Source organism: Proteus sp. fly-1089 (genome assembly GCF_040138965.1).
GTDB lineage: Bacteria > Pseudomonadota > Gammaproteobacteria > Enterobacterales > Enterobacteriaceae > Proteus > Proteus vulgaris_B.
Window position 1 is genome coordinate 173,015 of the sequence record NZ_JBEETS010000004.1, and the last position, 85,072, is coordinate 258,086.

Below are 85,072 nucleotides of genomic sequence, written 5' to 3' on the forward strand. Positions count from 1 at the left end.
AAGCCTGATGCTTTTTATCTCGGTGTTTATGATGGGCATTTATTAATTGGCGTTCATGAAGTAAGGGTATTTTGGCATAGCGTCATTGAAGTTCATCCAATCTATGACTATGGGTTTAGAGGAAAGCCTGTTCTTGATGGGCATAAGTTATTTTTTGATTGGTTAATTAAAAACATTAATTTCACCAACATGATCACCATGGTTCCAGATAAAACTAGATATGGGGCGGTTGCTGCATTAGCTGTTGGCGCTAAACGAGTGGGTCACATAGATGATGCATACATAAGTTATGGCGATCCAGTTGGCGTAACCATGTATCAGCTTACACGCAAACAATGCGAGGAGTTATTAAAATGCTGATTATTTCAGAGAAATTCAGAAATTCACTGCTACCAATGCATGGATATATGAAAGGTGGCGGTGATGGTGGTGCTGGTGCTCAAGCTGATGCGACTCGTGAAGCCACGGCGTTACAGCGTGAAATGTGGCAAACAAACATGCAAAACCTTGCGCCGTTTACACCACTAGCCCAGCAGTATATTGGTCAATTGCAAAACCTATCTTCTTTAGAAGGTCAAGGTCAAGCATTAAACCAATACTACAAATCTCAGGCATTTAACGATTTATCAGGGCAAGCAAGATATCAGCAATTACAAAGCGCAGAAGCCTCTGGAGGATTGGGATCAACAGCAACAAGCAATCAACTTGCATCTATCGCTCCTACGCTTGGTCAAGGTTGGCTGGCTGACCAAATGAATAACTACCAGAACTTAGCCAATGTTGGGCTTGGTGCTTTGCAGGGGCAGGCTAGTGCTGGTCAAAATTACGCAAATAATATGGGGCAATTGCTACAACAAAATGCAAATGCTCAAGCGGCTATGGCTAATAGACCGTCACAATTTCAGCAAGGGATTACGGGTGGTTTAGGTGGTGCAATGGCTGGAGCATCTATTGGTGGTCCATGGGGAGCAGCAATTGGTGGCGGACTCGGATTGCTTGGAGGATTGTTCTAATGGCAACTTGGCAACCTAGCAATGGAGCTGGTTTTTTAGGTTCTATTGGCTTAAATAATTCAAATGCACCTCAAGCGAGTGATGCAAATTTCGTAGTTGATTCCATCAATAGAAGTAATGAGATAGCCCGCTCTGGTGGTAACAATATTTTATTGCAAGGCTTGCAAGGTCTAAAAGGAATTAAAGACACTATCGGAGAATATCAAGCACAAGAAAGACTAGGTGAATTCCAAAAAGCATGGGGTGAGGCGTACGCGAATAGTGATCGCGATGGTATGAGACAGTTACTAGCGACTTATCCTGAATACGCTCAAGCTATCACTGGCGGTATGCAAGGTGTTTCTGCTGATGTTCGTGAATCTTTGGGTAACTTATCATCTGGCTATCGTAATGCGGTGATGAATGGTAATGCTACTGACTATGTTAGACAGAATGCAGATACATTTCGCCGCCTTGGCATTGACCCTGTGGAGGCTGTATCTATTGCAGAGAAAGACCCTAAGGCGGCTGTTCAATTAGCAGATCACATTGGTATGTCATCACTAGGAATTGATGATTACTTCAACCTGCAAGATAAACAACTTGGCAGACAGATTGACCAAGGTCGTTTAGATGAGCAAATCAGAAGCAATCAAGCTGGCGAAGCACTAACAAGAGAGGGGCATCAGATACAGGTTCGCGGTCAGAACATATCTGCTCAAAACTCTATGCGTTCAGCTAACTCAACTGGAAGCAAGCCAGCCTCGGTGCAAGAGTATGAATACATGCAATCTCTTTCACCAGAACAACGCAAGCAATTTATGCAGTTGAAAGGCAAGGGTGGTATGGAGATGAAGCCTGCACAATTGAGCAATGGAATGACAGCAATGATAGATCCAACCCCTTACGGAGCGGGTGAAAGTAAATATTACAGAGGGATAGATGCTAACGGAAACATGATAACAGTTCCAGTAAAAGCAATATCAAGTATCGCTCAGCCTGAGGGAATGGCCACAACTAATATGATGAGTTCTGATATGAAGAAGTTGCTTGATGCAGATGATAAAACCCTATCTTCAATAACTGGCATTACTGGTGGTGCTGGCAAGCTTCCTATCACATCTGACTATAGAACTAAATTAAACGATGATGAGACAAGAGACTTATATAATGCAGCCGAAAGGGTTTTAGGCAACATGCAAAATATGAGTATTGAAAAAGCGAAAGCAATGGGTGCTAGTGGTATTAATACCATTCCTGAATTGGAAATATATAAGAAAGGATTGCCGCAGCCTGATTTCTCCAGCCCAAGAGCTATACGTGAGACTTTAAAGGCAATTGAACAATACAATAAAGACTTTAATTCAGGTAAAAATGCCAACTTAAGCGCACCAGCAAGTCAGCAACCAACACAACAAGCGCCTGCTAATAATCAAGGTGGGTATTCTAATCTCTGGGGTGGGTAATGGCTAAACCATGGAAAGAGGTGATCTCTTCACCTGAATATCAATCACTATCTAACGAACAAAAAGCATCAGCACAAGAGCAGTATTTTAATGAGGTAGTTGCTCCTAATGTTGGTAGCGACGTAGATAATGCAAAACAACAGTTTTATACCGCCTATCCGCTTCCACAATCACAACCAGAACAATCAACCCAATCACCACAGCCAGAAAACAGCTATATAGCTGGCATGAAACAAGCCAACCAAAACCTTTCGCAGGGATTACAGCAATCGTCTGATGATGCTAAAGGCTTCCGTGAAAGCGTAATAGATGCCTTTACTGGTGAAAGCAAGATGACTCCTGAAGTTCAAGGACTCGAAGGGATCATGTCTTCGCCAGAAATGAACGCATTTAATACTGACGCAATGAAAGCAGCTTGGGTGCAAATGTTTGGTAATGATAACGACTTTGTAAAAGTTATCAGCAATATGGGTGGTCAGGTATCTCAAGATGAAAAGGGAAATTTACTGGTTGATTTGCCGTCCGGTCGCTACGCATTAAATAAGCCCGGTTTGTCATCTGAAGATGTAATGCCATTTATTGCAAACGTAGCCGCATTCACTCCAGCAGCGAGAGCGCCAACAATTGTCGGTGCAACAGCCAGATCAGCGGGTACAGATTTAGCATTGCAGTCATCCGTTAATATGGCAGGCGGTGGTGATATTAATCCGTGGCAAACTGCATTGTCTGCTGGTATTGGTGGAGTAGGTAAAGTTGCAGAAAGGGGAGTTAATGCATTAGCTAGAGGCAGTAGAGGTAACATGTCTCCAGATGCAGAAAGGCTACTTAGAAATGGTGAGAATAATAATGTAGATATCCTTACAAGTGATGTATTTCAACCAAGAAATAGCCCAGCAAGGCAAAGGCAACAATCTGGGGAACAAAGCTTTTTAGGTACTGGAGAGAGGCGAGCCGCCCAAGAAGAGCAAAGACGGGATTTAGTTGTTAACACTGAAAGGATGGTTGAGCAAGAGTTCGGTATTTATGCTCCACATGTTATGCAAGGAGAAGTTAGCGCTGGATTGCGTAGGGCTAAGGATTTGCATGGTGGGGTTATAAATAATATCACTCAGCAAATGACAGGTGTTCCAGTTACTCCAACCAGATCTATTCCAGCAATTGATGAGGCATTACAACGGATAGGAAATGGCTTGGCTCCAAATAATGCAGCCATGCAAATACTAACAAACCTTAGGAATAGAATTTCTAATGGTGCTAGCTTTGAAGAGCTTCGTAATTTAAGAACAGATCTTAGACAAAGTTTGCAAGGTGATAACTTAGCTATGCCTACAGCTCTTGAGTCTGCATACAACAGAATAAACACCGCCATGACCAATGACATGAATAGATCTGTTGGCCAGAACTTAGGCGCTGGCACATTAAATCAGCTTCGCCATGCAAATAACGAATACCGAAACATAGCCAGAGGTATTGAAAAAACAGGTTTGAAACGTGCTTTAGAGAAAGGTGATGTAACTCCCGAGTTAATCAATAACCTAATCTACAGTAAGCGACCTAGTGATATAGCCCGTATATACGGAATGGTTAATGAAAATGGTCGTAATCAGTTAAGGGCTGCATATTTAAGCAAGGCTCTTGAAAGGGCGGATGGTTCTCCGGTAAAAATGGCAAACGAGCTCAATAAATTAATAAGGCAGTCTAATGGTCAGGTGTTTAATATGGTCTTTAATGGAAGACAGCGACAAGTTATCGAGGGGCTTAGAGATGTTTTAGATGCAACGAGCAGGGCTAGCGTAGCTAATGCTGTCACACAAACAGGAATGGCTAATATAAGCAGGCAGAGGTGGGGGTTCGGACTGCTTACTGCTGGAGGGACAATTGCACAAGAAGCATATAGAGGCTTAGCATCTAGAGTTTACGAATCCCCAAGAGTTAGAAACATGCTCTTAAGATTAGCTAATACCCCAAGAGGTAGCACCGCCTACGATAGATTAGTTACAAGAATATCTGATGCATTAACAGCAATGGGGCAGGCTGAGGCTAGGAAATAGATATCTGGGAAAGGCGGGATTTACTCGCCTTGCTGATTTGTTTTCTTTAATTCATTTATAGCGCTTATTGATTCTATGCACACCTCTGTATATTCCTTTATACTTGAACCGCCTGATGATGCTTCTGATGTAATGAATTTATCAATAAATTCATCTCCATTTGGTATTTTATTTTCTTTTTGAAACTCGTACATTTTACTAAAAGTGCTACATCTTCCAGCAAATAATCCAGTATCAGCGACCGAAATAATTAGCTCATGATTTTCTTTTTGTTTATCTATTGCTAAAACAAAAGGAGAGATAACAAACATCAATATTAGTGATATGAAAATATTTTTAGCTTTCATTTTACAACACCTGAGCAGTCACCAAGAACGTCACCTATTAAAGACGTTGTTCCAGTTACTAATTGATGATTATTGACTACCTTCGAGTAAAGCACCTTATTTTTATCAGTGATAGCCCAAGTCTCTATTGTTGATGTATTCCCATTAATATACAAACCAACCATAGATGATGGTGATATAGGGGTGTATTCTAAACCACCACCACCTAATGTTTCAGAGACTAGTCTAACATCGCCACTGTCTTTGTTTATCTCAACTTGGAATATGCCATTACTCATGCCATTTTCTATATACTTATATTTTTCAGACTCATAAGCGCTATATCCCTTTAGGTTTGAAACAACCCAGCATTGTGCGTTAGCACACATAGGGATCATAGCAACTAGCGCCAATAGATATTTTTTCACCATCGTCTCTCTATTGTTTATTGTTATTTTCTCTTAACAAGTCCACCATAATAATCTTTAAAGTCACACGATATGGAGGTTATCCCTTTCCCTTTTTCTATTTTTACATCAACGAATTTACAGGCATCTCCAGCCTCATGGTAAAATTCAAGATTTTTATAACTATTTATTCTTGTGCGAAATACCGAATACTTACCATCAACCTGAATAATTGCATGGTTATTAGTATCTTCCACCATCCACAACTTAATTATTTTTTTTGTTCCAAAGTCATCTCTAACAAACACCCATGGTGCTGGTGATTGTGTAAAAGGTAGCGCTTTATTAATTACTTGAGACTCTCTCTGATTTCTCTCATGTTCGACATATAAATAATATGAGACACCTGAGGCAATAATTATAACAATAAGCACAAGTGCAAATTTAATAAATTTCTTTAAGAATAATTTTAGGTCACTATAAATTTTATCCGAAGTTCCATTACTCATGAAAAATAAATCCTCACTGCTTATTTTTTATCATTATATAGTTTAACTAATGTATCGAACACCATCTTTTTAACTTCTTCTGCTTGGTGATCTGCTAGTCTTTCAGCATCGCTTCTATACCCAACTACCGAAGAAGGAGTTGATAAATAAATATCAATTATGTGAACAAGCTCAGAGTTCAAAGACCTACCATTCATCTTTGCTCTTTGTTTTAGCTTCTCTTTTGTTTCAGCAGTAAGCCGTAGATTGAACTGCGTATCTTCTCTTGCCATTTGTCTCACCCTATTTTTTGGTGGACAAACATAATATAACCTACTGTATTTATTCACAATAAGACCACGGTAATACCATTACCGTGACTACTCACGCTTGGAGAAAGCAATGTCAGATATTATTCCTAATGTCGTCGTGTCAATGCCGTCACAATTATTCACTCTCGCAAGGAAATTCCAAGCGGCGAGTAATGGTAAAATTTTTATTGGTAAGATTGATACCGATCCAACATTACCAGAAAACCAAATTCAAGTTTATCTTGAGAATGAGGACGGCAGCACTATCCCTGTCGCTCAACCGCTAATAATCAATCAGGCTGGCTTCCCTGTTTATAACGGTAAGATTGCTAAATTCGTGACAGTTGAAGGTCACAGCATGGCTGTTTATGACAGCTACGGTGCACAGCAACACTATTATCCTAACGTGTTGAAGTATGACCCTGACCAATTTGATAAAAGATTTAGAGATGAATTGTCATCAAATACTGGCGCTTCATTAATAGGCTCATCCTCAGGTAATACATTACAACAGTATTTAGATAATGGATTTCTTTATCCTGAATTGTATTTTACTGAGAATGAAACAGATCATACTTATGCGTTCATCCAAATGTTTAATGATGCAAAAGTGACAGGTAAGCGAATTTATGCCAATGGTGAATACAATCTTTATGATCAGAATCGAAGTCGTGATGGTTATGAAAATTGGATGTCGTACAATCACATCATTGAAATAAATGGTTTTAATGGAGGAATTGATCTATCAGGAGCAAAAGTTAATATAATTTCTGATAATTCAAGAATTACTGCATTTAAATTAATAAACTGTTCTGGTGATATAAAGCTACCATTTATTAACGGTAATATGCAGAATCTTTCAATGCCGTCAATGTATATTGATGACTGTGGAATACGAATTGGTGCTAAGTGTAAAAATTTAAATTTAACTTGTGGTGGAATTGATCACTATCCAGGACATGGAATATTAGTTAATCACTATATAAAAGATGGTATTAGTTCATTGAATGAAGGAATTCCAGATTTTATAGAAATAAAAAATGTAGAAGTAAGTCACTCTTGGCAAAGTGGGATTGTAGCAGTAACAGGAACTAATATTTTTATTTCTAAAAATATAACTATGTATTCTGGCTCGTTAGAAAATAAAAATAATATGACTGCTACAGTTGGTCATGGTATTCACATGGAGCCAGTAGCAGATCCAGGAGGGTATAGGAATAAATTAAAAAATATTTCTATAAAAAACAATCTATCATCAAATAATAGAATGCATGGACTAATGTGTCATACGGCACTAGATAATATAAGGGTTTTTTACAATAATTTTATTAAAAATAATCTTGATGGTGCTAGATACGAGGGAAGTACTCACACATTAATATCTATAGGTAACGTAATAAGAGAAAACGGAAGGAATGGAATCGTTTTTAATTGTAGCACACTAATATCTGATGGTTATCCACTTGGATTTCAAGATGTAAATTTTAATGATACTATAGAAAAAAACGGTTCAGATGGTTTTCTAGATCTAAGTGGTGGTAGAGATTTATCTTTGAGTGGAACAATTGGTTTAAATTCAGGTAACGGAGTCACTTTGAGTAGTGCGGGAAACCATAAATTATCTGATATCACCATCTATAGCAATGGTAAAGGAAGCAATGAAATTAAGTATGCAATAAATGGGTCATCATTTATTGCAAATAATATAAGTATATTTAATACTGATCCTTCATCTAATAATCAAAGAGCATTTAACTTTAGATCACCTTGCAGAATATCTAATTTATTTACAGACCAATATTCTACTAGGTTTGATTCATTAAATGGGCATCCTATAAATATTCCTGCAAATGATGGTAGTGTAAAGTTATATTCACCTGAGTTGGGAATTGTTTCTGGAAATAAATTAATTTTAAATAAAAAATCTGATGGTAAATGGTTGATGCCTGACACGTTTGAATATATATCAATTAGCTTTTCTTCAAGTGCGGTCATGTCTTTTCCTTCACCATCTCCTAATAGAGTTGGTACTGAATTTATTTTAGAAATGTTAGATGGTTTATCTGCTGTGGTCACTGTTGATTCAGGGACAGTAAATGGTTCAAGTCAAGCAGCAGTATCGCCTAATAAAAAATACAGATTGAAATATACAACCACAACAAATATATCAGTCATTCTAATATAAATAAAAAGGCGGGATTACCGCCTTTTATAAGTGAAGGGATATTATTTTATTCTAAATTTCTTCTCTATTTTGTTATATAAAAACATTGATGTCAAAATAGCTATTACTATTGATAAAGCTTGTATGGACATGAATTCTTTTGTGGATATTGATTTTAGATCAACAAAATATGATATTGCTCTAAATGTCAAATTCATGACTGGTTGATGTAACAAATACAAGCTATAACTTATAATTCCAATACTTGATATAATCTTATATTCAAGCAATGAAGGTCTACAATAAAGATATATTATAAAAAATAATGATATATATATATACATTTCAAATGAATATGCTTTGAAATCTCCATATACAGCATATGTAAAAAATATAATTAGTAATATGTATGATATTAATTTCATTATTCTATTTTCTGTTTTACTTACAAATGAAGCTATAAAACCAGTAATAAAATATGTCCAAAGTATTGTGTCACTCTGATAACCTAGATACATAACAATTAACGCAAACGGTATCAATGCTATTTTTAGCGGTTTGATCGCATAAGCACATGCTAGAAAAGGTATCGCAGCATAAAATTTCCATTCATATGGTAATGTCCATATAACAACATTTAAACCACCATCTAAAGTGTTACCTAGCTTTATTCCACTCCCCCAAAAACCAAAGCCATAAACTCTTTGAAGGATGATTAATACATCATTAAATGATGTTATCCTTGCATATTTTTGAATTATAAATATAAACAGAACAAGAGTTGCAACAAAAAGGTATGCAGGTAAAAGTCTATATATTCTCTTTTTGAAAAACAAAATATCTATTTTTCCGCTTTTTATTGCAGATGAAAATAAAAAACCAGTTAAACAAAAGAAAATAGCAACACCAAAACTACCCATTTTTCCGTAAGCGGATGCTGGCTCAATGTTAAAAACGGGAGATTTTATTCCAATAGCGGAGACAGCATGATATGAGTGGTTTATAAAAACAAGAATACAAGCTAACCCTCTTAAGCCTTCCAGACTTAGGTCATTATGTTTTCCCATTGGAGATATTGAAATATATCTATTTAAAATATATGAGAAAAAAAGAGCAGTAACTAGAAAAAACGACGCATACATTAAATTGTATATTGTCATATGAGGCAAAATATCATTCATCTTATATCCAAATGCCAATCTATTAATAAATTTGCAGAATAATATCACTCAATTAGACGGAGATCACTAATCACTCTATTTTCAAATACTGCACTGAATTCCCATCTGGCAGTTTCTTACTTCTCTCACGATAAAACGCTAGTCGCTCATTAAAGTACTCGCGAAAATGTGCTGGTTGTTGTCGTTCAACTTCCGAGGCAACAACTGGCATATTGAGTCGTTCTTTATATGCGACACCAGAAGCGGCCAAATCGACATTAACTTTGTCTTTTTCTTCTTGAGTTAGGTTTGCGAGGTTCATAACGGATCCGGTTGGTGGTTTTTGGAGAGTATAGCAGGGTGGGATAAATTTGGAGTGTGTCATTTTTGTGTCGTACACAACGACACATCAACGACATTATGAGGTTATTAACGACACGTAACTACACAAAACTAAATGCGAACAAGGATAAATCTAGTTATTTCATGATGTTAAATGATGCTCTACGTTCTTCTAAGCCGTAGGTCACAGGTTCGAATCCTGTAGGGCGTACCATTTAAAATCAATGAGTTACAAGGTTTTAAAAAGAAACCCGCAAGAGATGCGGGTCAAGTAACGGGTCAAGTTAGCATTACAGTTTTTCACTTCTAACCCACTCTTCATAGACATGTTCTGGCCAGCCTAAAAACGTACCACCTTTTGTTCTTTCTGGTCTGGGAAACTCATTTCGTTTTGCGTACATTCTCCAAATTGTAGGTTTGCTTTTGCCAGTTAACTGGATCATTTCCTTCCACTTAATGTATCGAGTCACAGTTGTCATTTTTTATTTCCTTCCCTATGCCCGTTCTCCATAATGCACTGTGCGATAGTCGCTGGTGGGTTATCCCAATGGGTATCAAAAATGATATCGTTTAAATGATATTTACTGATGTCATCTAAAGTCTTAGGTAAGGTGTCATGGGGTAATTTTAAACAAATAGAATCACCCGTCATGCTTACTGCAATATCAATGATCTGCTCAGTGGTAAAATCTGTTTTACGATAACCGGCTTTCCAGACTGCATCAGTTATATCACCGGGATCACTACCTGCATTTTTGATGACACTAACGAGATTGAAATCTAAAGTTGTCATTAATCATCATCCTTAATTAAGCTGTAAACTTTATCAGCAATATCAAAAGCATTATCAGCCACTGCTAATACAAGTAATTTAGGATCACCAAATGATTTTTTTGTCAGAAGTGAAAAATCGAAAAGCACACTTTTGCTATCTTTTGTTTTCAGCATTCCCGTAATAACACGGCCAAATAGTAGATAAGGCAAGGCTAAATACATGGACTGCAATAAAGGTGCTTCACCTTTAATAAATTCCTGCTCAAAAAGACGATTAAATGACGGGTACTTATCTTTGATTAAAGTGAGTTTTGTTTTATAGTAGGGATAGAAATTTTCATCCTTCTCTTGCTTATAATGAATAGCGACATAAGAACCATCGTCATATGATTTAATATGTGTATATTCAGCATCGCTAGGAATTGCTTCATCAAATTGAATAACAATATCATCACTGAATTCAGAGTTGTGTTTCATGCGTAATACTACATGCCCATTAGACACTTCGATATGTTCAACGTTGATATGTACACAGTTAGTAACAAGACGAACATCATCACTCATTTTTAATAATGTAAGTGCAGCTCTTAATTGGCTTGTCTCGATGTAAGGTAATTTAGTTGTCATTTTTTACCGTCCTTAGTGCATAGTTGGCATAGCTAGAAATCCGTTATTAGCTTCTAACTCGCGAATATAATCATCATGAAGAATACAGAGCCCTTCACGTCCTTTTTCTGATAGGCGAGGACCATGTTCAAGGGAGATGTCCAGAAAGCCGATATAGGCTTTTATGATGAAGTCAGGACAATAATCTTTATAGATACCCCCTAACTCTTCGATAAGAATGCTTTCAAAATGGCTTGCAAGACAAAGGCGCAAAGAAGCTGGGTAAATGGTTAAAGCGTTTTCTCCGTTACTGTAAATAGTGGCAAGATCAACACCGCCTTCTTCATTACGAATTTCAGTGGTGCCATTCTTTTCTTGTAGTTCACGAATAAAGCAAGTTGCTACCACCCAGCGCCAGACAGAAATTCTCTGTTCAGGTGTTAATGTTTCAGGTTCATCAGCTAACTTACCCATGACTGCAGCGACTAAATATAAACCTTTCAATAACTCTTTATCGTATTGACCTGATTCAAGGACTGTTACAGCTTCAGAGTAAGAAATTAAAGCACCATCATCAGAAATAACGCCATTACTAGTATCAGTAAAATAAGCCATTATTTACCCTCCCAGCCAATTGCCTGAAACAATCCCATTTTAGGATGATGCCAGCGAGTGCCACGTTTTTCGGCTTCACTCATCATTGCCTTGAATGCAGATATAAAATCAGCTTCATGAATAATGGCCATAGGCCTAGGCATACCTTCGGGCGTAAGAATAGTTATTTTATTTTTGCGAACATTGAACTGTTTGGTGAGTGTTTTGCATTTATCCACCGTCATACCTGATTTAGTTCTCGCCAGAGAGTACCCAACCCAACCTACAGGGATCGTTCCTTGTTTTATTTGCTCAACGACTTCATTCACTTGTTCAACTTTTTGCTCTACATGAGATATACGGCGTTCGCTTTCTAAGTTAGCCAGCGCCATAGCAGCAATAATTTCTGCTTGTGATTTTGGTTTGACTCGTTCATCTTCAAGTTCTTTCCAGCGATCAACTAACCGAGCTGTAAACTCTGGGGACAGTTGCGCAACGACAATGATACTGTCTCGTTTACCTTTTTCACCTGTGAAAACATAATGTAGTGGAGTGGTTCCGTTTGCTGCTTTAATCCCATCCACCGTTGGTGGTTCGGATATAACATTTTTCTCTGCCAACCGTTCGATAGTTCTTTTAACACTATCTTCACGGCTACCAACTAATTCGGCGATCTCTTTAGAGGTCATTGACGCATTGGTGCTAATTAAATTATTCATATTGACTATCCTTAGTGTATTAATTGACTTTTACCTTGTGAGATAAGCAAAGTGGCGCTATTGATGAGTAGTTGATCAAGCATGTCTTGCATCCATTTATCACCTTCTTCGCCTTTTGCTTTGTTACCTTCGTAAAAACGGAACAGGGCGAATACGCCATCGCCTGACTGATCGAGAATGACTGACTCAACTTTTACAATGAGTAGCTTCTCGATAATTTTTAAATCCAAATCGACAACAATATTTTTGTGTCTAAATGAAAACTGCTCATTAAGACCAGGACCGAATCGCGTTACACAGGAGATTAAATATTTATTTGCTACAATCGTTCTTAAATTATCCACAATGTGCTTAACAAATATTTCTTGTTCTTCTGGTGTTAATTTACGATTTGACTTAATAGCTTCTTTATCTAATAAGGAAGCAGGGAAACCTTTTTCTTTTAAATATTCGATGATTTCATTTGTTGTCATTTTTTTACTATTCATAACATGCCACCCGGTATTTTAATTTTGGCTTTATCTAAACAACGCTTAGATGATTGATTACTTATTTTTTGTTGATAACTCATTGCGCCTTTAGCTGGTGGATCTGCGATAATAAAAGCTTGGTTATATTGCTCTAGTGCGCGTCTATAAAATCCTTTCCCCTCTAATTGCTTACCTTTTTTCATGAATTCAGAATACGTCATGATATTTATATTCCTCTCCATTTAAGTAAGGAGGTAAATACTCAACAATATAATCAATCATGAATTTACCCATATCAGAAATCGAGCCATTTAAGTTATATAACCATTCATAAGTATTGTAGATATCTTTATCACTCCACTTACAACGTTGACGGCAATCTTTTTCTTCATAGACATCACGGAAGAAATTATTTAAATTTTCAAAGCTAATTTCTGTAATAACAGTTTTATTATTTAACTTTGATTTAAACTCAGCTTTCTTTCCATTTTGTTTAATATAAATAAGCACTGAGTTGATAAAACGCTTTCTTCTTATTTCAAGTAAATTAATTTTATCCATGTTGCTTACTCCTGATTTAGAGCGCAGCAATCCCTAGCATGAACGCTATAATTAATTTTTATTTAGTGGATGATTTATTTATTGGTTAAAGCATTATTTAATTCGTAATATAGTCTATCAGCTTCTTTTTCTGCATCATCATATTTAGCGACAGCTTTAGCATATTCTTTTTGTAATCGTTCAATATTACGCTCTTGCTTTAATCGCTCTTGGAGTTCGGTTAGTTTAGCTTCCTTGCGATCCATAAAGTGTTCGGTAGGTTCGCCACGCTTAAAAGCGATTGTGCCATTTTCAAGTTCGCATTGTTCACCTTCATAGTTAGTCTCAATGCCTTCCTTATGAAGTTCACGCTCGGTGAGAATATTTGCTAGCTTATTTAATGCTGAACGCTCACTTAAGTAAGCACGATTAGCACCTGAAATAATATAAACAGGGCGCATAGCAATAGTAATTTGATTATCAGTTGCTTTCTCAATAGCTTCGTGTTGGTTATTCATTCCCGTGTTCCTTTTATTTTTCGATTTGATATTTCGTATTCAATTCCACCAAGTTTGTCATTTAATATTGATATCAATAATGACACTTGGCTTAAAAATAATCCCACATCACCAAGATGATCTTTACCATTGGGATAATTTTCATTAGCATCAGCCCAAAACATAAAATCGCCGAATACCTTCATTCCTGTAATGAGTGAATCAATAGATAAGTCTAAGTTTGCTCTTAATTTTCCCAACTCGCCTTCCGATAATTTGTTTAAATCAGGAAGAACAATTAATTCATCGATATTCATTGCGCCTCCGTGAAACTTACTTTTTCATAAACGGTTTCTAAATTTAATTTTGCTGATTGGATTAAATTTGTAATTTGAATGTCGTAATTTTTAATGTGACCACTTTCTTCAGCTACTTTTAAATTAATTGTAGTTTCTAATGTGTTTAAAATACACCCGACAGCCGTTTCAATTGTATCGTTATCACTGACTTTAATTTCACCGATAGGCTTTGGTGATTTATCAGTATTAATATTCGATACACTTTCTTTAGCTCTTTCTATATTGGCTACTGCTGATTCAATCGCATTAAACATATTATCGCTAGGTGTTACGTTATCATTGATAATGAGATTTAAAATAGAAGTTGCATAAAGTAATTCATCACAAGCGGATTCTTTTAACTTAGTGTTATTCATCATTTAAAACCTCATCGATTTCATCTTCTGCTTGAGATAATAAGCTAAGTTGAATTGCTCGCTCTTCGCTATTACGAGAAATAAACTGAGCTAAAATTAAGAATGCTTTTACTCGATGTAATGTATCTGGCATTTTTCCGCTATCTACATTAATTATTTCTTTTGCCATGATCATTATCTCTCTGAGCATTTTCTTCAAGAATCCAGTTAACAACATCACCAGATAATTCATGCGCTAGTTCTATTAAAGTTTCAACATCAGGGCTTTCAGGAATTCGAAGATTATTTAGTTGAAATAACAGTGCATTTAATTGAGAGCTTTTTTTTGCAACAGATTCTAAGTTGAGTTCGTGAGCCATAATTAAGCCTCGCAAGGAAATTGAGCAGAGAAAACAACATTGCTACCGAGTAACTCTTTAGCTTGTTCAGCACTGGTAGCCATAACTTCTTTTTTCTCTGGATTCTCAGTTTTAGTCCAGAAACGAAACAAGAACATAGGTAATATTACGCCTGTATGTACGTCAGGTTTCGGTAAATTAAGGATTGCGGTAGAATGTATAGTGGTCATATTTACACCTTTATTTTCAATTGACACTATAAATAATACTTTAAGTATTATTATACTTCAATACTTAAAGTATTAAATATTGTTTTTAGTATAAAAGCTATTGATATTTCGGATAATTTATTTTCAAATAAATCTCAGATTGGAATGAAGATCACTTCTTTGGAGGGGAGAGGACACAAAAAAGCCCTCGCGGAGAGGGCTGGGGTTAGTTAGGCTGCGCTTAATTCTGCCTTTATGATTCTTTTAGCTGCTTTATGTGGCGTGGTTACCGGGACTACCCGGATGGAATGTTTATCTCCAACTTCTTGTATCTCAAGAAGTGCTTCATTTAGTCTTTTTATTTGATTTTTATTATACGTAGGATCACTATCTTCTGGCCTATATACAATAAATTCAAAGGCGGTTCGGGTGAATATATCCATATCTCTTACGGAGAGCAGATCGAAAATACGAGCCTTACTTCTATCCAAATGAGTTGCTATTTGACCTGGAATTATCCTATCTGTATTTATGGCTACGCGGTCACTAAGGAAAAATATTTTTGTAGCCCTAGCCTCTCCTGCAACCTTAAACTCACGATTAAAGTAGGGGGAATAACATGGCTTAGATCTGATAACACTATCCTTTACTTGGCTCGTCCATGTGAATTCAGATGAATACTGGTCTTCGTTATTTTCTTCAGAAAAAAAATCAAGCGAAGATAGGCTGGCGGTTAGTTGTATCGCCTGTCTTAACACACCAGTCATATCAGTGGATTGCGATTTCGTTATATCACCCACATTTACGCCAGAAATTGGTGATATCCACCCATGGAAATTTTGCTGTTCTCTAAGATGAGTATTTAAACTATTAATAATAACGTTTATGAGTGAATTGAATTGAGAGTGTTTATTGCCATACATGGCTTTTATTACATGTGGTCGTATTGTACTACACACCCTGACGACCCCATCATAGCCAATGGCTGCAATCACAACGGTAAATTTTTCACCAGATCCCATCATTGGTTCAAAGTAAACCGGAACCCAAGACGCGGAGTATAATGGGTTTTCTTTTGATTTTTTAAATAACTCATCAAAATCAAACATTTACATAATCCATTTGTTGTGAAGGGAGTCTATTATTGATAAATGAAAGTAACATTTTTTTTCTTTTCGTCAAGATATTTATCAATGTTTCTTTGTGAGGTGAATTTATATTGGAGATTTCTAACTCAATGTTATCAATGATATTTATTTCAGTTAATTGATCACTCCAAGTCTTTGCATCGTTTTTTATTTTGCACTTATCACTATCTGAGTCACAGTCATTAAGCATGAATGAGAATAGAATATTATTCCATTTAAAGTCATCTGGGAATCCTTCGTGCAATGCAAGCCCGTGATCAATTAGGCTGAATGTCGCACCGTCAAAAAGTATATTTCCCTCATGCCTATCAGCATTAAAAATCAACTCATCAAAGAAAGATGATTTTTTTAAATGAACCCATTTTTTTAAAAGCTTAAGCGCTAATTCACTATCATGTTCAATATTTAAGTAATGTGCAAGATTTGGGTAACCAATATCAGTGCTTCCGAATAGGTATTCTTTTTGTGAGTTCACTAGAAGTAACGGCTCAGGTATGGGTAGATCTAGTAGCAGCCCTAACTTAGCGCATAATATTTCGCAAATTATTTCCTTCTCCGGCAGTTGTTTAGCTACTACTGAAATTTCCTCATCACCAACCATAGCAAATCCTCTTAAAGCGCCATTAATTCCTTCTCCAATTGGCTTTGCTCCATCCAATAAAATTCCTAAGCGTAACATTGGGTTCCTCAGTTTTTATTGTAGTAGATAATTTAATCTAGCTTTGAAAGTAAATTCAACCACACCCTAAAACGTGTCGTCACCCAAAGAAGCAGCCTTGTACATCATCTTCGACGAGCTTAATAGCGTCAGAGAAACTACCTAACATTTTTTCATCGCAGTTGTGCCAGTTACTATTTTTATCCATCCAAAGCAGAGACCATGAATTCGAATATCTATTATGTGTGATTTTTGCTATAGGTTCTTCTACTCTGCCATCACTCCATATTAGTTGCCTAATTTCAAAGATAATTACTGAGTCGTCCTCGATACGATACTGTAAATCTAATTCATCCCTTAGGTGCTCTGCTGGGCGGCGTTTTTCCATGAAAAATTCCATACACCGTCTAATATTTGCTATCTCAATATTGTTAAACGCCATATTTCCTCCTAAAACGTGTCGTCAGGCCATTTCGTTATACAAAGCGCATCATCATCTGAACAACAACACCAATAATTTTACAGTTGCCATTGATCGTAATAGCCGGGTAAGCAGGATTTAGTGCTTTAAGATATTTAGCACCATCCAAGACAAGTTTTTTGAATGTTGCTTCATTTGTTTCAGTCAGTTTAGCTATCACCAAACTTCCATTTATAGGCTCTCTTCCTGTATCAACTAGAACCAATGATCCTTCAGGAATACTGATACCCGTTGGCGCTGTCATTGAATCACCTTCAACCTTAAGCCAAAAAGCAGATCCCTGAACAGCAACTTCAGACTCGTACCATTCGTCAATCTCACTCAACGTATATGGTTCACAGGCTTCAGTCCAATTCCCCGCCTGAACAAAGCTAATAACGGGGTATTTGGGGGCTGGTCGATAAGGCCTTGGGTTGCTAACATTTGCATCAAATCCTTTTGATAACTCTGTTATTTCTTTAGCTAAGGATGGGCTAAACTCAGATATTGATACTTGTAGTTTTTTAGCAAAAACAGAGGCAATTTGTAAGTTAAGAGCATTTCGCCCATTAAGATAATGGCCAACGGCTCCTTGACTAATATCTAGTTCATCAGCTATTTGCTGCTGAGTTAGATTAAGCTCTTTTTTCTTTAACTCATACAAAGCTTTCAACCTATAGCAGTCTTCAAGCTGTTCTGTCGTCAGTTTTTTCTCTAATTTCATGAATACATCCTAATACTATTAATATTAATATTCCAATACTGTAGGTATTGATTACTATAATATCTATAGTATTATTCTGTTTATGGAGGCATTAAATGCAAAAAGAACTTTTATCCGAGTTTGTTAGAAAAAATGGGCAAGGAAGAACTGCAGAGCTACTTGGCGTACATCAAACTGCAATTAGCCAAGCTTTACGAAAAGGGCGAATTATTTACATTTCCACTAATGGCTTAGGAGGGTATGAAGCTGAAGAAATAAAGCCATTTCCAAACAAAATCAAGGAGCAATTAGGTGCACCAAATCAATATGCCGATGCCTGATCACTACTTTCCTGATGATGCTAAGTGGATTCAGGAACAACTCACGAAGTTAAGCCCAAGCATGAGGCAAAAGGCATTAGTTAAATATTCAGAAGTGTATCAAACGGAATGGGAACGAGAACAAGTTCCCTACCGTAAAGACAACAAAGCTCGTCATGAGGCTAACGTGAGATTAAGAGAGTTCATAAAGCGTTATCAGAGAGCAATGCAAGGTTATACAGCAAAGCCGTTATCGATTTAACAGTGATTGGATTTAGGAGATGTTGGAAGTTAAGACGTTTAGCCGTCTAGATTGTTTTCTGGGGAAGAGGGGAAAACTTTCTAGGGGGGAAAGGGGGGTGATCTTTGAAAGGGGTGTTAGGGAAGGCACAGCCAAGGGAGTGAGTAGATCTTAAATATAGATCTCTATAGGAGTTAAAAAGCCAATAGCCGTTTAGACGTCCAGATAAAAATAAATCCCTTCCTTTGGCAGTGCTAATTATCAAATGAGGAAACCGATGTTAACAATCACACCAAATTTTGCACAGGAACGCGGATTGACGATGTTACGTCAGGCATGGAAGCAAAATAGAACATTCATGATTTATAGCCCAACAGGAAGCGGAAAAACGGCATTAGCTGCGTTTATTACTGATGGACATATTCAGCGTGGAATGAGAGTGATGTTTCTTGTTCCTTACACAATTTTGATTGATCAAACAGCCAGTCGTTTTATTGAGTATGGCTTGCCAGCCGAAGAGATTAGCTATGTATGGCGCGATCATCCTAATTACGATCCGACCCGTTTAATTCAAATTGCATCAGCAGATACCGTTATTCGTAGAGATTTTCCAGACAGCATCGATTTACTCATTATCGATGAGGCGCATTTACGCCGTAAGAAAATATTAGAAGTGATCAGTGAAAGTGAATTCAAGGTAATTGGTTTGTCCGGTACGCCTTTTGCACCATTCCTTGGTCATTACTACGAAACACTAATCAAGCCCACCACCATGAAAGAGTTAATCAAGCGTGGTGATTTAAGCTCATATGAGTTCTATGCACCAACTAAACCAGACTTATCAAAAGTAAAATCGTCCAGCAACGCAGAGTTCGGCAGTGATTACAAAGAAGCTGAAATTGCTGAAATTATGAGTGGTGCTGATTTGGTGGGGGATATTGTTGATAACTGGTTGGTGAATGGTCGAAACCTACCTACGATTTGCTTTTGCGTCACAGTCAGTCATGCCAATTTTGTCACCGTCGAATTTAATCGTGCAGGTGTGAATGCTGAGGTGATCACTGCAGATACGCCACATGATGAGCGTCAGATCATTATTCATCGGTTTGAGCAAGACGCGACCAAGGTGCTTGTGAGCGTGGGAACATTGATTGCCGGCTTTGATAGTGATGTCCGTTGCATTATTTACGCCCGTCCAACTAAATCAGAGATTCGTTGGTGTCAGGCTATTGGAAGAGGATTACGTACCGCACCAGGAAAAGAGACTTGCCTTATTTTTGATCACTCCGGCTCAGTTCACCGCTTAGGTTATCCCGATGATATTGAATATGACGAACTGCCTACCAAAAACGACGGTATGAGTGAATCTTCGTCTAGCAGAGAGCAAGAAAAACGAGAGAAGAAACCGAAAGAATGTTCCTCTTGCCATTACATGAAACCTGCAGGTGTTTATGTTTGCCCTAAATGTGGGTTTAAACCTTTAGTGGGTGAAGATATCGATGTTGATACCAGCCGAAACATAAAAAAACTGAATAAAAAAGAGCGCACTTACACCAGAGAAGATAAGCAAAGCTGGTGGTCTCAATTGAAATACTACCAGAATCAACGTGCGACACAGGGCAAGCCCATCAGTGATGGTTGGGTCTCCAATACCTTCAAAGATAAATTTGGTGTATGGCCACAAGGTTTTCACAACACGCCACAAGAAATCACACCTGAAGTGAGCAACTTCATTAAATATAAACAAATTGCCTTTGCTAAATCTCGCAAGAAGGCGCAAGTCAATATTCAAAATCTACGTACCCAAATTAGCCACCAGCCACAGCAAGGAGGTTTACTGTGAATACAATTGATGCCGTAAAAGGGCTATGGGCAAAAATATTTGCACATTATGGGTTACCTCCTATAACGGGGCGTAAGCACTTTAAAGGAAAGTGCCCTATCTGCGGGCAAAAAGGAAAGTTTCGTATTGACGATAAAGACGGGCGAGGAACTTACATTTGTACGTGTAGTTCGGGTAATGGCTTTCAATTGTTAGAAAGAACACAAGGTAAAGACTTTAAAACATTAGCAGATGAAATTGATGTGTTGATTGGTAATCACCGAGAAAAAGAAATACCAACAACAAAAGAGAAACCAAAAGGGAATTTATTTCAGCGTATCACCGCCTGTTATTCAAAATTACCCATACTGAAAAATACACCTGCCATGCAGTATTTACAGAACCGAGGAGTTTTTGAATTACCAGCGGATAATGTCCGTTATTGTGATCATCAACCTGTTCGAAATAGTTCTGACAAATTTCAAGCTATTTGGTCACTAGCCACAGATGCAAAAGGACAACTTTGTTATTTACACAGAACATATTTACAAGGAGATAAAAAAGCACCTCTTGATGTTGTGAAGAAAATGACTGCAGTGCAGGATGACAATTATTTAGAGTATGCAGAATCTGTCGCGATAAGAATGTTTTCTGTTGATACCACACTTGGCATAGCTGAAGGTATCGAGACGGCACTTTCCTGTAAGCAACTCTATGGTGTAAATACTTGGTCGGTCATCAATACTAACTTCATGAAAAAGTTCAAAGCACCAAAAGGTGTTATCCACCTTGTTATCTTTACAGATATGGATTGGAATGCGGCAGGTCATTCTGCAGCTATGGAGTGCGCACATAAAAACCTACTTTCTAATAATGATGTAGAAACGGTCAGTGTGAGATGGCCTGATAATGGTGATTTTAATGACATGCTAACAGAAGCTTGTGAGGTAAGAGAGTTAGTATTTTCAAGACAACATAAGGAAGTGGCGTAATGCGTGATATACAACAGGTATTAGAAAGATGGGGTGCATGGTCGGCAGATAATACAGAGTCGGTTCAATGGTATTCGATTGCTGCGGGATTTAGTGGATTAATACCAAGCAAGGTTAAAGCTCGTCCTCAATGCTGTGAAGACGATGCAATAATTATTTCTAGTTGCATGGCGCAATTAAATAAAAAGAATAGTGATATGCATGATCTATTGCTTGATTATTACTTATTCGGAATGACATTTATGCAACTTGCTAACAAGCACAATTGTTCTGATGGGCATATAGGTAAAAAATTACAAAAGGCAGAAGGAATAATAGAAGGTATGTTAATGATGCTAAATGTTCCATTAGAGATGGATCGATACGTAGAAAAAATCATATAAAAACTTTACGTACGTAAAAATGATGATATTGTGATAAGACTGACATCAAGGTCAACCAACTTATGAACCTCGCTTCGGCGGGGTTTTTATATATAAAATAAAGTTTGCTATCTGAGTTTATCTATGGCTTAATAACATCACTGGTTTGGAAGTACAGGCCTATTTATGTTAGTCAGTTTAAAGTTGTTCACCGTTTAGCGTTATCCTCGATACCACTTCATTGCGAATTCCTTCTAATTAATTCCCATAAGTAAAAATAAAAAACAAACCCTCATATGCCTTATGGCAAATTAAAGGAAATTCTATGTCTAATACAATGACTGGTTCAGTAAAATGGTTTAACGATGATAAAGGTTTTGGTTTCATCACTCCTAAAGATGGAAGTAAAGATGTATTTGTACATTACTCTGCAATTCAGAGTGATGACTTCAAATCCCTGATGGAAGGCCAAGAAGTTTCATTTACCATTGAAAATGGTATGAAAGGTCCAGCAGCAGGCAACGTGGTGGCTCTCTAAAGGCGCTATTACTATTCGCCTCTATTTTAAATGTCCTTGTTGTAGCGGTTCACAATATAGAACATCACAATTTGATGTTACAGTGAACAATCCACACGGTGCAAAATGTATTTTTTGTAAGGCTGTGATGGCTGCTCAAATGAGTTAAGCGTTAAATAGTTGAATATATAAAACCTCGTTTTGGCGGGGTTTTTTTGTTGCTTAAATTTAAAGATGATCCCTTTATATTTTAAAACGTACATATTCATTAGTGTGTGGTAAACTTAGAAGAGTAAACATACCTCATTGCTATCAACAGCAAACCTTGCATTTGCAAGTTTTTATCGAAAATAGATGTGGTATCTAAAGGAATGATTTCCTAAGGAGATGCCTATGAATTGGTCTGCGCTATTACATCTAATCCCCGCTTTTTTACGGAATGTAATTATCATTGCTTTATTGCTCTTAGTTGCATTTATGATAGTTCGTTGGTTCAGGTAAATTCATTCCGCCATTAGCTTAACTGGGAGAGTATTTAGTTTTATTTAAACTAAAAGTCGAGGTTCGATACCTTGATGGCGGCCCAATTAAATATAAAGCTTCTCATCTATTTTTTATTTTAATCTATAGAAAACTTGATATTAGGGGCATAAACTCTTAGGAGTTATTATGACAGGACTAAATCAAACAAAAGTAATTAGTCGAGTTTTACAATGGATTAGTAGTGTTGGCCTGATATTGCTTGCAATTATTTTAATAATTTTTTTAGTTAAAGAAACTATTATTCTTGCTAATTTGTTGTTTACAGTTAGTGATCCAGTTTCAATTTATTTATTAGTTGATGGACTTATCATTTACTTTCTTTATTTTGAGTTTATTGCCTTAATTATTAAATACTTTCAATCAAATTATCACTTTCCATTACAATATTTTATTTATATCGCTATCACAGCTGTAATTAGACTTATTGTTGTTGAACATAAAAATCCGCAATTACTTATCGTATATTCAGGAACAATCCTTATTCTAGTTATTGCATTGTATATTGCTAATGCAGAAAGATTGAAGCCAGAATAAGCTAAAGTATCTCATTTAAAAGGTCGCCACGTGCGGCCTTTTTTTATATACGTAGATCATAGTATCAATCACATACTGATTACTTCACATAAAAACTGTGTATCTGTATCTCTTTAACTAAACTCGGACACTCCGTAGGGGGTGACTATGCGCATGGAAAAATTGACCAATGCTACCTACGGAACAGCTGGCTTAACTGCCTTTTTTGCAAGTCTCTCACTTTATGAATGGGGATTTGTAATAGGGATGGGATTCAGCATGCTCCTTGGATTAGCAACTTATCTGATGACATGGCGAGAACAACGAAAACGAACAGCGTTATTTGCTGAATTAGTTCATCGAAATTGTTCTAGCGATCCGCAAGACATAGAAAAGATAGTTGGCGAGATGCTAACTAAAGCTAAAAAGGACATTTAATGAACCTAAAACAAAAGGTAGCTGCAGTTGCGAGTGCTGGTGCGGTAAGTATTGCGATAACAGTGATTGGTTACTTTGAAGGTGTTCGTTACGAGCCTTACCGTGATGTTGCTGGAATTCTGACGGTTTGTTATGGCCACACTGGAAATGACATCATTCAAGGTAAGACATATACACAGCAAGAGTGTGACGAATTACTGCAGAAAGACTTTATTAGAACGCAGCAGCAAGTTGATACCCTGATTAAAGTACCGCTGGATGATAAAACAAAAGCGTCTCTATATTCTTTTGCCTTTAATGTGGGTACCACAGCTTTTGCACGTTCTACGTTGCTAAAGAAATTAAACGCAGGCGATCAGTATGGCGCTTGTGAAGAAATGAAACGATGGGTTTATGCAGGTGGAAAGGTATGGCGAGGGCTAGTCAGTCGTAGAGATGCGGAGTCAGCACTATGTCATGGAAATCTTTAATCATCATTATCAGCTTTATCCTCGCATTACTCATCACAGTCGCTGGTGGCATTTATCTCTCAATTGATAATTCATGTATTAACGATAAAGCAAGCTTAGACAAGCGTTGTCAGATAGCTCTCTCACATCGTCGGTACTAATTATGAAACATTGGAAACTTTACATTGTCATTGTAATGGTAGGAATTGTCGCTGGTGGTTATATTGCCAACATCATACAAGATATCATTACTCAAAGAGATAATTTAATAGTAGAGAATAAGCAATTAACAAAAGAAAATAATAGTTACTCAAAGCTGTTAAGTGATCAGATATTTCAATTTAATAGATTTAATCAAATAGCGACTACAGCCTACCGCTATGGCATTCAGGTAGATGCAAAATCACAGGAGAAAATCATTGAATATAGAACGATCCTTAAAAAAGAGCCGACTTGTGATTTGCTTGTTCCTCAACATATTACTGATGGGGTGCTCAAGCACACCTATGAGTTACGGTCAATGTATAGAGATACCCAAGACATTGACTCAACCAGTGTTAGTGCCTCTACCGTCCGAACTTTAACATATTGCCAAGTGGTATTATGGATACCTTCCTTGTTATCGACAATAGAAAAAGCTAATGAGCAATTAAAAGCAATACGGGAAATTGAAGCGAAGAAAGTAAAAAAATAGACCCGCGGGTTTAATGGGGGTCTGAATGTTTTAGATAACATGGATCTTATTATTTTGCCCAAGTGAACAGGTCGCTCTTCACTGGAACATCAACCGTACTCCGTTGCTTAAATAATAGCCATTTTATATTTGTAAAGGTTCATAGCCACTAGTTAATAGCTGGTGTTTTTGTATCTGTAGAAAGGATGGTTGATTTCATCAGGCTGACGGGGAAGCCGTAAGTGATTAAGGTAGCGTAGTGATACGTGATGATGCAACCACCATCAGACCTACTAACACCACAATCAGAAATTATTGGTTATTCTGAGAGCGAATTGCAGAATCAGAGCAAGTAATATTGGGATTGCAGGATTACATTAAAACGGAGTGTGTGAACTAAAAAAAAGCCCAGCATGGGTGCATGGGCAAACTAGCAAGATATTAATCAAAGTATAGCGATACTTGCTTACTATAGCTTAAGTAAGTATATATACCAGATTGATAATTCTGATTAACCTATTTCTTACCTAAATAAAAAACGCAATATAAAAATAACCCTGTGAGTTTGGGCTCCCACAGGGCTTTCACTAGTATGCGTGAAAACAATAAGTTACCAATATCTACTAAGGCAATCTATTAATAATCAACGCTATTTTTTAGAAAAAAAGCATGACGAAGATTATTTACTATTGGGACAGTTCTTAGATCAATAAACAATAAGTAATGTATATTTAAACAGTACCTTTAAGTAATTAAAGGTATGAAAGTGTGAGGTTAAGATAACTTCATAATAAACACTAAAGGAGTAGTGAATATGTTAACTATTAAAAATGATGGAAAAGATACACAAGAGTATGTTGAATTAACGTCAGACCAAATTAAGGGGATGGTACGTACTCCGCTTGGAGAATATTATCAAGGTGCTTTACTTATTTCTGTTATTCGACGTTCATTTCCAAAGTCTGTTGGTCCTGTTGGTCATTGGCAACAAGATCCTATTTTAGGTCGAGACAATTATTTCGTGGTTTTTTGTTTGGAGAATAAATTATTTTTGTATAACTTTATTCCTGTGATTAATTCCACGAGAGACGATTGGTCAACAGACGATACTTCAGCATATCCTATGGATGTAGCGCAAGATGAAGATTATATGATTAAAATGGTTCAAGGTATTGAATTCCCATACGCTAATGAATTTTAGTTTATAAAACCCTATCTATTCAAATAAATACAGCCTCACTTAATAGTGAGGCTTTTTAATTCGTCGCATTATCACCGTTTCTTATTATGGAGAGACATAAACATATTTAATTCTACAAACGTCATTCATTGAGTGGCGTTGATAGAGTTTGTATCGATAGCCATCAGTTAATAACTGGTGGTTTTTTTATTGGAGATAGATATGTCAGATAACACTATTCAATTAAAAGTCTCAGTAGATACAAGTGAGCTAGATAAGTTAGAAGAACAACTAATCCGCATTAAGCAACCAATGCAAGATGTAGGTATCAAGGTCAGTGTTAAGCCTGAGCAAAGCAATGATTTCTTTATTGCAGGTTTAGGTAATTGTTTTATGAAAGATGCTGTTATTGATGCGGGAAAGCTAAAGTGCTGTGCATCAAGTGATGCCGTATTCAGCGGTGTAATTACTGGCGGTAAGTTAGAACTAGACATCAAGGCTTAAATGGCAGATTTACGCATGCAAGCTAATCGACAAGATGTTGCTATCAATGAGTTAAAAAGAGTAATGGAAACTCAGCAACAAGTATGGTCACAAGCGGTGAGTGAACTAAACAACCAAACGTGGTGTAGTCAGAAGTAAAGGGGAGAAATCTCCTCTTTAAAATGGCAGATATCTGCCCTTTAAATTATAGGAAATAACATGCCACCTCGCATACCTCGCGCATGTCGTAAACAGAGATGCGCCAAGACAACAACAGAACGCAACGGTTACTGTGCAGATCATCAGAACTTAGGATGGGAAACCCACCAACGTGGCAAGTCTCGTCATCAACGTGGTTATGGTACTCAATGGGATAAGTTACGAGCTCGTATACTCAAGCGTGATAAGTATCTCTGTCAAGAATGCTTAAGAGCAGGACGAGCCACTGAAGCAAAAACGGTTGACCACATCATTGCTAAAGCACATGGGGGTACCGATGCAGAAGATAACCTACAAAGCCTGTGCTGGCCCTGTCATAGAACTAAGACAGCAAAGGAAGGGAAATAATTCCGTAGCTTAAAGCAACCCTATTATTCATAGGGGAGGGGCGGGTAAAATCCCTACCACTCTCGCCACCTAGGACCGCCCCCTTACCTCTTTTCACATCACCGCAGGTTAGAAAACTTTTTTTGGGGAACCCCAAGCGATTATTGATAGGAGATTTCTATTATGGCTGGACCGCCTAAAACCCCGTCACATCTGCAATTGGTGAGGGGGAACCCATCAAAACGACCGATTAATAAAAAAGAGCCAAAACCCCCATCAGGGGTACCCCCAACTCCGAAGTATTTTGGTAAACGGGGAAAGTATTGGTTTAAACGAATGGGGGAAGAATTAAACGCATTAGGTGTGATGAGCACGCTTGATGCTAAGGCATTAGAAATGTTGGTTGAAGCTTATGTTGAGTATCGACAACACTGTGAAACACTGGATAAAGAAGGCTACACCTATGAAGTCCTTTCATCGATGGGCGATAAATTAAAAAAAGCGCATCCCGCTGCTGCAATGAAGGCGGATGCATGGAAGCGCATTCGTGCCATGTTAAGTGAATTTGGTATGACGCCCGCCTCACGGACAAAAGTCACGATGAACACTCCTACAGAAGAGGATCCATTTACTGCATTCTTAAAAGCGAGAGATTAATGATGGCAAAGGTTATTGATGGCATTCGTTATGCCGAGAAAGTAGTGACGGGGAAAATTGTCGCGGGTGAATTAGTTAAGCTTGCTTGTCAGCGGTTTCTCGATGATTTAAAGGAAGGTGAAAAACGAGGGATAACGTTTAGCGAACCTCGTGCTCAGCATATTTTGAATTTCTATAAATTCGTTCCTCATGTCAAAGGGGCATTGGCGGGCAAACCCATAGACTTGATGGATTGGCATATTTTTATTCTCATCAATATCTTTGGGTTTGTTCGTCCATTAATTGATGAAAGTACGGGGGAAGTAGTCCTTCGTAATGATGGTAGTGGACGTCCTGTTATGGTTCGTCGATATCGGACAGCTTATAACGAGGTGGCGCGAAAAAATGCAAAATCCACATTGTCATCCGGTATTGGGCTTTATATGACGGGTGCTGATGGTGAAGGTGGTGCAGAAGTTTACTCAGCAGCTACAACGCGTGATCAGGCTCGTATCGTGTTTGAAGATGCGAAGAACATGTTGAAGAAGTCCAAAGTGACATTGGGTCGTTTATTTGAGTTTAATAAACTCGCTATTTATCAAGAAGAAACTGCCTCGAAGTTTGAACCGCTTTCCAGTGATGCTAATAATCTTGATGGTTTAAACATTCATTGTGGCATTGTTGATGAATTACATGCACACAAAACTCGTGATGTGTGGGACGTATTAGAAACTGCTACCGGTGCGCGTCTGCAGTCTCTTCTTTTTGGGATCACTACGGCGGGTTTTAATAAAGAGGGGATTTGTTACGAGTTACGGGATTACGCGATTAAGGTTCTCCGTGGTCAAGTGGATGATGATTCTTTCTTTGGCATTATCTATACACTAGATAAAGACGATGATCCCTTTGATGAAACGGTGTGGCAAAAGGCAAATCCGGGGCTCGGTATTTGTAAACGTTGGGATGATTTACGTCGTTTAGCCAAGAAAGCCAAAGAGCAGGTTTCTGCACGGATTAACTTCTTCACTAAGCACATGAATATTTGGGTAACAGCTGAATCTTCATGGATGGATATGATGAAGTGGGATGATGCACCTGAACTCGCACCTCAACATGAATTAAAAACCTATCCATTATGGGTGGGCGTTGACCTCGCTAATAAGATTGATATTTGTGCTGCAGTAAAAGTGTGGCAACAGCCTACCAATGGTCACGTTCATGCTGATTTTAAATTCTGGTTACCTGAGGAGAGATTAGAACGCTGTTCTCGCCAAATGGCTGAGCTTTACCGAAAATGGGCAGATATGGGGTGTCTTGAATTAACTGATGGCGAAGTAGTCGATCATGCTCAAATCAAAGAAGAAATTATCGCGTGGGTGGATGGTGAAAACTTAAAAGAGCTGGGCTTTGATCCGTGGAGTGCCACTCAGTTTAGTTTAGCACTGGCAGAAGAAGGGCTACCTCTTGTTGAGGTTGCTCAAACGGTGCGTAATTTTTCTGAATCCATGAAAGAGATTGAAGCACTGGTTTATGCGGGTAAGTTTCATCATGGCCAACACCCTGTTATGAACTGGATGATGTCGAACGTCACGGTTAAACCGGATAAAAACGACAATATTTTCCCTAATAAATCCACACCCGAGGCAAAAATTGACGGCCCTGTTGCACTATTTACAGGCATGAGTCGATTATTGGTGAATGGTGGCAGTGGTGGTGACTTCCTTTCCTCTTTAGATCCTAACGAAGACCTTTTATTCCTATGAAAAACTTATTACTTGATATCACTGCACTGGCTGGCGTTGGTGCGGTTATGGCGGGGTGTTATCTAAAATATGGTGTTGCTAACACGCTGATTATCGGTGGTTGCATTGCAATAACCTATGCCTTGGCGGTAGCTATGAGGGGGAAACGTGTTAATTGATGCTCTATTTCGCAACGACTCACCCAGTTTAGAGAACCCTAACACACCTATTACGGCTGACTCTATTGATAATGACGGATTATTTACGGCTGATGTATATGTTAGCCCTGAAACATCCATGAAATTAGCAGCAGTCTATGCCTGTATTTATGTCCTTTCATCGTCTATTGCCCAGATGCCACTGCATGTAATGCGAAAGTCGGGTAATAGGGTAGAAACTGCGCGTGATCATCCTTTGTTTTATTTAGTTCATGATGAGCCTAACGAGTGGCAAACCAGCTATAAATGGCGTGAAACAAAAGAGCGTCATGTTTTGGGTTGGGGAAATGGTTATACCCAAGTGATTCGTAACCGAAAAGGCGAGGTGACAAATTTAGAAGCTTGTATGCCGTGGGAAACGACACTGCTTAATACCGGTGGTCGATATACGTATGGCGTTTATAACGAATTGGGTAATTTTGCCATTAGTCCTGATGACATGATCCATATTCGAGCGTTGGGGAACAATCAAAGAATGGGAATTAGCCCCATCATTCAACATGCGGAAACCATTGGCATGGGGATGAGTGGGCAGAAGTACACTAGCTCATTTTTTGGGGGGAATGCTCGTCCTGCGGGGATTGTTTCAGTAAAAGGTGAGTTACAAACAGCTGGATGGGAACGACTGAAAGATATGTGGCAAAAAGCTTCCCGAATGCTAAGAAGCCAAGAAAATAAAACCATGTTGTTACCTGCTGACTTGGATTACAAGGCACTGACGGTTTCTCCTGTCGATGCTCAATTGATTGATATGTTAAAACTTAACCGTTCAATGATTGCAGGGATCTTCAATGTGCCAGCTCACATGATTAACGACCTCGAAAAAGCCACTTTCTCAAACATCTCAGAACAATCCATCCAATTTGTACGGCATACCATCATGCCATGGGTAGTGAACTGGGAGCAGGAATTAAATCGACGTTTATTTACTCGCCAAGAGCGAACAGCCGGCTTTTATGTGCGATTTAATTTAGCGGGTTTATTACGAGGGACACCGAAAGAACGTGCTGATTTCTACCACTTTGCGATTACAGATGGTTGGATGAGCCGTAATGAGGCGCGTGCCTTTGAGGATATGAATCCTGTTGATGGTCTTGATGAAATGTTAGTGAGCGTCAATGCCACTCAGTTCGCAGGGGGAAAAACAGAAGAATCGAAAGGGGATAACGATGAGCAGTGAAAAAGAAACACGATGTTATGTCGGTGAGGTTCGGGCAGAGGCGGGAGAGGAAAATAAACCGACACATATCGTGGGTTTAGGCTCTGTCTTCGACTCCCGATCTGAACTGATTTATGGATTTCGTGAAATTATTAAACCAGGGGCGTTTGATGATGTACTCAATGATGATGTTCGCGGGTTATTTAATCACGATCCTAATTATATTTTAGGGCGAACAACCGCAGGAACCTTGTCGCTTAGCGTCAATGAACGTGGACTTGTTTACGATATAACGGCACCTGATACACAAACTATTCGTGATTTAGTATTAGCACCGATGCAACGTGGCGATATCAACCAAAGTTCTTTTGCCTTCCGTGTAGCCAGAGATGGTGAGGATTGGTACCAAGATGATGAGGGTGTCGTTATTCGTGAAATAACACGGTTTTCTCGACTTTATGATGTTAGCCCTGTCACCTATCCGGCATATCAAGATGCAGACTCTGCGGTTCGCTCAATGAATGCATGGAAAGAAGCCAGAGACAGTGGCGATCTTCAAAAAGCAATTAATCAAAAATTGGCGCGTGAGCGTCTTATGACTTTACTCAATGCATAAGGTAATACTATGACTATGAAGCTTCATGAATTAAAACAAAAACGTAACACTATCGCGATTGATATGCGCGCCATTCACGAAAAAGTGGGTGATGGTGTAATGACTGAAGAGCAACGCACTCAATGGAATAAAGCGCAAACTGAACTTGAAAATTTAGATGCTCAGATTCAGCGTGAAGAGCAACTACGCTCATTAGATCAAGATTTGGTTGATGACAAAGAGAAAGAACAGCGTGGCCAACAACCGAATAACCCTGAAACAGAGCAAGCAGAGCGCCGTAATCAAGCGTTTGATCGCTTCCTGCGTTGTGGTTTCGGTGAACTCACTGCAGAAGAACGTCAAGCGGTCAAAGAACTTCGTGCACAGGGTACTTCGCCCGATGAGAAAGGTGGCTATACCGTTCCTACTCAGATGTTAAATAAAATTGTTGACCAAATGAAAGCCTATAGCGGTATTGCAAGTGTGGCTCAAATCTTACCAACTTCAACAGGCCAAGATATTACCTGGTCAACATCCGATGGAACTGATGAAGAAGGAGAATTGTTGGGCGAAAACACCGCAGCAGGTGAACAAGATGTTGAGTTTGGTACTGCCATTTTAGGGGCTAAAAAACTCACATCAAAAATTATTCGTGTTTCCAATGAGTTGTTACAAGATAGTGGTGTGGATATTCAAGCCTATTTAGCAAAACGCATTGCTCAACGTATTGGCCGTGGTGAAGCAAAATATTTAATTAAAGGCACAGGCAAGGGATCACCTGTACAACCATTAGGCTTGGAAACAGCGGTGACTAATACTGTTGATGTCGCTGGTGCCTCATTAAGTTGGAAAGATATTACCGAATTAGAGCATGCAATTGACCCCGCTTACCGTAATAGCCCTAAATTCCGTCTTGCTTTTAATGATGACACACTGAAAAACCTAAAATTAATGGAAGATGCTCAAAAACGCCCTTTATGGCTTCCATCCATTTCAGGTGTTGCCCCTGCACAAATTTTAGGTATGCAGTATGTAGTTGATCAGGCGATCGACAAAATGGAAGCGGGTAAAAAATTCATCTTCTGCGGTGACTTTGACCGATTCATTTTACGTCGTGTGACCTACATGACTCTAAAGCGTTTAGTTGAACGTTACGCAGAATATGATCAGACAGCTTTCTTAGCTTTCCATCGCTTCGATTGTGTGCTTGAAGATACTTCTGCTATTAAGGCATTAGTAGGTAAAGGTGCCAGTAGCACGAAATAAGCATTAGCAAGTGATAAAACAGTCACCGCTTAATTGCGGTTTTTTTGTGCCTGCGATCTGGGTGATCGCAGGTATTGGGGGATTTATGCCACTACCCACACAGGAAAAGTTAAAGCAACAATGCCGGCTAGATGAAGATAATACCTTCGAAGATGAACTGCTAAAAACTTATCTGATGGCGGCAAAACAACGAGCTGAAGGATATATCAATCGACATCTTTATGAAGAAAATATACCAGAGGAAGATCCTGACGGTTTATTAATCACTGATGATATTGAATTGGCTCTTATGCTGGCCGTTGGCAATTTCTATGAAAATAGAGAAACAGCCATATTACCAGCGGGATTTAAATTACTGCTCGACCCCTATCGTCATATTAATTTGTGAGGAATGATGAAAGCCGGTGAACTCAACAAACGTATTTCCCTTTCTCACTATGTTACAGAACGTGATGGTTTCGGGAGTGAAAAAGTCGTTTCAAAAAAAGTGGCTGAGGTATGGGCTAAAGCCGAATCAATGTCGAACCGTAAGATCCGTACCGCAGACCAAGATCAGGTAATTGAAACCTATCATTTCACTATTCGCCCTCGTTCTGATGTTGATATGGGGTGGCTGGTGGGCTATCAGGGGCGACTATTTACTGTACGCGCTGTTGACCGAAACCAGGCTGATAGAACCATTATTACCACGGAGGCGAATATACAACATGATAGAAGTTGATATTAAAGCTGATCTGGAACGTATTACGGGGTTGTTAGCTTATCCGTTAAAACTCCCATCCGATAAATTAGAGGGGGTTATCTATCAACGAATTAGCGACCCCAAGATAGACGCGGGATTAGCCCACACCTCACTTGTTCAAGCCCGTTTTCAAATCGTTATTCAAATACCTGATGATTATCCCAAAGCGCTGATGCTTGAATCTAAACTTTGTCGCGAATGGGAGTCTGTTGTGCATGGTTATATTGGCAACTACCCTGTCCAAACTGTTCAGCGAGGCAATTTTCTGCAGGACATGATTGAGCAAACGGAAAATCGCAAAATCTACCGCATTTATCGTGATTTTATTATCACTTATCCCGAGGATGCAACGTGATAACCAACCTTAGCGTGACAGGGTTGGATGAATTAGGGCAAAAATTAAAGCAATTAGAAGTTGAATTAAAAACCAAGATATTACGTGAAGCAGGGCGAGAAGCCATGCAAGTTGTGAAAGATGATATGGAAGCGCATGCAGGGTTTGATGCAAAAAGCACTGAGTCTCATATGCGAGACAATATCACCATCAAAACGACACGAGTAAAAAATACGAATGGGGCTGTCATGGTCACCGTAGGACCGACAAAACCTCATTATATGAAAGCTCGCGCTCAAGAGTTCGGCACCATCAAACAAGTTGCCAGTCCTTTTATTCGTCCAGCCCTCGATTACAACCAACGTGCGGTGCTCAATACCTTAACTGAGCATATTCGCCATGCCCTTTCTTTATATACTTAGGAGTGAAAATAATGGCAGATCAAAAAACATCGCCAGAATACGCCATGCTACCTGCTGGTACTGTCGTTAAATTTGGTAAAGCAGGTGATACCGTTGAGCAAATGAAACCACTGATTAACTGTAAGGCGCTAGGTGCTACTGGTCAGTCAGGAAGTTTTGTTGATGTCACGACGCTCATTGATAAAAACAAACAATTTATCTCTGATTTACCGGAAGGACCTGAAAAGTCGTTAGGCTTTATTGACGACCCTGAAAATGAAAACTTTGTTGCGTTCTTGAATGCAGCAGAAAAGCGTGAAACGGTGCAGTTCTATTGTGAGCTTCCTAATAAACGTACCGCAACGATGATCCTTTCATTGTCAGGCTGGGAATTAAATGACATCTCCGCGCCGGCTAATGAAGCCATTCAGATCACCGTAAAAGGAAAACAAAATAACCTTGTATGGGGAACTTCTTCTGCAACATCAACAGGAGATCAGGGTTAATGAAAGGATTAAAAGCCTCTTTACTTACAGCGAAACCTCAAATTATCGAAGTCGATATTCTATGTGGAGTAAAGGTAAACATTCGTCGCATGACGGCGAATGAGTTGATGAATTTGGAACTTGAGGTTTCTGAATTAAATCAACATGGTAAATTACGTGAGGCATCATTACGAAACGTAGGTATGTTGCTGAATTGCCTTGTTGATGATGAAGGTAAGCCAATCAATAAGTCGTTATTACCCAAACCTGAAGAGCTGGTGAATGTTCACGATAACGCCATACTGATAGAAGCGATTAATGTCGTGAAGCAACATTCCATTGGCACGTTAGACGAGGCAAAAAAAAACTAGCGGGTAGCCCGTTACTCTATTTTGCTTATCAACTTGCTGAAGAGTTGGGGGAAATTGATCCGTATTGTGTCCTCAATTTGCCTGCCAACACCTTGTTAGGCTGGCAGGCTTATTTTACGCTTAAATCAGAAAAATCAGGTGCAACACCCCCATCAAATACACCTCCCTCTACTGAAAATCCACATCAACCAACAACCACCTATAAATCTGTTGAACAGCAGTGTTCTGACGTAATGAAAATGATAGGAAGATAAAGATTATGGCCACAAATTTAGCCGATTTACGGGTTGGGCTATTGCTGAATGACGCTAGTTTTAGAAGCAATATATCCGGCGCATTAAATCATGCAGGGCGAGAAACAGAGCGTTTTTCTAATAAAGCAAAACGTGAAACAAAAGCGGTTGCAGATGGATTTTATTCAATCAGTCATCAGGTGACAAATGTTGCAGGAAGACTTGCTATGTTAGGTGGGGTGAGTTTATCCATTGGTAGCATTTTAAATATTTCTCGGAAGTATAGTCAGGCAATTTCTGATTTAAGCGCAATAACCGGTGCTTCGGTTGAGCGCATGAAAGAGTATAGCCTCGCTTCTCAAGAGATGGGGCGAACGACGGAGTTTGGTGCGATAAAAGTCGCGGATGCCATGAAACTTATTGCGTCAGCAAAACCGTCATTACTGCAGACTGCAGGTGCTTTGGAAGATGTAACGGCTAAATCGATTACCTTGGCGCAAGCTTCAGGTATTGAGTTAGCCGATGCGGCGAAATCTCTTGCCTTAAGTCTCAATCAGTTTGGTGAGTCCGCTGTCTCATCTGAGCGTTACATTAATGTGTTAGCAGCAGGTGCGAAATATGGTGCATCTGAAATAAACGAAACAGCCCAAGCCATTGTGAAAAGTGGTACCGTTTCTTCTCAAGCCGGTGTTTCATTTGAGCAACTTAATGCTTCAATCCAAGTTTTAGCCGGAAAAGGGATTAAGGCTGAAGTTGCCGGTACGATGTTACGTAACGTGTTCTTAGCCCTAGAGCGCTCGGCAGATAAAAATCTACGCCCTTCAGTTGTCGGTCTATCTACTGCATTAGAAAACCTCGATAAGAAAAACTATTCTACCACTGCATCTACAAAGATATTTGGTCGCGCCAATGTCAGTGCAGGTACTATTTTAGTTAAAAATAGAGATCAACTTGTCGATTTAACCAAAGCACTTACTGACACTGAAACGGCGTATGAACAAGCAGGTAAAAGGGCACAAAATCTAAATGCTGATTTAGAATTAATGGAAAAGTCGTTCGAAGGCTTGGCTATTAAAGTCGGTACCAGTGCCGATGGTCCTTTACGTACAGGTGTTCAGAATGTTACTTCCGCTGTAAATGCACTAAATAATAACTTCTCAACTTTAGCTAACATTGCAACTTACGCTGTTTTACCTGTCATTGGTGCCAGAATGACTAGAGGGCTTCAAGAGCAAACCAAAGAATGGGTGAAAAATGAAGCAGCAGTCAGAAGTAATGCTAAGCAACAGGCTGAAACCGCCAGAAGAGGGATTGCTTCAGCTGATGCCACCATTAATAAACTTGCTCAGCAAGGTCAGGCATTGACTCAACAGAGCGCTATAATGAATCGGCATGGTTTACAGATGCAAGGATTAGCGAGTGAGCGAAATCGTCTTGTGAGGCAGGAAGCGGAAGCATTAGCGTTAAGATCCAAATATACCGATCAGCTTACAGCAGCTAATAATCGACTTTCATATAGCCAAAGAGCATTGCGAGCATCTAGCTTAGGACTCCGAAGTGTTGTTTCCGCCTTAGGTGGGCCAGTGGGTGTGTTGGCTTTAGCGGGTTCAGCTATTTATTACTTTGCAACTAGAGCTGATGAGGCTAAGTTGAAAATAGAAGGGATGAAAGGGGCTGTTGTCGAGACTATTACTGAGCTTCAGCGTCTTTCTAAGGTAAAAATAGAAGTTCAACTTGATGAAATAAAAGAAGAACTCTCTCTACTAGAGGCAGAAAAGAAGCGCTTGTATGGAGAGCAGGTTACTTATTCAGAAAAACGTGAAGACGAAATGTCTTCGATAAAAAATGGCAGTTGGTTTGGTTATGCCACGGTTAGCCTTTGGGGAAAAGACTCTGAAGAGTTTGCAAAAGGACGAAGAAAAGTATTAAGCGAAATCGAGGATATAGATAAAGAAATTGAAATTCGGAAGCAAAAAATTGCAAACCGAGAGAGTACATTAAAAACAGGCGTTTTTAGCCAATCCACTAAAGAAGATAAACCAGTAGGAGATGGTAGTGGCGGTAGCAGTGGAGGTGGTAATGATTTAGAAAGCAACAAAGGTTCTACACAAAAAGTTAGCCAATATCATCAATTACGTATGCAAATAGAGCAAGAGCACGCAGCAAGTTTAGAGCGAATATCCTTAAGCGAATCGGAAACAATGCGCAAGCTTCAGGAAAATTTGAAAGCAGGTGGCATGAAGCAAGCAGAGTATGAGCGATTAAAAACACTCAATGCTGAAAATCACATGAAACAGCGTTCAGAGTTAGCAGAAAAATACTCTCCTATGCGCGCATCCATCCGAAATGAACAAGAGATGACCAAAGAGCTTAAATCACTCTTTGAGCAACAATTGTTGACTGAAAAAGAATACCAATATGCACGACGTCAAATGGCGCAAGATACGACAAAGTATCGATTATCAGAGCAAGCAAAAGGGATTTCTCTCCCTAATATCAGCATTCTTGGTGAAATAGATCCGGTTATTCAACTTAGAAACCAACTGGAAGAACAAAAGGCACTTTATCAGGCTTATTATGAAGATGGATTAGTCAGCAAAGAGCGCTATGAGCAGTTAGTTATTGCGGCTACAAACAAGTCAAAAGAAGCACAATATCAATCAAGTAAAGAGCTGTATGCCTCGCAGGGAATGTGGCAACGCATGCAAATGAATTTGGTTGATACAATAGAACAAAGAACTGCGAATTCAATGACTGGTATTTTGATGCGTACAAAGTCATTTTCCGAAGGTGTTAAAGACTTTTCAGCTTCCATTGCTAGTTCTATTATTTCAGATTTGATCCGTATCGCCATTCAAGCCCAAATCACTAATGCTTTAACTGGACTGTTTGGTGGTGTATTTGGTGGTGGCAGTAGCGGTGCGGCAAGTGGTGCTAAAGCGGGAAAAGCAGGTGTAAAAGCAAACGCTACAGGGGATGTTTATAGTTCATCAAGCCTTAGCCAATATAGTAATCAGGTAGTTAGTTCACCAACATTATTTGCCTTTGCAAAAGGCGGTACGCCTAATCTTGGTTTGATGGGGGAAGCTGGAAGCGAGGCGATCATGCCTTTAAAACGTGGACCTGATGGATCTTTAGGTGTTAGAGCAACTGGAAGCAACTCTATTGCTTCGGGTGATACCATTATTCACCAAACATTTCACGTAACAGGTAATGGCGATGAAGCGCTTTATCAAGCTATACAGGAAGCAGCAAGAATGGGAGCAGAACAAGGCGCATCAAAGGCTAAATCTGACATTATGCGAGACTTTCAAACCAATGGAACATTAAGAAGGAATCTACGATAAATGGCAACGATATTATCGTGGCCACAATCCATCGTGCCAGCCACATTAAGTTGGCAACTCGTGAGTAACAGCAAAACCTTTACATCAACCTTTACGGGGAGTGTGCAGACAGTGCGCTTCCCCGGCTCTCGTTGGCGTTGCAGTATGTCATTTAATAATTTGACCGATGAGCAAGCAAGGGTTTTAGAGGCGTTTGTTGCCGAGTTAGATGGTGAAAGTGGTCGAGTGAAAATTAGTGATTGGGCGCGCTCTGGTTTAACTCAACGCGGTAAACCTAAAGTTAGCCAACCCAATCAATCTGGAAAATTATTAGAGAGTAAAGACTGGTTACCCAATAGCATTGTTTTACGTACTGGTGATTATATCACGATAAATGATGAACTAAAGCGAGTGACAGCTAATGTGATCAGCGATGCACAAGGAAATGCAACAATTCCTATTGCCCCCATATTACGTTATGCACCTGCAATAAATGATTTGATAGAAAATGAAACGCCCTATGGTATTTTTAAACTAACCAGCAATGATCAGGGTAATTTCCAACGTAAACCAGGCATACTGACCAGCACTTCTTTATCATTCGAGGAGGCGTTAACATGAAATATCATCCCTTTAGTAATGACATGGTTAAGGCAATTAATGAGGGATATTATTTGGTTGTAGCTTCTCGTTTAGATCTAAAATCAGGCGTGGTGCGCGCGCATACCGGTGTGGGTAATATCATTATTGCAGGTGAAATTTACCAAGGTGTTGGTCAGTTTGGTGCAATTGAGTCTGTGGGGGAAAATATGACCACAAGCCCGCAACAGCTTATTATGAAACTCTCAGGTTTTGATTCTTCTTTAATTGGTGAGGTGATGAATGAGCGAGTTCGTGGGCGAAATGCACAGTTGATGTTAGTTGCATTAAACGAAGAGGGAAAACCTGCAATTGCTGAAGTCTTATTTGCGGGACAAATATCCACAATTGGTGTGACAACGGGAGAAGAGAATGAAATAGCAGTCACTGTTTCAAACCGTTTCGAACGCTGGTCTTATGGTTTGCCTGACAGATTTACTGATGAATCATGGTCTAAACGAAAAAAGGGCGATAGGATATTTCGTTATGTGGCGCAGATGGCTGATAGAGCTATTTATTGGGGTAGCAAAAAAAATGCACCTGTGTTTATTTATAAATGATTAAAGGTTTGCTATGAAAAATATATTTATTACGGCAACGTTATTATTCTGTTTTTCTGCTTCAACTTATTCTTTTGACTCCAATAAGGAATGGTATGAGGGATGCCCTAAATATACCAATGAAGAAATAGAAAACTTAAAAGGAGGGCGAGTAGAAACAGTTGAAGAATTACAGCAGTACTCAAAGGAATATCTAGAAGAAAGTAGTAAAAAAATTGACTGTGAAATAAAAAATTTAGAAGAATATAAGAAGCTCTTAATCAAAAAAATAGAAATAAAAAGTAATTAAATACGCTTTTTTCATCAACCCGCTCCGGCGGGTTTTTTATTGTCTGGAGAAAATCATGAGACACCCTCAATGGACTACCCGCCTACCTGAAACTTTGAAAAATGCCATTAACCGCCCTTTTGCATGGGGTGAGCATGACTGTTGTTTGTTTGCTTCTGATTGCGTTATGGCTGTTTGCGATTTCGATCCCTGCGAAAACATTCGTGGGCGCTATAAGACAAAAATGGGTGCATTCAGAGTATTACAAAAAGAGTTCGGAACATTGGAAGGTGCTGTGAGTCGTTTTTTTGATGAAATTCCAACAAACGAAGCTGGGCGTGGCGACATCGTGATGTTTGAAGGGGATGAAGGAAAAACATTAGGCATTTTGTGGGCGGGTAAGTTATGGGCTGTTTCAACGGATGGCGTTCGTGCCGTGAGCAATAAACCAATTAAAGCATGGAGGGTACAATAAATGGGTAAGACTGTCACAAGCGTTGTCTCTGCTGGCTTAATGATAGCGGGGGTTATTGCCACAGGTGGTTTGGGTACCGCATTGATTGTTGCTGGTATTGCTGTTCAAGCGGCGAGTGCGTTTATCTTTAAAGATAAAGTGCCTGGTTCTGGTTATCGTGACCAATCTGAACGTAAACAAATGCTACGTTCAGCCTCTGCACCGGAAACGGTGGTTGTAGGTAAAACAATGATGTCAGGTTTGCTTTTCTTTGCTGAAGAAGAGGAAGGAGAACAAGACGAAAATGAAGAGCTCTACATGGCGTTAGCCATAGCATCACATCCCATACATAAATTAGGTCAAATTTATTTTAACGATGACAAAATTGAAGATTTAGGGGATAACGCACAATATGAGTTTCATAATGGCAGAACTGAAGTAGATCCCTATTTATTAAAAAAAGCGCCATCATGGAAAGAAGATATGATTGGTCGAGGTCTTGCATGGTTGCGCTTAACATTACGTTTCGATCAAGAAAAATTTCCTTATGGTGTACCTAATGTCAAAAGCGAACTATGGGGAAAAGAAATTTACGATCCCCGCACTGAGAAAACAGAGTGGTCGAATAATGGGGCTTTGGTCATATTAGATTACTACCGCCATTACTTAGGTGTTCCAGACTCCGATATTGATTGGGATGCATTTAAAAGTGCAGCAGATATTTGTGATGAAACCGTACAAACGCCAGATGGAAAAAATGAGCCTCGATATACATTAAATGGCGCTTATGAACTTGAAGAAAGTCCTGCCTCTGTATTAGAGATGATGCATAAATGTATTGCTGGTGAGCCGACCTATATTGCAGGTAAGCATGGTATTTTGATGCAGGTTTATAATGGACCTGCATTACTCACAATTGATGAGTCACAAATTATCGATACGGTAACGGTGACGCCAGAACTTTCTTTGCGTGATGCGACTAATGCGATTTACGGTACTTTTGTTGATGCAGAGCAACAATATAACAAAACTGATTTTGAACCCGTAGTTATTGAGGAGTGGATAGAAGAAGACGGCTTAGAAATTAAAGAAAATATGGACTATCGTTTTGTAACTAGTCCATACCAAGCCAATCGACTAGCCAACCTCTATTTACGTAAAAAACGCGCAGGTCGTCGTATTCAATTGCGCATGAATTTAGATGGTTATGCTTATCGCCCTGGTGATGTTGTAAAACTCGAATTGCCTTCGTTGGGGATCAGCAATTTAGAATTTCGCATTGCTGACTGGAAATTTCACCCATCAGAGGGGGTAGAAATTACTCTCGAAGAAGATGGTCCTTATATTTATGAGGACTTAGTCAGTAAACCCTTTGTTAGACCTCCATTCACTAAACTACCCACCGGTGGCGTTGCAGCACCTATTAATCTGGCCTTTGTTCCACTTTCTGTCACAGACATTGTTCAGGGATATATCTCATGGCAGAACGTGGCATCTGATATTCGTTATAACACGGTTAATATTCTCCAGAATGGCAAGGTTATACAGTCTATTCAGGTACCAGGTGAACGTGTTGATATTAACGGTTTAACAAGAGGCACTTATCGTGTCGAAGTGAGAGCGATAAATGTTGCCGGTGCTATGTCTGCGCCTGCTATTAGTGATTTTGCTATTCAGGCCCCGCCAGCACCGATAAGTGTTGAAATAACACCAGGTATGTTCAGTTTAACGGCATCACCTAAACAGGGCGATAGTGCTGTCTTTGGTTATACCTTTGAGTTTTGGTTTAGCGAAAAGAAACTCGCTAATCTCTCTGAAAATGAAGTAATCACCAAAACAAACAAAGTGGGCCAAGGAAACTTCTGGACGCAAGAGAATTTAAAAGCGGGTCACACGTACTATTTCTATATCCGAACCATCAATAGTTATGGCAAATCATCTTTTGTGGAAGCTTCGGGTATTCCTGTCTCATTACCCTCAGATATTTTTGATGATTTAGATAACACAGTTAGAGAAACGGACGCGTTTAAAGAGTTGGATAAAAAGCTGGATTGGAACTCAGAGACAGCAATTATTTTAAGTAACACTAGCTATCGTAATTTCAGACAGTTGCTAATAAAACATGCCGAATCTCAGGCTGGTATTAATGAGTTATGGCAAGCTAACGCAACCCAAGAAGAGGCATGGGCGCAAACCGTTACTCAACTCTATTCTTCAATTAATGATGCAGAGAACACGTTTAACTCTGAAATCAAAGAAGTTAAAACATCTATTTCTAAACTCGATCAGGCGTTTGGGCAAACAACTACTGAAATTAGAACGGAGATAACAACAACTAACAGTGTAACTAATCAGCGCATTGATAGCACGAATAACAATTTAGCCGGTACCAACAAAAACCTCGGAATTACTAACCAGAATTTAGATAAAACCAATCAAAACCTCGATAAAACTAACCGCTCACTGCAAATAACGGATGAAGAGCTTGTTCGTGTTGCTGCTGATGTTGTGACAAACAAGGAGGCAATATCTAAAACAGATAAGGCACTAGCGAAATCTGAAGAACAAATTCAAGTTAAGTTTGGTCAGCAAGAGGGATTGATTAACCAGAAAATGCAGGCTGAATTTAGTCAGACAGGCGATGGTGTTGTCACGCACTCAATTAATATCACGATTGTTCATGACAAAGTTAAATATAACGCAGCAGGACAAGTGATCAGCGCTCAAGTTAAGAATGGAAAGCTTGAAAGTTTCTTTGGTTATAACGCGAATAACTTTGCTTGGTATAACCCAGCAAATGGTAAGATGGAATTATTCATGTATGCCAAAAATGGGCAATTGTTTATTCGAGATTTATTTATTGAAGATGGTTCTATTACAAACGCAAAAATAGGGAATGTTATTCAATCAAATAATTATGTGATGGGAAAATCAGGTTGGATAATTAATAAAAATGGGTTTGCTGAGTTTCAGAATATAAAAGCAAGAGGAGAAATAGAGGCAACTTCTGGACGTTTAAAAAATGTTGTTATTGAGAAGAGTTGTGAAATACTCGGAACGTTAAATGTTGAGAACTTAGAAGGGAATATAGTTACAGTTACTCAAGATGTTTATCGTAGTCTCTCTTTCCCTCATAGTGAAATTGTTGAATTATTTAAAGTTAAACGAAGAACTCAAAAGTGTTTTATATGGGTGCAAGGCGCATTAAATCCATACGAAAGAATACCAAATAATGGTGTCAGGGTAGAGAACAGAGCAGCATTTGCATACCGCGCACCCGGCTACGGTTATAATGGAGGAGAAGCCGATATCTATATTGATGGGATCATTCAGCCCAAACCTAACACTTACAACATGGAAGGGCTAGCAACGCCTGATTTTTATGCTGTAAATGAGTTTGTGCTGGAATTAAGTCCGGGTGAAGGTGTTGCCAGCATAGGCATAAAAATTCCTCGACTCGACAATCAAACGACGCGTTTTATTATGCGAGCCAGAATAATCGTATTCCCAGATAATCAAGATGTTATTTTTTAATTAATTAAACTATGGAATAAATTATGATATATACAACAGGCACTGTTAACGCAGTGTCAGGGTCTGCTATTGTCCGCGGAACCGGCACTAAATTTAAAAATAATAATCCAGCAATTAATATTGGAATGACGATTTTAATTAAATCGGGAAATACGAATATTCCGTATATGATTAAATCCGTTAATTCCGATACTGAATTAGTATTAGCACAACCTGCATTAGCCACAGCAACTAACACCACATTCTCAATTCATATTACTGAGCCAGATAATAATAGTGATGCAGCTAGAACCATGGTTGCAATAAATGCGTATACGCAATATTTCCTCGACTCAATGAATACATGGATGACTCAGACTGGCCAGACAAAAATTGAAATGCCAAATGGTGAAGTTATCACACTCGATAGCATTAAGAAGATGCAGGGTGATATTGGTAGTAAAGCAGATTTAACTTTATCAAAAACACAATCATTCATATCAGCGATAGAAGCAACAACGAAGCTAACTTCAAAATCAGCGGATGGTAAAACATCAATATCATTAACGACCAGTAATGCAGGTGGAACCAATATAGAATTAAATTCTGCATCGGGCTATAACGGGATACAGATACCAAAAAAATCAGGTACTCTTATGCTTGTTGGAGACTACGGTATCGGCAATAGGGAACCGACTCTAGCTGATGCTCTTGAGCCAACAAAAACTATAGATAAAACCCAGCTTATCCGCTCTTATGGAGGTGGTAACTTAAGGTGGGGGGTTGGAATGCTTGGGTTTTATGCAGGATCTAATCATTGGGGAGCGTTCACGTTTAATGATTTTACATTTAATGTTCATTGGGATATGAATGGAACAGTATCACAATACTATGCATGGACTAGTAAAAATACAACCACTGACCCACAAGGCTTCATCAAAAAAGCCTCCCCAGTAATCAACATTAATCCTGACGGCACATTCACCACTAACGACGAATCAGAAGGTGCAACTGTTACTCGAGTAAAACAGGGTGAATATCTTATTGAAGGTGTACTAGGTTTTAACTCAGACGCAGGTTGGGGCGGTGTCGATGGTGGTATTGAAATTCCACTTGATGTCAATAAACAACCACTTATTTGGGTTAACTCTGAAGTTAATAAAGATGGCTCTATCCTCGTTAAAACTTATCACCGAACTCACCCCAACGCACCTAAGTTCGCCCGTAATGATATTGACGATTTCAATGACGGGGATCCGATTGATATTCCAGCCGGTCGTTTTATTTCTGTCCGTGTACAGATGCCTGAGCAATCAATCTATAACGTGAGAATGAGAGAGATGGCAGAAGCGCAGAAGGTGGAAGAGGAGCGTAGACAAAAACAAGAGGAAGTTTAATATAATAATTAGAGTGCTACACTAAAATATTATCATGTATAAGTTAGGTGTTTTATGAAGATTAGAGAAAATGATTTTTGGGTTTATTTTTCATCTAAAAATGAAAGTAATAACATAAATAACGACAAAATTGGTAAGTGGATGTATTTTTTTAATGATGCGGAGTTCACAGATAAAATATGTCAAAAAGCAATTTTAAATAGCGTAGTCGAGCATTGTAAATATACGAATAATGCTGAATCTGGAGTTGCGTGTTTTTACTTAAATATTGATGATATTGAAGGGCATAAAAAAGTTATTAAGTTTTTTTTAGATAATAAATTAATTCCCATAAATAAATCAGGTAAATTTAAGAATATATCATTCAAACTAGACATGCAGACAATGAATCGGGAATATGGAGACAAGTTTGAAGGTAAGTTGTCATTAGAGCATTTCATTGATTTGAGCTCTGGTATTTTTAAGTGATATAAAATCAGGACACCAATAAGACACCAGAAATTGATAACTGATTGATTATATAACTCGGTCGGTTCCATCGAGCATCGGCGCTACTCCGTTTTCAAATACTGCACTGAATTACCATCTGGCAGTTTCTTGCTTCTCTCACGATAAAACGCTAATCGTTCATTAAAATACTCGCGCAAATGTGCTGGTTGTTGTCGTTCAACGTCTACGGCAACAACTGGCATATTGAGTTTAGTTTTATATTTTATTGAAATAAAACATGTAACCGCAATTCGGACACAATAAGATTAGGTTTTTCTTAAGTTTATGTTTGTTTTGTTTGGCAACATAAGAACAACTTGGGCAGGTAACTTCTACTAGTGCGTCTTGAAACATTCTTATCACATTAAAAGCTTTCATATCTTTCACCCATTATAGGGATATCGTGATTCAGTGTACGTTACTTTGTACTAAAATGCTCAATTTTTGTTCTTTTATTTGTAGAGTTCAATGTTGATAACTGATTTCTATGACAATGACAGGCATATAGAGCCATTCTCATTTTTAGCATTCCTTATTGTGGGTTACATCTATCCGACAATAAGGAATTTAAATGATATATAAATACTATGCTTCTTTTAGAGACGATAGTTTTTCACACCATGTATCAAGCGTTTCTCGTTTTTCTCTTAAATAATCATATCTATCATAATGCTTTTGAGAAACTCCTGGTCTTTTGTGGTTTTGCACCATATCCCTTAACTCAGAACTTATTCCCATTTCTCCAGCCAATGTTTTGAATGTTCTTCTCACATCTCTAGGTGTAAATTTCTCAAACTCATTTTTCTTACAAAATTTATTTAATTGTTTAGCGTATTCAGACGTTAGCAAGTGTCTTTCTTTAGTATCAGCAGGGAAAAGATAATTTGATGTTGGATACAATAGTTCTTGGATATTAAGAATATCAATAGCAGGCTGTACCAGTGGAATGACATGATAATCGCCTGTTTTTGAAATATGAGGTGGAACCGTTAATGTATTGTTCTTTTTATCCCAATTGTCGCGAGTATTGGCCAGAATTTCCCATGGCCTTTGTCCTGCGGAATAAACGCAAAATAGAAATAGACGCGCATAATCTGAGTTAATAGGGCATTCGATGGTGGGCTTATTGAATAGCTCTAATAATAGCTTCAACTCATCCCATGATAAAAATCTATCTAACGCTTTATCTGCACCTTTTTGTCTAGGAACCACAGTGACAGGATTTCGTTCCAATCCATAAATAACGCGCTCGTTTATTTTTGCTGGATCATTATCGGCAAACAAACCGAAGTTGAATACCGCATGTAGATTTGCTCTTACTTTGTTCGAACCTGCCAAAGCACCTCGGGAGATAAACTCAGAAAGTATTCTTTTTATATGATCTGGAGTCACATCTTTTGCAGGCATAGAGGCATCAATATGCTTACTATCTAGAACCTGATTTAGTCTGTTTTGAGTTTTATCATATGAACGCTTGCCTTGTCGTTTTTGATCTTCAATGTAATCATCAAAAAGCTGTTTTACTGTGGCGTGTTCATATTTTATTCTCTCTGGGGATGATGATTCGGTAGCAGCTGCTACGGATTTTACTGCAGCATCTGCTAGTGATAAATTAGGGTAATCACCAAGCGATATAAATTTCTCTTTTCCATCTTTGAAGTAGCGGTAGACGAAAACTTTTCTTCCAGATGGATATGTTTTTACACCAAGGCGTCCGGTGCCTCTAGTCGCTGATGCTTGCCAAGTATAATACGCAGATTTCTTTGGTTTCAGTCCTCGTATTTTACTATCAGTCAGTAATACGCTAGCCATAACTAATTTCCATTTACGGGTTGTTTGCGGGTCAAGTAACGGGTCAAGTAACGAAGAAATGATATGAAACTAGCTGAAATCATGCAAGGTATATAAATCCTTGTAAATCAAAAAGATGAAATCTCATGAAATTATATAAAACTCAATGAAATCAGTATATAACGCCCTTCTAAGCCGTAGGTCACAGGTTCGAATCCTGTAGGGCGTACCATTTAAAATCAAACGCTTACATTCATTTTAAATTCTCTACTTTTCTTAAGTGGGACAGATTTGGGACACAAGTACCAAAAATACTGTCTATTTGCTTTGCATGTTCAGTTAAATGATTGGGTGCTAGGTGAGCATACCTTCTTACCATTTCTATGCTTTCCTAGCTTCGTATCTCTTGTATAGATTAAATTAACATCTATTTAAGTAGGTAATATAACTATTTATTTAAAAATGTGGTGCTAATGGCATCGTCTCAAAATACATTACTTCTTCTTTTTAATGTAATAAAATCAATAGAGTAAATTGTAAAAATTAATTAGATCTATATTGCGTAATTAATACATCTATTTTTTTACTTTTATTTATTACTATTTTTAATAATTAAGACAAAGGGGATGATATAAAAAACTATTAATTGTTACTGTGTTATTTTTATTTCTAGTTGGCTGGATGAGTATTTTAATATTGAAGAATTCGATGATTTATCATCAAAATAAATAGTGGCTTATTTGGTGGGATGTTCCAATAAAAATTATCTTTTATACCAGAAATTCTATTAAAATATTCAACTCCTAAAAAAATTAACAATTTATTCTTTATTTTAACAATAAATCAATCGATTGATTGTGTAAGTGGATAATATTTTATTTAATAGAACGAAAGTAAAAATTACGACTTTTTATTTGTTAAAATAGCTTAGATGTTAAATCAGCTAATATTAGACAAATTTCTTTATTTTTTATTTAAGACTACGACGCTTTCTATTTCTTGAGACAACAATATCACTTGATGATAAGGCTGTTTGAGCCCATGTATTTATCATGGGAGACATTACTTCAGAATGGAGCAATAAGCTTTGTGGAGAAACTCCTAATATTAAGGCTATGGTAATTAATTGATCTACCGTTATTTTTATGTGGCCATTTTCTAAACGTGAATAGTGTTGCTGGCTTATTCCAATTTTTTGGCCCATTTCAACACCACTTATTTTTAATTGTTTTCTTTTCTGCTTAATTCGTTGACCTACCACAATACTAATTGTGTTCATATTTATTTCTCCTTTTTAAAAGATAGTATCGTAAAAACACTTAAAGATCGATATTAGCGATCAAAAATCAGTTATTGATAGTTAATAACTATTAATATTTGCTTATTAAAAGATTTAAACCGTTTTACCTAAATCAACTATTTAGATAAATTATGTCAGCATTTAATGGTTTTTTTGTTTGTTAATGGCGAAATAAGAGTGTTAAATAAGAATAATATGATTTAAGAAAATTTGGTATGAGAAGTAAAACTACTCTTTTATAGAGTTGTGGTGATGAGGTGGATCAATAAATATACGTATTTTGTGCCTATGCCTAATGAACCAGTTTTCAATGATTCGGATTTTTATTATAAAATTATATTTTTGATGTTTTTTTATGTCCAACTATAAACTCTGTTAATTGGTTTTTTAAAACTATATTTATATTAAAGTAATAAGTTTTTTATAACATCATTGTTGAAATAAAGAGATGTATTAGTTTCAATAAAAAATAGATCTGATAATTTATTATGTTTTTTGTTTACTTGGAAAATTAGATTGAAAAAGAGCCCTATTGAAGGCTCTTTTTTATCACAATAACGACTTATAACCCTTTAATGGAGATGGTGATAAAAACCATTTTATTTTATCATCATTTTTAAATTTAACCTTCATTTCTAATAACATATTCTCTGACAAACAAAATGGAAAAAAATGATAAAGATGCGAAACGAAAATAAATGCATCTCCTTCATTTTCAAAACAGTCAATATCAATGATTAAGGTTAAAGATAAGCAACGGTGTGGTTTGCCTTTTAAAATGTAATCATAGTATAACTATTTAAATCAATACATCCTTCTAATGATTTTTTTATTTTTCTTGTGATCTTTTTATCTAGTTCTGCATAAATTAAATAGTCACTAAGCATATTTTTTATTGTTGAAATAGACATTAGCATAAATGCATTAGCACTATAATGTGATAATAAATTCCAATAACATTTATCGTCAACAATAGGAGGGAAACATTCTGATAATGGTGTGATATTTTTAATTAATAAATTATCAGGCATATTTTCACTATGTGCATTTAATACACCAATACGGTTATCCTTATATTTTTCAAAGCCAATATAGGTACAAGAAAAATGTAAACTAGGTGGTGAGATAAGTGCTTCACCTTTGTTATCATAAAAATGAATAATGTAAAATGTGCGTCCAGTAATATCTTTATCTATAGTTAATGAGTAAAAAAGAGAATTTTGATATTGAGGTAGTAGACGAGATGCTGAGGTTAACTCTGTTATTGAATAAAAATGACAATAAATACCTCGTTCTTTTTCATGAGGTTCAAGTGATAGCATGATTTCAGATAAATTTGAAAGATAGTGGTTATCAGGGATTGGCAATAAATAAGATGACTTATTCTCTTGGAAATCAAGAATAACGGTATTTTCTTTCTCTTTATCAACGGTAGGAACGCAATTAAGTAAAAAACAGTTTTGACACTGTTCTTTTGTTAATGAAATTTGCTTATTTAAATAGATATTAATCGTAAATATAGTGCTTTTTTTCCAATCTAATTCCTTGAGAATATCTAAGCTAATAAAGTGATGAACATGAGGAAGATACAATCCTTCAAGTAATTGTTGTGGTGCTTTTGGGGTATTTTCTGATTGTGAAAAAATAGGATAGTTTTTACCTATTTGAGTATTAAAGCAAAATGTTGTGTTGTCACCATGATAATTTTTATCTGCGTGTTTTAATTCAATATAGTCAAAGTGTTGAGTTAGTCCAAGCAATAAGATATCAGCAATATTTTTGATGGGACTAAGAAATAAATTAAGTGAGCAAGATTGTGTATACTCAATATTACCAAGATATTTAAAAGTCAAAGAGATACAGCTTTTATTGGGTTGATGTGTCACTTTCTTCTTAATAAGAGAATAAGGCTCAATATATAAATCACGACAAGTTGAAAAACATGCATTATTATTACCTAATGCACTGCTGTTTTTAGGAATAAAATAAATGTAATTAATCTCTTTTTCACAACTAATTTGAATAATTGATGTTGATGGTACACCTTTAATTGCTTGAGAACCTAATCGTTGTAGTAAAGGAAGTGTAATTTCAGGAAATACATCATCAATTTTTTCTTGTAAATGAGCAGAAAGAAAAGCAAATCCCTCCATTAAATAACCTGTTTGTGGATCGTCTGGTTCTAAGATTTCTGCTAAGTGTGGTTTTTTTTGTGCGTAGGATTTTGCCAGTTTTTGTAGGTATTGCCTTTCTTTTAAATATTTAATTTCACTCATGTTAATGTAATATCTGCCTTTTAATAATAAATAATATCTGTTGTTATTTTTAATAAGAGTAAGGTTTTAATCCTAATTCTTCCGCTTCTTTTTGAAGGAAATAATATCGTGCTAATAACCCATTAACGTCTGCATCAAGATTATTAATTAATGCGGGTGAAATAATCTGCTCTTTATTTATTGTCTGTGAAAATTCATACAGCTTATTTTCAATTGGAATAGCTTTGTTATGACTTTTTTGTATTTCATAATTAGCTGTTTTTAAATAAGAAAGAGTGAAGCTGCCTCGATTACGTTCTTGTTGAACAATTCTGTCAGAAAGTTGTTGGATTAATTTATTGGTATCAGACCAACTGCTGTCAATAGGTGCATTTTCTAATCGTGTAGTGAGGGTATTTTGCCATTGTCGTGTTGCGTAAGATTGATCAGCATTATTAGGCCAAAGCTTTTTAGCCACATCCAACATATGCTCCGATTTTCTTAGTGCAAATAGAGGAGACTGTTTTTCCATTAAAATAAGATTATTTGCGTATGAACTGATATTAGGTTGATATAACCACTGTGTAATAACACCTTCAGGTTGAGCAGTAATTGTGGAGAGTTCTTTTTGCATTGGTAGATAAATAGCCACACTAATAGCAACAAAAATAGCACTGCTGCTTAATAATCCAATAAAAAAGCCTTTTTTTGCACTCATGGTTTTTTTCTCAATAGGCGGATCGTCATATAAAACAACTTCGGTGATAGGATTAGGTTTAGAAACGTTATTTTCTTTCAGTTCATCAGATGGGCTGATATAGACAATAGGGGGGATTTTAACCGTGGCATTATTATTTTTTTGTGTTGTCTTTTTGTTGTTTGCTCTAAGGTTTTTGCTACATTTTGGAAAAACCAGAGTAAATTTTCTAGCTTTGGTAATTTAGGCCAATCTGTATGAGTAATTTGATCAATAATTAATTGTAACGCTCTTTCTGAACGATAAATTAAACGTAAATCAGAAGGGGAAAAGGTTAATTGACGTAATAAAGCACCCGCTTTGGTATTAAACCAATTTAATACATCACATCGATGATTTGATTGGAAAGGCCAAAGATTATCCCATTGACTCACCACAATATTGGCGAGCAAGCGTATAATAAACACCACTTTGCAAGTCGATACCGTGAGTTTTAAATAACGTTAATGAGAGAGACTCAATAAGTGTCCAACTGATCTCAGGCTGAGAAGGATGATTGAGTTTATTAAATTCCGCTTTTAATGCGATAAATTCAGGGATATCTAAAGGAGACCCCGCAATTTTTATCACAAATTTTTCTTTTGGCGTATTCATGAAATATCCTATCCCCTCATAAATATGAGGGGAAATCAGTTAATAAAGGGTTTCTGGTAATTGGAAGCGCGTAAATAATCCACCAAAGAAAGGATTATTAGATTCATCGATTGTGATCCGATATGTCATATCACCACCATCAAGAGTGAATTTCACATCGAAAGAATGTGGTTTTATGTTGGTAAGTCTGCCGCCATTAATCAGTCGCATTTGTGCCCAAGGACCGCTAAATAAAATAGCGCGCGGTGATTTATCGCCAGAAATGGGTACTAAGGTGAGTTTGCTTTCAACATTTGAACGCATTGAATTGGGCCAAACCATATGTACGGTATGGCTTCTGCCGTGTGAATAATCAAGTAATTGACCATCAAGATTTAAAATACTACGACGCTTATTGCCTGTTAGTGATAGTGCTTCAATGGCAAATTGTGCTTCTAAATTACCTTGTGCATTGAAGAATGTATTTCTAATTCGATTTGCTATTTCAAGTTGTTCTAATACATCGGGACGAATAAGTGACTGACCATCGCTATTTTCAATTAAGATATTGTTCCGTGATTTGGCGTTGGATCTCTTTTCGATCATTTTCACTATATTGAGTATTTATACTTAAATTCAAGACCCATGCATCTAAAAAGGTCAGATCCACTAGCTCATCATTATGTTGAGTAAAGTAGTTTGTTAACCCATACAGAGTAAGAAGCTGAGGCATTTGAAGTTTATCTTCATTTATGGCAGCAAAAATATTGTCAAAACTAGGGCCAACTTGATGACGTATATTTAATGGTGATGAAAGCATTTGGTCCTGCTAATAAGAATGCCCCCAATGGCCGGCCTGAACGGCGTAAATCGGCACGAGCTGTTAATAAATGCTTATGAAGATGTTTGATTGCAAATGATTGACCTTTAATGCTTTGCTCAAGGTAGGTTGGTAGCTCTGTCACTACTTGTAATGCATCTTGTGATAAGCGATTAAGAGGTACGCCTGAGCATCTTCTTGAAAGCGTCCATAGCTTTCGAACACGCTATGCTGACCGCCTTTTTCTAATTTGGCTTGATGGGCTAACGGGTAAGAAGGGCGGATAAAGTTATTGTCTTTTTGAATGGTTTCATCCACACAGAGATATTCACCGTATTGCCATGTGGTTGCTGTGCTGTCGGTAATATCGCTTTCCGCTTGCGGGTTATAGGTCAGGTGAATGCCCGCAGTCATCCCCATATGTTCATCGCTATAAAACAGTTGGTTTTCTTCAAACCAAAAGTTAATGCCTTCTTCAAAGGCTAAACGACACCAAAACGCATAAGCAGATTCCCGTTTTTGCGTGGTATAAGGGCGCGTTTGGTGTAAATCATCACGATAGAATTTACTGTCTGCTTTGATATGGGCTTCTTCTAACAGCGTTTTTAAAATCTCAGGTACTTTTTTATGCTGAAAAATACGGCTATCCTGATTAAGGGTCATCATCCACATTTCAGGACGAATATCAAAGTGATACCACGTTTTTACACCGTCAGTATTACCTTGCACAGCACCCGCTAATATTCCGCGCACAGTGCGGACTTCTTTACCGTTACGTTTAACGGTTAACGAGGACGCGACACCTAACAGCGACTGAAAATCGATAAAAGGCAAGGTAGTGACCGCGCTAATGGATAGCGAAAATAAACGTGATAACCCTTCGTTTAAATTAAATTCAGTGATTTGAAAAGTGCTTTCCGGTAAGCCAGCAATTTGGCAGGTGAAGACCAAACCCGAAGGTGATACTGCACCTAATAGCGAATCCAACAGTTGTGCATAGGCTTTATTTTTAGCCAGTCCTTCAGAGAAGGTAAGCCCCGGTACATCGTCATTATTTATTCCACAGGCAAAACCGCCGCCAGAAATAAGCGCTGAGGTTTGAGAAACCATTGATGTGGCTTGCAAAAGTTCTTGTTGTGCGGTTTTTGCTGTGGCGAGGGCTTGCTGAGTGGAGGCCGAAAGGGCAGAGGTTGCTTTAGCAATGGCTAATTCTTGCGCTTTATCGAGCGCTTTCTTCTTTAATCCACCAAGTTGAGAGGTTGAATTATTTTTTTTATCTTTCGCAAACATCATTCGCTCCAATATCCACTGAGCAAGCTACCGCTTGTTTTGTCCATTAAGAAAACGCAAAGAAACACCCACACACCTTGGTGTGCAGGTAAAAAAAAGGATTAACCTTCGAGAGGAGCGCGCCAGTCGTCAGAGCCAGACGTGCCTGCAACCGCGTGTTCCCAATCAATTTTTCGATAAGAAAGGGTGACTTCGATTAACTGTGTGAAGTCTGATTTTGCTGGATCTTGACAGTGAGGCATTTGGCAATCGATGTTGACGATAGTCGCATCGGTTAATGTGGTGGTGAAGAAATGCTCTTGTTTCCCTTCAACTGAAGTGCGATACCATTTTAATGTGGTTTTTGGCAGCATTTCGCCTGAAGCTAAGGCGTTATACAGCAGAGGAACCGCTTTGTTTAATGCCACGGTAAAACGGAAATGTTTATGGGCGCGTTGGCCTGAAGGCTGACCGGATTGTGGATCAGTCGGTACTGTCACTACGTGAGAAAATGCTTGCACCAGCATTTCATCTTCGTGCCCTTGAACATAAATATTACCGACGGATCCCGCGGTAAATGCACCCGCAGTGATGTTACCTTGAGTTTTCCCTTCGATAGAGATACAGCATGGAGTTGGCATGGCAAGTCCTTAATTTACAGTGAATAATCGTTTTTCAACAAAATCATTTTGTTGAAGTCCTTTCGATAAAAATCAGCCAGTGCGCACTGAGATTTGATAAGAGTAGCTTAAGTAATTTTAAAAGGCAGTAAAGAAAGGGGCGGGGAGAAAGGGCGCTGTATCCTCGTAGGATAAGTGACTTCGCGTAAAATAATTGTCCACGCGATATTTACCGCTTTCGTTTCTCAAGATAGGTGTATTTACCTATACGATTCACTTTCGCAAATGTCCGAAATCTCGCTAAAGCTAGTCCGTTCTAATGTACATAGATTTTTAATATGTAACAAAATGTGTATTTTGTTTTAAATTGTAACAATATTGATTTATAAGGAAAAAAATAAGCTTATTTTATAAAGGTAATCAAAGGAAGACTAATTTTATTATTGATTTAAAAATGAACACTTAAAATTTGGTTATACAAAGAGATAAATATAATCTTAACCATGCTCATTTCAGCTACCTCTTTATTTTCTTCTGAATCACTATCAAATAACCAGCCTATTGTTATATTTCTTATCATTATCTCCTTTTTATATATTCAACTTATTATTTCATTAACATTAGTTATTTTATGGATTATTTGTTAATCAATTTATTTAATCTAGCTTATTTATTTGTAATTTGAATGTTTAATAAGCGGGTTATAGAGCTTTAGTAGTGGAAAGTTTTATATTTTGATGAAAAAAACAAGAAAACAACTAGTTGAGTATGCTCTGATTTTACTTAACTGACTTAAATAATCGATAAAAAACAAAATGATAATTAATCCCCTTCTTTGTATAAGTAAATTAAATAGTACGGATTTTCAAGAAAAAAACAGATGAAAAAGTTTACAAATACTTTACTAATAGTTTACAAATGAAATAAGATAACGTTATTATTTTAATGCTAATAATTCATTTAGTAAAAGGAACGAGTAAAATGGCGATATCTAGAAGAAAATTTATCATTGGTGGAACAGTCGTAGCTGTAGCGGCTGGTGCGGGTATTTTAACACCAATGTTAACTCGCGAAGGGCGCTTTGTTCCGGGTACACCAAGACATGGTTTTGTTGAAGGTACGGAAGGGGCTTTACCAAAACAAGCTGATGTTGTTGTTATTGGTGCGGGTATTCTCGGTATTATGACCGCCATTAATCTTGTAGAACGTGGCTTATCTGTTGTGATTGTAGAAAAAGGTAATATCGCCGGTGAGCAATCTTCACGATTCTACGGTCAAGCAATTAGTTACAAAATGCCTGATGAAACGTTCTTATTACACCATTTAGGCAAGCATCGCTGGCGTGAAATGAATGCGAAAGTCGGTATTGATACCACTTATCGTACACAAGGCCGTGTAGAAGTTCCTCTTGATGAAGAAGATTTAGTAAACGTAAGAAAATGGATTGACGAGAGAAGTAAAAATGTTGGCTCAGATATTCCATTTAAAACTCGAATTATTGAAGGGGCTGAATTAAATCAACGTCTTCGTGGTGCGACAACCGATTGGAAAATTGCAGGCTTTGAAGAAGATTCAGGAAGTTTCGATCCTGAAGTGGCTACTTTCGTTATGGCTGAATACGCCAAAAAAATGGGCGTTCGAATTTACACTCAATGTGCGGCTCGTGGCTTAGAAACACAAGCTGGTGTGATTTCTGACGTTGTAACAGAGAAAGGCGCAATCAAAACTTCTCAAGTTGTTGTTGCTGGTGGTGTTTGGTCTCGTCTATTTATGCAAAATCTCAATGTTGATGTTCCAACATTACCTGCATATCAGTCTCAACAGTTAATTAGTGGTTCACCAACGGCACCGGGTGGTAACGTCGCTTTACCGGGCGGTATTTTCTTCCGTGAGCAAGCTGATGGTACTTATGCAACTTCTCCTCGTGTTATTGTGGCACCAGTAGTGAAAGAATCTTTCACTTATGGTTATAAATATTTGCCATTATTAGCACTGCCTGATTTCCCAGTGCATATTTCTTTAAATGAACAATTAATCAATTCATTTATGCAATCAACGCATTGGAACTTAGATGAAGTTTCTCCGTTTGAGCAATTTAGAAATATGACAGCACTGCCGGATTTACCTGAGCTAAATGCATCATTAGAAAAATTAAAAGCAGAATTCCCAGCCTTTAAAGAATCGAAATTAATTGATCAATGGAGTGGTGCAATGGCTATCGCACCAGATGAGAACCCAATTATCTCAGAAGTTAAAGAGTACCCTGGCTTAGTGATTAATACAGCAACAGGTTGGGGTATGACAGAAAGCCCTGTATCAGCAGAATTAACAGCTGATTTATTACTTGGTAAAAAACCTGTTTTAGATCCAAAACCATTTAGTCTTTATAGATTTTAATTAAATAGAAATAAAAGAAAGCCCTCATTATAGAGGGCTTATATTAGCTAGTTTTTTTTCTAAAATTATCATCATTTTTTACATATTCAAATGAATCTAAAATAATTCCTGTTATTCTTAATATATCTTCTGGCTCATTAATATTTATTCTATTATTAACCAATGATAATCCAGCTCTAGATATTTCATTTTCTAAAATATTAGTAATTTCAATTGGAACTATAATATAAGGATTGTTTTTATCATAAAACCTAACAATCCATCTATTTGTTTTACCTTGATATAATATACCAAAATATGATTCGGTATCTTTATACTGAATATCATCATTGCCAATAATCAGTTTTATTTTTTCAAATAACATTAATTCATTTTTTGTTGTAATAATATTAGGGTTGTTTGGATCGATGATATCTACAATTTCAGTCGTTTTAATATTGGCAGTATTATCTTCTTTAACTTCAGTTGGATCATCAAAAGTCATTGCTTTATTGGATAACCCAGATACAACCATCGCACTAACAGAGCGTTCGACTGCTTGCTTTACCAATGGTGTTATGGAGTCTATGAATCTTTGGTTTAATTGTCTTTCAACATTAGAGCGGCTAGCAACATATCTTACAAATTCATTATCTACATCTCGTAAACTTGAGCTAATTGTTTTTGTAAAAGCCGATAAATAAACACTTTCTTCAGCTAAGGTTCTTAGTGCTTCAGGTTTAAATTTATCATGTCTAAATCTAAATAATTGACTGGCATCTGAATCACTTACCTCATCCATTCTTATTCTTAAGAAAGGGGTTGGGTCCATTACATTTTTCTGTTTTAAATCAGTAAAAAAACGCCATTCAAGTCCATTAGTTATCGCTGATATTGTCACTTCTGGTGTAGAGTTAAAATATCGTGACAACTGAGGACAATGGTTATCAAGTTTTTCTGAATATCCTTTTGCTTCAATAAACATGACGGGAACATCTTGGCAGAATAAGGCATAGTCAACTCGCTCATTCGCTTTAACTCCTGGAAAATCAGCACCATATTCTGCTTTAACTTTTTGAGGATCATAAGGATTAAAACCAAGGATATCTAAGAATGGCAATATTAGTGCTTGTTTAGTCGTTTCTTCTGTTGAGCAGTGTTGCCCTACATTCTTAACATGATCCATGTGATTTTTTAGCTTCAATTTAAAACTTTCCATTATCCTCACCTTTAATAATTAATGACTAAATTCCCAAACATAAAACTAAACACATCAACGGCTTTCATTACTATATATGTGTAAATATATTCAAAATATGCCCTATTAACATTTACTTTAAAAATTTTAATCTATAATTTAAAAGATCAATAGCGATGTGCTCACATTTACAGTAAATCAGGCAGGAAGTTTTATTTCGATTTTTAATGTGTTGATATATATAGATATTTTTTAATCTTTAATAATGTGCATAGTAGTTTGAAAATAATAAACACAATATATAATTTTTATTTAGAATAAATAATAATAGTATTTTTTTATTTTCATAATATCTTTTTTATAATCTATTTAAGGCTATAAATATTATTTATCTTTTTAAATAGAATAAAACTAATTTTTTTATTCTGAATTATATTAACATTAGGATAAAACTTGTGTTTTTTAATGATTAATTAGGATATATATTGATTCATTTGCTTTCGAGAACTTTGATCTCAACTTTATTAGGTAAAGGATAAAATAATGAAAAAAACGCTCTTAGCTAGCATGGTGTTGTTGGTTTCATCCAGTGTATTTGCGACTGAATCACAAGATACAAGTATGATTAAAGATGGTGTAAAAGGATTAACCTCCAGTATTACGACTATGAGTAAAGACGCTTTATCTGGCTTGAAAGATGGTGTTGATGAAGGCCGTAAATCAGGTAGTAGTATTGATGGTGCTATCATCATTTATGATAAAGAAAACTTAAATAAGTATACAACGATCAGATCACTTTCAGTAGGATCTACAGGTGAAAACAGCTACCTAGTTACGCTTGCGGTTAAAAATAATTCTGACTCTCTCATTCGCTTAACTAACTTAAGTGAGAAAAAAAATATTTATGCGATAGATGCTGACGACTTTGTTGCTTATTTAGATGGTATTCAAGAAGATGTCAATATCCCAAGTAAAACTGCAGTTAAATTACGTTTGGTATTTAAAGATACAGAAGGTGAACCTGTAAAAATACGCTTATATGAAAATGAAGTTGAATTAAATAAAAAATAACATTGTAGGCGATTTTATTTTGAAGTCGCCTATTAAATAAAATAAGCTAGCGTAATATTTTAAACCTTTCTAAATTTCTTTCGTTAGTTAAATTACTAATCTTATATCTCTCGCATATATATTATATAAATTAATCATTATTTAATAATAAAATAGCAGATAGCTTCAATCACAACTATTGTGCCTTTCTTTTGATTACTCTATATCAAGTGTTTAATACTATAGTATTAATCTAAATTTGATTTATTTTAAAATAACATATAGAAATGTAAATTATTTTAAAGTTAAAATATCGGAATAACCTTATTAACAGAGTTCGTGAAAGTAAGTACTGTTACGAGTGTTCAATAAAAAATGGTTAAGTATTTTCAGTTTATGATTTGATCGTTTTTAAACTGTAATTCGGTGTTTTTTCGATATGATCATCTAATAAAAGAAGGAGAACAATGGGATGATTAACACCAAACTTGGAAATAGAATAAAAATGATAAGAAGACAATTGAAAATAACAGAGAATGAAATGTCTGAAAGGTTGGGAATAAGCATATTACATTATTCTCAATTAGAAGGAGGGCATTTAAAAATAACGGTGGATCAATTAATTACTATTTCTTTTGTACTGGGGGTTACACCTCAAAGCCTTATTTTAGAGGCTAAAAAAACAGATTTTATGATTTTTGAAGATAGAGAATCGATAACACAACCTAGTGAGATCGTAATATTTAGAAAGAAAAAAGTAATTTAAAGAAATAGTATTATCATATTTTTATTGATATAAAATTAAGATGAATATATAAAACTGTATTTTTAGTTTTTTTATTAAATTTATATTTCTTAACATTTTATAAATAATAGCATAAATGCCATCTTATAATGAGATGGCATTTATGTATTTAATGGCAGGACGTTGTATTTGTTCTATGATTAATAGCACCATTTTTAATTAGTAGTTTCTGCATATCTTTAAGATCATTTTGGCAAGCATAGCTCAATGCACTTTGATCGTAAGAAAATAATGACTTATCCTGTGTTGTTGTGACAAGGTTAACATCAGCACCTTTAGAAAGAAGATATTTAACCGTATCAATGCGATTATTGCTTGCCGCAATCATAATAAAGGTTTCACCATCACTTTCTACTCTTTGATTATTGATCTCAATATCACTTCTCATTAAGGCGTGAATTTTTTTAACGACATTAACATTATTGCCTAATACGGCAGATTTAAAGACATTATAGACATCTCCTTTATCTGTAGCCCAAAGGTTAGCACCTTGAGAAATAAGATAATCTACCATTTCTTCATCACCAATAAATGCAGCCCAGCCTAGTGCTGTTTGGTTTAAGCTTCCTGTATCTTTTGCTTCAATATCTTGACCATTGGCAAGCATTTTTTTTACTTCATTTAAATCACCGTGTTTAACAGCATCAAACCATAGCGCATTTCTACCTGTACTTGGTGAAGTATAAAATACCCTATGTGGTAACCGTGATTTATTAGCTAATTCAACCATATCAGAATAATTTGATTTAAAAGATTGATATTCTGGTGGGTTATTTTCATTAACAATCAATGCTTGTGTACTAAAAGAAACTAATGCTAATGAAATAACAAACATTTTCATATTCATTTAAACACCTTAAAATATAAATAATTAACAAAACTGATTTAAATTAGTTTATTAAAAATTAATATTTATTAGTGTTGTGATTTGAAACAAAATGTAAGTAAGGTGAGCTTTATTAATACGTATTTGTAATGAAGATAAATCTTATTAATTGATTTGTTATTATATTGATTAAATATACATGATTTTACTTGTTTTTTTGAATATAATAAGAATAATTCTTTTTTTATCTTTATATGATGGTTTTATTATGATGTATACTTATAATTTAATATCGTGATTCTATCATTTTCTTATTTTTTATTTTTAATTTAAAGACTGTTTTGTAATAATTCGTTACTTTTTAATGGATATTGCTATCATTATAAAAAACAGTGTGATTATGATATTATTAATTCTTAAATTAATAATAGATGGCTTTGTCAATTTTATAATCTTTTTCATCTATTATTATTTTTGATTTCAATATAGAGTGTTCGTTTTCAATTATTATATCTTCATTTTGGCTATGGTTTGTTTCTGATTGAGAGTTAATAAGGGTTATTTTTAGTTTAAAAGTGTTTTTTTTGCTAAAAATATAAAGATCAACATAGGATAATTTATAATCAGGATAGCGAATATCTCTTTTACTATAATCAATTAATGGTAATTTATTTTCTCTATTATTCATAAATAAATTTATTTTCGATTTTAGTACCTGATATTTGTCATTTTGGTAATTAAGCTCTAATATAATCTTATATTCATCTTCATCAGGAAATATAAAGTCTATTGAGCCAATATTATTTTTAGATGAGAATATATCTTCTTGATTTAATGTGATATCTGCAACCGTTACTGTTCTTGGCTTATTATTATAATAAATAACAGGGTTTGATTGAGTATTTTGAGATGGGATTTTTCTTTCATCTTTGGATTCTAAGGTTATTTTAATTAAATCTATTGGACCAACAAAGATAAGTCCGCCATAAGGTGAACCCATAATACAGCCATTTAATAAACTAACAATGACAATAAGTATTAAATTCCTTATAACGTACATATTGTTTCCTTATTTAGACTGTAATAACGAATATCGATTTAATAGTTGTTTAAAATGATTGTCTATTTGTTGATACTCATAGTCTGGAATTGAATTTGGTGTTGGTTGTTTTTCAAGTAAGCGTAACTCTTCTTCTAAAGGTTTAGCTTGATTGAAATGCTGGCGAGCTTTAAAAATAATAGATTTTAATTCAGAGCCTGTAATATAGTTTTTAGGATTACCATCGAAGCTATCTAATCTTTTACTTAACCCATCCAGTTCGGTCATACCTTTAGACCATTGATTGAGTTGTTCATCTGTAGTGGCATTTATTTTTAGATTATTTTTCCAAAGCTGTGTAAATGATAAAAGTTCTGGATTATCTTGATACTGCTCATTCAAATAACTGATAACTTCAAGCCCATAACTCTGGGCCCATGTGGGAGAAAGTAATGCGAGCTCATTTAAACGCTGTTGTATCACATTAATCTGCTCTGAATTGAGTGTCTGTGTTATATTTCTGCCACTTGCAGGTTGTTGTTCAATAAGAGAGCCTGCATGTGCATTAATGGTTGGAATATAAGGAAAAGCATCTGCTAGATTGTTACTTTTTAATTCAGATAACCAAAAATAAAATAAGATAATAAAAAAAAAACTACTGGTTAATGTACCAATTAAAATACCTTTCCATAATTCTCGGTGGTTGTTTTTTTTTGCTGACGTCTGTAATGCAATCGATGGGGAGATGTAGGTTTTAGGTGGTATGGTTTTTTTAGTTAAATGAGGGAGGGGGGATAATACTGATTTAGTACTTTGAGATTGATTGTTTTCCTCTGCATTAATAACAGGCGATAAATCAGGAGAATAAAAATTATTATCTAATGTGTCTGCATTTTCTAGTTGTCTCGCTTGGGTGATAATTAAATTTTGTAAGTAATCAAACTGGACAAGATGTTTAATTTCTAATGTTTGAAGGTGATGATTAATGTTTTTTAATAATTCTTCAATTTGATAAAGAACAGGTAAGTCGGCATAAACAAATGTTGTTCCTCGAATACCTGAAATTAATTGTTGGTTTAATACAGAAAGAATATTAACACGAGTATGTGTTTGCACCGGCCATACTGTTTGCCAATGTTGAGTTAATATCTTATGGGTTAGATAAAGGCCTTCATTTAAACCATCTAATCCAGACTGGTGCTGCCGAGACAAAACAAACCAAGCAACTGTTTGAAGATCAACCCCATTTTGATTAAATAAAGAAACACACAATTCATGGACATATTGCCAATTAATATCAGGACGTGCTGGATGAAAACGTTTATCAAGTTCTTCTTTAATATTAAGAAATTGATTAAATACACGAGGATCACCTCCAATAGGAAGTGAGTCTAAATAAGAGTTCATAGAAGCCTCAAGTTAATTTAAGGTCTAAATGTTATAAAATAAAGTAAAACAAAGAGAAATAGGCTAAGAATAAAATGAATAGAAATACGTTTATGATAAGTTAAATTGTTTTTTTAAATGATGGAGAAATATTCGTCCATCAGGAGAAAACTCAGTACCATAACGTATAAGTCCTCTTTCATGTAATTCAATATCTAAAGAATAACATAATTTTCCAAATTCATTCTCAGGTAATATACCAAGTGTTACTGATTTTATTCTAGGTTCATACTTGAGTAATGTTTTTGATAATATTGCCATTACTTTATGTGAGCTTCCTGGTAATCCTTGAATAAGTTTGCTCATATCAGGTAAGCCATAATCAGGTAAATGTTTTAATGTTCCTGCTCGTGAGTTTAATATTCGACGAATATTATCCATAACAGACAGAATAACTTGGTTTTCTTCGGAGATGGTATCAACTGGCAATCCGCCAGAAAAATACCCCGTTAGCATTTCATAAAGAGAGGGTTGTGGCATCGTTATTTTTTATCCAAAGGTTGTAATATCAGTGTATTTTCAGCAAGCTCAATTTTTCGTGCTTTATCTGGATCGAGCTCATTTTTAGGAATAATAATTCGCCAGTTATTTTTAGTTTCATCAGGTGTGTGAAACATTACCGCTATTGCAACAAATTCTGTTTCTTTTTCCATTGGCATATCTAAAGAAATAGATTCTCCAGGACGAATACGTAAGTCTTTTTGTGCTAGTAATGAAGATTTTAAAATATCGTTATTTTGATTAAACAGTGATAGATAATCACTATCATTAAAAGTGTCAGCAGATTTTAGTTGGAATACTCTAACAATGACGGAAAGCGAAGAACCGTTATCGTCAGTATTAAGTGCTTCTCGTGCAGTAAAATCTAAATGCAGTACTTTAATTTGCTTATAGAAAATAGATTTAGTTAGAGAGACAGTACCATCGCTAATAGTTTGTGTTAGACCACATCCGGCAAGAGTAAAAACACCAATAAGTAATAGTGCTAGCCGGTAAGTATGGGGGAGAAATATTTGTGGTTTAGAATTGATAATTGCCATATTCATCACTTTTATAATGTTGAGTGCGGAGTGTTAGATATTGATAAAAACCAAGGCCGATGGTGATAAATGAGTTAATTGGCGGCTTTTCAATAATGTTATGAGGTCGCATTACTGCTGTTCTACCCAGTTGCACACCTTGGCTTTTAGAGGTGCTCAGTGTTGCATCAGGTAATAAATCTCTTGGTAGTGTTAAACGCAACCGTGCATTAACGCGTGAACCTAAATAAACACGAAGCAATGCCATAAAATCTTGATAAATACTACCATCAGGTAGCCAGCCTTTTGCTTCATCTTTATTTTCAGTATGTAACTTTATTAATACTTGGCTATTTACATCTATCGCATAACTGCCCAAAACGGGTTTATTTTCTAATGTAATAGGAGATAAACACGACATTGCAGTGGGAGCTTCTAGTGCTATTCTTCGTGGATCATGAGGAATAATATTGACCTTTGTTGATGGCGCTAATAATTTTACTAATGCACTAATTCCTTCCGCTGTACGTGTAGGTAGGCGTAAGATTCCTAATAGCGCTAAAAAGCGAGATAGGGGGGATTGCACCTGATTAGCACAACCTGGAATACCTAAACCAATTAAACCATAGAGGTATTGTGATGTATTATCACAGCCTCCTTCATCGAAAGTCGCAGGATAAGAATATTTACGCCAAATCCGATAAAATTGTGTAGTCAGTCGATGGTTAAAAATATCTAAAAAATCAGTTAGTGGATCTGTGCCATCTCGATATTGTGCAATATCATCGAGATAAGAAGTAGGAAGCGGTGAGGTGATACCATAAAGCCCCAGAAAGGTAGTTCGTAAGCTTGGTACCGTACTTTTACGGTATCTATCAAGGGAGTCAATCCCTTTGATTTCAGTCACTGGAAAACCCATACCGCGATGAGGGCGAAAACGAATAGGGTCGTCTTTAGGATCGTGAGAACGTCCTAATTCATAGAACTTAGCATTAGATTTTTCAAGTAATTGGCAAAAGCGATAGAAATTTATATAAGGTAATTTTTCGCCTAAAGCTTCAATTAACGGGGTAGCTGTGGATTGTGGATCTCTTTCCATTGAATACGTTTTCCTGTTGGTAAGATAATCAGTGTTAATTGATTAAACAGATGAACATCGGCATAAAGTGCAAAAAAGCGATTAAGCATTTCACCAAATAAATACATATCCCCTTCACCATTAAAACCATTACTGTCTAATGTCACTTCAATATCAATGCCTCGTTGTAAAAAGCCTTTCTCAAAACGCTCAATTAAATGGTGTTCAACATGAATAATGGCATCGAGTTTTCGATGATTCATATCATCATCTCGCCAGTCATAGAGTGCGAGCGTACCCCGAAGCACTTCGGCATTGTCCATCATATTAAGAAAACTTGAACCAAGGTGGCTGAGCACTCGCCAATGAAAGCGATCTTCTGAAGGTGGATAAAGCGGTAAAGTGGGTTTACATAAATTACGTACAGTTAATGGAATTTGTAAGGTTTGTTCTGTTCTATCAAGCAATGTGCTTTGTAGTGCTTTACGAGGTAATTGCCCATTAGTTCCAGTGAGTTGTAATGAAAGTGTTTCTGTTTCGGTAGCCAAATCAAGATTTTGTTTTTCACCACCTAAAATAAGCCAAGTATCATGAAGTCCCGCTACCCCACGTTTAACTCGAGTATGGTAATAACGTTCAGGGGCATTATGGCGTAGCATGCCACCACGATGACGAAAGCTAGTAAATGGCACATAAATAGATTCATTTGTCCGTTGAGAACCATGTACGCTATCAACACTATAAATTTCGGTATGCCCATCTTGAATACGACGCGGGCGTAATAAATATTCACTTTCTAGTCCATTAACAGTGAGGGGATCGGCTTCTATATTAAAAAGGTTAATGACAGGAACACAATGTAAACGGATATTTTCCTCACTTAATGTGAGCGAGTTATCCCATAAAGTATTTAGAACAATATCTAACTCAAATTTTGATATTTCTTCAGGAAAATGGATATCACCTAATCCATTAAGCGACACAAACATAAATTTTTCACGAAAAGAAAAATATTCCAACAGCAATTGATAGCCACTAAAAGTGGTATCACCTTTAGGCCAAAGGGCATCCGTATTTTTAAATCCTCCCGGCGAAAAAGAGAGAGGCACGGCTATTCTGTCTTTTGATTGAGGGAGTTTTAAATAGGTTTTTGAAACTTGTTTGGTTAATGCTAAATGCAGTGCATTAGTTGTTGGAATATCACCCGATAAATAAAACGAAAGTTTATGAAGGTTAACTTCAGGCCAATTAATCATTTCACTACATGTAAATTTCAACCGAATAACTGAACGTCCATCTGGCTCGGCCGTTAAATTAACGGCTTCTATTCTTATTGGATTAAGTGTTAAATCTTGCGTTGTTCGATAGTGACAAATTGTTTTTTTCGGACCAATAGGACGAGAAAGTACCTCAAATTGAGCCGATATTTTATCTGTCATTTTCATTTTTTGAATATCTGGTGTTAATTCAATGATTGATAATGAAGGAATTGTTTGTAAATAATGAGGCCACAATAAACTAACAAGGCCTTCTGTTAATTCAGGTAAATCATCATCAATTTTTTGTCTTAATTGCCCCATTGAAAAAGCAAAGCCTTCAAATAAGCGTTCAACAAAAGGATCGGGTGTACCTACTTTATCTAAATCGAGCATTGCGGCTCTATCGGGATGTGCTTGTGCAAACTCTTTTGCTGCTTCTTTAAGATAGCGCATTTCCGCATCAAAATAGCGAAGGGTTAAATCATCCATTAATTTGATACCTTGATTTGTTGAGTAAAATATTAAGAATATAAAATTGAAGAGCGTACAGGATCGATAGCCGTTAATTCACTGAGTAACAGTTCCATTTGTTGTTCAATGCGGTTTTTATCTGAAGTATTACGTTGAATTTTGGCTCTATAAAGGTGGAGTTGTCGTGCTTTTACTTCAAAAATATAGTTAGGCTCCCATTGTGTTAATGGCATCGAAAGTGCTTTTTTATCGAGTTCTCGTAATAAATTTAATGCCAGATCCTGGCGAGCAAATTGTTCTGCTACTCTTGCCATAACGAGGCTTAATAGCCATTTTTGTCTTGGTGTGTTGATATCAGGACGATGTTGTAGCCATTTTAAGGCAATCTCAATGCCTTCATTGTCTGCTTGAGTCATGGCTTCAGGCTCTAGTGCCAATATAGGCTCATCTTCGGATTGGTGAGATGATGAACACGATAAGCCCTGTATGGCATCAAAATTCTCTTCCATAACATGCTGTTTTATCCAACTTAAGGTTACTTCATCAGCAAAGGGAGTTCCATCTTCCCATGACAGTTTTTCTAAATCAGGGAGGCGAGTAAGAAATTGTTTTAAATCGTTTTTTATAACATCAGACCATGCATTCCAAGGGGCTGGAGATTTGCTGAGTGCTTGATATAAATACCATTGCACATCTAACCAAAAATGGTTAACACCTTCAGCAAAAAGCTTGTCAGCTTGTTCTGCAAGTTCTCCCCAACTTTGTTGTAAATAGAGGCGTTTAAGTTGGGCTCTTGCATCCGTTCTTGGGGGGGAAAGGCGAGTGCAACCTTGCTGATCTTGTGGTGGAAGTTGATGAAGCGTATCCCATCTCACTACTTTCATTAATCTATGTCCTGCTAACCAGCCACTAGGTTGATTTCGTAAGTAGTTAGCAAGCACTTTGGATTGATCTAATAATTCGCGACCTGATTGTATTGTTTCTATTGGCGTACTTTGTGATAAAGAAGAGGGCGTTGAAGACGAGTTATAAGCGGATTCATTTCTGCTGATATTTTGTGGTACTAATGAGCTTGTGCCACCAGACTGAGCAAGGCGTTTTTCGAGTGCTTGATGTAATCCGGCGAGTTGAGGTCGCTCAGCTTCACTCCATGTTGTAAGCTCTGTTTCAATTATCGCTAATAGCGCGATAATACGAGAAAATTCATTATGATCGACTTCGGGATAAAGCGATAAGCTATCTAAAACACGTTGTCCTGATAACCACTCTAAGGCAGATTTTCTACTGGTGGCTCGGCTAGGTAATAACGTATCGTGATAGCGAGTGAGCAATCCAGCCAAAAGTCCCAACGAATCCGCAAATCCATGTTCACCTTCTTTGTGCAAGCGAGCCCAAATATAATAAGTTACAACGCGCACATCTTTACAGGCGTTGAGCAGTAAATTTTCAGCAAGTAAGCAAATTAGTTCAGTATCGGCACCAGAGAGTTTATTGACTTCTTCTTTCATGCGTTCAAAGTCATCTTCATAGCAGGGATCATCACCTACAGGTTGATTAGGCGTAATGGGTAATAGCCAACGATCCCATAAAGCGATTTGTTGTTGAGCAAGTTGTTGCACTTTGTTTGTATCATCAGCAAAGCATGATGAAATTAAGGTATCCAATAAGGACATAGTGAGCATATTTCCTTTTAAGATAGTCGGGAATGTGATTTTTATTTAATCCAAAAAGATCTTTTCGGGTAAAACAAAATTGCGTAGTTGCAATAGCGCGATGGGGCCATCGCCCATTTCTGTCCTTAAAGTATAGTTGAGGGATTGCCCATTTAAGGTTTTCCAACTGACAGAGTAACTACTGGTGCTGCCGGCATAAGGGGCTATATTGGCATCTTCCAATAAACGAATAATGCCCCAGACGCCACGATAATCGCCATAAATACGTGTACCTGTATTGGTGGTGATCCAACTGAGTGATGCACCTGAGGCGACAGTATCCGCTGGCCAAACGAAGCGTTGCCATTGTGGTTGTTGGTTTTCATAGATAAGGGACTGTTTATCTATCATTAAGTGGGTTTGCATTATATTGGGTGATGTACCCGGACGTAATTCAAAATAAAGGCGCGCTTCACCATTCGCAAAAACCACATCCCCTAAATAGCTTAATTTATCTAAGGCTTTTAAGAACTCAGGGTTAAAGGTTAAGCCTTGGGCATTGGTGGTATCGGGTACCCAGTGCGTTCCTTCTTTATGTAAAACACCGTTAAGATGGGTTTCAAGGAAGCGTTGGATACGGCCATTATCAGGGCGTAGATATTGCGCCATTAAAGGTAATGAGATTTCACTTTGTGTATTTTTGAGGGGATAACGCCCCCCAAATGCCCTATTCCAATCATTCACAACGGCATTTCGCCATTGGGTATTGATACCTTGTGAGGTCGGCGCTAATAACTGTTGCCATGCTTGAGACATCGGCTGCACAAGCAGTGTTTGTCCAAAGCCACTCCACTCTTGCCCAAAGCTTGCCGCGATTAAGCTGGCATAATCTTGTGTTTCGGATAAATCGACCGTTTTCCCTTCAAAAACACTTCGGGCTAAGGCTTGTGACATCGCTTGGGGATCGGGTGCATTAACCACTTGTTGGAGTTTTAAACGCACTCGCGTTACACGTGTGAGATAGGCTTGTAAGCTCAATGTATCGCTGTTTTGTGCGGAAGATTGTGGATCAGTAAAAGCCAGTATTGGTGCAAAAACAGGCTCAAGTGGTCCTGTGAATTCCGCTTTTTGACTAATTACAGGTTGCTGTTCTTGGTTTAATAGATCTTTGGCGGAGTTCACAAAAGAGTCTGCTAGCTTTTCTTGCTGACGACCAGTTTTACCTTGATAAGAGAGTGTATTCATCAATGCAATAATGGGGGATTGTCTGACATCACTCATTAATGTGAGTTGATCAATCGTATCAGAGAGGCTTTGTGTTTCTCGCCACTGTAAGCCATTGAGAAAGCTTAACCAACTGCCCGAAAAATCATTAAAATAGCGCTCGGTGAGATTTTGTTGCAGTTTTTCCGGTGAGATATCAATACCCGTCTCTTTTTGTGTGTCACTTAATACCCAATCTATTTCTTCTCGTCTTTCATAAACGGCTTTTTTAATCGCCGGCTCAATAGAGTCTTCCCACGCTTTACGGGTAAAAATACCGGGTATAGTTTCTGTTGAGCTTAATAAGAAACTGACATCGGTATCCCCCGTCATATCATCCAAGGTCATATCCGCAAAGTTGTGTTGTGCTTGTTGTAAGATTTTTTGGTAAAGCGCAGACTCGCCATTACGTTGACCAATTTGACGAATAAGAATAGTGCGACTTCCGGCAACTAAAGTGCGATTAGGCTTGATAGTCCATTCATTATGATACGGTAATTGAGAGGCATAGAAAGTGAATAGTTCTGTGCCTAATGTTTGCCATTCACCTTCTTTTAGATCTTCATTTTGATGCCAAATATTGAGTACACTTTCAGTGAAGAAAGCCGGATCAATACGGGACGGATCACTCATCATTAGATAGGCTTTCAGTGTTTGATAAGCAGATTGAGCGCCTTCAATTCGTTCAGCACTTTCAGGAGGGAGCTGCATAAATGCGTGAAGATAATTTTCGAGGCGTTGTTGGGTCGAATCACGTAATAATGGCAACATCGCTTGGCTATAAACCGGCCATAAATGACTGAGCAATTGATTGTTGCTACTTAAGCCAAAGCGTAACCAAAATGGCACCGCAGTCTGTTCTCTATAACTCAATAACCCCAAGGTTTGTTGTAAGCCATATTGTGCCTGCAAACGGGCAAATTCAGATTGATGATTGTCTGTTGCCAACTGCGCTTGTTGTTGGCTTTGGGTAATTAATTGGCGATTCATAAAGTAAGAGACCACCATACCAATACCCCACAGCGTCATGGCGGTTGCAACCGTATATTGCAAAATACGTTTTGAATTTAAACCTAACGGTGAGGCTTTTAACGGATAGGGCAGCTGTGAATTTGCCGTGAGGAGTGCTTTCCAATGGTGATTTAAAATCCATTGATTATTTTGTGATGAAGTTGCAGACACGTTATTGTAAGTGGGTGTACTAAAGAGCATGCCAGCAAACGGTAACGAGCGATAACCCGATAAAAGTGGCGCCAAGTTATTAGCAAGTTTTTCACCTCCTTCATGCTGTAAAAAGCGGGCTAAAGCCAGTAAATAGGTGTGTGTTTGATTGTGTAATACAGCGAGTGTGCCTTGCTCAATAAGAGCAGGTAACAGCTTATTCATATCGTTTGAGAGTATTTCTGAAGTGGCATTTAATGGTGCAGAGTAAAGTACTGTTGGTGCCTCTTCCGTGGTCATATCTCCATTATTACTGATATTCCAAAGCCAAATAGGTGCTTGCCAGCGTAATTGACGAAAGAGCTGGTGGAAATAACGGCTTGCGGTGTCTGTATTGGTTGGCGTTAGGTGATTAAAAGTTGATTGAGTCAGCGGTTGTTGCGATAAGGTATTTTCAGAGACCCAAACCACTGCATCTAGTGGGCGACGGCGACGCAGCTGTTTTAAGTCTTGAATTAATTTTTCATCCATACTTTGATTGATATCGCCCCCATAGATAAGTAACGTGCCGTTGTTTTCTTGCCAGATGTCCGTTGTTAGGTTAGGGGTGTGTTTTTCGACAGAAAGGGGCGTGCCGATAAGGAGTATGCGTATTAAATTTTTTGAATTACGATGACCATATTGTTTAAATATATCATCAATAAATGAATTATTTTTTTTGTTTATTTCTGGTAATGTTTTTGTATTATATAAGAAAGGTTTACTGAGTAATGGAATAACTTTCTTCCATCCATAAATAAAAAATGGAAAAGCTAATAATAAAGCTATCCAACTGGAAAAAGTAAAAAATATAATTTCTTTAGGGGAGTAATCTGTTTCTAAGATCTTATTACCAAAAAGATAATAAAGTATACTTAATGTAAAAAGGGATATTGTAAGAATAACAGTATAAATAATAAATAAATCCCGAGTTGAAGAAAGCTTATCATTGATTTTCATCTTTATGAATAACCCCTGCTATATATTGATCGTTATAATATCCTGAAATCCATCCGCAGCTACTAATGTCGTTATTCATACAATGTAGAACAGAAAATGAAATAGCTAAAAATGGTGATGAGCAACTACTGTTACCAAAGTAATCTTGTACGATATTATCGGATGAATAGAGTTGTGTTGATAAAAAAGTATAAGATGCTTGAGTATCAATCGATATATTTACTTCTGGTGAGTTTTCTATCCCTGAATATTTCATTATTTGAGATGCTAACTCATTAGTGTTTTCATTATTTGATACTTCACAACGATGTAAATAGTAAGCATCTTTATTTGGAAATATTGTCCATAAAAAACCGGTTTCAGCCAATCTACCTGTATTGATATCATCAAAAATATTAGAACCACCAACAAGATTATAATACTTAGCTTTATAGTGAAGATAATAATTATCAATAATGGTATCTAATGTGTTTACTGAGTCAATAAATATAGTTTTTAGTGGTGGTAAAATATGGTGACTTTTTAGATGCTCAATAAATTCATTTAGGCTGGATTGACTTCCTTTCCAATAAATATTATCGATTTTAATATTGTCTATGTTGTTTTCTTCTCCATTTATAAAATGATCTGCCAGTAATTTAGCCATCATTTCTTCTCTATTTTTTTTATTTCCGATAAGTGCAGAGCAAGGAATGCGCTCTTGACCATCTTCTATTATAGGAAGTGGTGAAACAGGTCTAATTTTTAAAACTTGATGCCATTTATGTTGATTCTCACCAAGAGAGCCGATAATAATTGCGTCTTTTATGGGGATTGAAGCACTATGGTATAACCACCATTTTTTATTATCATCATCGAATTGTTTTTTAAATAAGTTATTGTTGTGATTATTTAATGTTTTTAAAAAAAGATAAATTAAAAATAAAAATGATGAAACAAAAATGGGAATGAAAATGCTGGATATTAAAATAAAATATTTATTTTCTACTTTACTGTTTGATGAAACAACATTGGTAAAAAATAAAGATAAACCAATAAGGATAAGCATCCATTTTAATAACTTTTTCCAATTTATTGGTTTATCTTGTGAAAATTCAGGGTAACGCGGAGGGTATCTCACGAAAAATCTCCTGATTTTTTAAAGACCGAATTTAAATAAATAGGATTGTTAATAATAATTTAAGCAATCTGTAAGATTTTTTTTGTATCAATAACTTGAGTCAAACTATTAATAACACCTTGTGTTTGCTCAATAACTGATTGGGCTACAGCAATTGATTGTACAGGCCCTGCATTTTTAGTCGGTTTAACATCCTCTGGATTAATAGGTAATGCTAATCCAGTTACCGCATTTACCACTTCATATTCCATTGACATAACGCCTAATGTGCCGGCAAAAGCACCTAATGCATTTTTAATATTCTTTTGTTTAACTACATACGCCATACCGCCAATAAATGTGGCAACACCAATGATTTTTCCGGCAATTGCAACAGGTGATAAAAATTTATTAGTTTCACTGCCCGCATAAATCATTCGATAGCTAAAATAGCTTGCCCAAGGTTCTCTAGATTGTAATGCATCATGCATAAACCAAGCACGAGAATCATGAAATTGGTTATCAAATAAATCTCTTGTTAATAATTCCTCGGGATCTGGTGTATTGTTTTCTTTAAATAGAGGAAATCCATCACCTTTTTTATAAATATCATCACCACTTTTTTTCATATAAAAATATTCAGCTTTTTCATCATCAGTATTTAATAAGCACATTATATTCGTTAGTAAATTATCGACAGAAAATTGTTTCCAATTTCGGACTTCTCTTCTTTCATCATAATAGTCCGCTTTAAATTCTTCAGCGCCTTCTCTCAATTGTGTTTTGCCTAGCATGGGTTCATAATGCGGAGGTCCTGCAAGATCGCTTGGTGAAATGGTGTCTGTACCATTTTTTATTTTTTCTTTTTGTTGTCCTTCTTTCTTATCTTTGTATTCATTCCATTGTTTTCTGTCTGCCTTTATCTTTTCAGTGCCATGCTGTACAGCATTTTTATAAAAATCTTGATTAAAAAGATTCATATCGGCATATCTATCAATACGCCAAGCCGTGATCCATGCCATTTGTTTTTCGACGACTTTTTCTAATGTTGTATTTGCACGGCAAGCATTGAAGCTTCCTGAAAAATTAGTAGTAGCCACGGGTGGTAATCCTAATGTAATTTTTCGCCATGCATTAAAGCGCTGAATTAGGGTTGGGTTGATTTTGAATAAAGTTTGAATTTCTCTAGTAATACTTGCACTCATATAATCACCACTTTTATTTTTTGGTGATTTTCCTATGACATTTAATGGTGCTCCTATTAGAAATGCTGAAAGATAGAGATCATGTAAGACGATTTGTGAAACTAACATGGAAGGGTCTTCAAATGCCTTACCCTGATCACCTACCAGATATCCCCCGCCAACATCGGAGTGAACACCAGGGTAAACCACTTCTTCAATATCAGATATTTTAGGATAATAACCATGTTTATTATCTTTATTATCCCAAACATAAGGACGTCTTATTGTGTCTAATGGAAAACAAAAACGTTGCTCATGAGCAGAAACAAAATGGCGACAGCACTTAATAAAGTTAGGAAAAACTTTTTCACTGGGGAGTTGTTGAGTGCCATTTGCCCAATCCATATGACCCGAAAAGAAAGGTGCTAAGTGCACTATACCCACAGAAGGGACAGTATCCAAAATGCCAATAAATTCGACTTTTACGTCAATACCACATAATGTTTGAACAGGTTTATCGGCCCCTTCTGGGGTATCAAATAATTGCGTCACCCAATTAATAAAGGCTCTTGCTTCCGCTGCACCACGAGAGAAACCATAAACATAAAGTTTGATCGTTAATGTTTTAGGTTTAAGTTGCAACCCTTCAATAATCTCTTTTTTATTAATTAAAGAATGGATAACTGCACGGCGACGCCCTTTACCGCTAATAGGAAGATATGTTGGGGTTGCCATATCTTTTAAGTGAGTACGTAATTGAGGGAGTGTTAGCTCATCTAAGTTAGATGAAATGATTAATGTGTTTGCTAACATTAATAGTGCCCAATTAATACGGTTCTCACCCCCCGTTGCATATTTTAAGCCCGTATCAGTAAAGTTATATTCTGCTATTTCAGGAAAGGCTGTCCCAACTCCAGGCATATAGTATTTAAAATACTCTCTTTCTTTTTTATTAGGATTATTTTCATCTTCATTGGTGACTTCAAATAATCGCGTAATATTGGTGGCGGTTTTAGGTTCAGCCTTCATATCTGCTTTACGGTTATTGTTGGTGCCATCAAAAAAGAAACTGATATGTAAATTACGACAGCAGTTATTTTTTACGCCAGCAAGGCTGGAATTATGATTTCGTTTCTCTTCTTCTCGTATTTTATAATTATTCTCTATTTGTTGTTGCGTTAGTTCTAGTCGCCCATCATCTGGGAAATGATTAGGCACCCAAACTGGTTCTGCTTTTATTTCTTCGAACATACAGCGGGCTCCTTCAAATTATGAGGTTCATTAATTGGGTATTCAGGATGGCCATATCCTTTGCAAGACGTGGTGATTTTGACTTTGTCGCAAGGCAAAAAATGGACTTTAACGCTACAAGGTTCGTCATATTGCGGGATCGGCACCCAAGCTTCGTGGGTTGAGGTATTATCGCGGAGTTGTTGCTCCCAGCGATTATAGGCTTCGACTTGACTAAATTTAGGTGCTGGTGGAAATTTTGTGGTATCGACCTTTTTCCATTGAATATGCACGATTAAATTAGGGCGCCATTTTTCGGGGAGCATCACACAACAGACCGTACCGCCAATACTGCCGTAACCTTCATTAATTGAAAAACCTGAAATTTCAAATTGAGTGTGGTTATAGCCTTGAAGCCCGGCCCCTAACATCGGGTTTTTTGGTTTTGCCCCCCAAGAGCCTGCATTGGCGCAACCAGAAAGGAAAAAAGAGATAATTAAGAGTGAGACAAGCTTGGGGAAAATTCGCCAAAAGGTTATTTTTGGGGACATACTGCGGGCTCCTTCATTTTCATTGGTTCAGTGATTGGGTATTCAGGATCGTGATAGCTATAACAGGACGTGGTAATTTTCACTTCGTCACAAGGTAAAAAATGGACTTTAACACTACAAGGTTCGTCATATTGCGGAATAGGCACCCAAGCTTCGTGGGTCGAGGTATTATCGCGGAGTTGTTGTTTCCAGCGTTTATAGGCTTCAACTTGATCAAAATCAGGAGGTGGTGGGAATTTTGTGGTATCGACCTTTTTCCATTGAATATGTGCGATTAAATTAGGGCGCCATTTTTCGGGGATCATCACACAACAGACTGTGCCGCCAATACTGCCGTAACCTTCATTAATTGAAAAACCTGAAATTTCAAATTGAGTGTGGTTATAGCCTTGAAGCCCGGCTCCTAACATCGGGTTTTTCGGTTTTGCCCCCCAAGAGCCCGCATTGGCACAACCGGAAAGTAACAGAGAAGAGGCGGCTAATAATATTAGTTTTAATTTAATCATTTTATCTACTTTATTTTTATAAAATAATAATAACATATAAATAATTAATTTATGATTTTATACTTATATTAGAAAGTGAACTTACTAAAGTACAACCACAAGCACAATGGTGCCCTTCTAATGCAACTGCTCTTTTATTTATTGTTGAGTTTGTTGCTCCTTCAATAATTTTATTTTTACCATGTTTATTACAAATAACAGTATCACCAATACAAGCGACAGGTTTCCCATATGCTAAGTAGCTTCCGGTCATCACTTTTCCACCATAAGGATTTAAGGTATCTCCAACTCTAATTATTTTTTTCATTTTATGTTCTATCTAAGTATGAATTTAAAAAATAGTAATATGAATAATTTAATTATTAAAAGAGTGTTTGCGAATATATTCCTCTACAGTGCCTAAGTAATCACTGTTATTAGCTTGAATAGCAAGGTGATATAAGTGATTAAAGTTTTCTTCTTGAGTTATTGATGTGTTATTAAATTCAGAATATGACCTTAGTTCTTCAGCATCACTAATACAGCCAATTTTATTAATTTGTTCATCGTTAAATTGTATTATTGAGAAAGACTTATCCTCAATTTCTGGGTGATAGCTACCTAATAACCAACTCATATCATTATCTCTATCTAGCCAGCCCCAAATAAATGTAATATCAGTAAATCTTTTTTGTTGTTCAGGTGTAAGAATATCTTTTATTAATGTTGGAAATACTCGTGTATCATAAAAACGAAGTAAACAAGATTTAAACCCCCATTCTACTTCTGCAAGAGAAAGCAAAAAAGTAGATAACATATTAAATGAAAGAGGGGATGATGTTATTAATAATCTAGGCTCTGAATAAAGTAATTCAAACAACGCTTCTAACAAAATTAAGTGTGTACTTTTATTCCATTCAATACGAATAAGCAGGGGGGCTTGTTCCAAAAAACCTTCTTCTGGCATATTAGTGAAAAGAGAAAACCATCTAATATCATTATCCATTTTGATTAACGCTGGAACAATAGGGTTCTCTATCCCCGCTTGATCAATAATAATATCAATATAATCTAGATGCGTTTTTTCTGAGATCAATTTTAATTGATTTATCCATTGCGTTGTTATTTCTTTTGAGGGGGTTTTCAATGTATTATTCACGAATGGCGACTCCCATAGCATTTTCTTGTGCTTTCTTTAAACACTCTTTACAAACAGATTGAGGAAGGTCAGGTAATGGAAAATCTTCACTCGCCGGCTCACTCCAAATATGTTGTCCTTTTAGACTTAATCGGCTTGGTGAGTGGATTTCAATTTGCCCATCAGGCATTATTTTTATATATCCACCGCCACAACCTAAAGTAATTCCATTTTTAGCAGTTAATTGAATATGACCTTGAGTTGATTGAACGATAATATCTTTAAGTGCTGTCGCTTCAAAGATATCGCCATGCGATTCTAATTCAAAAGGCCCTTTTCCTGAGACAATGCGTATTCCTTCTTTTTGAGATAGCATCGAAATTTTTTTATAAGCGTTGACAGCTATATTCTCTGTACTAGATAAGTGCATTTCACCTTTCGTTTGAGCATAGAGTGCTTCAACACTTTGCATAAGTAATGTTTCATTGGTAACAATGCCTATTCCTTCTGGTGCATGCATTAGAATAGAAGGGGATGCTAGTTTATCTGTATTTTTTAAAAGATTATCTAACCCTTCTTTTTCTGGTTGGAGATTGTGGTGTGCTTGAGTAATTTCTCTGCAATCATCTAGTTGACTGATTGCACCTTTTATTAACGATATTGCAGGTTCCATCGCCAGCACTTCACCACCTGCTTTGGCTTGATTATCTGCACTAATAAATAATCCTTTGCCTGCTCTTATTGCGCCCCAACTATCAGTGCGTAACTCAAAACCTTCGCCACGTTTCTCCCGATTGGCATCAACAATATGCCCTAAGCTTAATTGAGATTTGCCCCCGTATTCAGTGCTGATTTTGATATGTTCTTGCCCGCGTTTATCTTCCATTCGCAGCTTATTATTTGCAGGAGTACGAATAACATTACGAGTGTTGTTTCTATCCGTTACATGGTCGGGATGGCGTGAATCATGCAATGTATGGGCGATATAAGGTCTGTCAGGGTCACCTTCATGAAAGGCGATAGCCACTTCTGTGCCTTGAATTAACGGGAAATGCAGTCCATAGGTGTCACCTGCATAAGGTTTTGCCAAACGTACTGGCATACTTTCATAGCCCATCGGTTTTTCATCACGATCGGCATCAAATTTTACCCAATAAAAGCCGTGTTCATTTTGATGCGCATAAATATCGTTATCTTTAGCACTGGTAATACGTGCAGTCAGTGTGCCTGTAATAATAGGGCGTGGCTTAACAATAGGGCGCCAGCAAAGGGTTTCACTGTAAGGAATGGCGTTAAACCGCACTTGTAGTGCTTTTTCTCGACCACCACTAAAGCGTACGCGGGTAATTAAAATCGGTGACTGAAACACTGAAGGTAACGATGAAGGTATTGTGCTGTCAGTGATGGAAAGCACTTGTAGCGGTGATAAAAAGTCCGCATTACTTTCACCTTTTAACCTCGTTTGACGATTTAAAAAACGTTCATGATCAAGTCTTGCCCAAAAATTTGCGGTTTCGGCTTCTGGTGTGATTTTATCACCACGAGTAAGGTGTCTTGCTTGGTAATGATAAACTTCACCATAGTGAATATCATCCCCTTCACCACGTGTCATATCCGTTACTGCTGAAATCAAGGTGTCTTGAGCTTGTCGGTGGTTATAATCTTTGGTGAATACATTTTGTTCAACCACTTGATGATGTAATGATAATCCCCATACGCTTTCTTGGTGATTATCATTCATACCTGATGGGCTATTTAAAGGCAGAGTTTTATCAAAGGTATAAGCACTTTGACGATCGGCAAAGCGGATCACTTCGGTTTGAGTTTGATCTTGTAAATAGAACGAATAAAAAATGCCGACTTCACTTAATAGTCGTTCTATAAATTGGCGATCACTTTCATTGTATTGGTTGATTTGCTCACGCTTGGGATATTCATTTTTAAGTGTAAATTCAAACTCCCAATCTTTGAAATTATGCTCACGTAAAATTTGGCTGACAACATCGGGCACAGATTGATTGAGGAAAAATCGATGTGAGTGGATTTGATGACGTAATAATGCAAAGACAGGCTCAATAACGAGTTGATAACGCGCTTCATCCACAGATCCAGATAAACGCCGAAATTGGGTGACAACACCGTGGACTTGCTTGGTGATGGGTTCTTGTGTAGCTAAATCAGTCAGGCTATTTAACGGTGGTGTAAAAGATAGCGTTGCACTACGACGCAACAGTTGTTGCGGTTGTAAATCCTGAGTTTGGCAAGTAAATGTTATTTGATAATGATAGGTATCACTTATTGCTTCGCGTCCTGTGAAATGTTCTACATCAAATAAAACATCACATCCTTGTACATTAAGATAATAGCGATTTTGTCCATTAAGTAGAGTCTGAGTTGTTTTTTTTAAGTTCATAGCTGAATTATATAAACACATCCCGTTTGTTTATTATTAACAAACTTTCGGTGTTTATCCTTGAGTTAAAAATATTAATTGATATTTATTTCAGTGAAGTGTTTTTTTAATGCATTTTTTGTTTCTTGAATCTTATTTTGCTGAATTAAATTATCAATTTTTTTATATTTTGTTTCACTTGTTGGTCAGTTAATGTTAATCGACCTTGATCAGGAAACATCGGTGGAGCCCAACAGGGTTCTCCACCCATAACTTGTTTGCTATCTTGATAAAATTTTATGATATTAATAAGTGTTGAATCGACTTTATTTATTTCTGACATACTGCAGGCTCCTCCATAAAGCTAGGCTCTTTAATGGGATAGTCAGGGTGATTAGTCGCATGACAAGAAAGAGTAATTTTTACTTCCTGACAAGGGAGAAAATGGACATCCATACTGCAAGGCTCGTCATACTCGGGAATATCAACGACTTTACTGTAATGGCGATAATTGGCTTTGTGTTTGTCCATATAAGCCCTAAAGTTAGGATCGGCTACACCGGGTATATCTGTATGGTATGCATCGGGATCGACTTCCCATTCCACTAAAACGGTTTGATTAGGTGTCCATTTTCTCGGCACCATAATGCAACAAGTTCCTGCCGCACCTTGCCCATAATAACCATTGACTTTAAACCAATTCACCGCAGTGCCTTTGACATGGTTAAAACCGTGTAAATTGCCGGCTAAATATCCCACTTTCGGTTGTCGGATAAAGAGAAAATAGACAGCAATCAAGGTAATGGCTATCCCGATAATCGCGAGTTTTTTGCGGATTAATTTTGTGGGCATACTTAGATTTTCCTATTCCTTAATGATTTGCATTAATTAATGCTGCAACTCATCACTAAAGCTCAGCGTTATTCCATCTTCATCGTTATAGCCCAAAATGACATACTGTGATTTCTCTGCATTGGCTTGGCGTAAAAGAAGTTGTTGGCTAAGAATAGGGAGGATTTGTTGATTAAGCAGACTATCGATATTTCGAGCGCCAGTATCTGGTAATAAACAGGCATCAACAATGCTATCGTAGAGCATTTCTTCGACAATACCGGTTAATCGATAGTGGGTATAAAGCCGTTTAATGACACTCTTTAACTTCATCTCAACAATAGTACGTAATGCAATGGCATCAAGAGGGCGATAAATTAATGTTTGGAAGCGTGCCAGTAATGCAGGTTGGAAATGTTCACGTAAAATAGGGCGAAGTGTTTCTTGTAAATCGCTATCTGTACTTAATGGTGACTCTTCCAGTTGTTGCATTAAATAATCACTGCCTAAATTTGCAGTCATTAAAATAACGGTATTTCGAAAATCAATTTCTCGCCCCTCACCATCACGCATAAAGCCTCTATCAAATACTTGATAGAAAAGATTGAGAACATCACGATGGGCTTTTTCAACTTCATCTAATAACACAATGCTATAAGGGCGTTTTCTTACGGCTTCAGTTAATACACCACCTTGACCGCATCCAACATAACCTGGAGGTGAGCCTTTTAATTGGCTGACAGTATGTGCTTCCTGATATTCAGACATATTGATAGTGATTAAAGACTTTTGACCACCAAATAAGCATTCGGCTAACGCAAGCGCAGTTTCTGTTTTACCGACACCACTTGGACCCACTAATAAAAATACGCCTTGAGGGCCATTTTCAGACACTAATCCTGTTCTGGATGCACGTAAACGTTGGGCTAACGCGAGTAAGGCACTGGCTTGACCAACGACATATTTTGATAAGTTACTCTCTAGCTCTAACAGGCCAATTTGTTCATCTTTAAGTAGGCTTGAAAGCGGAACGCCAGTCCAATCAGCAATAACCGTTGCTACAGTAGGAACATCAACATCAGGATTTAATAATGGAGTGTCTTGTTGTAACTGAATAAGTTGTTGCTGAAGTTGTGCTGAAAACTCTGCATTTTCAGGATCTCGACGACTTTCAATTAACTCATAGATAATCTTTTTTTCTTGTTCAAATCGTTGTTTTAATGTTTCGAGTTGAATAGCAAGCTGGGCATCTTGAGTAGATAAATCGGGTAGTTTGATTTGATTCGCTAAATTACCAATAGTGATATCATCAAAAATCGCTTTTTGTTCTAGTTCGAGTGCATGACGCTTGGCTTTAATGCGGGTGAGTTCTTCTGGTAAGGTATCTAAACTCATCCGAATACGCGCACTGGCAGTATCAAGTAGATCAACGGCTTTATCAGGAAGTTGGCGACCAGTTAAATAACGGCGAGATAAGGTGACGGCTGCTTTTACTGCATCATCGGTAATATGTACACCATGATATTTAGCATAACGGGATTTAAGTCCTCGTAACATTAAAAAAGCTTTTTCATCATCCGGCTCGTCAACTTTTACGATTTGGAAACGACGTTCTAATGCCGCATCACGTTCAAAATATTGTTTGTATTCTGACCAAGTGGTTGCTGCGATGGTACGTAATTCACCACGTGCTAATGCTGGTTTTAATAAATTAGCGGCATCGGCACCACCGGCTTGGTTACCTGCACCAATAATGGTATGAGCTTCATCGATAAAAAGTAGTATTGGAGTGGGTGATTGTTGAACGGCATCAATAATATTTTTTAGTCGTTGTTCAAATTCACCTTTTACGCCAGCTCCTGCTTGTAATAAACCTAAATCGAGGGTGCGTAATGAGGTGGTTTGTAAGCTGATAGGGACATTTTTTTCAGCAATACGTAATGCTAATCCTTCAACCAGTGCGGTTTTACCGACACCCGGTTCACCAACAAGAATAGGGTTGTTTTTACGCCGACGAGAGAGAATATCAACCATTTGGCGAATTTCGTCATCTCGACCAAATACGGGATCAATTTCACCAAGGCGTGCTTTTTCTGTTATATCAAGAGTGAATTTATTTAAGACAGCAAGAAGGGCATCACTTAATGTATCGCCAATAATGGCACTATCTGCTGTTGAAGATGTTGTGGTGGCTTCATTATTTGGCGCAAGCGGGGCTTTAGGTAAATGATTATAAGAAGCCAATTGCTGAACTTCAGGCCTTTCATCAGATTGAGCATCAAGTAGAGGTCTTAATCGTTGTAGTTGTGTCTCCCCCAATGTCATTAAAGGCCAGAGTGCATCAAGTTGAATTAATGCTGGCTGTTTTGTCATGGCATGCAAGAGATGTACACTGCGAATGTGTTCTATATCTTCATCAAGAGATGCAATAACCCAAGCATTTTTGATTAATTCTAGTAAGTGCTTGGATAATTGAGGTCGGCTATGTATAGAGCGAGGTAATTTATCAATTGCATCAAGTAAGCTTTGCCAAAGCGCCGTTAAATCCCATTCATAACGACGGGCTAATACAGTAATGTCACTTTCACCGAGTTCGAGAATTTTTAATAACCAGTGTTCAATAGTTACTTCTGCATGGGCACGGGTTTGGCATAATGAGGCCGCAGCTTCCAGCGCTTTTGCACAATAAGGATTTAAGCGACGTAATAGCATGACAGATTGATTTTCCATATTTTTTCCCAGTATTGAAGTTCCTATTGAGGGGATTTAGGTACGCTACCGCCCTTAGCCATAGACCGAGGCTCATAAGGTCATTTCTTACTCGTCATATTTCGAGTTGTAGCGTTACTCGTCATATTTCAAGTTGTAGCGTTGTTGACTGCACTCACTCGCACTAGTCACATACTTATGTATGCTCCTAGTGACTCATTCATTTGTCGCCTAGCTACACCTTGAACTATTTAGAGTATTACTCGTCGTGCTTTGAACTATTTAGACGTACTTTGAGCTATTCAGAGTATTACTCGTCGTGCTTTGAACTATTTAGACGTACTTTGAGCTATTCAGAGTATTACTCGTCGTGCTTTGAAC

The 85,072-nt window shown here is 37.1% G+C and carries 99 protein-coding genes, 1 tRNA gene and 5 pseudogenes (1 of these 105 only partly in view); 47 read left to right on the forward strand and 58 right to left on the reverse strand.

Going from position 1 to position 85,072, the window contains the following annotated elements:
- The 4 genes in view from ABN080_RS11335 to ABN080_RS11350 are tightly spaced (each overlapping or abutting the next) and all read left to right on the forward strand, a layout consistent with a single transcriptional unit that may run on beyond the window.
- On the forward strand, positions 1-360 hold the 3' portion of the coding sequence (locus ABN080_RS11335) for a DUF2824 family protein (protein WP_349441084.1). 102 nt of this gene lie to the left of the window's left edge; the window shows 360 of its 462 coding nt (coding positions 103-462); the start codon falls outside the window, past its left edge; it ends in the stop codon at positions 358-360.
- Positions 354-1,013, forward strand: coding sequence for a P22-gp17 family phage DNA ejection protein (locus ABN080_RS11340; protein WP_349441085.1), 660 nt, complete (start codon positions 354-356; stop codon positions 1,011-1,013). Before ABN080_RS11335 ends, ABN080_RS11340 begins: the two co-directional genes overlap by 7 nt.
- A complete protein-coding gene (locus tag ABN080_RS11345) occupies positions 1,013-2,458 on the forward strand; it encodes a phage DNA ejection protein (protein ID WP_349441086.1) in 1,446 nt (481 codons plus the stop codon). Before ABN080_RS11340 ends, ABN080_RS11345 begins: the two co-directional genes overlap by 1 nt.
- Positions 2,458-4,509: a P22-gp16 family phage DNA ejection protein gene (locus ABN080_RS11350; protein WP_349441087.1), complete on the forward strand. Its 2,052-nt coding sequence runs from the start codon at positions 2,458-2,460 to the stop codon at positions 4,507-4,509. The genes ABN080_RS11345 and ABN080_RS11350 overlap by 1 nt, the downstream gene beginning before the upstream one ends.
- A gap of 20 nt (positions 4,510-4,529) precedes the next feature.
- Here ABN080_RS11350 and ABN080_RS11355 read toward each other — a convergent pair whose 3' ends face one another.
- Genes ABN080_RS11355 through ABN080_RS11370 form a run of 4 tightly spaced genes read right to left on the reverse strand, consistent with a single transcriptional unit; the run spans position 4,530 to position 6,023 of the window.
- On the reverse strand, positions 4,530-4,856 hold the full coding sequence (locus tag ABN080_RS11355; RefSeq protein ID WP_349441088.1) for a hypothetical protein: 327 nt from the start codon (positions 4,854-4,856) through the stop codon (positions 4,530-4,532).
- Positions 4,853-5,266 (reverse strand): hypothetical protein, encoded by a 414-nt coding sequence (locus ABN080_RS11360; protein ID WP_349441089.1) that lies wholly within the window; start codon positions 5,264-5,266, stop codon positions 4,853-4,855. The genes ABN080_RS11355 and ABN080_RS11360 overlap by 4 nt, the downstream gene beginning before the upstream one ends.
- 20 nt (positions 5,267-5,286) lie before the next feature.
- Positions 5,287-5,751: a hypothetical protein gene (locus tag ABN080_RS11365; RefSeq protein WP_349441090.1), complete on the reverse strand. Its 465-nt coding sequence runs from the start codon at positions 5,749-5,751 to the stop codon at positions 5,287-5,289.
- A gap of 20 nt (positions 5,752-5,771) precedes the next feature.
- Positions 5,772-6,023 (reverse strand): Arc family DNA-binding protein, encoded by a 252-nt coding sequence (locus ABN080_RS11370; RefSeq protein WP_152134463.1) that lies wholly within the window; start codon positions 6,021-6,023, stop codon positions 5,772-5,774.
- A 109-nt stretch (positions 6,024-6,132) separates the two neighbouring features.
- Between ABN080_RS11370 and ABN080_RS11375 the strand changes: the two genes are divergently transcribed.
- Complete coding sequence (locus tag ABN080_RS11375; RefSeq protein WP_349441091.1) at positions 6,133-8,226, forward strand: phage tailspike protein; 2,094 nt, start codon at positions 6,133-6,135, stop codon at positions 8,224-8,226.
- 41 nt (positions 8,227-8,267) lie between these two features.
- Here the strand turns inward: ABN080_RS11375 and ABN080_RS11380 are convergent, their stop codons facing one another.
- The 20 genes from ABN080_RS11380 to ABN080_RS11475 all read right to left on the reverse strand — a co-directional run bounded on the left by ABN080_RS11380 (position 8,268) and on the right by ABN080_RS11475 (position 18,159).
- Positions 8,268-9,386, reverse strand: coding sequence for an acyltransferase family protein (locus ABN080_RS11380; RefSeq protein ID WP_277262933.1), 1,119 nt, complete (start codon positions 9,384-9,386; stop codon positions 8,268-8,270).
- A gap of 70 nt (positions 9,387-9,456) precedes the next feature.
- A complete protein-coding gene (locus ABN080_RS11385) occupies positions 9,457-9,687 on the reverse strand; it encodes a DNA polymerase III subunit theta (RefSeq protein WP_349441092.1) in 231 nt (76 codons plus the stop codon).
- Between the two features lie 310 nt (positions 9,688-9,997).
- Positions 9,998-10,186: a helix-turn-helix transcriptional regulator gene (locus ABN080_RS11390; RefSeq protein ID WP_072070108.1), complete on the reverse strand. Its 189-nt coding sequence runs from the start codon at positions 10,184-10,186 to the stop codon at positions 9,998-10,000.
- Positions 10,183-10,500: a hypothetical protein gene (locus ABN080_RS11395; protein WP_349441093.1), complete on the reverse strand. Its 318-nt coding sequence runs from the start codon at positions 10,498-10,500 to the stop codon at positions 10,183-10,185. The genes ABN080_RS11390 and ABN080_RS11395 overlap by 4 nt, the downstream gene beginning before the upstream one ends.
- Positions 10,500-11,108: a hypothetical protein gene (locus ABN080_RS11400; RefSeq protein WP_166539806.1), complete on the reverse strand. Its 609-nt coding sequence runs from the start codon at positions 11,106-11,108 to the stop codon at positions 10,500-10,502. Before ABN080_RS11400 ends, ABN080_RS11395 begins: the two co-directional genes overlap by 1 nt.
- Before the next feature lie 12 nt (positions 11,109-11,120).
- Positions 11,121-11,702, reverse strand: coding sequence for a hypothetical protein (locus ABN080_RS11405; RefSeq protein WP_349441094.1), 582 nt, complete (start codon positions 11,700-11,702; stop codon positions 11,121-11,123).
- Positions 11,702-12,400: a Rha family transcriptional regulator gene (locus ABN080_RS11410; RefSeq protein ID WP_166539807.1), complete on the reverse strand. Its 699-nt coding sequence runs from the start codon at positions 12,398-12,400 to the stop codon at positions 11,702-11,704. Before ABN080_RS11410 ends, ABN080_RS11405 begins: the two co-directional genes overlap by 1 nt.
- Positions 12,401-12,411: 11 nt before the next feature.
- A complete protein-coding gene (locus ABN080_RS11415) occupies positions 12,412-12,888 on the reverse strand; it encodes a hypothetical protein (RefSeq protein WP_036934671.1) in 477 nt (158 codons plus the stop codon).
- Positions 12,885-13,091: a hypothetical protein gene (locus ABN080_RS11420; protein ID WP_052038446.1), complete on the reverse strand. Its 207-nt coding sequence runs from the start codon at positions 13,089-13,091 to the stop codon at positions 12,885-12,887. Before ABN080_RS11420 ends, ABN080_RS11415 begins: the two co-directional genes overlap by 4 nt.
- The gene (locus ABN080_RS11425) at positions 13,078-13,431 is read right to left on the reverse strand and encodes a hypothetical protein (protein WP_196576292.1); all 354 of its coding nucleotides are present in this window, start codon (positions 13,429-13,431) and stop codon (positions 13,078-13,080) included. The genes ABN080_RS11420 and ABN080_RS11425 overlap by 14 nt, the downstream gene beginning before the upstream one ends.
- A 74-nt stretch (positions 13,432-13,505) precedes the next feature.
- Positions 13,506-13,928 carry a hypothetical protein gene (locus ABN080_RS11430; RefSeq protein ID WP_109402536.1) on the reverse strand — a complete coding sequence of 141 codons (423 nt, stop codon included), beginning with the start codon at positions 13,926-13,928 and terminating at the stop codon, positions 13,506-13,508.
- Positions 13,925-14,224, reverse strand: a complete 300-nt coding sequence (locus tag ABN080_RS11435; protein ID WP_196576293.1) for a hypothetical protein — start codon at positions 14,222-14,224, stop codon at positions 13,925-13,927. The genes ABN080_RS11430 and ABN080_RS11435 overlap by 4 nt, the downstream gene beginning before the upstream one ends.
- Positions 14,221-14,625: a hypothetical protein gene (locus ABN080_RS11440; RefSeq protein ID WP_349441095.1), complete on the reverse strand. Its 405-nt coding sequence runs from the start codon at positions 14,623-14,625 to the stop codon at positions 14,221-14,223. Before ABN080_RS11440 ends, ABN080_RS11435 begins: the two co-directional genes overlap by 4 nt.
- Complete coding sequence (locus tag ABN080_RS11445) at positions 14,615-14,791, reverse strand: hypothetical protein (RefSeq protein WP_166539812.1); 177 nt, start codon at positions 14,789-14,791, stop codon at positions 14,615-14,617. The genes ABN080_RS11440 and ABN080_RS11445 overlap by 11 nt, the downstream gene beginning before the upstream one ends.
- On the reverse strand, positions 14,772-14,981 hold the full coding sequence (locus tag ABN080_RS11450) for a hypothetical protein (protein ID WP_072065075.1): 210 nt from the start codon (positions 14,979-14,981) through the stop codon (positions 14,772-14,774). Before ABN080_RS11450 ends, ABN080_RS11445 begins: the two co-directional genes overlap by 20 nt.
- Before the next feature lie 2 nt (positions 14,982-14,983).
- Positions 14,984-15,190, reverse strand: coding sequence for a hypothetical protein (locus ABN080_RS11455; RefSeq protein WP_072065074.1), 207 nt, complete (start codon positions 15,188-15,190; stop codon positions 14,984-14,986).
- A 209-nt stretch (positions 15,191-15,399) separates the two neighbouring features.
- Entirely contained in the window at positions 15,400-16,278 is an 879-nt protein-coding gene (locus ABN080_RS11460) for a hypothetical protein (RefSeq protein ID WP_196576294.1), read from the reverse strand.
- A complete protein-coding gene (locus ABN080_RS11465; protein ID WP_196576295.1) occupies positions 16,271-16,996 on the reverse strand; it encodes a HipA family kinase in 726 nt (241 codons plus the stop codon). The genes ABN080_RS11460 and ABN080_RS11465 overlap by 8 nt, the downstream gene beginning before the upstream one ends.
- A gap of 79 nt (positions 16,997-17,075) precedes the next feature.
- Entirely contained in the window at positions 17,076-17,417 is a 342-nt protein-coding gene (locus tag ABN080_RS11470; RefSeq protein WP_072065070.1) for a DUF3024 domain-containing protein, read from the reverse strand.
- Between the two features lie 34 nt (positions 17,418-17,451).
- The gene (locus ABN080_RS11475) at positions 17,452-18,159 is read right to left on the reverse strand and encodes a LexA family protein (protein ID WP_072065069.1); all 708 of its coding nucleotides are present in this window, start codon (positions 18,157-18,159) and stop codon (positions 17,452-17,454) included.
- Between the two features lie 95 nt (positions 18,160-18,254).
- Between ABN080_RS11475 and ABN080_RS11480 the strand changes: the two genes are divergently transcribed.
- The 39 genes and pseudogenes from ABN080_RS11480 (at position 18,255) to ABN080_RS11670 (ending at position 46,024) form a co-directional block, all read left to right on the forward strand.
- Positions 18,255-18,479, forward strand: coding sequence for a Cro/CI family transcriptional regulator (locus ABN080_RS11480; protein WP_072065068.1), 225 nt, complete (start codon positions 18,255-18,257; stop codon positions 18,477-18,479).
- A complete protein-coding gene (locus ABN080_RS11485; RefSeq protein WP_072065067.1) occupies positions 18,472-18,720 on the forward strand; it encodes a hypothetical protein in 249 nt (82 codons plus the stop codon). The genes ABN080_RS11480 and ABN080_RS11485 overlap by 8 nt, the downstream gene beginning before the upstream one ends.
- A 256-nt stretch (positions 18,721-18,976) precedes the next feature.
- A complete protein-coding gene (locus tag ABN080_RS11490) occupies positions 18,977-20,542 on the forward strand; it encodes a DEAD/DEAH box helicase family protein (RefSeq protein ID WP_270756517.1) in 1,566 nt (521 codons plus the stop codon).
- On the forward strand, positions 20,539-21,513 hold the full coding sequence (locus ABN080_RS11495; RefSeq protein WP_197269964.1) for a DUF7146 domain-containing protein: 975 nt from the start codon (positions 20,539-20,541) through the stop codon (positions 21,511-21,513). Before ABN080_RS11490 ends, ABN080_RS11495 begins: the two co-directional genes overlap by 4 nt.
- A complete protein-coding gene (locus ABN080_RS11500; protein WP_270756514.1) occupies positions 21,513-21,896 on the forward strand; it encodes an antiterminator Q family protein in 384 nt (127 codons plus the stop codon). Before ABN080_RS11495 ends, ABN080_RS11500 begins: the two co-directional genes overlap by 1 nt.
- Positions 21,897-22,200: 304 nt before the next feature.
- Positions 22,201-22,413, forward strand: a complete 213-nt coding sequence (cspE, locus tag ABN080_RS11505; RefSeq protein WP_041701226.1) for a transcription antiterminator/RNA stability regulator CspE — start codon at positions 22,201-22,203, stop codon at positions 22,411-22,413.
- Positions 22,414-22,420: 7 nt separating this feature from the next.
- Positions 22,421-22,561: a cold shock small protein YmcF gene (gene ymcF, locus ABN080_RS11510; protein ID WP_419775812.1), complete on the forward strand. Its 141-nt coding sequence runs from the start codon at positions 22,421-22,423 to the stop codon at positions 22,559-22,561.
- Positions 22,562-22,900: 339 nt separating this feature from the next.
- Positions 22,901-22,978: transfer RNA gene (locus tag ABN080_RS11515), tRNA-OTHER, on the forward strand.
- A gap of 83 nt (positions 22,979-23,061) precedes the next feature.
- A complete protein-coding gene (psiE, locus tag ABN080_RS11520) occupies positions 23,062-23,469 on the forward strand; it encodes a phosphate-starvation-inducible protein PsiE (RefSeq protein WP_063109078.1) in 408 nt (135 codons plus the stop codon).
- Between the two features lie 147 nt (positions 23,470-23,616).
- Positions 23,617-23,886 carry a phage holin family protein gene (locus tag ABN080_RS11525; RefSeq protein ID WP_069367018.1) on the forward strand — a complete coding sequence of 90 codons (270 nt, stop codon included), beginning with the start codon at positions 23,617-23,619 and terminating at the stop codon, positions 23,884-23,886.
- Positions 23,886-24,356, forward strand: coding sequence for a lysozyme (locus tag ABN080_RS11530; RefSeq protein WP_247850238.1), 471 nt, complete (start codon positions 23,886-23,888; stop codon positions 24,354-24,356). Before ABN080_RS11525 ends, ABN080_RS11530 begins: the two co-directional genes overlap by 1 nt.
- Entirely contained in the window at positions 24,338-24,496 is a 159-nt protein-coding gene (locus ABN080_RS11535) for a hypothetical protein (RefSeq protein WP_247850237.1), read from the forward strand. Before ABN080_RS11530 ends, ABN080_RS11535 begins: the two co-directional genes overlap by 19 nt.
- Before the next feature lie 2 nt (positions 24,497-24,498).
- Complete coding sequence (locus ABN080_RS11540) at positions 24,499-25,029, forward strand: hypothetical protein (protein ID WP_247850236.1); 531 nt, start codon at positions 24,499-24,501, stop codon at positions 25,027-25,029.
- A 247-nt stretch (positions 25,030-25,276) separates the two neighbouring features.
- Positions 25,277-25,408: pseudogene (locus ABN080_RS11545) on the forward strand (lysis protein); the annotation flags it as partial.
- A 414-nt stretch (positions 25,409-25,822) separates the two neighbouring features.
- Positions 25,823-26,209 carry a hypothetical protein gene (locus ABN080_RS11550; protein ID WP_247850235.1) on the forward strand — a complete coding sequence of 129 codons (387 nt, stop codon included), beginning with the start codon at positions 25,823-25,825 and terminating at the stop codon, positions 26,207-26,209.
- Positions 26,210-26,410: 201 nt separating this feature from the next.
- Positions 26,411-26,692: a hypothetical protein gene (locus ABN080_RS11555; protein WP_349441096.1), complete on the forward strand. Its 282-nt coding sequence runs from the start codon at positions 26,411-26,413 to the stop codon at positions 26,690-26,692.
- Positions 26,693-26,830 carry a hypothetical protein gene (locus tag ABN080_RS11560; protein WP_349441097.1) on the forward strand — a complete coding sequence of 46 codons (138 nt, stop codon included), beginning with the start codon at positions 26,693-26,695 and terminating at the stop codon, positions 26,828-26,830. It abuts the gene before it with no gap.
- Positions 26,831-26,890: 60 nt separating this feature from the next.
- Positions 26,891-27,238 carry an HNH endonuclease gene (locus ABN080_RS11565; protein ID WP_349441098.1) on the forward strand — a complete coding sequence of 116 codons (348 nt, stop codon included), beginning with the start codon at positions 26,891-26,893 and terminating at the stop codon, positions 27,236-27,238.
- A gap of 162 nt (positions 27,239-27,400) precedes the next feature.
- A complete protein-coding gene (locus ABN080_RS11570; RefSeq protein ID WP_349441099.1) occupies positions 27,401-27,874 on the forward strand; it encodes a phage terminase small subunit P27 family in 474 nt (157 codons plus the stop codon).
- Positions 27,875-27,876: 2 nt separating this feature from the next.
- A complete protein-coding gene (locus ABN080_RS11575) occupies positions 27,877-29,616 on the forward strand; it encodes a terminase large subunit (RefSeq protein ID WP_349441100.1) in 1,740 nt (579 codons plus the stop codon).
- Complete coding sequence (locus ABN080_RS11580; RefSeq protein WP_006533924.1) at positions 29,613-29,774, forward strand: hypothetical protein; 162 nt, start codon at positions 29,613-29,615, stop codon at positions 29,772-29,774. The genes ABN080_RS11575 and ABN080_RS11580 overlap by 4 nt, the downstream gene beginning before the upstream one ends.
- Positions 29,764-30,993 carry a phage portal protein gene (locus ABN080_RS11585; protein ID WP_109848309.1) on the forward strand — a complete coding sequence of 410 codons (1,230 nt, stop codon included), beginning with the start codon at positions 29,764-29,766 and terminating at the stop codon, positions 30,991-30,993. Before ABN080_RS11580 ends, ABN080_RS11585 begins: the two co-directional genes overlap by 11 nt.
- A complete protein-coding gene (locus tag ABN080_RS11590; RefSeq protein ID WP_006533922.1) occupies positions 30,983-31,588 on the forward strand; it encodes an HK97 family phage prohead protease in 606 nt (201 codons plus the stop codon). Before ABN080_RS11585 ends, ABN080_RS11590 begins: the two co-directional genes overlap by 11 nt.
- A 15-nt stretch (positions 31,589-31,603) precedes the next feature.
- Positions 31,604-32,833: a phage major capsid protein gene (locus ABN080_RS11595; RefSeq protein WP_247851232.1), complete on the forward strand. Its 1,230-nt coding sequence runs from the start codon at positions 31,604-31,606 to the stop codon at positions 32,831-32,833.
- Positions 32,834-32,879: 46 nt separating this feature from the next.
- Entirely contained in the window at positions 32,880-33,221 is a 342-nt protein-coding gene (locus ABN080_RS11600; RefSeq protein ID WP_432652192.1) for a head-tail connector protein, read from the forward strand.
- Between the two features lie 6 nt (positions 33,222-33,227).
- Positions 33,228-33,554 (forward strand): phage head closure protein, encoded by a 327-nt coding sequence (locus ABN080_RS11605; protein ID WP_349441101.1) that lies wholly within the window; start codon positions 33,228-33,230, stop codon positions 33,552-33,554.
- On the forward strand, positions 33,541-33,930 hold the full coding sequence (locus ABN080_RS11610; RefSeq protein ID WP_349441102.1) for a hypothetical protein: 390 nt from the start codon (positions 33,541-33,543) through the stop codon (positions 33,928-33,930). Before ABN080_RS11605 ends, ABN080_RS11610 begins: the two co-directional genes overlap by 14 nt.
- On the forward strand, positions 33,930-34,331 hold the full coding sequence (locus ABN080_RS11615) for an HK97-gp10 family putative phage morphogenesis protein (RefSeq protein WP_247851230.1): 402 nt from the start codon (positions 33,930-33,932) through the stop codon (positions 34,329-34,331). The genes ABN080_RS11610 and ABN080_RS11615 overlap by 1 nt, the downstream gene beginning before the upstream one ends.
- Before the next feature lie 11 nt (positions 34,332-34,342).
- Positions 34,343-34,816, forward strand: coding sequence for a phage tail protein (locus ABN080_RS11620; RefSeq protein WP_247850226.1), 474 nt, complete (start codon positions 34,343-34,345; stop codon positions 34,814-34,816).
- The gene (locus tag ABN080_RS11625) at positions 34,816-35,166 is read left to right on the forward strand and encodes a phage tail protein (protein ID WP_109848304.1); all 351 of its coding nucleotides are present in this window, start codon (positions 34,816-34,818) and stop codon (positions 35,164-35,166) included. Before ABN080_RS11620 ends, ABN080_RS11625 begins: the two co-directional genes overlap by 1 nt.
- 44 nt (positions 35,167-35,210) lie before the next feature.
- Positions 35,211-35,420, forward strand: coding sequence for a tail assembly chaperone (locus ABN080_RS11630; RefSeq protein ID WP_247850225.1), 210 nt, complete (start codon positions 35,211-35,213; stop codon positions 35,418-35,420).
- Positions 35,421-35,425: 5 nt separating this feature from the next.
- A complete protein-coding gene (locus ABN080_RS11635; protein ID WP_349441103.1) occupies positions 35,426-38,746 on the forward strand; it encodes a phage tail tape measure protein in 3,321 nt (1,106 codons plus the stop codon).
- The gene (locus tag ABN080_RS11640) at positions 38,747-39,346 is read left to right on the forward strand and encodes a hypothetical protein (RefSeq protein WP_247850223.1); all 600 of its coding nucleotides are present in this window, start codon (positions 38,747-38,749) and stop codon (positions 39,344-39,346) included.
- A complete protein-coding gene (locus ABN080_RS11645) occupies positions 39,343-39,924 on the forward strand; it encodes a hypothetical protein (RefSeq protein ID WP_247850222.1) in 582 nt (193 codons plus the stop codon). The genes ABN080_RS11640 and ABN080_RS11645 overlap by 4 nt, the downstream gene beginning before the upstream one ends.
- Before the next feature lie 13 nt (positions 39,925-39,937).
- Positions 39,938-40,213, forward strand: a complete 276-nt coding sequence (locus tag ABN080_RS11650; RefSeq protein ID WP_247850221.1) for a hypothetical protein — start codon at positions 39,938-39,940, stop codon at positions 40,211-40,213.
- A gap of 55 nt (positions 40,214-40,268) precedes the next feature.
- Positions 40,269-40,667, forward strand: coding sequence for a DUF6950 family protein (locus ABN080_RS11655; RefSeq protein WP_349441104.1), 399 nt, complete (start codon positions 40,269-40,271; stop codon positions 40,665-40,667).
- Positions 40,668-44,180, forward strand: coding sequence for a phage tail tip fiber protein (locus tag ABN080_RS11660; protein ID WP_349441105.1), 3,513 nt, complete (start codon positions 40,668-40,670; stop codon positions 44,178-44,180).
- A gap of 23 nt (positions 44,181-44,203) precedes the next feature.
- Complete coding sequence (locus ABN080_RS11665; protein WP_349441106.1) at positions 44,204-45,556, forward strand: phage tail fiber protein; 1,353 nt, start codon at positions 44,204-44,206, stop codon at positions 45,554-45,556.
- Positions 45,557-45,610: 54 nt separating this feature from the next.
- Complete coding sequence (locus tag ABN080_RS11670) at positions 45,611-46,024, forward strand: hypothetical protein (protein ID WP_109409632.1); 414 nt, start codon at positions 45,611-45,613, stop codon at positions 46,022-46,024.
- Positions 46,025-46,107: 83 nt separating this feature from the next.
- Here ABN080_RS11670 and ABN080_RS11675 read toward each other — a convergent pair whose 3' ends face one another.
- The 14 genes and pseudogenes from ABN080_RS11675 to ABN080_RS11730 all read right to left on the reverse strand — a co-directional run bounded on the left by ABN080_RS11675 (position 46,108) and on the right by ABN080_RS11730 (position 55,451).
- Complete coding sequence (locus ABN080_RS11675; RefSeq protein WP_323368232.1) at positions 46,108-46,296, reverse strand: DNA polymerase III subunit theta; 189 nt, start codon at positions 46,294-46,296, stop codon at positions 46,108-46,110.
- Positions 46,262-46,423, reverse strand: coding sequence for a YnfU family zinc-binding protein (locus tag ABN080_RS18250; RefSeq protein WP_215534280.1), 162 nt, complete (start codon positions 46,421-46,423; stop codon positions 46,262-46,264). The genes ABN080_RS11675 and ABN080_RS18250 overlap by 35 nt, the downstream gene beginning before the upstream one ends.
- 207 nt (positions 46,424-46,630) lie before the next feature.
- On the reverse strand, positions 46,631-47,857 hold the full coding sequence (locus tag ABN080_RS11680; RefSeq protein ID WP_109409634.1) for a tyrosine-type recombinase/integrase: 1,227 nt from the start codon (positions 47,855-47,857) through the stop codon (positions 46,631-46,633).
- A gap of 232 nt (positions 47,858-48,089) precedes the next feature.
- A pseudogene (locus tag ABN080_RS11685) lies at positions 48,090-48,227 on the reverse strand (integrase); the annotation flags it as partial.
- Between the two features lie 579 nt (positions 48,228-48,806).
- Positions 48,807-49,115, reverse strand: a complete 309-nt coding sequence (locus ABN080_RS11690; protein WP_349441107.1) for a helix-turn-helix domain-containing protein — start codon at positions 49,113-49,115, stop codon at positions 48,807-48,809.
- 794 nt (positions 49,116-49,909) lie between these two features.
- Complete coding sequence (locus tag ABN080_RS11695; RefSeq protein ID WP_349441108.1) at positions 49,910-51,412, reverse strand: type VI secretion system baseplate subunit TssF; 1,503 nt, start codon at positions 51,410-51,412, stop codon at positions 49,910-49,912.
- Positions 51,413-51,461: 49 nt separating this feature from the next.
- Positions 51,462-52,109: a VasL domain-containing protein gene (locus tag ABN080_RS11700; protein ID WP_349441109.1), complete on the reverse strand. Its 648-nt coding sequence runs from the start codon at positions 52,107-52,109 to the stop codon at positions 51,462-51,464.
- 77 nt (positions 52,110-52,186) lie between these two features.
- The gene (locus ABN080_RS11705) at positions 52,187-52,540 is read right to left on the reverse strand and encodes a hypothetical protein (RefSeq protein WP_349441110.1); all 354 of its coding nucleotides are present in this window, start codon (positions 52,538-52,540) and stop codon (positions 52,187-52,189) included.
- The gene (locus ABN080_RS11710; protein WP_349441111.1) at positions 52,506-52,742 is read right to left on the reverse strand and encodes a type VI secretion system ImpA family N-terminal domain-containing protein; all 237 of its coding nucleotides are present in this window, start codon (positions 52,740-52,742) and stop codon (positions 52,506-52,508) included. Before ABN080_RS11710 ends, ABN080_RS11705 begins: the two co-directional genes overlap by 35 nt.
- 39 nt (positions 52,743-52,781) lie before the next feature.
- A pseudogene (locus ABN080_RS11715) lies at positions 52,782-53,291 on the reverse strand (type VI secretion IcmF C-terminal domain-containing protein); the annotation flags it as partial.
- Positions 53,278-53,541, reverse strand: a complete 264-nt coding sequence (locus tag ABN080_RS18255) for an ImcF-related family protein (protein WP_502935114.1) — start codon at positions 53,539-53,541, stop codon at positions 53,278-53,280. The pseudogene ABN080_RS11715 and the gene ABN080_RS18255, both read right to left, overlap by 14 nt.
- Positions 53,540-53,731, reverse strand: a pseudogene (locus ABN080_RS11720) (hypothetical protein); the annotation flags it as partial. The gene ABN080_RS18255 and the pseudogene ABN080_RS11720, both read right to left, overlap by 2 nt.
- A pseudogene (locus ABN080_RS11725) lies at positions 53,728-54,831 on the reverse strand (type VI secretion system Vgr family protein); the annotation flags it as partial. The pseudogenes ABN080_RS11720 and ABN080_RS11725, both read right to left, overlap by 4 nt.
- Positions 54,832-54,932: 101 nt before the next feature.
- On the reverse strand, positions 54,933-55,451 hold the full coding sequence (locus ABN080_RS11730; protein ID WP_349441112.1) for an Hcp family type VI secretion system effector: 519 nt from the start codon (positions 55,449-55,451) through the stop codon (positions 54,933-54,935).
- A 960-nt stretch (positions 55,452-56,411) separates the two neighbouring features.
- On the opposite strand from ABN080_RS11730, the gene ABN080_RS11735 reads away from it, so the two are divergent.
- Positions 56,412-57,827 (forward strand): NAD(P)/FAD-dependent oxidoreductase, encoded by a 1,416-nt coding sequence (locus ABN080_RS11735; protein WP_100160198.1) that lies wholly within the window; start codon positions 56,412-56,414, stop codon positions 57,825-57,827.
- A 43-nt stretch (positions 57,828-57,870) separates the two neighbouring features.
- On the opposite strand, the gene ABN080_RS11740 is transcribed toward ABN080_RS11735, so the two are convergent.
- Positions 57,871-59,025: a type I restriction endonuclease gene (locus ABN080_RS11740; RefSeq protein WP_197268921.1), complete on the reverse strand. Its 1,155-nt coding sequence runs from the start codon at positions 59,023-59,025 to the stop codon at positions 57,871-57,873.
- Positions 59,026-59,547: 522 nt separating this feature from the next.
- On the opposite strand from ABN080_RS11740, the gene ABN080_RS11745 reads away from it, so the two are divergent.
- Positions 59,548-60,075: a hypothetical protein gene (locus tag ABN080_RS11745; protein ID WP_196553931.1), complete on the forward strand. Its 528-nt coding sequence runs from the start codon at positions 59,548-59,550 to the stop codon at positions 60,073-60,075.
- Positions 60,076-60,526: 451 nt separating this feature from the next.
- Complete coding sequence (locus ABN080_RS11750; protein ID WP_349441113.1) at positions 60,527-60,820, forward strand: helix-turn-helix domain-containing protein; 294 nt, start codon at positions 60,527-60,529, stop codon at positions 60,818-60,820.
- Positions 60,821-60,968: 148 nt separating this feature from the next.
- On the opposite strand, the gene ABN080_RS11755 is transcribed toward ABN080_RS11750, so the two are convergent.
- From ABN080_RS11755 to tssH, 19 genes are all read right to left on the reverse strand, one after another.
- Positions 60,969-61,706: an ankyrin repeat domain-containing protein gene (locus tag ABN080_RS11755; protein ID WP_349441114.1), complete on the reverse strand. Its 738-nt coding sequence runs from the start codon at positions 61,704-61,706 to the stop codon at positions 60,969-60,971.
- Positions 61,707-62,106: 400 nt separating this feature from the next.
- Positions 62,107-62,745 carry a hypothetical protein gene (locus ABN080_RS11760; protein ID WP_349441115.1) on the reverse strand — a complete coding sequence of 213 codons (639 nt, stop codon included), beginning with the start codon at positions 62,743-62,745 and terminating at the stop codon, positions 62,107-62,109.
- 9 nt (positions 62,746-62,754) lie between these two features.
- Positions 62,755-64,131, reverse strand: a complete 1,377-nt coding sequence (locus ABN080_RS11765) for a VasL domain-containing protein (protein WP_349441116.1) — start codon at positions 64,129-64,131, stop codon at positions 62,755-62,757.
- A gap of 90 nt (positions 64,132-64,221) precedes the next feature.
- Positions 64,222-64,650 (reverse strand): type VI secretion system baseplate subunit TssE, encoded by a 429-nt coding sequence (gene tssE / locus ABN080_RS11770; RefSeq protein ID WP_072070789.1) that lies wholly within the window; start codon positions 64,648-64,650, stop codon positions 64,222-64,224.
- A gap of 2 nt (positions 64,651-64,652) precedes the next feature.
- Positions 64,653-65,210: a type VI secretion system lipoprotein TssJ gene (gene tssJ, locus ABN080_RS11775; protein WP_349441118.1), complete on the reverse strand. Its 558-nt coding sequence runs from the start codon at positions 65,208-65,210 to the stop codon at positions 64,653-64,655.
- On the reverse strand, positions 65,191-66,288 hold the full coding sequence (gene tssG, locus ABN080_RS11780) for a type VI secretion system baseplate subunit TssG (RefSeq protein ID WP_115350728.1): 1,098 nt from the start codon (positions 66,286-66,288) through the stop codon (positions 65,191-65,193). The genes tssJ and tssG overlap by 20 nt, the downstream gene beginning before the upstream one ends.
- Positions 66,252-68,015 carry a type VI secretion system baseplate subunit TssF gene (tssF, locus tag ABN080_RS11785; protein WP_349441119.1) on the reverse strand — a complete coding sequence of 588 codons (1,764 nt, stop codon included), beginning with the start codon at positions 68,013-68,015 and terminating at the stop codon, positions 66,252-66,254. The genes tssG and tssF overlap by 37 nt, the downstream gene beginning before the upstream one ends.
- Before the next feature lie 32 nt (positions 68,016-68,047).
- A complete protein-coding gene (tssA, locus tag ABN080_RS11790) occupies positions 68,048-69,670 on the reverse strand; it encodes a type VI secretion system protein TssA (RefSeq protein WP_349441120.1) in 1,623 nt (540 codons plus the stop codon).
- Between the two features lie 45 nt (positions 69,671-69,715).
- Positions 69,716-73,072 carry an ImcF-related family protein gene (locus ABN080_RS11795; protein ID WP_349441121.1) on the reverse strand — a complete coding sequence of 1,119 codons (3,357 nt, stop codon included), beginning with the start codon at positions 73,070-73,072 and terminating at the stop codon, positions 69,716-69,718.
- A complete protein-coding gene (locus ABN080_RS11800; protein ID WP_349441122.1) occupies positions 73,059-74,192 on the reverse strand; it encodes a KPHS_23130 family T6SS system protein in 1,134 nt (377 codons plus the stop codon). The genes ABN080_RS11795 and ABN080_RS11800 overlap by 14 nt, the downstream gene beginning before the upstream one ends.
- 59 nt (positions 74,193-74,251) lie before the next feature.
- A complete protein-coding gene (locus tag ABN080_RS11805) occupies positions 74,252-76,606 on the reverse strand; it encodes a T6SS phospholipase effector Tle1-like catalytic domain-containing protein (protein ID WP_349441123.1) in 2,355 nt (784 codons plus the stop codon).
- Positions 76,591-77,136, reverse strand: coding sequence for a Tli1a family immunity protein (tli1a, locus tag ABN080_RS11810; protein ID WP_349441124.1), 546 nt, complete (start codon positions 77,134-77,136; stop codon positions 76,591-76,593). Before tli1a (ABN080_RS11810) ends, ABN080_RS11805 begins: the two co-directional genes overlap by 16 nt.
- Positions 77,121-77,642, reverse strand: coding sequence for a Tli1a family immunity protein (gene tli1a, locus ABN080_RS11815; protein ID WP_349441125.1), 522 nt, complete (start codon positions 77,640-77,642; stop codon positions 77,121-77,123). Before tli1a (ABN080_RS11815) ends, tli1a (ABN080_RS11810) begins: the two co-directional genes overlap by 16 nt.
- Before the next feature lie 49 nt (positions 77,643-77,691).
- On the reverse strand, positions 77,692-77,949 hold the full coding sequence (locus tag ABN080_RS11820) for a PAAR domain-containing protein (RefSeq protein ID WP_349441126.1): 258 nt from the start codon (positions 77,947-77,949) through the stop codon (positions 77,692-77,694).
- 48 nt (positions 77,950-77,997) lie between these two features.
- A complete protein-coding gene (gene tla1, locus ABN080_RS11825; protein ID WP_349441127.1) occupies positions 77,998-78,780 on the reverse strand; it encodes a toxin Tle1 chaperone Tla1 in 783 nt (260 codons plus the stop codon).
- On the reverse strand, positions 78,773-81,172 hold the full coding sequence (locus ABN080_RS11830; RefSeq protein WP_349441128.1) for a type VI secretion system Vgr family protein: 2,400 nt from the start codon (positions 81,170-81,172) through the stop codon (positions 78,773-78,775). Before ABN080_RS11830 ends, tla1 begins: the two co-directional genes overlap by 8 nt.
- Positions 81,173-81,317: 145 nt before the next feature.
- The gene (locus ABN080_RS11835; protein WP_349441129.1) at positions 81,318-81,494 is read right to left on the reverse strand and encodes a hypothetical protein; all 177 of its coding nucleotides are present in this window, start codon (positions 81,492-81,494) and stop codon (positions 81,318-81,320) included.
- Positions 81,482-82,003 (reverse strand): Tli1a family immunity protein, encoded by a 522-nt coding sequence (gene tli1a / locus ABN080_RS11840; protein ID WP_349441130.1) that lies wholly within the window; start codon positions 82,001-82,003, stop codon positions 81,482-81,484. Before tli1a (ABN080_RS11840) ends, ABN080_RS11835 begins: the two co-directional genes overlap by 13 nt.
- Before the next feature lie 36 nt (positions 82,004-82,039).
- The gene (gene tssH, locus ABN080_RS11845; protein ID WP_349441131.1) at positions 82,040-84,712 is read right to left on the reverse strand and encodes a type VI secretion system ATPase TssH; all 2,673 of its coding nucleotides are present in this window, start codon (positions 84,710-84,712) and stop codon (positions 82,040-82,042) included.
- Positions 84,713-85,072: the final 360 nt, after the last annotated feature.

Excerpts from the sequence above, each read along its gene's own strand:
- ABN080_RS11340 (WP_349441085.1), top strand. The coding sequence starts at position 354 with ATGCTGATTATTTCAGAGAAATTCAGAAATTCACTGCTACCAATGCAT.
- ABN080_RS11345 (WP_349441086.1), top strand. The coding sequence starts at position 1,013 with ATGGCAACTTGGCAACCTAGCAATGGAGCTGGTTTTTTAGGTTCTATT.
- ABN080_RS11350 (WP_349441087.1), top strand. The coding sequence starts at position 2,458 with ATGGCTAAACCATGGAAAGAGGTGATCTCTTCACCTGAATATCAATCA.
- ABN080_RS11355 (WP_349441088.1), bottom strand. The coding sequence starts at position 4,856 with ATGAAAGCTAAAAATATTTTCATATCACTAATATTGATGTTTGTTATC.
- ABN080_RS11360 (WP_349441089.1), bottom strand. The coding sequence starts at position 5,266 with ATGGTGAAAAAATATCTATTGGCGCTAGTTGCTATGATCCCTATGTGT.
- ABN080_RS11365 (WP_349441090.1), bottom strand. The coding sequence starts at position 5,751 with ATGAGTAATGGAACTTCGGATAAAATTTATAGTGACCTAAAATTATTC.
- ABN080_RS11370 (WP_152134463.1), bottom strand. The coding sequence starts at position 6,023 with ATGGCAAGAGAAGATACGCAGTTCAATCTACGGCTTACTGCTGAAACA.
- ABN080_RS11375 (WP_349441091.1), top strand. The coding sequence starts at position 6,133 with ATGTCAGATATTATTCCTAATGTCGTCGTGTCAATGCCGTCACAATTA.
- ABN080_RS11380 (WP_277262933.1), bottom strand. The coding sequence starts at position 9,386 with ATGAATGATATTTTGCCTCATATGACAATATACAATTTAATGTATGCG.
- ABN080_RS11385 (WP_349441092.1), bottom strand. The coding sequence starts at position 9,687 with ATGAACCTCGCAAACCTAACTCAAGAAGAAAAAGACAAAGTTAATGTC.
- ABN080_RS11390 (WP_072070108.1), bottom strand. The coding sequence starts at position 10,186 with ATGACAACTGTGACTCGATACATTAAGTGGAAGGAAATGATCCAGTTA.
- ABN080_RS11395 (WP_349441093.1), bottom strand. The coding sequence starts at position 10,500 with ATGACAACTTTAGATTTCAATCTCGTTAGTGTCATCAAAAATGCAGGT.
- ABN080_RS11400 (WP_166539806.1), bottom strand. The coding sequence starts at position 11,108 with ATGACAACTAAATTACCTTACATCGAGACAAGCCAATTAAGAGCTGCA.
- ABN080_RS11405 (WP_349441094.1), bottom strand. The coding sequence starts at position 11,702 with ATGGCTTATTTTACTGATACTAGTAATGGCGTTATTTCTGATGATGGT.
- ABN080_RS11410 (WP_166539807.1), bottom strand. The coding sequence starts at position 12,400 with ATGAATAATTTAATTAGCACCAATGCGTCAATGACCTCTAAAGAGATC.
- ABN080_RS11415 (WP_036934671.1), bottom strand. The coding sequence starts at position 12,888 with ATGAATAGTAAAAAAATGACAACAAATGAAATCATCGAATATTTAAAA.
- ABN080_RS11420 (WP_052038446.1), bottom strand. The coding sequence starts at position 13,091 with ATGACGTATTCTGAATTCATGAAAAAAGGTAAGCAATTAGAGGGGAAA.
- ABN080_RS11425 (WP_196576292.1), bottom strand. The coding sequence starts at position 13,431 with ATGGATAAAATTAATTTACTTGAAATAAGAAGAAAGCGTTTTATCAAC.
- ABN080_RS11430 (WP_109402536.1), bottom strand. The coding sequence starts at position 13,928 with ATGAATAACCAACACGAAGCTATTGAGAAAGCAACTGATAATCAAATT.
- ABN080_RS11435 (WP_196576293.1), bottom strand. The coding sequence starts at position 14,224 with ATGAATATCGATGAATTAATTGTTCTTCCTGATTTAAACAAATTATCG.
- ABN080_RS11440 (WP_349441095.1), bottom strand. The coding sequence starts at position 14,625 with ATGATGAATAACACTAAGTTAAAAGAATCCGCTTGTGATGAATTACTT.
- ABN080_RS11445 (WP_166539812.1), bottom strand. The coding sequence starts at position 14,791 with ATGGCAAAAGAAATAATTAATGTAGATAGCGGAAAAATGCCAGATACA.
- ABN080_RS11450 (WP_072065075.1), bottom strand. The coding sequence starts at position 14,981 with ATGGCTCACGAACTCAACTTAGAATCTGTTGCAAAAAAAAGCTCTCAA.
- ABN080_RS11455 (WP_072065074.1), bottom strand. The coding sequence starts at position 15,190 with ATGACCACTATACATTCTACCGCAATCCTTAATTTACCGAAACCTGAC.
- ABN080_RS11460 (WP_196576294.1), bottom strand. The coding sequence starts at position 16,278 with ATGTTTGATTTTGATGAGTTATTTAAAAAATCAAAAGAAAACCCATTA.
- ABN080_RS11465 (WP_196576295.1), bottom strand. The coding sequence starts at position 16,996 with ATGTTACGCTTAGGAATTTTATTGGATGGAGCAAAGCCAATTGGAGAA.
- ABN080_RS11470 (WP_072065070.1), bottom strand. The coding sequence starts at position 17,417 with ATGGCGTTTAACAATATTGAGATAGCAAATATTAGACGGTGTATGGAA.
- ABN080_RS11475 (WP_072065069.1), bottom strand. The coding sequence starts at position 18,159 with ATGAAATTAGAGAAAAAACTGACGACAGAACAGCTTGAAGACTGCTAT.
- ABN080_RS11480 (WP_072065068.1), top strand. The coding sequence starts at position 18,255 with ATGCAAAAAGAACTTTTATCCGAGTTTGTTAGAAAAAATGGGCAAGGA.
- ABN080_RS11485 (WP_072065067.1), top strand. The coding sequence starts at position 18,472 with ATGCCTGATCACTACTTTCCTGATGATGCTAAGTGGATTCAGGAACAA.
- ABN080_RS11490 (WP_270756517.1), top strand. The coding sequence starts at position 18,977 with ATGTTAACAATCACACCAAATTTTGCACAGGAACGCGGATTGACGATG.
- ABN080_RS11500 (WP_270756514.1), top strand. The coding sequence starts at position 21,513 with ATGCGTGATATACAACAGGTATTAGAAAGATGGGGTGCATGGTCGGCA.
- cspE (WP_041701226.1), top strand. The coding sequence starts at position 22,201 with ATGTCTAATACAATGACTGGTTCAGTAAAATGGTTTAACGATGATAAA.
- psiE (WP_063109078.1), top strand. The coding sequence starts at position 23,062 with ATGACAGGACTAAATCAAACAAAAGTAATTAGTCGAGTTTTACAATGG.
- ABN080_RS11525 (WP_069367018.1), top strand. The coding sequence starts at position 23,617 with ATGCGCATGGAAAAATTGACCAATGCTACCTACGGAACAGCTGGCTTA.
- ABN080_RS11530 (WP_247850238.1), top strand. The coding sequence starts at position 23,886 with ATGAACCTAAAACAAAAGGTAGCTGCAGTTGCGAGTGCTGGTGCGGTA.
- ABN080_RS11535 (WP_247850237.1), top strand. The coding sequence starts at position 24,338 with ATGTCATGGAAATCTTTAATCATCATTATCAGCTTTATCCTCGCATTA.
- ABN080_RS11540 (WP_247850236.1), top strand. The coding sequence starts at position 24,499 with ATGAAACATTGGAAACTTTACATTGTCATTGTAATGGTAGGAATTGTC.
- ABN080_RS11550 (WP_247850235.1), top strand. The coding sequence starts at position 25,823 with ATGTTAACTATTAAAAATGATGGAAAAGATACACAAGAGTATGTTGAA.
- ABN080_RS11555 (WP_349441096.1), top strand. The coding sequence starts at position 26,411 with ATGTCAGATAACACTATTCAATTAAAAGTCTCAGTAGATACAAGTGAG.
- ABN080_RS11560 (WP_349441097.1), top strand. The coding sequence starts at position 26,693 with ATGGCAGATTTACGCATGCAAGCTAATCGACAAGATGTTGCTATCAAT.
- ABN080_RS11565 (WP_349441098.1), top strand. The coding sequence starts at position 26,891 with ATGCCACCTCGCATACCTCGCGCATGTCGTAAACAGAGATGCGCCAAG.
- ABN080_RS11570 (WP_349441099.1), top strand. The coding sequence starts at position 27,401 with ATGGCTGGACCGCCTAAAACCCCGTCACATCTGCAATTGGTGAGGGGG.
- ABN080_RS11575 (WP_349441100.1), top strand. The coding sequence starts at position 27,877 with ATGGCAAAGGTTATTGATGGCATTCGTTATGCCGAGAAAGTAGTGACG.
- ABN080_RS11580 (WP_006533924.1), top strand. The coding sequence starts at position 29,613 with ATGAAAAACTTATTACTTGATATCACTGCACTGGCTGGCGTTGGTGCG.
- ABN080_RS11590 (WP_006533922.1), top strand. The coding sequence starts at position 30,983 with ATGAGCAGTGAAAAAGAAACACGATGTTATGTCGGTGAGGTTCGGGCA.
- ABN080_RS11595 (WP_247851232.1), top strand. The coding sequence starts at position 31,604 with ATGAAGCTTCATGAATTAAAACAAAAACGTAACACTATCGCGATTGAT.
- ABN080_RS11605 (WP_349441101.1), top strand. The coding sequence starts at position 33,228 with ATGAAAGCCGGTGAACTCAACAAACGTATTTCCCTTTCTCACTATGTT.
- ABN080_RS11610 (WP_349441102.1), top strand. The coding sequence starts at position 33,541 with ATGATAGAAGTTGATATTAAAGCTGATCTGGAACGTATTACGGGGTTG.
- ABN080_RS11620 (WP_247850226.1), top strand. The coding sequence starts at position 34,343 with ATGGCAGATCAAAAAACATCGCCAGAATACGCCATGCTACCTGCTGGT.
- ABN080_RS11625 (WP_109848304.1), top strand. The coding sequence starts at position 34,816 with ATGAAAGGATTAAAAGCCTCTTTACTTACAGCGAAACCTCAAATTATC.
- ABN080_RS11635 (WP_349441103.1), top strand. The coding sequence starts at position 35,426 with ATGGCCACAAATTTAGCCGATTTACGGGTTGGGCTATTGCTGAATGAC.
- ABN080_RS11640 (WP_247850223.1), top strand. The coding sequence starts at position 38,747 with ATGGCAACGATATTATCGTGGCCACAATCCATCGTGCCAGCCACATTA.
- ABN080_RS11645 (WP_247850222.1), top strand. The coding sequence starts at position 39,343 with ATGAAATATCATCCCTTTAGTAATGACATGGTTAAGGCAATTAATGAG.
- ABN080_RS11650 (WP_247850221.1), top strand. The coding sequence starts at position 39,938 with ATGAAAAATATATTTATTACGGCAACGTTATTATTCTGTTTTTCTGCT.
- ABN080_RS11655 (WP_349441104.1), top strand. The coding sequence starts at position 40,269 with ATGAGACACCCTCAATGGACTACCCGCCTACCTGAAACTTTGAAAAAT.
- ABN080_RS11660 (WP_349441105.1), top strand. The coding sequence starts at position 40,668 with ATGGGTAAGACTGTCACAAGCGTTGTCTCTGCTGGCTTAATGATAGCG.
- ABN080_RS11665 (WP_349441106.1), top strand. The coding sequence starts at position 44,204 with ATGATATATACAACAGGCACTGTTAACGCAGTGTCAGGGTCTGCTATT.
- ABN080_RS11670 (WP_109409632.1), top strand. The coding sequence starts at position 45,611 with ATGAAGATTAGAGAAAATGATTTTTGGGTTTATTTTTCATCTAAAAAT.
- ABN080_RS18250 (WP_215534280.1), bottom strand. The coding sequence starts at position 46,423 with ATGAAAGCTTTTAATGTGATAAGAATGTTTCAAGACGCACTAGTAGAA.
- ABN080_RS11680 (WP_109409634.1), bottom strand. The coding sequence starts at position 47,857 with ATGGCTAGCGTATTACTGACTGATAGTAAAATACGAGGACTGAAACCA.
- ABN080_RS11690 (WP_349441107.1), bottom strand. The coding sequence starts at position 49,115 with ATGAACACAATTAGTATTGTGGTAGGTCAACGAATTAAGCAGAAAAGA.
- ABN080_RS11695 (WP_349441108.1), bottom strand. The coding sequence starts at position 51,412 with ATGAGTGAAATTAAATATTTAAAAGAAAGGCAATACCTACAAAAACTG.
- ABN080_RS11700 (WP_349441109.1), bottom strand. The coding sequence starts at position 52,109 with ATGAGTGCAAAAAAAGGCTTTTTTATTGGATTATTAAGCAGCAGTGCT.
- ABN080_RS11710 (WP_349441111.1), bottom strand. The coding sequence starts at position 52,742 with ATGAATACGCCAAAAGAAAAATTTGTGATAAAAATTGCGGGGTCTCCT.
- ABN080_RS18255 (WP_502935114.1), bottom strand. The coding sequence starts at position 53,541 with ATGCTTTCATCACCATTAAATATACGTCATCAAGTTGGCCCTAGTTTT.
- ABN080_RS11730 (WP_349441112.1), bottom strand. The coding sequence starts at position 55,451 with ATGCCAACTCCATGCTGTATCTCTATCGAAGGGAAAACTCAAGGTAAC.
- ABN080_RS11735 (WP_100160198.1), top strand. The coding sequence starts at position 56,412 with ATGGCGATATCTAGAAGAAAATTTATCATTGGTGGAACAGTCGTAGCT.
- ABN080_RS11740 (WP_197268921.1), bottom strand. The coding sequence starts at position 59,025 with ATGGAAAGTTTTAAATTGAAGCTAAAAAATCACATGGATCATGTTAAG.
- ABN080_RS11745 (WP_196553931.1), top strand. The coding sequence starts at position 59,548 with ATGAAAAAAACGCTCTTAGCTAGCATGGTGTTGTTGGTTTCATCCAGT.
- ABN080_RS11750 (WP_349441113.1), top strand. The coding sequence starts at position 60,527 with ATGATTAACACCAAACTTGGAAATAGAATAAAAATGATAAGAAGACAA.
- ABN080_RS11755 (WP_349441114.1), bottom strand. The coding sequence starts at position 61,706 with ATGAATATGAAAATGTTTGTTATTTCATTAGCATTAGTTTCTTTTAGT.
- ABN080_RS11760 (WP_349441115.1), bottom strand. The coding sequence starts at position 62,745 with ATGTACGTTATAAGGAATTTAATACTTATTGTCATTGTTAGTTTATTA.
- ABN080_RS11765 (WP_349441116.1), bottom strand. The coding sequence starts at position 64,131 with ATGAACTCTTATTTAGACTCACTTCCTATTGGAGGTGATCCTCGTGTA.
- tssE (WP_072070789.1), bottom strand. The coding sequence starts at position 64,650 with ATGCCACAACCCTCTCTTTATGAAATGCTAACGGGGTATTTTTCTGGC.
- tssJ (WP_349441118.1), bottom strand. The coding sequence starts at position 65,210 with ATGGCAATTATCAATTCTAAACCACAAATATTTCTCCCCCATACTTAC.
- tssG (WP_115350728.1), bottom strand. The coding sequence starts at position 66,288 with ATGGAAAGAGATCCACAATCCACAGCTACCCCGTTAATTGAAGCTTTA.
- tssF (WP_349441119.1), bottom strand. The coding sequence starts at position 68,015 with ATGGATGATTTAACCCTTCGCTATTTTGATGCGGAAATGCGCTATCTT.
- tssA (WP_349441120.1), bottom strand. The coding sequence starts at position 69,670 with ATGTCCTTATTGGATACCTTAATTTCATCATGCTTTGCTGATGATACA.
- ABN080_RS11795 (WP_349441121.1), bottom strand. The coding sequence starts at position 73,072 with ATGAAAATCAATGATAAGCTTTCTTCAACTCGGGATTTATTTATTATT.
- ABN080_RS11805 (WP_349441123.1), bottom strand. The coding sequence starts at position 76,606 with ATGTTCGAAGAAATAAAAGCAGAACCAGTTTGGGTGCCTAATCATTTC.
- tli1a (WP_349441124.1), bottom strand. The coding sequence starts at position 77,136 with ATGTCCCCAAAAATAACCTTTTGGCGAATTTTCCCCAAGCTTGTCTCA.
- tli1a (WP_349441125.1), bottom strand. The coding sequence starts at position 77,642 with ATGATTAAATTAAAACTAATATTATTAGCCGCCTCTTCTCTGTTACTT.
- ABN080_RS11820 (WP_349441126.1), bottom strand. The coding sequence starts at position 77,949 with ATGAAAAAAATAATTAGAGTTGGAGATACCTTAAATCCTTATGGTGGA.
- ABN080_RS11830 (WP_349441128.1), bottom strand. The coding sequence starts at position 81,172 with ATGAACTTAAAAAAAACAACTCAGACTCTACTTAATGGACAAAATCGC.
- ABN080_RS11835 (WP_349441129.1), bottom strand. The coding sequence starts at position 81,494 with ATGTCAGAAATAAATAAAGTCGATTCAACACTTATTAATATCATAAAA.
- tli1a (WP_349441130.1), bottom strand. The coding sequence starts at position 82,003 with ATGCCCACAAAATTAATCCGCAAAAAACTCGCGATTATCGGGATAGCC.
- tssH (WP_349441131.1), bottom strand. The coding sequence starts at position 84,712 with ATGGAAAATCAATCTGTCATGCTATTACGTCGCTTAAATCCTTATTGT.